General features: G+C 67.9%; 90 protein-coding genes (2 of these 90 running past the window's edge). 29 read left to right on the top strand and 61 right to left on the bottom strand.

Annotated elements, in window-relative coordinates:
- Together pyk and tal are read right to left on the bottom strand one after the other, a co-directional pair.
- Positions 1-201 carry the 5' end (the start) of a pyruvate kinase gene (pyk, locus tag KF709_11650; GenBank protein ID MBX3175061.1) on the bottom strand. Its footprint begins 1,203 nt before the window's first position, so 201 of the gene's 1,404 nt are visible here — the first part of the coding sequence; its start codon is at positions 199-201; its stop codon lies off the left edge, out of view.
- A gap of 34 nt (positions 202-235) precedes the next feature.
- Complete coding sequence (tal, locus tag KF709_11645) at positions 236-1,384, bottom strand: transaldolase (protein ID MBX3175060.1); 1,149 nt, start codon at positions 1,382-1,384, stop codon at positions 236-238.
- A gap of 57 nt (positions 1,385-1,441) precedes the next feature.
- Between tal and KF709_11640 the strand changes: the two genes are divergently transcribed.
- Complete coding sequence (locus tag KF709_11640; protein ID MBX3175059.1) at positions 1,442-3,508, top strand: hybrid sensor histidine kinase/response regulator; 2,067 nt, start codon at positions 1,442-1,444, stop codon at positions 3,506-3,508.
- Positions 3,509-3,559: 51 nt separating this feature from the next.
- On the opposite strand, the gene KF709_11635 is transcribed toward KF709_11640, so the two are convergent.
- The 3 genes from KF709_11635 to KF709_11625 are packed head-to-tail and all read right to left on the bottom strand — an operon-like array spanning position 3,560 to position 7,973.
- Entirely contained in the window at positions 3,560-4,993 is a 1,434-nt protein-coding gene (locus tag KF709_11635; protein MBX3175058.1) for a glycosyltransferase family 2 protein, read from the bottom strand.
- Complete coding sequence (locus tag KF709_11630; protein ID MBX3175057.1) at positions 4,990-6,060, bottom strand: HEAT repeat domain-containing protein; 1,071 nt, start codon at positions 6,058-6,060, stop codon at positions 4,990-4,992. The genes KF709_11635 and KF709_11630 overlap by 4 nt, the downstream gene beginning before the upstream one ends.
- Positions 6,057-7,973, bottom strand: a complete 1,917-nt coding sequence (locus KF709_11625; GenBank protein ID MBX3175056.1) for a response regulator — start codon at positions 7,971-7,973, stop codon at positions 6,057-6,059. Before KF709_11625 ends, KF709_11630 begins: the two co-directional genes overlap by 4 nt.
- A gap of 68 nt (positions 7,974-8,041) precedes the next feature.
- On the opposite strand from KF709_11625, the gene KF709_11620 reads away from it, so the two are divergent.
- Entirely contained in the window at positions 8,042-8,407 is a 366-nt protein-coding gene (locus KF709_11620; protein MBX3175055.1) for a response regulator, read from the top strand.
- Between the two features lie 10 nt (positions 8,408-8,417).
- On the opposite strand, the gene KF709_11615 is transcribed toward KF709_11620, so the two are convergent.
- The 3 genes from KF709_11615 to KF709_11605 form a co-directional block, all read right to left on the bottom strand.
- Positions 8,418-10,028 carry a tetratricopeptide repeat protein gene (locus KF709_11615; GenBank protein MBX3175054.1) on the bottom strand — a complete coding sequence of 537 codons (1,611 nt, stop codon included), beginning with the start codon at positions 10,026-10,028 and terminating at the stop codon, positions 8,418-8,420.
- On the bottom strand, positions 10,013-12,763 hold the full coding sequence (locus KF709_11610) for a hypothetical protein (GenBank protein ID MBX3175053.1): 2,751 nt from the start codon (positions 12,761-12,763) through the stop codon (positions 10,013-10,015). The genes KF709_11615 and KF709_11610 overlap by 16 nt, the downstream gene beginning before the upstream one ends.
- A gap of 93 nt (positions 12,764-12,856) precedes the next feature.
- Positions 12,857-13,423, bottom strand: a complete 567-nt coding sequence (locus KF709_11605) for a DUF2911 domain-containing protein (protein ID MBX3175052.1) — start codon at positions 13,421-13,423, stop codon at positions 12,857-12,859.
- A gap of 218 nt (positions 13,424-13,641) precedes the next feature.
- On the opposite strand from KF709_11605, the gene KF709_11600 reads away from it, so the two are divergent.
- Positions 13,642-14,583 (top strand): cobalamin-dependent protein, encoded by a 942-nt coding sequence (locus KF709_11600; GenBank protein MBX3175051.1) that lies wholly within the window; start codon positions 13,642-13,644, stop codon positions 14,581-14,583.
- Positions 14,584-14,592: 9 nt separating this feature from the next.
- Here the strand turns inward: KF709_11600 and KF709_11595 are convergent, their stop codons facing one another.
- Both KF709_11595 and KF709_11590 read right to left on the bottom strand, forming a co-directional pair.
- The gene (locus KF709_11595; protein ID MBX3175050.1) at positions 14,593-15,771 is read right to left on the bottom strand and encodes a dipeptidase; all 1,179 of its coding nucleotides are present in this window, start codon (positions 15,769-15,771) and stop codon (positions 14,593-14,595) included.
- Between the two features lie 16 nt (positions 15,772-15,787).
- The gene (locus KF709_11590; protein MBX3175049.1) at positions 15,788-15,988 is read right to left on the bottom strand and encodes a DUF2892 domain-containing protein; all 201 of its coding nucleotides are present in this window, start codon (positions 15,986-15,988) and stop codon (positions 15,788-15,790) included.
- A gap of 202 nt (positions 15,989-16,190) precedes the next feature.
- Here KF709_11590 and KF709_11585 point away from each other — a divergent pair, with 202 nt between their 5' ends.
- Both KF709_11585 and KF709_11580 read left to right on the top strand, forming a co-directional pair.
- A complete protein-coding gene (locus tag KF709_11585; protein ID MBX3175048.1) occupies positions 16,191-18,194 on the top strand; it encodes an Ig-like domain-containing protein in 2,004 nt (667 codons plus the stop codon).
- Entirely contained in the window at positions 18,191-19,441 is a 1,251-nt protein-coding gene (locus tag KF709_11580) for a YncE family protein (protein ID MBX3175047.1), read from the top strand. Before KF709_11585 ends, KF709_11580 begins: the two co-directional genes overlap by 4 nt.
- Positions 19,442-19,549: 108 nt before the next feature.
- Here KF709_11580 and ahcY read toward each other — a convergent pair whose 3' ends face one another.
- From ahcY to lspA, 6 genes are all read right to left on the bottom strand, one after another.
- Complete coding sequence (ahcY, locus tag KF709_11575) at positions 19,550-21,067, bottom strand: adenosylhomocysteinase (protein MBX3175046.1); 1,518 nt, start codon at positions 21,065-21,067, stop codon at positions 19,550-19,552.
- A gap of 117 nt (positions 21,068-21,184) precedes the next feature.
- Positions 21,185-22,123 (bottom strand): metalloregulator ArsR/SmtB family transcription factor, encoded by a 939-nt coding sequence (locus tag KF709_11570; protein ID MBX3175045.1) that lies wholly within the window; start codon positions 22,121-22,123, stop codon positions 21,185-21,187.
- Positions 22,124-22,164: 41 nt separating this feature from the next.
- A complete protein-coding gene (locus tag KF709_11565; protein ID MBX3175044.1) occupies positions 22,165-22,824 on the bottom strand; it encodes a phosphoribosylanthranilate isomerase in 660 nt (219 codons plus the stop codon).
- A gap of 75 nt (positions 22,825-22,899) precedes the next feature.
- The gene (locus KF709_11560) at positions 22,900-23,496 is read right to left on the bottom strand and encodes a class I SAM-dependent methyltransferase (GenBank protein MBX3175043.1); all 597 of its coding nucleotides are present in this window, start codon (positions 23,494-23,496) and stop codon (positions 22,900-22,902) included.
- A gap of 91 nt (positions 23,497-23,587) precedes the next feature.
- Positions 23,588-24,247 (bottom strand): hypothetical protein, encoded by a 660-nt coding sequence (locus KF709_11555; GenBank protein MBX3175042.1) that lies wholly within the window; start codon positions 24,245-24,247, stop codon positions 23,588-23,590.
- Positions 24,244-24,819, bottom strand: a complete 576-nt coding sequence (gene lspA, locus KF709_11550; protein MBX3175041.1) for a signal peptidase II — start codon at positions 24,817-24,819, stop codon at positions 24,244-24,246. The genes KF709_11555 and lspA overlap by 4 nt, the downstream gene beginning before the upstream one ends.
- Before the next feature lie 91 nt (positions 24,820-24,910).
- On the opposite strand from lspA, the gene hrpB reads away from it, so the two are divergent.
- Positions 24,911-27,484, top strand: a complete 2,574-nt coding sequence (gene hrpB / locus KF709_11545) for an ATP-dependent helicase HrpB (protein MBX3175040.1) — start codon at positions 24,911-24,913, stop codon at positions 27,482-27,484.
- A gap of 7 nt (positions 27,485-27,491) precedes the next feature.
- Here hrpB and KF709_11540 read toward each other — a convergent pair whose 3' ends face one another.
- Positions 27,492-28,046: a hypothetical protein gene (locus KF709_11540; protein MBX3175039.1), complete on the bottom strand. Its 555-nt coding sequence runs from the start codon at positions 28,044-28,046 to the stop codon at positions 27,492-27,494.
- A gap of 57 nt (positions 28,047-28,103) precedes the next feature.
- Between KF709_11540 and KF709_11535 the strand changes: the two genes are divergently transcribed.
- On the top strand, positions 28,104-30,341 hold the full coding sequence (locus KF709_11535; protein MBX3175038.1) for a BamA/TamA family outer membrane protein: 2,238 nt from the start codon (positions 28,104-28,106) through the stop codon (positions 30,339-30,341).
- Positions 30,342-34,694, top strand: a complete 4,353-nt coding sequence (locus KF709_11530) for a translocation/assembly module TamB domain-containing protein (GenBank protein MBX3175037.1) — start codon at positions 30,342-30,344, stop codon at positions 34,692-34,694.
- A 12-nt stretch (positions 34,695-34,706) separates the two neighbouring features.
- On the opposite strand, the gene KF709_11525 is transcribed toward KF709_11530, so the two are convergent.
- Positions 34,707-35,165: a DUF1569 domain-containing protein gene (locus KF709_11525; protein ID MBX3175036.1), complete on the bottom strand. Its 459-nt coding sequence runs from the start codon at positions 35,163-35,165 to the stop codon at positions 34,707-34,709.
- A gap of 23 nt (positions 35,166-35,188) precedes the next feature.
- Here KF709_11525 and KF709_11520 point away from each other — a divergent pair, with 23 nt between their 5' ends.
- The gene (locus KF709_11520; protein MBX3175035.1) at positions 35,189-35,914 is read left to right on the top strand and encodes a DUF481 domain-containing protein; all 726 of its coding nucleotides are present in this window, start codon (positions 35,189-35,191) and stop codon (positions 35,912-35,914) included.
- Between the two features lie 92 nt (positions 35,915-36,006).
- On the opposite strand, the gene KF709_11515 is transcribed toward KF709_11520, so the two are convergent.
- From KF709_11515 to KF709_11490, 6 genes are all read right to left on the bottom strand, one after another.
- On the bottom strand, positions 36,007-36,537 hold the full coding sequence (locus KF709_11515; GenBank protein ID MBX3175034.1) for a DinB family protein: 531 nt from the start codon (positions 36,535-36,537) through the stop codon (positions 36,007-36,009).
- Between the two features lie 37 nt (positions 36,538-36,574).
- Entirely contained in the window at positions 36,575-38,044 is a 1,470-nt protein-coding gene (locus KF709_11510; protein MBX3175033.1) for a TolC family protein, read from the bottom strand.
- Positions 38,041-39,660 (bottom strand): ABC transporter permease, encoded by a 1,620-nt coding sequence (locus KF709_11505; protein MBX3175032.1) that lies wholly within the window; start codon positions 39,658-39,660, stop codon positions 38,041-38,043. Before KF709_11505 ends, KF709_11510 begins: the two co-directional genes overlap by 4 nt.
- 1,346 nt (positions 39,661-41,006) lie before the next feature.
- Complete coding sequence (locus tag KF709_11500) at positions 41,007-43,409, bottom strand: zinc-dependent metalloprotease (GenBank protein MBX3175031.1); 2,403 nt, start codon at positions 43,407-43,409, stop codon at positions 41,007-41,009.
- A 67-nt stretch (positions 43,410-43,476) separates the two neighbouring features.
- Entirely contained in the window at positions 43,477-44,151 is a 675-nt protein-coding gene (locus tag KF709_11495) for a hypothetical protein (GenBank protein ID MBX3175030.1), read from the bottom strand.
- Positions 44,152-44,264: 113 nt separating this feature from the next.
- Positions 44,265-44,846: a hypothetical protein gene (locus KF709_11490; protein MBX3175029.1), complete on the bottom strand. Its 582-nt coding sequence runs from the start codon at positions 44,844-44,846 to the stop codon at positions 44,265-44,267.
- A 107-nt stretch (positions 44,847-44,953) separates the two neighbouring features.
- Between KF709_11490 and KF709_11485 the strand changes: the two genes are divergently transcribed.
- Positions 44,954-45,382, top strand: a complete 429-nt coding sequence (locus tag KF709_11485; GenBank protein MBX3175028.1) for a DUF4399 domain-containing protein — start codon at positions 44,954-44,956, stop codon at positions 45,380-45,382.
- Between the two features lie 57 nt (positions 45,383-45,439).
- Positions 45,440-45,844, top strand: a complete 405-nt coding sequence (locus KF709_11480; protein MBX3175027.1) for a DUF2177 family protein — start codon at positions 45,440-45,442, stop codon at positions 45,842-45,844.
- Between the two features lie 64 nt (positions 45,845-45,908).
- Here KF709_11480 and paaZ read toward each other — a convergent pair whose 3' ends face one another.
- The 6 genes from paaZ to paaG form a co-directional block, all read right to left on the bottom strand.
- Complete coding sequence (gene paaZ / locus KF709_11475) at positions 45,909-47,948, bottom strand: phenylacetic acid degradation bifunctional protein PaaZ (protein MBX3175026.1); 2,040 nt, start codon at positions 47,946-47,948, stop codon at positions 45,909-45,911.
- A gap of 33 nt (positions 47,949-47,981) precedes the next feature.
- Positions 47,982-48,584 carry a transferase hexapeptide repeat family protein gene (locus KF709_11470; GenBank protein ID MBX3175025.1) on the bottom strand — a complete coding sequence of 201 codons (603 nt, stop codon included), beginning with the start codon at positions 48,582-48,584 and terminating at the stop codon, positions 47,982-47,984.
- An 11-nt stretch (positions 48,585-48,595) separates the two neighbouring features.
- Positions 48,596-49,807, bottom strand: coding sequence for a 3-oxoadipyl-CoA thiolase (gene pcaF, locus KF709_11465; protein ID MBX3175024.1), 1,212 nt, complete (start codon positions 49,805-49,807; stop codon positions 48,596-48,598).
- Positions 49,808-49,810: 3 nt separating this feature from the next.
- The gene (gene paaI, locus KF709_11460) at positions 49,811-50,191 is read right to left on the bottom strand and encodes a hydroxyphenylacetyl-CoA thioesterase PaaI (protein ID MBX3175023.1); all 381 of its coding nucleotides are present in this window, start codon (positions 50,189-50,191) and stop codon (positions 49,811-49,813) included.
- Positions 50,192-50,327: 136 nt separating this feature from the next.
- Positions 50,328-51,500 (bottom strand): 3-hydroxybutyryl-CoA dehydrogenase, encoded by a 1,173-nt coding sequence (locus tag KF709_11455; GenBank protein MBX3175022.1) that lies wholly within the window; start codon positions 51,498-51,500, stop codon positions 50,328-50,330.
- A gap of 20 nt (positions 51,501-51,520) precedes the next feature.
- Positions 51,521-52,306, bottom strand: coding sequence for a 2-(1,2-epoxy-1,2-dihydrophenyl)acetyl-CoA isomerase PaaG (paaG, locus tag KF709_11450; protein MBX3175021.1), 786 nt, complete (start codon positions 52,304-52,306; stop codon positions 51,521-51,523).
- 251 nt (positions 52,307-52,557) lie between these two features.
- On the opposite strand from paaG, the gene KF709_11445 reads away from it, so the two are divergent.
- Both KF709_11445 and KF709_11440 read left to right on the top strand, forming a co-directional pair.
- The gene (locus tag KF709_11445) at positions 52,558-54,657 is read left to right on the top strand and encodes a pyruvate dehydrogenase (protein ID MBX3175020.1); all 2,100 of its coding nucleotides are present in this window, start codon (positions 52,558-52,560) and stop codon (positions 54,655-54,657) included.
- A 373-nt stretch (positions 54,658-55,030) separates the two neighbouring features.
- Entirely contained in the window at positions 55,031-56,434 is a 1,404-nt protein-coding gene (locus KF709_11440; GenBank protein MBX3175019.1) for an MATE family efflux transporter, read from the top strand.
- A 62-nt stretch (positions 56,435-56,496) separates the two neighbouring features.
- On the opposite strand, the gene paaJ is transcribed toward KF709_11440, so the two are convergent.
- The 4 genes from paaJ to paaA form a co-directional block, all read right to left on the bottom strand.
- Positions 56,497-57,003, bottom strand: coding sequence for a phenylacetate-CoA oxygenase subunit PaaJ (gene paaJ, locus KF709_11435; GenBank protein ID MBX3175018.1), 507 nt, complete (start codon positions 57,001-57,003; stop codon positions 56,497-56,499).
- Between the two features lie 69 nt (positions 57,004-57,072).
- Positions 57,073-57,921 (bottom strand): phenylacetate-CoA oxygenase subunit PaaC, encoded by an 849-nt coding sequence (gene paaC / locus KF709_11430; protein ID MBX3175017.1) that lies wholly within the window; start codon positions 57,919-57,921, stop codon positions 57,073-57,075.
- Entirely contained in the window at positions 57,921-58,211 is a 291-nt protein-coding gene (paaB, locus tag KF709_11425; protein MBX3175016.1) for a 1,2-phenylacetyl-CoA epoxidase subunit B, read from the bottom strand. The genes paaC and paaB overlap by 1 nt, the downstream gene beginning before the upstream one ends.
- Before the next feature lie 154 nt (positions 58,212-58,365).
- On the bottom strand, positions 58,366-59,328 hold the full coding sequence (paaA, locus tag KF709_11420; GenBank protein ID MBX3175015.1) for a 1,2-phenylacetyl-CoA epoxidase subunit A: 963 nt from the start codon (positions 59,326-59,328) through the stop codon (positions 58,366-58,368).
- 118 nt (positions 59,329-59,446) lie between these two features.
- Here paaA and KF709_11415 point away from each other — a divergent pair, with 118 nt between their 5' ends.
- Complete coding sequence (locus KF709_11415) at positions 59,447-60,232, top strand: enoyl-CoA hydratase/isomerase family protein (GenBank protein ID MBX3175014.1); 786 nt, start codon at positions 59,447-59,449, stop codon at positions 60,230-60,232.
- Here the strand turns inward: KF709_11415 and KF709_11410 are convergent.
- Positions 60,229-61,404, bottom strand: coding sequence for a hypothetical protein (locus KF709_11410; GenBank protein MBX3175013.1), 1,176 nt, complete (start codon positions 61,402-61,404; stop codon positions 60,229-60,231). The two genes, KF709_11415 and KF709_11410, sit on opposite strands and share 4 nt — an antisense overlap.
- Before the next feature lie 139 nt (positions 61,405-61,543).
- Between KF709_11410 and KF709_11405 the strand changes: the two genes are divergently transcribed.
- Genes KF709_11405 through KF709_11395 form a run of 3 tightly spaced genes read left to right on the top strand, consistent with a single transcriptional unit; the run spans position 61,544 to position 64,629 of the window.
- Positions 61,544-62,875, top strand: coding sequence for a PDZ domain-containing protein (locus KF709_11405; GenBank protein ID MBX3175012.1), 1,332 nt, complete (start codon positions 61,544-61,546; stop codon positions 62,873-62,875).
- A gap of 45 nt (positions 62,876-62,920) precedes the next feature.
- Entirely contained in the window at positions 62,921-63,661 is a 741-nt protein-coding gene (locus KF709_11400; GenBank protein ID MBX3175011.1) for a hypothetical protein, read from the top strand.
- A gap of 5 nt (positions 63,662-63,666) precedes the next feature.
- Entirely contained in the window at positions 63,667-64,629 is a 963-nt protein-coding gene (locus KF709_11395) for a hypothetical protein (protein ID MBX3175010.1), read from the top strand.
- A 15-nt stretch (positions 64,630-64,644) separates the two neighbouring features.
- Here KF709_11395 and KF709_11390 read toward each other — a convergent pair whose 3' ends face one another.
- Positions 64,645-72,342, bottom strand: coding sequence for a hypothetical protein (locus KF709_11390; protein MBX3175009.1), 7,698 nt, complete (start codon positions 72,340-72,342; stop codon positions 64,645-64,647).
- 119 nt (positions 72,343-72,461) lie between these two features.
- Positions 72,462-73,643, bottom strand: a complete 1,182-nt coding sequence (locus KF709_11385) for a hypothetical protein (protein MBX3175008.1) — start codon at positions 73,641-73,643, stop codon at positions 72,462-72,464.
- 68 nt (positions 73,644-73,711) lie between these two features.
- On the opposite strand from KF709_11385, the gene KF709_11380 reads away from it, so the two are divergent.
- The 3 genes from KF709_11380 to KF709_11370 are packed head-to-tail and all read left to right on the top strand — an operon-like array spanning position 73,712 to position 77,888.
- Positions 73,712-75,151 carry a HupE/UreJ family protein gene (locus tag KF709_11380; GenBank protein MBX3175007.1) on the top strand — a complete coding sequence of 480 codons (1,440 nt, stop codon included), beginning with the start codon at positions 73,712-73,714 and terminating at the stop codon, positions 75,149-75,151.
- Positions 75,152-75,154: 3 nt separating this feature from the next.
- Positions 75,155-75,616, top strand: coding sequence for a cytochrome c (locus tag KF709_11375; GenBank protein MBX3175006.1), 462 nt, complete (start codon positions 75,155-75,157; stop codon positions 75,614-75,616).
- Positions 75,617-75,662: 46 nt separating this feature from the next.
- Positions 75,663-77,888 carry a PQQ-binding-like beta-propeller repeat protein gene (locus tag KF709_11370; protein ID MBX3175005.1) on the top strand — a complete coding sequence of 742 codons (2,226 nt, stop codon included), beginning with the start codon at positions 75,663-75,665 and terminating at the stop codon, positions 77,886-77,888.
- A gap of 212 nt (positions 77,889-78,100) precedes the next feature.
- Here the strand turns inward: KF709_11370 and KF709_11365 are convergent, their stop codons facing one another.
- From KF709_11365 to KF709_11350, 4 genes are all read right to left on the bottom strand, one after another.
- Positions 78,101-79,903 (bottom strand): DUF885 domain-containing protein, encoded by a 1,803-nt coding sequence (locus KF709_11365; protein ID MBX3175004.1) that lies wholly within the window; start codon positions 79,901-79,903, stop codon positions 78,101-78,103.
- Between the two features lie 46 nt (positions 79,904-79,949).
- A complete protein-coding gene (locus tag KF709_11360; protein ID MBX3175003.1) occupies positions 79,950-81,113 on the bottom strand; it encodes a hypothetical protein in 1,164 nt (387 codons plus the stop codon).
- Positions 81,114-81,192: 79 nt separating this feature from the next.
- Positions 81,193-82,212: a hypothetical protein gene (locus KF709_11355; GenBank protein MBX3175002.1), complete on the bottom strand. Its 1,020-nt coding sequence runs from the start codon at positions 82,210-82,212 to the stop codon at positions 81,193-81,195.
- Positions 82,213-82,273: 61 nt separating this feature from the next.
- Positions 82,274-83,686 (bottom strand): FAD-binding oxidoreductase, encoded by a 1,413-nt coding sequence (locus KF709_11350; GenBank protein MBX3175001.1) that lies wholly within the window; start codon positions 83,684-83,686, stop codon positions 82,274-82,276.
- A gap of 105 nt (positions 83,687-83,791) precedes the next feature.
- Here KF709_11350 and KF709_11345 point away from each other — a divergent pair, with 105 nt between their 5' ends.
- Together KF709_11345 and KF709_11340 are read left to right on the top strand one after the other, a co-directional pair.
- Positions 83,792-84,184: a cytochrome c gene (locus tag KF709_11345; protein MBX3175000.1), complete on the top strand. Its 393-nt coding sequence runs from the start codon at positions 83,792-83,794 to the stop codon at positions 84,182-84,184.
- A gap of 2 nt (positions 84,185-84,186) precedes the next feature.
- A complete protein-coding gene (locus KF709_11340) occupies positions 84,187-84,615 on the top strand; it encodes a RidA family protein (GenBank protein ID MBX3174999.1) in 429 nt (142 codons plus the stop codon).
- Here KF709_11340 and KF709_11335 read toward each other — a convergent pair.
- Positions 84,612-85,412, bottom strand: coding sequence for an AraC family transcriptional regulator (locus tag KF709_11335; protein MBX3174998.1), 801 nt, complete (start codon positions 85,410-85,412; stop codon positions 84,612-84,614). The genes KF709_11340 and KF709_11335 overlap by 4 nt on opposite strands.
- Positions 85,413-85,509: 97 nt before the next feature.
- On the opposite strand from KF709_11335, the gene KF709_11330 reads away from it, so the two are divergent.
- Positions 85,510-86,082, top strand: a complete 573-nt coding sequence (locus KF709_11330) for a hypothetical protein (protein MBX3174997.1) — start codon at positions 85,510-85,512, stop codon at positions 86,080-86,082.
- Positions 86,083-86,125: 43 nt separating this feature from the next.
- On the opposite strand, the gene KF709_11325 is transcribed toward KF709_11330, so the two are convergent.
- The 12 genes from KF709_11325 to KF709_11270 form a co-directional block, all read right to left on the bottom strand.
- Entirely contained in the window at positions 86,126-86,707 is a 582-nt protein-coding gene (locus tag KF709_11325) for a hypothetical protein (protein MBX3174996.1), read from the bottom strand.
- Complete coding sequence (locus KF709_11320) at positions 86,704-86,955, bottom strand: hypothetical protein (protein MBX3174995.1); 252 nt, start codon at positions 86,953-86,955, stop codon at positions 86,704-86,706. The genes KF709_11325 and KF709_11320 overlap by 4 nt, the downstream gene beginning before the upstream one ends.
- Positions 86,956-87,054: 99 nt before the next feature.
- Entirely contained in the window at positions 87,055-88,383 is a 1,329-nt protein-coding gene (locus KF709_11315; GenBank protein ID MBX3174994.1) for a hypothetical protein, read from the bottom strand.
- A 613-nt stretch (positions 88,384-88,996) separates the two neighbouring features.
- Positions 88,997-89,584 (bottom strand): hypothetical protein, encoded by a 588-nt coding sequence (locus tag KF709_11310; protein MBX3174993.1) that lies wholly within the window; start codon positions 89,582-89,584, stop codon positions 88,997-88,999.
- Entirely contained in the window at positions 89,581-90,615 is a 1,035-nt protein-coding gene (locus KF709_11305; protein ID MBX3174992.1) for a hypothetical protein, read from the bottom strand. The genes KF709_11310 and KF709_11305 overlap by 4 nt, the downstream gene beginning before the upstream one ends.
- A complete protein-coding gene (locus KF709_11300) occupies positions 90,612-91,535 on the bottom strand; it encodes a general secretion pathway protein GspK (protein ID MBX3174991.1) in 924 nt (307 codons plus the stop codon). Before KF709_11300 ends, KF709_11305 begins: the two co-directional genes overlap by 4 nt.
- Entirely contained in the window at positions 91,532-92,050 is a 519-nt protein-coding gene (locus KF709_11295; GenBank protein ID MBX3174990.1) for a type II secretion system protein, read from the bottom strand. The genes KF709_11300 and KF709_11295 overlap by 4 nt, the downstream gene beginning before the upstream one ends.
- On the bottom strand, positions 92,040-92,306 hold the full coding sequence (locus KF709_11290) for a hypothetical protein (GenBank protein ID MBX3174989.1): 267 nt from the start codon (positions 92,304-92,306) through the stop codon (positions 92,040-92,042). Before KF709_11290 ends, KF709_11295 begins: the two co-directional genes overlap by 11 nt.
- A 95-nt stretch (positions 92,307-92,401) precedes the next feature.
- Positions 92,402-92,680 carry a prepilin-type N-terminal cleavage/methylation domain-containing protein gene (locus KF709_11285; GenBank protein ID MBX3174988.1) on the bottom strand — a complete coding sequence of 93 codons (279 nt, stop codon included), beginning with the start codon at positions 92,678-92,680 and terminating at the stop codon, positions 92,402-92,404.
- Complete coding sequence (locus KF709_11280) at positions 92,677-93,735, bottom strand: type II secretion system F family protein (GenBank protein MBX3174987.1); 1,059 nt, start codon at positions 93,733-93,735, stop codon at positions 92,677-92,679. Before KF709_11280 ends, KF709_11285 begins: the two co-directional genes overlap by 4 nt.
- Complete coding sequence (gspG, locus tag KF709_11275) at positions 93,732-94,187, bottom strand: type II secretion system major pseudopilin GspG (GenBank protein ID MBX3174986.1); 456 nt, start codon at positions 94,185-94,187, stop codon at positions 93,732-93,734. The genes KF709_11280 and gspG overlap by 4 nt, the downstream gene beginning before the upstream one ends.
- Positions 94,171-95,607 carry a type II/IV secretion system protein gene (locus KF709_11270; protein MBX3174985.1) on the bottom strand — a complete coding sequence of 479 codons (1,437 nt, stop codon included), beginning with the start codon at positions 95,605-95,607 and terminating at the stop codon, positions 94,171-94,173. Before KF709_11270 ends, gspG begins: the two co-directional genes overlap by 17 nt.
- 507 nt (positions 95,608-96,114) lie before the next feature.
- On the opposite strand from KF709_11270, the gene KF709_11265 reads away from it, so the two are divergent.
- The 6 genes from KF709_11265 to KF709_11240 all read left to right on the top strand — a co-directional run bounded on the left by KF709_11265 (position 96,115) and on the right by KF709_11240 (position 101,640).
- The gene (locus tag KF709_11265) at positions 96,115-96,501 is read left to right on the top strand and encodes a hypothetical protein (GenBank protein MBX3174984.1); all 387 of its coding nucleotides are present in this window, start codon (positions 96,115-96,117) and stop codon (positions 96,499-96,501) included.
- Between the two features lie 11 nt (positions 96,502-96,512).
- Entirely contained in the window at positions 96,513-96,779 is a 267-nt protein-coding gene (locus tag KF709_11260) for a hypothetical protein (protein MBX3174983.1), read from the top strand.
- A 94-nt stretch (positions 96,780-96,873) separates the two neighbouring features.
- Complete coding sequence (locus KF709_11255) at positions 96,874-97,491, top strand: hypothetical protein (protein ID MBX3174982.1); 618 nt, start codon at positions 96,874-96,876, stop codon at positions 97,489-97,491.
- A gap of 2,322 nt (positions 97,492-99,813) precedes the next feature.
- Positions 99,814-100,041, top strand: coding sequence for a hypothetical protein (locus tag KF709_11250; protein MBX3174981.1), 228 nt, complete (start codon positions 99,814-99,816; stop codon positions 100,039-100,041).
- 8 nt (positions 100,042-100,049) lie between these two features.
- Positions 100,050-100,571 (top strand): hypothetical protein, encoded by a 522-nt coding sequence (locus KF709_11245; protein MBX3174980.1) that lies wholly within the window; start codon positions 100,050-100,052, stop codon positions 100,569-100,571.
- A gap of 781 nt (positions 100,572-101,352) precedes the next feature.
- A complete protein-coding gene (locus KF709_11240; protein ID MBX3174979.1) occupies positions 101,353-101,640 on the top strand; it encodes a hypothetical protein in 288 nt (95 codons plus the stop codon).
- A 42-nt stretch (positions 101,641-101,682) separates the two neighbouring features.
- On the opposite strand, the gene KF709_11235 is transcribed toward KF709_11240, so the two are convergent.
- The 7 genes from KF709_11235 to KF709_11205 all read right to left on the bottom strand — a co-directional run.
- Entirely contained in the window at positions 101,683-102,279 is a 597-nt protein-coding gene (locus tag KF709_11235; protein MBX3174978.1) for a tyrosine-type recombinase/integrase, read from the bottom strand.
- Positions 102,280-103,536: 1,257 nt separating this feature from the next.
- Positions 103,537-104,085: a hypothetical protein gene (locus tag KF709_11230; GenBank protein MBX3174977.1), complete on the bottom strand. Its 549-nt coding sequence runs from the start codon at positions 104,083-104,085 to the stop codon at positions 103,537-103,539.
- 29 nt (positions 104,086-104,114) lie between these two features.
- Positions 104,115-109,703, bottom strand: coding sequence for an RHS repeat-associated core domain-containing protein (locus KF709_11225; GenBank protein ID MBX3174976.1), 5,589 nt, complete (start codon positions 109,701-109,703; stop codon positions 104,115-104,117).
- 179 nt (positions 109,704-109,882) lie between these two features.
- Entirely contained in the window at positions 109,883-110,902 is a 1,020-nt protein-coding gene (locus tag KF709_11220; GenBank protein MBX3174975.1) for a sigma-54-dependent Fis family transcriptional regulator, read from the bottom strand.
- Positions 110,903-111,150: 248 nt separating this feature from the next.
- On the bottom strand, positions 111,151-111,843 hold the full coding sequence (locus KF709_11215; protein ID MBX3174974.1) for an ABC transporter ATP-binding protein: 693 nt from the start codon (positions 111,841-111,843) through the stop codon (positions 111,151-111,153).
- Between the two features lie 7 nt (positions 111,844-111,850).
- Positions 111,851-113,095: an HlyD family efflux transporter periplasmic adaptor subunit gene (locus KF709_11210; GenBank protein MBX3174973.1), complete on the bottom strand. Its 1,245-nt coding sequence runs from the start codon at positions 113,093-113,095 to the stop codon at positions 111,851-111,853.
- A gap of 12 nt (positions 113,096-113,107) precedes the next feature.
- A protein-coding gene (locus tag KF709_11205) for an ABC transporter permease (GenBank protein MBX3174972.1) crosses the window boundary here: on the bottom strand, positions 113,108-115,343 show its 3' portion. It continues 194 nt past the right edge of the window; the window shows 2,236 of its 2,430 coding nt (coding positions 195-2,430); the start codon falls outside the window, past its right edge — the gene reads right to left on this strand; it ends in the stop codon at positions 113,108-113,110.

Raw genomic sequence — 115,343 nt, 5'->3', positions numbered from 1 at the left:
GCCGAGGATGGCCACCGAGCGGCCGAGTTCCTGCGCGATCCCGCGGATGTTGGACACGGTGCGCGCGTGCTGCTCGTGCGTGCCGTGCGAGAAGTTGAGGCGCGCGACATTCATGCCCGCCAGCACCAACTGCCGAATGACATCCGGGTTGGACGAGGCGGGGCCGATGGTCGCGACGATCTTGGTCGCGTCGAAAGAAATGGGGGCGGGCACGGAAACTCGCTTGGGAGTCGGGCTAGCGGCTGGCGGCAACGGCCTGGCCCAGCGCCGCGGTCTTCTGCTCGATGCCGGCGACCAGCGTGTCGAAGGACTTCTGGAACGATGCCAGGCCCTCGCTGAGCAACGTGTCAGTCACGGCGTCGAGCGAGATGCCGAGCGACTCCAACTCGGTGAGCAGGGCCTCGGCGGCATCCACGTCGGCATCCACCGTGCGCGCCGTGACGCCGTGGTCCTTGAAGGCCTCCAGCGTGTTCGGCGGCATCGTGTTCACCGTGTGCGGGCCGATGAGCGCCTCGACGTAGATGGTATCGCGGTAGGCCGGGTTCTTGGTGCTGGTGCTGGCCCAGAGCGGGCGCTGCACCTGCGCACCCTTCGCCGAGAGCGCGGCCCAGCGCGCACCAGCGAAGCGCTGCTGGAAGAGCTTGTAGGCGCGCTTGGCGTTGGCGATGGCGGCCTTGCCCTTGAGCGCGTCGGCGCGCGCGGCATCGAGCGTGCCCGCCTTCACCATCGCATCGAGCTTGGCATCAATGGCCGTGTCCACCCGCGACACGAAGAACGAGGCCACGGAGGCCACGTGCGCGAGGGGCTTGCCGGCGGCGGCGCGCGCTTCGAGCCCGCGCAGGTAGGCCTCGATCACGCGATCGTAGGCCTGCACGGCGAAGAGCAGCGTCACGTTGACGTTCATGCCATCGGCGATCAGGCGCTCCAGCGCCACGCAGCCGGCCGCCGTGCCCGGCACCTTGATCATCACGTTCGGGCGATCCACCGTCTTCCACAGGCGGTGCGCCTCCTCGACCGTGGCGTCGGCGTCATCGGCCGCACCCGGCGAGACCTCGATGCTCACGAAGCCATCCTGCTGCTTCGAGGCGTCGTAGACGCCGCGGAAGGCATCGCAGGCCACGCGCACATCGTCCGTCTCCACCAGCTCGAACAAGTCCCAGGCGCTGCGACCCGCGGCCGACGCCTTGAGTTGCGCGTCGTAGGCCGTACCCGAGGCGAGGGCCTTCTCGAAGATCGTCGGATTCGACGTCATCCCCGTCAGCGCCTCGCCGGTGATGCGGTGCGCGAGCGTGTCGCCCTGCAGCAGGCTGCGGTCGATGAAGTCGAGCCAGATGGACTGGCCGGCGGCGTGGAGCGTGTGGAGGGGCGTGCGGGGCGTGGTCATGGCAGGGAGTGCGTCGGGTCAGGAAGGCGGGGCGGGCACCGATAATTTACTATGGTGATGGCGGAGGCATTCGTCGTCCTCCAGATTCCCGCTCTTCGCCCCGCCCAAGTGGACCTCCACGAGCCAAACACCACACCCACGATCTCCGCCCGGACGCTCACGGAGTCCACGGGTGGGCTGCGTGCACGACTCAGTCGGTCCTGGCGCCGGATGCCGTTGACGGCGCAGTTGGGCGCGCTGGGGGCGCTGGTAACGCTGGCGTGGTTCCTGACGGCTCGCGTCGCCGCCGACCGCGTGGAGGCACAGACTGCCGCCCGCAATGAGCAGCTCAACCTGCTGCGCGCCGCCGATGGTGCCACAGCCCGCCTGTTAACGGCGGCGACCGGCATGAACTCCGCCCAGCGCGGCTTCGTCCTCGGCGGCGGCGAGGCACTCGCCGTCCGCTACGAGATGTGGCGGCGCTCGTTCGAGCAGGATGCCAACCTGCTGCGCGAGTATCTGCCGACGCTGGGCAGCACGGCGGTCGATCTCGACCGGCTGGTGAGCGCCGTCGAACAACTGGATCGCGAGGTGGGCACGCCGAACTTCACGGCGTATCGCCTGCGCGGCGACGCGGCCTTCGGCCCGGGGACGCCAGGGCGCGCCCGCCAGGATGAGGCGACCCGCATCTACGACGAAATCCGCTTCACCCACGGCCAGCTGACGCGCGACGTGCGCGAGGCCATTGTCGAGACGCAACGGCAGGCAGAGCTGGAATCCGCGCTCGAGGAGTGGGAGAACTTCCTTATCCGCATCGCGGCGGTGGCGATCTTCCTGCTGCTGCTCGTGTTGCTCCTGCGCGTGGTGGGCCGGTCACTGGAGCGCGTGATTCGCGGCGCCGAGGCCTTGGACGCCGGCAACTACGAGGCCGCGCGCCTGCCGCACGTGCACACCGCGCCGAGCCGGGACATGGCGCGCCTGGCGCTGACCTTCGAGCGCCTCGCGCAGAGCATCGAGACGCGCGAACGCCAGTTGCAGAGCGACATCGAGCAGCTCAAGGAGCTCGAGCGCCTCAAGACCGACTTCGTCTCCACGGTGAGCCACGAGCTGCGCACGCCCCTGACCTCCATGCGCGGAGCCCTCGGCCTGATGCTTGGCGGCGCCAGCGGCGATCTCAATCCGAAGGGCCGCGATCTGCTGCGCATCGCGCTGACCAACACGGACCGCCTCATCCGGCTCATCAACGACATCCTCGATATCGAGAAGATCGATGCCGGGCACGTGAGCATCCGCCGCGACCAACTGAAGATTGCGCCGCTGCTGGAGTCGACGATCGCCGGCCTCGACAACTTCGCGCACGATGCGGGCGTGACGCTCAGCCTGGCACCCGTGGCGCGCATTCCCGTGAATGGCGACTCGGACAGGCTCACGCAGGTGTTCACCAACCTCATCTCCAACGCGGTCAAGTTCTCGCCCAAGGGCAGCAGCGTCGAGGTGGCTGCCACCGAGGCGGCGGGCGAGGTGCGGATCACGGTGCGCGACCACGGCCCCGGCATCCCATCAGAATTCGCCTCACGGATCTTTGGACGCTTCCAGCAGGCCGGCGGCGCAGCCTCGCGCCGCAGCGGCGGCACGGGCCTGGGGCTGGCGATCTCCAAGGCGATCACCGAACTGCACGGGGGGCGCATCGGCTTCCAAGACGCGCCGGGCGGGGGCACCGTGTTCTGGGTGGCGCTGCCCGTGGCACCCCGCGCCCCGGAAGGGGCACTCGAGGGTCACGGCGTGTTGATCGTCGAGGACGATGAGTCGATGCGGGCCGTCCTCAGCGCCTTGATCGAACCCTTCGCCCGCCCGATTCCCGCGGGGGATGCGGTGGCGGCACTCCGCGCCCTCGAGACCGACCAGGTGCGGGTGATCATCCTCGACACCGGACTGCCAGGGATGGACGGCCTCTCCTTTGCGCGCAAGCTGCGCCAGGACCCGCGCTTCCGCACGCTGTCGATCCTGCTCTACTCCGCGACCGGGTTTGCGCCCGAGGACCTCAAGGACTCGGGCATCCGCATCGCCGACGCGTTCGTGAAGACGCGTGATACGGAGGCATCGCTGGTCGATCGCGTGCGGCGCGAGCTGCAGGGGCTGCCGTAGCGCCAGTCCGTACCGCCGCTGGTCACTCGCGCCGCCGGACGCGCCCGCGCCCTACGCCGCCTTCTTCGCCGTCCCGATCCCCGCGCGCGTCATGCGCCCCCAGGACTCGTTCCCGCGCAGGAAGTTGTAGAAGCCCTGCAGGCGGAACAGCACCGTCATCTGCCGATAACCCAGGCCCTCGATGACGGCATACCAGATCAGGCGCACTAGGTCGGCCGGACGACCGTAACGGCGGAACGACGCCTCCTCAAGCACGATGGCCCAGACCGAGAGCAGGGTGCCGAACCCCACGGCCACGGCCAGGAACAGCAGCGCAAACTGCCTGTCCACGAGGCCCACCGAGAGTCCCAGCGCCAGCCCGACCCAACCCACCAGCTCGACCAATGGCGCCAGCATCTCGCCGAAGAAGAAGAAGGGGTACGCCAGCATCCCGGCGGCACGATAGCGCGGATTGAAGAGCATCACGCGGTGCGCCAGCATCGTGCCGATCAAGCCGCGGTGCCAGCGTTCGCGCTGCCGCCGCAGCACCCGCAGGTCGGAGGGCACCTCCGTCCACGCCACCGGGTCGGGGATGAACGGCAACTCGGCCTCGATGCCGTGCTCGTGCAGGTAGCGCTGCAGGCGCACGCAGAGGTCCATGTCCTCCGTGACATTGCCCGTGCGATAGCCACCGATGGCGAACAAATACTGCTTGCGGAACAGTCCAAAGGCCCCGGAGATCAGCAGATTGCCGCCGAGCCAGTTCCACGCGAGTCGCCCGAAAAGGAAGGCGCGCAGGTATTCCACGGTCTGGCAGCCGCCAAGCCACCGCGAGTCCACCCGCGCCTCGACGACGCGCCCGAGCTCCACCACGCAGTTGTTGGCCACCCGAATCGTCCCGCCCACCGCGGCGACGTTCGCCCCGAGCAGGAATGGCCGCGCCAGCCGCACGAGCGCGTCCGGCTCGATTAAGGTGTCGGCATCGACGGCCACTACGAAGGGATGCCGCGCCGAGTTCATCGCGGCATTCAGGGCATCGGCCTTGCCGCCATTCTCCTTGTCGAGCACAAGCAGGCGCGCGTGGCGCCGCGAGCGATAGTAGGCCCGCACCTGCTTCGTCGCGATGCGCACGGGAAACGCCGGCGGCACCTCGTAGAGATCGAACTCGCGCATCATCACGTCCATCGTGCGGTCGCGCGAGCCGTCGTTCACGACCACGACCTCGAGGTGCGGATACTCAAGCGTCAGGAACGAGAGCACGCTGGAGGCAATTGTGACTTCCTCGTTGTGTGCGGGCACCAGCAGCGACAGCGGCGGCAGCGCCTCCGACGAGAGCAGCCGCCGAAGGTGCTCGTCGGCCGAGAGCCGCCAGTGCTTCCAGAGCTCGGGGATCGACATCACCAGCAGCAGTGCGTACCCGGTGTTGAGCAGCAGCAGATAGACCAGCGCGGAGCGGTCGGTCCAGAGTACCAGCGTCGCCAGCGCGTCCACCACGGCGGGACTCACGTGTCGCCCAGCTCCAGCACGGCGCCATCGGAGAGGCCGGAGACCATCGTCGCCATCTCCCGGGCAAAACGGTCCGTTCCCTCGCGCGCCGCCCGCAGGGCCGCACGCCCCCGTTCGCCCAACTGGGCCAGCGAGACGGCCGCACGCAGTCGCACCTGCCACACCTCGTCGGCGAGCAGCGGCACCAGCGCGGGCACCGATGCCGGCGAGCCGAGATGCCCCAGGCCCCGGGCCGAGAGGGCGCGCACCGACGCATCGGAGTCCTTCAGCAGCCCCACGAGGCCGCGGGCGGCGTCGGGCCCCGGGTGCCGGGTCAGCGCCTTCGCCACGGCACGCCGCACCGCATCGCCCTCGTGGCGAACGTGGGCCAGCGAGGCCGTGATGGCGGTGGCATCGTCGAGTGCAGCCGCGAGTTCGATCCAGGCCGCCAGTTCGGACGGACGGCCACCATTGGCGATGCGCGTCGAGAGCGCTTCGCCCGCGCGCCCGCCGGTCTGACGCAGCACCGTCGTCACGTACTGCCGCACCACCTTCGGCAGCGTGAAGATCCCGTCCACCACGCGTCCCAGCATCGCGGTGTCCGCCACGCGCGGCAGCGCCGACGCGGCCGCCACCTGCACCGCCGGGTGCTCGTCGCGCAGCAGCAACGCGAGTGCTTCCTGCTCGCGCGGCGTCCCGACAAGCGAGAGGGCGCGCGCGGACTCGAGACGCCGCCACCAGAAGCGGGACCGCCACTGCGCGATCGCCCGCGCCATCCACCGCTCATTGCGCAGGGCCAGCGAGAGCTCGTCCTTCTGCGACGCCGTGATGGTCTGCCGCGCCAGCAGCGACAGGTAGCCCACCGCCGTCCCCGAGGGCAGATGGCCGAGGGCGCGGACCAACGGCTCAGGGTGCGCGCCCGAGACGATCCAGTTCCGGAGCGGAACGGCGAGTTCGGCCTGCCCGGCCAGAAACGCCGCCCGTCGCGCCATGTCATAGCGGCGCCGGATCAACAGGAACAGGAACAGGAACAGGAGGAACAGTGCCTGCACCAAGGCCATCACGCCAAAGATGACCGCCGCGTTCACTGTGTCATCGCCCCCGCTCGCCAGCCCACGATCTTGGCCAGCAATACACGGAGACTCAGCGGTTTCACCAGGTAGTCCAGCGCCCCCGCTCGGATGGCGCGCAGTTGGTCCGCCTCGGTCGCATGCACCGACGCAAACACGACGCGGAACACGCCCGGGCGCTCCACGCGCAAGCGCTCGAACACCGAGAATCCATCGAGGCCGGGCAGGTCCACGTCCAACAACACAATCGGGCTGCGCCCCTGCACCCGCATCGCCGTGAGGCCGGCGAGGGCCGCCGGGCCGTCGGCATAGCGCACCCAGGTGAGGCCGCGCGCCGAGAGGGCAAAGGACACCAGGTCCGCCAGCGCGTCGTCGTCTTCCACGACCACGACATCCGGCGCCACCCCCGCATCCGTCGCATCCCACACGTGGGCGTAAAGCTCGCGCTCGCGCGCCAACTGCCACGCCTCGTCGGCCAGACGCATCAACGCAAGGATGTCGGGCTCGGCGCCCGCGCGGAGCTCGGCGATGCCCGCACACCAGGGCACCAGGTCCTGCGCCGCCGCCTCGCCCAGCACGTCGAGACGGCCGAACACCTCGTCGGCCGGCATTCCGAAGACGGCCATCGCCGCCACCTCATCCCGAAATCCCAGGCGCACCCCATCGCTGCCCAGCGCGCCGGCAAGCAGGCGCAACTCGCGGTGCCAGGCGGCGGACACGCCCAGTCCGTCCACCGGGGCACGAGGCCGGAGCAGCGCGACGGTGACAGGCTCAGCCCGCGCGGCCTGCGCCGACACCGTGGCGCCGAGGACGTGCCGCGCACGGTCGGGCAGCAGGAGTCCCGTCACCGGATGCACCCCCCGCGCAATCAAGCGCTGGCGGTGCGACTCCAGCACGCGCTCAATGCGCCGCATGATCTCCTCGGGCGAGACGGGCTTGGACTGGAAGTCGTCCGCCCCGGCCGCGAAGGCCGCCGTCCGCGTCTCCACGTCCGTCGCCGCAGACATCATGATGATTGGCAGCTCGCGGTAGCGCTCGTCGCTGCGGAGGTCGCGCGTCACCGCGAACCCATCGGCGCCCGGCAGGTTGATGTCCAGCAGCACCAACGAGGGCCGCAGATCATCGATGAGCTGCCGGATGCCGCTGGCGTTGCCCCGCGCCTCCACGAACATCCCCTGTCGCTCGCCCAACATCCGCAGCAACTCGGCCATGTGCTCGTCGTCCTCGATGAGCAGCACGGTGCTGCCGGCAAGCGGCGAGGCGTGGGCGCGCGTCTCCAGCACACTGATCACGTCGCGGGCGTCGGCGCCCAGGTCCACCACCGTCATCCGCTCGCGTGGCGACGGGACCGCCTCCTCCCCTTCGCGGAGCACCACCCACGTGACGTCGAGTGGGACGTCGGGCGCCGCCGATGCGACGGAGACGACTGCCGTGTCCGAGCGCTGCGCAAGAATCGACGCGACATCCGAGGCCTTCGCGACCTCGACACGGTGGCCGCGATGCATCGCCTCCGCCGTCAACCGCGCCTCCACGCCATCTGGCAGCTCCACGAGCACGATGCCGCCGCGGGACGCGCTCCCCGGCAACGACGGCGCCCCATCGGGCTGCAGCGACCCGCGCAGCGCGGAGACAAAGCGGCGCACGATGCTGCCGCGGCGTCCGCGGTCCAACTGCGGGTCCGTGGTCCAACGCACCGCCACCGGCTCCAACGCTGCCGCCAGTCGACTCGTCTCGTGAAACCCGTAACTGCCGGCGGTGCCGCGCACGCGATGCAACTCGCGCCGCAGCGCCTGCACGACCTCCGCCGCGTCCGGTGTCCGCTCCAGCTGCGCGGCGAGGTCGTCGAACGCCCGAATCGTCGGCGCGCTGGACGCCAGATAGCGCTCGCGGAGCTGGGCGAGAACGTCCGTGAGATCCTTCGGCGCGGGCATCGGTGAAAGTTAGGGAGGCAAGGCGCCCGTTGCGACGGGCTCCGCTCTGGAGCGATCATTCCCGCACCATGCGGCTTCTTTGTGCGGACGACGAACCGGACATCCGGACCATCCTCGAGCTCGCCCTCAGTCTCGAGCCTAGCATCGAGGCCGAGGTGCTGCCATCGGGCACGGAGCTCCTAGCCTGCGTCAAGGATCGCCGGCCCGACGCCATCCTGTTGGACGCGATGATGCCGAACCTCGACGGCTACGAGACCTGTCGTCTCCTGAAGGCGGACCCCGAGACGCGCGACATCCCGGTGGTCTTCCTCACCGCGCGTGCGCAGCGCGGCGAACAGGACTCAGCCATCGAGCTCGGCGCGGTCGCCTGCCTCACGAAGCCGTTCGATCCGCTGACACTGGCGGGTGAGTTGCTGCACGTGCTCGGGCGCTAGGCAGACCGCCTCAGAAGGTCCGCCGCAGGTTGAGCCCGAGGGTCGAGTACGCATAGGCGCCGACAGCGGAGGCGGCCGCGCTGGTGCTACGGCCGGCCACCAACTCCAGCGCCCATCGCGAGCCCCACTGGCGGGCCACACGCCCGTCGAGATGCCACTGCGACTGTATGGACAGGGTGTCGATCCGCTGGCCGCCGAGGCCGCCATTCACCGCGGCGCTCCAGCGCGGACCGTCGTGCGACCAGCCCGCTGTCAGCTCCGCCGCGACAAATCCCGGCGGCGAGAAATAGCGCGTGTTGCGCTCGGCAAATGCAAAGCCGCTCACGAAGGCCCCAAGCGAGACGCCGCGCGCGAACCGCCGCGTACCGCGGGCCGCCCACGAGGTCCGGCGATTCCCGTCGCTGTACCCAAGGCCGCCGAGCATCCCTGTGAAGTTGAGCTTTCCCGTCGCGCGCCAGTCGGCCGTGACTTCCCACTGGTCGATATCCAGCTCTAGGGGGACCAGCGCAGCGATTTCATCGAACGGCCAGCGGGCGAACGCCGCGCCCAGCGTGAGACCGGCCCCAACGCGCTGCTGCAGCCCGACGCGCCCGGTAAGCACCGTGCGCGAGGGAGGCGCCGGGCCGCCGGGCGTCAGCGGCGGCGGGTCGAGCACTCGTGCACCGAGGGTCGCGGTCGCCGCCCCACGCCCGAGCGGCAATCCCAGCGACAGCTCGCCGAGCACGCGGCGCGCCGTGCGCAGCGGATCCGTCGCGCCAAGCAGGCCCAGCGAGGCTCCGAGGCGCATGCCATCACCGACGACCGTGCGCGCGGCCAACGTCTGCCATTGGTTGCGGTTGCGATCGCTGTCCTCGCTCCAGTACTGCCCGGCGTCCACGCGCAGGCCCCGCTGCCGGGCGATGGCCTGACGCAGGCTGCGCAGGTCGGCGTCGCCGCTGTCCTGCGCCGCGGCACGGTCCGCCAGCCGCGAGGCCGAGGCCAACCGCGTCTCCCAGAGGCGCACCTGACCGAGGGCGACCAGCACCCGCACCTCGTTCGGATCGTCGGCGAGCAGGCGCTCGAACTGCTCGGCCGCGGACTCCAGATCCGCGGACCAGGCGCGCACCTGTCCAAGCCCGAATCGTGCGTCGCGATCCTCCGGCTGCCGCGCCAGCACCTCGCGATAGCCTTCCTCGGCCTCGCGCAGGCGGCCATCCCAGGACAGCACCCTCGCGCGCGCCACGCGCACGTAGTCGAAGTCCGGCTCCGGATGCGCCACGATCAACGAGTCGAACCGCAGCAGGGACTCGGGAAAGCGCCGCGCCCAGGAGAGGTAGGTGGCCTCGGTGAAGAGCAGGTCCGGATCGTCCGGAACACGCTCGCGTGCCGCGCGCAGCAGCACGAGCGCCGAATCGATGTTGCTGCTCCACGCCAGCGTCTGGGCAATCCGGAAGTTGGCACGCACCGCGTTGCGGTCCTGCTCAAGCGCCTTGCGATACGCCGCCGCGGCCTCGTCGACCCGACCCAGGCGCCAGAGCGAGTCGCCCACGGCGACCTGCGCGGCCGCGTCGCGCGACGTCCCGCCCACCGCGAGCGACAGGAGCAGTCCGAGGGCCAAGGCGCGCATCACGGATCGGCCCATAGCCGTTGCAGCGCGAAATACGCGGGCTTGAGATACGCGTGCCAGGTTGGCTCCTCCCAACCCTGCCAGGTCCAGGTCGTGAACTGCGCACTCGGCCAGTTGCCGTAGTCGTCGAGTGCCGGGATCGTGCCGAGCAGGTCGGGCCCCGGCCGCAACGCCACTACCGCGAAGCGGAAACCGTCGCTGGGCAAGCCCGTCAGCCGCGACGCGGGGGCATCGGGCTTCAGGCCCAGCGTCTGCATCGCGTCCGTCTCGAACAGGATGCTGCGCGACGAGGGATCGCTCACGTTCAGCATCCCCCAGGGCAAGCGGATCTGGATGATCCCCGCCGCCTGGTCGTACCACCAGTCGGCCAGCGAGTTGTCGGCGGCGCGAGCGTAGACCAAGCGTCCGATGTTGCGGCCCTGCCCACGGATCAACTCACCCTTGTCCGTGAAACGCGGCCGATTCGTGAGCGCGAAGAGCGTGTCGAACACACCGTCGAGACGCGAGACGGAGTGGATGGGGCGGCGGAAGTGCTCGCCGAAGTACGCCCCACCCTCGACCAGGCGTGCCGGCTTGTAGGGGTTGTAGTCGGGCACCACCTGCAGCTGGGCATCGGCAGGACTGCGGAGGTCCAGCAGGAACTCGAAACCCGCAGCGGAGCGAAGCCCGCTCGTCGGCAGGATCTTCTGGCCAAGATCGGCACGGTACGTGTCGATGGCGAGCTGGAGGTTGACCGAGTCCCAGGGAAACGGGCGGCCACGCCACGAGGCCGCCTCGAGCGCGAGGTACACGAAACCCTCGTCGTGGCCCACGCGCAGCGTGACCGAGTCGCGCCCGAGCAGCCGGCCACCCTGCAGGGCCGGCAATGCGCGCCAACGCGCGGGATCGCCACCGGGCAGCGGCGTCGTGCCTTCGGCCCCCGGCCGCAAGGCGAGCAGTCCGTAGTGCTGCTCCGGGCTCATCATGTTGTGCCAGAGCCGCGCGCGCTCGGCGGGATGCTCGAACTCCATCGCAAACCAATTGCGCTTGAACCACTCGTCCATCCACGCGAAGACGATCGCGCCGGCCGCCCCCACTTCCTTGATCTCCGCGGCCAGCCGCACGTTGCCCTCGGCGGCGACCTGTTCGCTCAGCCCCCCGTGGTCCAGGCCCTGCGGCTGGATGTGCGCGTTGCCGCGACTCGTCGGCAAGCCGAATTCCGAAATCACCAAAGGGATGCCGCGGTGCAGGCGCCGGAGGTCCTGCAGATATCCGAAGTAGTTCGAGGGACCGTAGCTCGACCGCGCGGCGCGATAGCCGGGGTCGTAGAGCAAGAAGTCCGGATAGTACGGATAGACGTGGTAGCTGGCGAACCAGCCGGCGACGTTGCGCGCGGTGGTGTGGGCCAGCGAGGGATTCAGCGAGACCCCTTCCTCTTCGTGCAGGGGGCCCTCGGACGAATCCCTGTCGTAGCGCAGGCCGCGAAACTGCATCTGCTGGTCGTACGACGTCTCGGTGGGATGCTCGATCGCGTCGGTGGTCGGCCAGTTGGTGTAGGCGATCGCCCGCTGGCTGTTGTACGTGTCCTCCTCGTAGGTGAGGAGGTAGTCGCACTGCGCGACCATCCAGATGTCCGTCGGTGAGCCCTCGGAGATCACCAGGTGCTGGCCACGAAAGCTGCGCGGCGCCTTGGGGTCCTCGTTGAAGCCGACCACCGAGTACGGCTCCCACTCGCGACCGAGGATGTAGGCGATGGTCCAGGGCGAGACATCCGCGTCGTAGCGACCGGCGGCGCGCCCAGGACGAGGCGCGATGCTCGCGGCGCCGTGCAGCAGGTCCACCACGTCGCGAATCTCGGCGCGGAACTCGTCGTTGAAGCCGGCGTCGCCGAAGTCGTCGCGCGGCGGCAGCTCCGTCCAGACCCCGTGCACGAGATAGAGGGGCCGCGATGCGTGCGCGAGGTTGTAGGCCCGCAGGGCGCGGTAGAACGCCGGCGGCAGGACCGTATAGAGGCGGATGGTGTTTGCGTGCATCGCGCCGATCTGCGTCAGCCACTCGGCGTAGACGCTCGAGTCCGTGGGAAACTCGGCAGGGAATCGGCCAGGAAGCGCCGCCCCGATGTTCACGCCCTTCATGTAGAACGGTTCCCAACGGGCACCACGACGCAGCTCGAAGCCTTCGCCCTGGACCCGAAGCGTCACGTCCAACGACGCGGCGCGACGGCGCACGATCGGCACAGCGGCGCGATCCCACTCCGGCGCGAGGCGATCCAGATTCGCGCGCGCCGATCGGTGCGTGGAGTCCAGCGCCACCACGCGCCGCCAACTGGCGATGGCCTCGGGCAGGGCGCCGCGCCGATACGCCGCAATGGCGAGCCCATCCCAGGCATCGACGTAGGCCGGCGAGCGGGATGAGACTAGACGGAACAGCGAGTCCGCCGCCGCCACGCTGTCCCGGCGCAGCAACGCGAACCCGCGGCCCACCGCCGCGTCATCGCTGCGCGGGCAGGCGCGCAGCGCCGCCGCAAAACGCGCGGCGGCCACGGCAATCGAGTCCGCGCGATACGCCCGCCAACCCAGCGTCGTCAGCGAATCCGATCCCCGTCCGCAGGCGAGCGACTGCGATTGAAGCGTCGGGGCGCCCACCAGCAGCAGTGCCGCCGCGAGGCACACCGACGCCGACCAAGGCCACGCGCGCACGCGCATCCCGTCTTGATGTGTCGAAGCGCCGTCGCGCTGCGTCGTGCCGGTCAGAAGGTCACTGGATGCCATACACGAAAGCTGGTGGGCACCGCAGGTGTGGGCAACGCAACATCGCCCATTGTGAGGCCGGGACTGGTACGCGTCCCGACCTCGCAGGCCGCGCTACGGGGTTGACCAGTCCGCCGCAAGTTCGAGCGTGCCCCAGCGAATGGTCAGCACGCCGCGGGCCGTCGGCGCATCCGCCGGCACCATCGTGATCTGCAGCGACTCCTGCGCCTCATGGAGCGTGCGCGCCCGCAGCGGGATGCGCGCGACATCCCGGCTCGCCTCGTACGAGGTGCCCCACTGCCCCGTGTTCGCGTTGACGATGAGCTTGTAGGCGCCATTCTCGCGGATCGTGTACAGCGAGTACGCGCCCGCTGGGATTCGCGTGCCGCCAATCACGAGGTCGGCCGCCGTCTTGAGCGTGGTGGACGAGTTCGCGCCCGTGCGCCACACGGTGCCGTCGGTCGAGAGCTCGGCCGGCACCGCGCGCCCGCGCGCGTGCGGCTGTCCGTACTCAATGGACACCACCAACGGAGCAGGCGCCGGCGCGCCCTCCGCGCGAGGCGGATTCAGCGGCAACGTGAAGGTGACGCGCGTGCTGAGCGGTGCGCGAAGCGGGCCCTGCTGGGCGGATAGCGGCGCGGCCAGAACGATGGCCGCCGCGGCGAAGGGAAGGAGTCGCATCGACAAGGATTGAGGGAGTAGGCGTGCGCGCCGATGGGGCGCGCTGACGCCGCGAAAGATACCGCCTGTGCTCCGTGCATCGGCGCAGCCTACCGCGGAATCCTCTCCACGCGGCGCGGGGGAGTCTGAGCGTTGGACACTACAGCTGTGTTCAATTATCGGCATATTTGTCTAACTATTTACCTTGACATCTACAATCTCTGTTCATATTTTGAGTAATGAGCGACAATGAAGCTCTCCATCCTGTACGGCTTGTCGCGCAGCGAACGGGGCTCACCCCCGATGTCCTGCGTGCCTGGGAACGGCGCTACGCGGCGGTCACGCCGCAGCGCACCGCCGGCGGTCAGCGCGTGTACACCGAGGCCGATCTCCGACGACTTACGTTGCTAGCCCGCGCAGCCCGGTCCGGACATCAGATCGGCGGTCTGGTACCACTCAGCAACGAGGAACTGACGCGCCTCATCGAATCGGATGAGCGCGAGTCTCGCACGCGCAGCGGGCTCGGCGCCGAGACTCCGGCCGTCGAGTCCTTCCTCTCCACGGCGCTGATCGCCGTCGAGGAGTTCGACGGGGCGCGGCTGGAGCAGACCCTGCGCGCCGCGGTGCTTCGGATGCCTGCCGAGGAAGCGCTCGACGAGGTCGTCGCCCCCCTGCTGTTCACGATCGGGTCCCTGTGGCACAGGGGACAGCTGTCTCCCGCCAACGAGCACTTGGCGACGACCACCATTCGCCGCGTGCTGCACTGGATGACCGATCCCGCCGCCGCGCCGGCCGGCGCGCCGACGATCGTGATCGGAACCCTCGCCAACCAGCTGCACGAACTCGGCGCGATGCTGGCGGCCACGACCGCCGCCGGCAATGGCTGGCGAGTCGCCTACCTCGGACCAAATCTTCCCGCGGCCGAGCTGGCCCGGGCGGCGCAGTTCGCGAAGGCGGACTGTGTGGCGTTGTCCATCGTGTACCCCGTCGACGACCCCGCCCTCGCGTCGGAGCTGCGCGCGCTGCGCGAGCTGCTACCGCCGAAGGTGGCGCTCGTGGTGGGAGGCAGCGGCGCCAGCGCCTACGGCCCGGTGCTGTCCGACATCGGCGCGGACACGATCAGCTCGCTTGGTACGCTGCGCCAGTGGCTGCGCGCGCGGGCTGCGCGCACGCGCCGCTAGGACGCGCCGCTAGCGCGACATCCCGTCGAGCGTCGCAATCGTCGCCGTGCTCGGCGCGCGCTCTAGCTGCAACCGCGCCGCCACCCGCTCCGCCTGCTCGAACACACGCAGGATGTTCTCGCCCGCGAGCTTCTTCAGGTCCGCGTCGCTCCAGCCACGGCGCGCGAGCTCGGCGAACAGCCGCGGATAGCTCGAGACATCCTCGAGGCCCTCGACCACCGAGTCGATGCCGTCGAAGTCGCCACCGATGCCGACGTGGTCCACGCCCGCCACGTTGCGGATGTGCTCGATGTGGTCTGCCACCTGCGACAGCGTCGCCTTCGGCTGATCCGTCACGAAGCCCGGCACGAAGGTCACCATCACGACGCCGCCGTTACGCGGCAGGCGACGCAGGATGGAGTCGGGCACGTTGCGCGAATGGTCCCGGAGGGCGCGCGCATTCGCGTGCGACCACATCACCGGCGCCTCGCTCACGTCCAGCGCCGCGCTCATCGTGGCTGGCGAGGTGTGCGAGAGGTCCACCAGCATCCCGAGGCGGTTCATCTCACGCACGACTTCCTTGCCGAAGGCCGTGAGCCCGCCGTGCCGCGGATTGGCGATGTGCGCATCGGCCCAATCGAGGTGCGCGTTGTGCGTCAGCGTCATGTAGCGCACGCCGAGGTCATAGAACGCGCGGAGGGCGCCGAGCGAGTTCTCGATGGCGTGGCCGCCTTCCATTCCCATCACCGATCCGATCCGACCACGACGGAAGGCGTCGCGGAACCCGGCCGCCGTCGTGATGGGCTGCAGCGCGTCGGGATACTTGGCCATCACCCGCCGCGCGATATCGATCTGCTCGAGCTGCACCTTGGCATAGCCCTGGCGCGCGATCGACGTGTCGCCGGGGATGTACACGGACCAGAACTGTCCGCCGAGCATTCCGGCGCGCAGCCGTGCGAGGTCCGTGTGCCCAGGCGTAGTGCGCCGCAGGTCATAGGCCTCGACATCGTGCGGGGCCGTCTTCGACTCGCGGATGGCCCAGGGGAGATCGTTGTGGCCGTCGATCAACGGCGACTGGCGCAGCACGCGCTCGGCGCGCTCCAGGTTGGGATCTTTCCGGCCGGCCTGCTGGCTGGCCAATGACCGGACAGAGAACGGGAGCGCGACGAGCGCGGCGAGGGCAAGCGGGAGGGCGGGATGAGTGCGCATCCCGCAAATCTACCCGTTACTTCGCGGGGCGCACCCCGCAGGTATTGATGCCAAGCATCGCGTAGAGCGGGCACCAGCCCATCGCGGCCGTGCCGAGCGGGATCAGGCCGAGCCAGCCCCACGGAGTCTGCGGGCCGACGAAGACGATCGCGATCAAGCCGATGCCGAGCAACGCGCGGAGCGCGCGGTCGATGCTGCCAGCGTTGGTGGTGAACATTGGATCCTCCTGAATGAAAGGCGCCCATGTCGGTGGACGCGGCGCGGGCGAACGGAGACCTGCTGTCGTTCGAATCCTCGTGCGCAGCGGCCGGTTCCGCTAGCAGCCGACTCCTGACGGGCCGTGCGGGAGAACCCTGACGTGCCCGCGCCGTATATTCCCCGACGCTCGAGTCCCCTGACCTTCTTGAGGAATGAACGGAATGCGCAGACTCCTGACCGCCCTGTTGCTGGCACCGCTGCCGCTGGCCGCGCAAGAGACCCCATCGCCGATTGCCCGGATCGTCGTGCTGCCCGTGCAGAAGTCCGTCGCCGTGGGTGACACGCTGCGGCTCAGCGCCGAGGCACGTGATGCCGATGGGCGGGTGATCAGCGGCGTGCAGTTCCGGTTCGGGCAGCAGGGCGCGCGCTTCGAGGGCAGCCTTGATCCCTCGGGCCTCGTGACCGCCGGTTCGACGGGCATCCTTCCGGGTGCCGTGGCGGCGATCCTGCCGGGGCAGCGGCCGGTGGTCGAGCGCTTCGAGGTGCGGATGGTGCCGGGTCCGGCCGCGCGCATTGCGGTGCAGCCCGCACCGACGCGCCTGGCGCTGGGCCAGCGCATGCGGTTGACGGCGACGGTGCTCTCGGCCATCGGTGACCGCCGCGACGACCGCGTGACCTGGACCAGCTCCGACGCCAAGGTGGTCACCGTGTCCGAGGCGGGGATGCTCACCGCGGTCGCGGCCGGCCGCGCGACCGTCACCGCGCGCGTGGGCGCCGTCTCGCAGGCACTTCCGCTGCAGATCGTGGCGACGCCTGTCGCGGCGCTGAGCGTCGAGCCCGGCGTGAGTGACGCCCGTACCGGCGACGTGCTCCGCTTCCGCGCCGTGGCGCGCGATGCGCAGGGACGCGCCATCGAGGGCCTCACGCCGGTGTGGAGCATCTCGCCGGGCAACGGTGCCATCGACAGCGACGGAGCGTTCGTCGGATACGAGGCCGGCGCGTACACCGTGACCGCCTCGCTGGGCAACCGCACGGCCGAGAGCGTCGTGACCCTGGCCGCGCGCGATGTGCGTCGTCCGCTTGAGGTCGTCGGCCGCCTGCCCCGCCAGCGCTTCACCACCGAGGAAGTCTGGCTGCACCCGAATGGCGAGGTCGCCTACCTCGGCTCCGGCAGCGGCGGTGACGTGCTCTACGCCATCGACATCAGCGATCCGGCCAAGCCCGTGGTCACCGACTCCATCGTGGCCAACACGCGCCGCGTGAATGACGTGATGACCACGCCCGACGGCAAGTTCCTCGTGTTCACACGCGAGGGCGCGGCGGACCGCAAGAACGGCGTCGTGTTCGCCTCGCTCGAGGATCCGCGGCATCCGAAGCCCATCAGCGAGTTCACCACCGGCGTGACCGCGGGCGTGCACTCGAGCTTCATCTACGAGGACCCGAAGCACGGCCAGCACGTCTTCCTCACGAACGACGGCACCGGCGCGCTGCACGTGCTGAACATCGATGACCCGTACAATCCGCGCGAGGTCGCGCAGTGGAAGACCGAAGCGCGTCCCGACGCCGGCCGCACGCTGCACGACATCGATGTGCAGGACGGCCTGCTCTACGGCTCCTGGTGGAACGACGGCCTGGTGATCCTCGACGTCGGCAACGGCATCAAGGGCGGCACGCCGTCGAATCCCGTGCTCGTCTCTCAGTTCAAGTACGACCTCAATGCGCTGTACCGCGGCGTCGAGGCCGACGGCGGCCCGGGCTTCATCCGTGGCACGCACACAGCCTGGCGCCACAACAACTACGTGTTCATCGCTGACGAGGTCTTTCCTTCCAGCGGCGTGAAGGGCGCCAAGGACGCTGCCGCAGGCCGCGCCTATGGCCGCCTGCAGGTGATCGACGTCTCGAACCTCGAGCAGCCGAAGTCCGTCGCCTGGTACGAGCCCGAGTACGGCGGCGTGCACAACGTCTGGGCCGCCGGCGACTCGCTCTACATCGGCGCCTACAACGCCGGCTTCCACGTGTTCGACGTCTCGGGCGAGCTGCGCGGCGACCTGCGCGCGCAGGGCCGCGAAATCGGGCACCTCAACACGGCCGACATGGACGGCCGCGTGCAGAACACCGCGATGACCTGGGGCGTGGTGGTGCGCGATGGCCTCGCGTATGTGAATGATATGTATAACGGGCTGTGGATCGTGCGCATCCAACCGAAGACCGGCGTGGTGCCGTGACGCCTGTGCGTTTCGGTGGCGGCGCAATCGCTGCGATGGGGTTGCTGCTCGGGGCGATGGCCTGTGCGCCGCGCCCCGCCGATCAGGCACGGCTGGAGCCACGCATCCTCACCGAGGGCGCGCCGGACACGGCGCGTCTCTCGCCTCGGATGCTTCCTGAGCCTTCTCCCGTCGAGCGCGAGTATGTGGCCTACGTCGTCTCCGAGTCCGTGGACGAAGTCTCGCGCATTGTCTTCGGGCCGCAGGGTGCGCGGCTCGACAAGGTCGTGCCGGTCGGCATCTCGATGACCGACCCCGACGGCCCGCACGGCGTCGCGTTGAGCCCCGACGGCGAGTTCTACTACGTCACCACCGCGCACGGCATCCCGGGCGGCGATCTCTGGAAGTTCCGCCGGGCCGACGACACGCCGCTGGGCCGCATCACGCTGGGGCCATTCCCCGCTACGGCGCAGGTCAGTCCCAACGGCTGGTATGTGTGGGCGGTGAATTTCAACCTGCACGGCGAGATGGTCACCTCGTCGGTGTCGGTGGTGGAGACCGGCGCGATGATCGAAATCGCGCGCGTCGAGACCTGCACGATGCCGCACGGCTCGCGCCTGAATCCTGCGGGCACGCGGCACTACTCCGCCTGCATGATGGACGATGCGATGGTGGAGATTGACGCCGAGCGCTTCGGCGTCACACGCCATTTTCTGCTCACCGGCGGCAAGGAGCAGGGGCGCGATGGTGCACCGCCCAAGCGCAGGCTCGCCGATGCCGCGCACGCCGGCCACGATATGGGCGGGCACGGCCTCGAGCCCCCAAAGCCCGGCGATGTGAGTTGCTCGCCGACCTGGGCGCAGCCCTCGGCCGACGGCACACGCATCTGGGTGGCCTGCAACAAGTCCAGCGAGATCGTCGAGGTGGACGTGGCCTCGTGGTCGTTGCTGCGGCGCATTCCGGCCGGCCCCGGCGTCTACAACCTCGCCGTGACGCACGACGGCCGCCTGCTCATCGGCACCAACAAGCGCGGCCAGTCCATCTCCGTCTTCGACACGCAGAGCGGCCGCGAGCTGGCCCGCATCCCGACATCGAAGCGCGTCACCCACGGTGCCGCCGTGACCAGCGACGACCGCTACGCCTTCATCACCAACGAAGGCGTCGGTTCGGAGAAGGCGACGGTGGACGTGATTGATCTGCGCGCGCTGCGGGTGGTCGCGACGGTCGAGGTCGGGCAGCAGGCGGGAGGGGTGGACGTGCTCAAGTAGGAGGACGGAGGGCGGAGGACGAAGGACGGAAGCAAACGGCAAACGGCGGCGCGAATCCTTGGACTCGCGCCGCCGTTCACTTCCGTCCTTCGTCCTACAACCTTCGTCCTAGTACCGGTAGTGGTCCGACTTATACGGCCCATCCACCGGCACGCCGATGTACGCCGCCTGCTTCTCCGTGAGCTTCGTCAGCTTCACACCCAGCTTGTCGAGGTGCAGGCGCGCCACCTTCTCGTCGAGCTTCTTGGGCAGCACGTAGACCTTCTTGGCGTCGTACTTGGTGCCCGACACCGTCTCCTTGCCCTGCGCGGCGAGGTGCAGGTCGACCTGCGCCACCACCTGGTTGGTGAACGAGCAGCTCATCACGAACGACGGGTGGCCCGTGGCGCAGCCGAGGTTGAGCAGGCGGCCTTCGGCCAGGATCAGCACCGAGTGGCCGTCCGGGAAGATCCACTCGTCGAACTGCGGCTTGATGTTGTTGCGCTTGACGCCCGCCATCTTCTTGAGACCGGCCATGTCGATCTCGTTGTCGAAGTGGCCGATGTTCCCGACGATGGCCTTGTCCTTCATCTTCGCCATGTGCGCCGCGGTGATGATGTCCGCGTTGCCCGTGGCAGTGATGAAGATGTCGGCGGTGCTCACCACGTCATCGAGCGTGGCGACCTGGTAGCCTTCCATCGCCGCCTGCAGCGCGCAGATGGGGTCGATCTCGACGATCACGACGCGCGCGCCCTGGCCCTTGAAGGCCTGCGCCGAGCCCTTGCCCACGTCGCCGTAGCCGAGCACGACGGCGACCTTGCCGGCGAGCATCACGTCCGAGGCGCGGAGGATGCCGTCGGTCAGCGAGTGCCGGCAGCCGTAGAGATTGTCGAACTTCGACTTGGTGACCGAGTCGTTCACGTTGATGGCCGGGAACAGCAGCGTGCCCGCCTGCATCATCTCATAGAGGCGGTGCACGCCGGTCGTCGTCTCCTCCGAGACGCCCTTGATCGCCTTGCCGACGTTGGTCCAGCGCTTCGGGTCCTCCTTGTGCGTCTTGCGCAGGAGGTCGAGGATCACGCCCCACTCCTCGGGCTCGTTGGCCGCGTCGAAGGCCGGGATCTTGCCCGCGGCTTCGTACTCGGTGCCCTTGTGGATGAGCAGCGTGGCGTCGCCACCGTCATCGAGGATGAGGTTCGGGCCCTGGCCGTCCGGCCACAGCAGTGCCTGGTCCGTGCACCACCAGTACTCCTCGAGCGTCTCGCCCTTCCAGGCGAACACCGGCGTACCGCGCGGCTGCTCGACCGACCCATCCTTGCCGACCACCACGGCGGCGGCAGCGTGGTCCTGCGTCGAGAAGATGTTGCAGCTCACCCAGCGCACGTCGGCGCCGAGTTCGGTCAGGGTCTCGATCAGCACGGCCGTCTGGATGGTCATGTGCAGCGAGCCCATGATGCGGGCACCGGCGAGCGGCTTCTTGCCCTTGTACTCGGCGCGCAGGGCCATCAGGCCCGGCATCTCATACTCGGCGAGACGGATCTCCTGGCGGCCCCAGGGGGCGAGGGAGATGTCGGCGACCTTGAACGGCTCGCGGCCGGCGGACTTGGCGGCGTCGAAGGCGTGGGCGTTGGGAGCGATGGCGGTCATTGGCGACTCGGATGCGGGGTGATGGAAGAGCGATAACGGCAGTGGTGAGTCATGAGTCGTGAGTTGTGAGTCGTTCCTCACGACTCATGACTCACAACTTACGACTTCAGTTGTAGCTCAAGCTTGCAGCACCGCGCTAAACAGCGACGGCCCCTTCGCAGCGGTAGCAGACGGAATCGGATGCACCCGCACGGATGCGAACCCCGCTTCCCTCCCCCACTGCTGCACCTGCTCCGCGTCGAAGCCCAGCCAGACGTGTCCCATTGTCTGCCGATACTCGGCGCGGTCGTGCGGCAGCATGTCGACCAGCAACAGGCGGCCACCCTTCGGCTTCAGCGCGCGACGGATGCCGGTCAACACCGCCACCGGTTCCGTCACGTAGTGCAGCACCAGCGACAGCACCGCCACGTCCAGCGCGGCATCATCCACCGGCAGTTCCTCGATGCTCCCACTGCGGAGCTCGACATTCTTCAGCGCCGCCAAGCGGGCCCGCGCCGCCTTCAACATCGCCGGCGACTCGTCGACCGCGATCACGCGGCGCACGAATGGCGCGATGACTTCCGTCAGCTGGCCCGCCCCGCAGCCGAGGTCCCCGACCACGGCATCGGCATCCAACAAGCCGACCAGTGCAAACAACTCGCTGCGTGTCCCGAAGAGCTCGGCGCGCATCTTGTCCCACTGCGCCGCAGAGCTCGCGAAGAACTGCTGCGACCGCGTGTGCCGTTCGGCCAGCACACCCTTCACCCGCTGCGCGTCGCGCGCCGCGGACGGCAAGTCCTCCGCGTCCTCCCGCACCGCCGCCCAGAGCTTTCGGGCCGAGGCGTCGAGTGCCTTGAGGTCGAGCCGATACCGATTGCTGGTGCCGTCCTCGCGGGCGACGAGCCATCCGGACTCGGCGAGCACCTTGAGGTGGCGGCTCACCGTCGACTGCGGGAGTTGCAGCACCGACCGCAACTCGGTGACCGTCAGCTCGTGCCGCTCCAGGAGGAGGAGGGCCCGGGCGCGAATGGGGTCGGCCAGGGCCGAGAGGCGGTCAACGAGAGGCGATCGCTTCATCCGTATATCCGGATGAAAGGTTACACAATCCGCCGCTCAGGTCAAGCCGCGGCCAGGGCCTCGGCGAAGGCGCGCAGGCGGTCCGGATCGAGCGCGCCTGCCGGCCGCAGGCCGGAGCAGATGTCCAATCCGTAGGGCCGAACGCTGCGCACGGCATCGGCCGCGTTCTCCGGGCGCAGGCCGCCGGCGAGCCAGACGGGCACAGGCGACGCCTCGACGATGCGCCGGCTCAGCGTCCAGTCGTGGGTGCGCCCGGTGCCGCCAAGTTCCTTGATGCGCGCGCTGGGGTTACCGGAGTCGAGCAGGATCTCGTCCACGAACTCGGCGACCTCCACCGCAGCCTCGACGTCCGATGCATCCCGCACGTGGATGACCTGCACCAGCTGCGTATCGGGCAACGCATCCCGGAGCCGCGCGAGTTCCTCCTGCGCGACCGCGTCCACGAGCTGCACCGTGTCCACGCCGGCGGCGCGCACCTGCGTGGCGATCTCCGCGGCGAGAACCTTTGGCGTGAGCAGGAATCGCCGCACGCGACCCGCGGTATGTTCGGCAATCTCCCTGATCAGCGCGTCGGGAATCGGTCCTGGGCCACTGGGCATCGCGGCCACCAGGCCGATGGCCGTCGCGCCCGCGGCGATGGCGAGATCTGCCTCCTCGCGGCTGGCCATGCAGCAGACCTTGAAGCGAGTGCGTGGCGTCATGGAACACGGCTCACGAGAGCCGCGAACGAGAGTCGCGAACGCGGGGCGCTCACGTGAGTTGTTCGCGAGCGTCGCTCACGCGCGCCGCTCCAACGTGATCGTTGCATCGCGCAGCGCATCTCCGACGTAGCAGTGCATCCCCACCCCGACCAGCCCGACCCGCGAGAACTCCGCGAGGTACTCGGCCGCCGAGCGCTGATGCCAGTGGCTGCGATCGCCCTCGATGTCGTCGTCGGTGGTGTAGGCCTCGAGATAGGCCACACCACCCAGCAGCCGCGCGATCTCGGTCAGGCCGGGACCAAGCTCGGCATCGGGCACGTACTGCAGGACATCGCAAACGACGATCAAGTCGAAGGGCCCATCAAGTTCCAGCGATGGCAGCGTGCCGACCGAGCCCGCGCGAATGTTTCGCGTGCGTCCGAAACGCTCGACCGCATAGGTGCTCGACTCCACGCCGGTGTACTGCAGCGCCGGCCGCTCTCGTCGGAGATGCTCACGCCACGGCGCCTCGCCACAGCCGACGTCGAGCACGGTCCGGACCGGCCGCTCGAGCAGCGCCTCGGCGACACCAAGGCAAAGGCGCACCTTGCGCGCCACGGCGGCCGGCGTGATCACGCGGCGCGCCGGATCGTGGTACCACTTCTCGAAGTACGCCTGATCGTAGGACTTCATCGGCGTCCAGTCGCGGCGCGTCGCCGAGGGCGCCGAGGCCGCGCGGGGGCACCGCGGCGCACGCAGCGCACGCGACGCACGCGGCCTGAAATCAGACCGCGTTGAGCACGCCGCAGCCCAGCTGCTGCGCGTGGCTCGTGGCGAAGATGCCCGTGGGCATCCGGTAGACGCCGGGAATGAGGTTCGCAAGCACCAGCGCGCGCGCGTCCTGCCGGGGAATTTTGCGATGGTTCGCGATGCGACCCGAGAAGTTCGAGAGCGCCAGGTCGCAGGCCAACACGATCACGCCGCGGCTGATGAGCGTGTCCAGCGCGCCGTCGGGCCAGGTCATTGCATAGCGCGCGCCCGCGGGCACGTTCACGAACGGATTGCGCTTGGCCGGCTCGCCGGACTCCGGATCCTTCTGCTTGGTTGCCTCGGCGAGGAATCCGTCCTCCCACAGGCTGTCGTTCATCACCATTGGAACGGCGCCGTGCCGAATGACGAGCACCGCGCTGACATCCTGGTCCGTCAAGCCGTAGGTCGCGGCGTAGCCCGCAATGAAGGAGCGGGCCTGGTGCAGGCAGACGCCGTCCGATACCTCGTGGGCGTCGAAGCACATCCGGTACTTCCCGGTCACGCGCTCCGTCCAGGACATGTCCCAGTCGCCCTGGGCGGCCGGGGCGGCGGACTGGGCGACGAGCGGGCCAGCGGCGAGCGAGCCCGCGGCAACGAGGGAAGCCTGGCGAAGGAAGTCGCGACGCTGCGTCATGATTCGGCGGGTGGGATGGGAGCGGATTCGCCGACCGGTGCCTCGGTGGCTGCATTGACGCTAGCGCCGGCACGCTCTTCCCGCCACATCAGGATGGCCAGCAGCACGGCGCCGACGGTCACGCCCATGTCGGCCACATTGAAGGTCCAGAAGCGCCACGAGGCGGTGCCGACATCGATGAAGTCCACCACGCCCTTCGCGTGCCGCAGGCGGTCGAGCAGGTTGCCGAAGGCACCGGCGGTGATCAAGCCCAACGCGAGTGGCGTCGCCCATTCGTCCGAGCGCGCCTGGCGGTACAGATAGTACAGGTAGGCAATCATCACGATGGCGATGCCGCTGAACACCGCGCGTGATGCGTCGCCGACGGAGAGGTTCATGGCAGCGCCGGGATTATACGTCAGCGTCCAGCGCAGCCAGTGGCCGACGACCTCTTCCGGCAGGTGCAGCTGCAGTACGGCTTCCGCCCAGCGCTTCGTGGCAACGTCGGCCAAGGCCACGAAGGCGAGCACGGACCAGAACGTGCGGTCGCGGCTGCGGCTCGTGGGCAGGACAACGGGTTCGGCAGCAGTCATCAGTCGGGCAGTAGCGGTTAGGGGCGTCGCGTAACTTACGCAGGCGCTCATCCTCATTGTACGCTCAGCTTCCCGCCCCGGTTTCCCTCTCGTGTCTGCGCGCCCGGCCCTCGACCCGCTCCCGATCGACGCGTTGCTGCCGGCGATATCTGCCGCGCTGGAGCAGCGTGCGAGCGCCGTGGTCGTCGCCGCACCGGGTGCGGGGAAAACCACGCGACTCCCGCTGGCGCTGCTCGACGCCCCGTGGCGCAACGACGGACGCATCCTCGTGCTCGAGCCTCGCCGAGTCGCCGCACGCGCGGCCGCGACGCAGATGGCCAGCTTGCACGGCGAACCCGTCGGCGAGCGCGTGGGCTATCGCGTGCGCCACGAGTCGCGCGTGTCGGCGCGCACGCGCATCGAGGTCGTCACCGAGGGCATCCTCACGCGGATGCTGCAGGACGACCCCGCACTCGAGGGCGTGGCCGCCGTCTGCTTCGACGAGTTCCACGAACGCCACCTGCCCTCGGACCTGGGCTTGGCGCTCACGTTGGAGTCGCGCGCGGTGCTGCGGCCCGACCTGCGCCTTGTTGTGATGTCGGCGACGATGGACCCGACGCCGGTGGCGCGACTGCTTGTCGCCGCGGACGAGCCCGCGGCACCGACCATCGCCAGCGAAGGTCGCGCCTTCCCCGTGACGACGGAGTGGCGGCCACTCCCGCAGCGCATTCCCATGGCCGCTGCAACGGCCGCAGAGATCCGCCGTGCCCTCGCGACGCATCCGGGAGACGCGCTCGTGTTCCTGCCTGGCATTGGTGAGATCACACGCGTCCGCTCGGCGCTGGAAGAGCAGTCGCTCGATGCCGAGGTGCAGGTGCTGCACGGCTCGCTGCGACTGGAGGAACAGGATGCCGTGCTGCGACACACACGGCGCACGCGTCGCGTGGTGCTCAGCACGTCCATTGCGGAATCGTCGGTGACGTTGAGCGGCGTACAGATCGTGATCGACAGCGGGCTCTCGCGGCTGCCGCGCTTCGACCCGCGCAGCGGCATGACGCGGCTCGAGACGCTGCGGGTCTCCCGCGACTCGGCCGACCAGCGGCGTGGACGGGCCGGCCGCACGGCCCCGGGGCACTGCGTGCGCCTGTGGGACGAGGCCACGGAGCACGCGCTCGCGACGCGCAGCCGACCGGAGATCCTCGAGAGCGATCTCGCCCCGCTCGCCCTGGAGCTGGCCTGCGCCGGCGTGCAGGACGCCGAGGCACTGCGTTGGCTCGATGCGCCTCCGGCGGGCGCCCTGGCGCAGGCGCGTGGCCTGCTCCGCGAACTCGCGGCGCTCGACGCCAATGGCCGCGTCACGGCGCACGGTCGCGCGATGGCTCGCCTCGGCATCACGCCGCGGCTCGCCCATCTGGCACTCGTGGGCACGAGCCTTGGGCACGCCACGCTGGCCTGCGAGCTTGCCGCGCTGCTGGCCGATCGTGACCTGCTGTCGCCGCAGTCTGCGGCGGACGACGTCGCGGTGCTCACGCGCGTGGAAGCGCTGCGCGGGCGGCATCCATCGCTCGCCGACCGTACACGCGTACAGCGGGTGCGCACGGAGGCGCGGGCGCTTCAGCGCCTGGTGTCGAACGCGGCGACCGAGCGGCGAGCTGCCAACGCCGCCAAGGCGGACCTGCCTCGCGACGACGACAGCGACCGCAGCGCCGACACGTCCGCACTCGGCGAACTCGTCGCCCTCGCCTACCCTGACCGCATTGCGCAGCGGCGCCCCGGCATCGCAGCTCGATTCCTGCTGCGAAATGGCCGGGGCGCGAAGGTCGAGGGCAGCGATCGACTCGGCGACGAGGAGTACCTCGCGGTGGCGGATCTCGACGGACGCGCGCTCGAGAGCAAGATCTGGCTCGCGGCACCCATCTCGGAGGCATCCATCCGCGAGCTCTTCGCGTCGGACATCACAAGCATTCGCGAGGTGGGATGGAACGACGAGCTTGACCGCCCGCTCGCCGTCGAGCGTGAGACCCTTGGCGCCATCGTGTTGCGCGAACGTGAGCTGCGCGATGCACCCACGGACGAGATCGCGGCGGCGTTCCTGGCGTCCGTGCGCCGCCGCGGGCTCGACGCGCTGCCGTGGCGGGACGTTGACCGTGCACTCCGGCAACGCCTCACGGCGGCACACGCGGCGGCGCCTGCGGAATGGCCCGACGTCTCCGACACTGCGCTGCTGGCCGAGTTGGAGCAGTGGCTGCTCCCCGCCCTTGGCGAGCCGCGGCGGCGAGCCGACCTCGAACGCCTGCGACTCGCGGATGCCCTGCTGTCGATGCTCGACTGGAAGGCGCGTACGCGACTCGACGAGTTCGTCCCGACACACCTACAGGTACCGAGTGGCTCGCGCATCGCGCTCGACTACGACGACCCGCAGGCTCCCGTGCTCGCGGTCAAGCTGCAGGAGACCTTCGGCTGGACCGATACACCACGGGTCGCAGATGGCCGGCTGCCCGTCACACTGCACCTGCTCTCTCCTGCTGGGCGCCCCGTGCAGGTCACGAAGGACCTAGCCAGCTTCTGGCGCAGCGGATACTTCGAGGTGCGCAAGGACCTGAAGGGTCGCTATCCGCGGCACCCCTGGCCCGACGACCCGCTCAGCGCCACGGCCACTCGGCGGGTGAAGCCGCGCGGCCAGTAGGCGCGCGTCAGCGAATCCAGCTCGGCCGGGCGATCGCCTGCCAGCGCCGCTCGCCGTGCGAGTAGCCGAACCACGCGGTGTCGCCGGCCACCCCTCGCGGGAAGGCCCGCACCAGTTGATCACCGCCGCCGAAGCCAAACCGATCGGCGCCGCCGTAGCCCTCGAGCTGCGCGGCATCGAGAGCGGCCAGCGGGAACGCCGCCACCTGGCCCGCCGACTCCGTGTACGCGAACAGCGCCCCCTGTTTGGTGGAATCCGTGGCCTGCGTCGCCACGAAGAACTCGCCGCGGCCATCGCCGTCCACGTCCGCGGTGCCGATGAAGCCCACTGTCCCGAGGCGCTGCTCCTCGAGTGTGGCCAGCGTGTCCGCGCCGCGCGTGAACACGATCCGGAAGCTGCCGGCATCGCAGGACTCGCCGCTCGGGATCAGGACCTCGGCGGTCACATCCTGAAACGACAGCACGCGGTTGCCGAAGCAGCTGGCGTCTGCGGTCGGCATCCGGTCGGGGGTGCAGGCGGCGCCGAGCAACGCGGCGCAGGTGGTCAGGTGTCGAATACGCACGTGAGATCTCCCGGGGACTCAATGGCTGGGGATGGGTACACGAATATAAGATTGTTCGTGCGCGCCCTCATCCGCCTCCTGCCGCTGCTCTGCCTCGGGCTTGCCGCCGAGTTGCCGGCGCAGGTCGTGTCGCTGCCGACGGCGGACCGCGGCTGCACCTCGCGACGCCCGCGGGTCGAGGCGCTGCGGATCCGCGGCAACGCGTCGATCTCCTCGGCGGACCTGCGTTCGATCCTGTACACGGAGCGCGCCGGGCGCCTCCGCCGTTGGTTCGGTTGGAACGTCGGGCCCGAGGCCTGCCTCGACTCCCTCGAGCTGCTACGGGACACGCGTCGCATCGCCGCCTGGTATGCGATGCGCGGCTATCCCGGCACCTCGGCCGTGGCCGGCACGGTCCGCACCGGCGAGCGCACGGTGCACGTGCGCATCCGGGTGACCGAGGCGCCGCCGGTGCTGATTGACACCCTGCGGATCGTGGGGCTGCCGCGTCGCGTGATCGATGAATCCGCCTTGATGGGCAAGCTGCGCGGCGAACCCCTGGACGACTCGTTGCTGGTGTCCACGATGGACTCGGTGCAGCAGATCCTGCGCGCCGAAGGCTACGCCCGCGCCCGGGCGCCGACGCGACGCGTGACGGTGGACAGCGTTGCCCGCCGCGCGCGGGTGACCCTGGAGTTCGCGCCGGGGCAACTGGTGCGCGTGGGGCGCATCAACGTGGCGCTCACCGCGAACGATTCCGGCGCACCGGCCCTTCGCGCGGACGAGATTACGCAGCTGCTGCGCTTCAAGCCGGGCGATGTGTACAGCTCGCGCGCCGTGGGCGCGAGCCAGCAGCTGCTCTACTCCTACGACCTGTATCGCACCGTAGCCATCGACACGGTGCCGAACGGCGTCACCGGCGACACACTGCCGGTGCGCGTGCGGTTGGTTGAAGGCCGACACCAGTACCTGCGCGCCGGCGGCGGCTGGGGCACCATTGACTGCTTCCGCACGCAGACGCGCTTCGTGGAGCAGAACTTCCTCGGGCGCGCGCACCGCCTGCAGTTGGACATGCGGCTGTCCAAGCTGGGCGTGGGCGCGCCGGTGAACGGTTTTAGCGGGGCCTGCGCCCCCGCCGTACGCGCCGACACGTTCAGCGCGAAGTTGAACTACTACGTCGGCGCCACACTGGCCCTGCGCGGCCCGCTCGGCGACCAGTGGCATCCGCAGGGCACGCTCTACAGCGAGCGCCGCACGGAATTCCAGACCTACGTGCGCGAGACCTACGTGGGCGGGCTGGGATCCTTCGACCGGCCCCTCGTGCCGCGCGTCAACACGACGTTCACGTATCGCTTCGACGCCGGCCGCACGACCTCGGACGCGGCCGTCTCCTGCGGCACCTTCGGTCTCTGCCGCTTTAACGATCGCTTCCTGCTCAATAGTCCCAGTGTTGTGCAGGCCGCCGGCGTGACCTGGTCGCGCAGCGCGCCGGCCATCACGTCGTTCGCCCTGAACGACGAGCGTTGGGCGGTGGAGACGCGGCTCGGGCACATCAACCTCGATGTGCCCGGCGTCGACACGACCAGCTTGGTGTTCACGCGTTCGCAGTTCGAGTACGCGCTGTATCGCCCGCTCAACCGCTATCTCGTCGGCGCGTTGCGCCTCTCGGGTGGATACATCGGCACGCACGGCCGATCGGGCGCGCTGGTGCCGCCGCAGGAGCGCTTTTACTCGGGCGGCCAGAACACCGTGCGCGGCTATAACCAAGGCCAGCTCGGCCCCGTGGCGTATGTGGTGGCCGCGCCGCCGGACACGCAGACGGTTGGCGGTGAGCTGGTCGGCATTGCGGACGCCGCCGATGGCTTCGAGCGCAGCGCACCCGCCGGTGGTCTCGCGAACGCGCTCATCAACATCGAGCTGCGATCCCGCCACGGCTGGCCCAGCGACCTGCTGCGCTGGGTGCTGTTCCTCGACGCGGGCCGCGTGTGGAACACCTCCGGCAATTACGCCGTCACCGGCCTGCGCGCCACGCCGGGCATCGGCGTACGTGTGGTGACGCCTCTCGGGCCCTTCCGCGTGGATGTCGGATACAATGGGCATCCCTACGAAGCGGGGCCGGCCTTCTACCTCCAGCGCGCCAGCGGCACGCGGCAGGGGCGCGCCATCTGCGTATCGCCGGGCTCGCAGGAGCCGCTGGATGACGCGCGCGCCGAGTTGCTCGGGCCCTTCGGCTGCCCTGCCACGTTCCGGCCCTCGCGTCCCAAGGGCCTGTTCCCGCGCCTCGCCTTCCACTTCAGCATCGGCGAGGCGTTCTAGGTGCGGCGCCGCCTGCGCGTGATGCTTTGGGTGACGCTGGGGCTCGTCGGCGGCGCCGCCGTAGCGACGGCCGCGTTTGCGACCTTCGTGCTGCAGACGGATCGCGGGCGTGCCTGGGCGGCACGCCGCATCGCCGAGGCCGCGGCAGCAGCACTTGTCGATGGCGCCGTGCTGCAGCTCCACGGCCTGCGGCTCACGCCCATCGGCAGTGTCGCCGTCGACTCGCTCTCGCTGACTGACCCGTCGGGCCGCCGCGTGGTTGGAATTGGCGCTGTGTCCGCTCGCGTGGCCCTCGCGCCGCTCCTGGACCGCGAGGTTCACATTCAGCGATTGCTCATCGCGGATCCCACGGTCGAACTCGAGCAGGACGCGGCCGGCGACTGGAACGTCGCCGCGCTGCTTCGCGAGACCCCGTCGACCACGCCGAGCACGCCGACGGAGGGATCACAGCGCCAGGCCTGGACGTTCAGCGTAGACTCGCTGGAACTTCAGAACGGGACCGTTGGCGTCACACGACCCGACAGCGTCCCCAACGCGCCGTCGCTGCGCCGCGAGTACTCCGGGATCGCGCTTGGCTTGGGTGCCAGCTCGTTCGATGTCGCCAGCGGGCGAGCCGAGTTCAACGTCAGCTCGGCCAGCCTGCGGGCGGACGATCCGCCACTGCAGTTGCGCGAGGCCATTGGACGCGTGGTCGTGACGCCGGACTCGGTGGGCCTCGCCTTCCCGACGCTGCGCGTGGACGGCTCGCAGCTCGCCCTCAACGGCGCCATCGGCCTGCCCAAGGATGGCGACGACGCGCGACTCGACCTGGACCTTCGCGCCGTTCGGGTTGACCTCGCAGATCTCGCTTGGGCCAGCGACCTGGTGCCCGACTCCGGCAGCGCCACAGGCCGCATCGCCATCCAGAACGGGACGCGGCGGGGCACGACGCGCTACCGCATCACCGACTTGGTGCTGCGCGCGGGCGACTCCGACCTGCGCGGCCGATTGATGGCCGACGTGACGGACGCGACGGGCGCCCTCGAGATCCGCGACGTGGACGTCGTGGCGGCACCCCTGGACCTGGTGCTCGTGCGTCAGCTCTTCGGCGACTCGACACCCCCGCCGCCATTCGATGGCCGACTGCGCGGCCGGCTGCGCGCGCGCGGCGGACCGCTCGACCGCTGGCTGCTCGACTCGGCGACGCTCACCTACGAGGATCGCCGCATCGCGGGCGCGGAGTCGCAGTTCACGGTCGCAGGAAGTCTGGACCTGCTCGCTACCGACACGCGACTGCAGCCGCTCACGGTACGCATCGACTCGATGGACGTCCGCACGGCCGGTGCCGTGACGGACGTCGCGGACAGCCTGCAGGGCTTCCTGCGCGGCCGCGTGTTGCTTGACGGCCCCGTCTCCAACATCGCCTTCCGCGAGCTCGACCTCGTGCACGTGGACGCTGCGCTGCCGCGCTCGCACGTCCGCGGCAGCGGTCGCCTCGCCAGCGACGTGTCCACCACCTGGCTCGAGGCGCGCCTGTCGCTCGACACGGTCGGCGTCGCGTCACTGGGACGCGCGTTCACGCCCGAGCGACTCGCCGGCCGACTGCACGGCACGCTCGATGTCTCCGCCACCGGTGATTCCGTGGCGCTGGACCTCGCGCTGTCCGGTGAGGACGCGGACGTGGCATTTCGCGGCGCCACCTCGATGGACACGGCGCGCCTGGTGCTCAAGGGCGAGGCGGCCGTGTGGGCACTCGACCTGCGGCGCTTCGCGCCGGGTTTGGTGCTGCCCCCGCACGCGCTCACGGCACGCGCCACGCTCGGGCTCGACGGTCCTTGGGAGGAACCGAGTGGCCCCATCAGCTTCGCGATCGATTCCACGAGCCAGCTCGCCGGACTCTCGCTGGCCGACGGTCGTGGTGACCTGCTGCTCGAACCCGGCGGCATCCGCGTGGACACCATCGCCATCCGCGGCCCGGTTGGCTCGTTCGCCGCGCGCGGCCGGCTGAGCCGCGAGCCCGCGCTGCGCGACACGCTGAGGTTCGTGGCCGTGCTCGACTCCGCGGCACTGCTCGCCGGCTTCCTCTCCGACTCGCTGGCCGAGGCCTGGGCCGATTCGCTCGGCGGATCGGCGCGACTCGAAGGCATTGCCTTGGGCTCGCTGGACACACTGGACGTGCAGGCACAGCTGCGGGCCACGGGACTGCACGCGGGATCGTACGCCGTGCGCCAGGTCGACGCCGAACTCCTGCTCGGCGGATTGCCCACGGCGACGCGTGGCCTCGTCACCTTCGACGCCGTGCAGATCGATGGACTCGGCCTGCCGGTGCATCGGCTCTCGGCCGAAGCGACGGTACGCGAGGCGGCCTGGGCCGACGCGTCGCTGCGGATGATCGCCGCCGACACCGTCGTCGCCTCGGCGCGCGCCGATGTGCACTACATGGGCGACAGCCTCGAGCTGCGGCTGGACTCACTGGAAGCGCGGACGCAGAACGCCGCCTGGCGCCTGCGGCGGCCGGCCCGCGTGTTCGCCGGCCCCGATCGCACCGTGGTCGATTCACTGGATCTGTCCAGCGATGATGGCGCGCAACTCACGCTCGACGCGGAGCTGAGGTCGGCGGGCGAGGTATACCTGCGCAGCGTGGTGACGCGGGTGCCGCTGCGCCACGCGCGATTCACCGGCCTGATGCCGCCGCGGGTGGATGGTGCCGTCTCGCTCGACGCCACGCTCACGGGCTCCACTGCGGCCCCGCGCCTGACGATGACAGGCGCGCTGGATTCCACGGTGGTCGACGGTACCGTCGGGCCGCGATTCAGTTTTCAGGCACAGTTTGCCGACCAGGTGGCGCAGGTCCTGATGCGCGGTGAGCTGCAGGATCGCGACGCCTTTGCCGTCACCGCCGAGCTACCACTGGACCTCAGGCTCGAGTCGCGCACGATCGACCAGCGGCTGCTCGAGGCACCGCTCTACGTGCGCGTCACCGCCGACGGCTCGCCGCTCGCTGGCGTCCAAGCCTTCGCGCCCGGTCTGCGGGACCTGCGAGGCGGCTACGATGCCGACATCCAGGTGACGGGCACCTGGCGCGCCCTGGAGCCGCGAGGCATCCTGCTCGTGCGCGACGGTGCCTTCGCCATTCCCGCACTCGGTACCGGGTTTCGCGAGTTCGATGCGGACGTCGGCTTTGCCCCCGACTCGATCCTTGTGTACCGCGCGCGTCTTGCCGACGAACGCGCCACCAACGACACCGCCAGCGTGGAGGGCGCCGTCGTGCGCACCGCCGCCGGTTGGCGCGCCGACCTGCGCTCGGTCGCCCGCAGTCTCCGACTGATCGACGACCCCCGCGTCGCGGAGGCCGACGTGTCCTGGCAGCTGCGGATGTCGGGTCCGCTGGACTCGCTGGCCATCGGCGGCGTGGTCACTGTTCCCAACGCCAACGTGTCGATTGGCCGCCAACGGCGGCAGGTGCTGCAGCTGGCCGAGGATCAGGAGGCCGAGGCGGCGAGTTCCGTGTACGCGCCGTACCTCGAGGGTCTGCGCGTTCGCCTTGGCAACGAGGTGCGGCTCAAGTCCCCCGAGGCCAGCGTGCAGCTGACCGGCGAGGTGAATGTGACCGGCCGTCTCACGGAACCCAGTGTCATTGGCGAGATCCAGGCCGAGCGTGGGACGTATCGACTGGATCTCGGTTTGCTCCAGCGCACGTTCCAGGTGGACAGCGGCCGCGTGCGGATGAACGGGCCGCTGACGAACTCCCCGACACTCGACATCCACACTTCGTATGTGGTGCGTCAAGCGGATCGTGAGGACGTACACATCGGCGCACGGCTGAGCGGAACGGTGGACCAACCGCGACTCGCACTGTCGTCCAGCGACCTCGGCACCACGGCCAGCGAGACCGAGATCATCTCCTACCTGCTCTTCGGCGCGCCGACGTTCGCACTGGATGGGCAGAGCGCGTCCGCGGTGCGGTTGGCGACGGCTGCGCTGGTACCGTCACTCGGTGGCGCGGCCGAACGTGCGCTCGGTGCGCGCCTGCCCTTCCTCAGCGAGTTGCAGGTCGTCACGGTGGCGGGTGACTCGCCGCAGGACTTCACATTGAACTCGTTCGAGGGCCTGCTCAACAGCTTCGCGCTCACGGCGGGCACGCAGATCGGCACCGACTCGTATCTCCGGCTCTCCGGCGGCGTCTGCCGTGGCGAGAACCGCGCGGCCCAGTCCCTGCCCGCGTGGTTCGGCATCGCCGCCGAGTACCGGCCGCGCGAGCGGCTGTCGGCCGAACTCTCGCTCACCCCCGGCTCGGCGCCCTGCAATCGCATCGGCAGTTTTGCGCAGATCTACCAGCTGGGCTTCGACCTCTACCGCGACTGGCGCTGGTAGGACAACGCGCCGCTAGATGCCGAACTGCCGGAAGTGATGGTCGGTGTGCTTCCACGCGAGCACGCCCCAGTCGTCCTCACGCATCGGCCCGAACAGCGGATGGTCAGGCACAGGCCGCGCCGGCTGCCGACGCCGCTGCGCCTCGAGCAGGGCGCGCAGACGTGCCACATCCTGCGGCCACGATTCCGGCACTCGCGCGATCAGTTCACGCGCGGTGGGTGAGCCCTTGGGCATTGGCAGCACGTAGATGATCAGCCAGCGGAGCAGCGTTCGGCCCGGCACCCTGCGCACGCGGACCGACAGATCGCCATTCGACATGCGGAACCATTCCGTGACGTGGGCGACCATCTTCGGCGCGTCCATCCGGCCCCATCGGGCGGCGGCGCTGGGCTGCAGGCGGTCCAGGCGCGCCACGACCTCGGCGCGGACCGTTTCATCGTAGAGCGAGCGCGGCATAGCGGTTAGATTCACCCATTCCTCTCACCCCGACAAGTATGCGACTTGCCCCGACCCTGGCGCGCCCCTTGGCCGCCCTCGCCATCCTTGCCTCGACCGCGGCCGGCCAGGACGCCGCCGTGAAGAAGTTCACGGCCGATTTTGGCTACGTGAGCGTGAGCGGCAACACCAGCGTGACGACCATGAGCATCGGCGACAAGTTCACCTGGTCCAAGGCTCGCTGGAGCCTCGAGCAGACGTTCGGCATCGTGCGGGGTGAGCAGGACGGCGTCGAGAACACCAACAACCTGCGCGCCGGTCTACGCACCGACTACAAGCTCGCTGGCCTCTTCTCCGCGTACGTCGCGGGCAGCTTCGACCGCAACACGTTTGCCGGCATCAAGCGGCGCTTTGAGGAGCAGGCGGGTCTCACGTGGCGCGCCATCGGCAGCGCCACGGACACGCTGCGCCTCGACGTCGGCGCCTCGGTGACGCAGCAACTCTCCACAACCGGTGTGGAATCCGACTTCCCGAGCGGTCGGGCCGCGATGTACTATCGCCACGCATTCACCGGCAGCTCGTACTTCGAGCAACGTGCCGACTACATCCCGAACTTCAAGACGCCCAAGGACTGGCGCCTGAACACCGAGACCGCAGTTGTGGCGCCCATCTCGGCGCGCATCGGCCTCAAGGTCGGCTACGCGATCCGCTACGACAACCAGCCGGAACCGACGTTTGGTACGATCGACCGGCTCTTCGTGACCTCGATCCAGATCACGTACTGATACGACTTCGGGCCCGACGCGCATGGAGCGTCGGGCCCGAAGTGTGTCTGCCCGCCGGCCAGTCGGCGGCCGACGCGAGTGCCGCGCGGCGCCTAGTTCCCGGCGGACCAGGGCGGTGTCACACCGACCGAGCGCGCGTAGGCAATCAACTGCCCCAGGTGCTCGCCGTTGTGGTCGGCGTTGAAGTACAGGAAGTGCCGCGCCGTGATCTCCGGCGGCCCAAAGAAGCGCACCATCTTGGTCGGCTGATCGGCCGGGAAGGCCTCCACCGCGCCACGGAAGTGCGCGAAGGCATCGCGCAGGTGCTTCACGATCACCGCCTTGTCGGTGGTGCTCTTCTCCAGGGTACGCACCGGCACTCCCGCCGGGAGCTGGGCGCCCAGGTTGCTGGCCAACCCGTAGTTCGCCGTCGCCACGTGCAGGAAGGTCTCGGCCACGCTGCGCACGCCCTCCGCCGGACGCCAGGTGTACTTGTCGGCGGGAATCGCCTCGGCGAGCTGGATGTACTTGTCCGCCGCCGTCTGCATCACGGCGAGGAACTCCTGTCGCCAATCGTTGCTCTGGGCGGGCAGTGCCGGGGCCAAGGCCGCGGCAAGAATCATCGTGCGAAGCATTCGGGACATCGAGGAACCTCGGTGAGGGAGATGAGTCTACTGCAACCTAGCGGATCGGCGCGCCCGCCACGAAATCGAACATCGTCACGCGCCGCAGCCGATAGTACGCCACCCAGTAGCCGCGCAGCGAGTTCAGGTACTGGTTCAGCGCCCCGTCCTTCTCCGACTGCGCAACATACAGGTTGTCGATCCCGATGCGGCCAATCACATAGCGGTTCTTGGCGACCTCGAAACGCTTGGCGCCGACGGTGTCCGCCTTCGCCGCGATGGCCAACTGCCGACGCGCCTGCGCCAGGCCCAGCGCCGCGAAGTGCGCCTCCTGCGACGTCTGCTCGCGCGTCTGCCGGCCGAGGTGGTCCACCCGGTCGCTGTCGAGACGCGCCGCCTGGATGTTGGCCGAACGGCTGCCCCAATTGACGAGGGGCATCGAGATGCCGAGCGTGAAGCGCTGGGCCTCGCGCAGGTCCCGGTACGCGCCATCGAGTGCGCCGGCGGTCTGGTTCAGTCCCATCGACGCCGAGATGGTGCCGCCGATACCCGTGCCGTAGCGCGCCTCCGAGATGCGGCGGTCGGCCTGTGTCTCCTGCAGCTCCAGTTCCACCATCTGTGCGCGATGCCGCAGCGCCATCGACACCGCCGCCGTGGTGTCGGCATTGACCACTGGCACCTCGGTCGGGACGATGATCTCCAACTCGGCGCCAACCGGCAACGCCAGCGCGAGGCGCAGTGACGCGAGGGTGCGGTCCCGTTCGAGTCGCGCGCCATCGAGTGCCACCTGCGAGCGCAGCAGGGCGAGTTCGCTCTGCAGCAGATCATTCTCGCCGATGCGTCCGACCTCGAAGCGCCCCTGGTTCAGCGTGTATAGTGTGTCGTTCACCGCCGCGTTGGAGACCGCGTTCTCATAGCCGAGGCGCGCCGTGTACGCGTCGAAGAACGCGTTCGCGATCTGGATGGCCACGTCCTCCAAGGCCTCGGCATAGGCACGCTCGGCAACATCCGCGCGCAGCGACTGCTCGCGCGCGTCCCAGCGCGCGCGATTGGGGCGGAAGATGTCCTGGCGGATCCCGACCAGCATCGGCGTGGACGACCAGGTCCGTGTGCTCGTATTGCCGACGACGTCGAGCCGCGACAGGCCGGAGTTCAGGAAGAGGTCGCCACCGGTGAACGGCAGCCGTTGCGTGATGGCGACGTTGAGCGACCCTTCGTTCTGCTCCTGCGCGCGGTACAGCGTGGAGCCGTCCGGCTGCAGCACGGGGATGATCGAACGATTGAACGTCGGCACGTTGCCATTCAGCGCCGCCTGCGGCAGCCAACTCGCCGTGAAGGCCCAGTCGCGATGGCGCGCCGCGTCGCGCGTGGCCTTGGCGGCCAGCGCCGTGGGCCCCTGGGCCTGCGCCCGCGCGATCGCATCCGCGAGCGTCAGGCGTAGCGGCTCCTGCGCCGCGACGGCCGCAGGCAACACCACCACAGCCGCGGTCAACAACGGAATCCGCAACACGCGCATCAGCATGCTCATTCGTAGCGAAGGCAGACGACAGGGTCCTGGCGCGCGGCGCGCCAGGCGGGCACGATGCCAAACACGAGTCCAACGGTCAGGGACACACCGAAGGCCACCACCACCGACGGCACCGACACCATCGTGCGGATGCCGGCCAGCCGTTCGATGCCGAGGCTGAGCCCGCCGCCGACGAGGATCCCGGCGACGCCGCCGGCGAGGCTGATCAGCACCGCCTCGGCGAGGAACTGCGCGAGGATGTCGCGCTGCGTGGCGCCCATCGCGCGCCGCACGCCAATCTCGCGGATGCGCTCAAGGATGGACGCCAGCATGATGTTCATGATCCCGATGCCACCGACGATCAGCGAGATGCTGGCGATGGCGCCGAGCACGACGTTGAAGATCGTCTTGGCCCGCTGCTCCTGCTGCAAGAGCAGTTCCGGCACCGTCACCTCGAAGTCCACCACGCCGTTGTGCCGGCGCGTGAGCATGCGGCGCACCACATCCGCAACCTGTGGCACCTGCCGCGAGTCGGCCACGCGCACCACGATGCGGTCGAGCTGGTGGTAGTTCGCCCGCTCGGCCTGTACGTCCGGCGGCGGCTCCTCCTCGTTGGGCATCGTCACGTTGGCGCGGCGCGTGGCGATCTCGATTTGCTGCTGCGTGACCTGCGCGCGGTTCCGGAAGCGCAGCAGCATCGTGTTGAGCGGCACGAACACGTCCATCCCGACGTCGCGCAGGCCGAGGCGTTCGGTGTTCTCGCCGGCCACCTGGCGGTCGGCCAGCACGCCGACAACCGTGAGCCAGATCTCGCCGACCTTGATCGGCTTGCCGATGGGATCTTCCGTGGTGAAGAAGCGCGTGCGCACGCCGTGGCCGATGATCGCCACCGGCTGCCCGAGCTCCATCTGCTGCTCGCTGAAGGCGCGGCCCGATGCGACCGGCATGTTGAGCAGGCGGAAGTACGAGCTATCAACGCCGACGACGCGCCCGGAACGGCGTCGCCCCTCGCGCGTCAGCGCCGTGTTCATCACCACCTCGGCACTCACCGTCTCCACGCCCGGGATGTGCTCGCGAATGGCGAGCGCGTCGAGATACGAAAGCCCCGGCGTATAGCGCTTGGGCTGTTTCGAGTCCTCTTCCTCGTCCGCCGACCCTTCCTTCTGCTCCACATAGGGCGCCACGAGCACGTTGTTGGCACCAAGCAGGCGCATCTGCTCGAGGATCTCGGCCTCGGCACCGCGGCCGATGGCCAGCATCGCGATCACGGACGCCACCCCGAAGAGGATACCCAGCGAGGTCAGGCCGGCGCGCAGCCGATTGTGCGCCACGGCCTCAAGGGCCGTGCGCGCGGCGAAGGTGGCGTGGGCAATGAAGCTACGGATTCGCGAGCCCGGCACCGCGCGTGGCGAGGCGAGCTCGGCCTCGCCCACGGCGTCGGACTCAGGGCGCACGCGGTGCCTTCGAGGCTGCCGTGTCACGTGCGGCGGGGACGCTGCGCGTGGCGGTCCCGCTGTCGCCGCCGAGCGACGTCGGGGAGCCCTCGAGTCGCTGGACCGTGAGGCGATCGGCGTTGCTCGGCGGCACCAGCAAGACCTCCTCGCCCGCCGCGACGCCGCGCAGGATGACCACCTCATTCTCGTTCATCACGCCGGTCTCGACTTCCTGCTTGACCACCCGACCGCCGCTGCGCTTGTACACGACCGGCACGTCCTGGTCGGAGGTCACCGCCTCCAGGGGCACCGACAGCGCGCCGGCGAGGCGCGAGGTCTCAATCGTGTTGCTGGTCGTCATGCCGGGCCGCAGCGTCGTGTCCGCCTCCGCCACGACCACCGTGACCTCGAAGACCTTGGCGTCGGAGTTCGGGCGTTGCTCGCCCACGTTCGCCACCGCCGTCACCTTGCCGCTGAGTCGCTTGCCGGGATCGGAGTCCAGCGCAATCGCAACCGACTGGCCGACGGCGACCTTTCGCACGTCGATCTCGTTCACGTAGGTGATCGACTCCATCTTCGTGAGATCCGGCAGCGTCGCGACCGTGGGCTCCCAGGGATTGACCTGGCTGCCGGCGGTCTTCTTCTTGCCGTTCCATTCCTTCACGTAGATGACCATCCCGTCCGACGGCGCGGTGATGGTGAACCCCTGCATCACGCTCTGCACGATGCTGAGGATGTTGCGCTGACGTTGGACGTCCGCGCCGACCTCGCTCATCTTGGCCTTGGCCTGCTCGGTGCGCGTGACGTAGTCGAGTTTGGCCTGCGCGAGGGCGCGCTCGGCGCGCTCGAGGTCGATCTCGGCCTGGCGCCGCACCGTGGGCGCCTCGTAAACCGCCTGCTCCTTGGCCAGACGTTTCTCCTCGAGCGCGAGTTCCATCCCGCGCATGTCCTCGCGGGCGCGCGAGAGGTTGAGCGCGGAGTCCAGCACGGCCTGGTCGTACTGTGCCTGCGCCTTCTGTAGCGCCAGGGACACGTCCGACATCCGCTGGGCCAAGGTGGAGCGGTCCAGCTCGGCCACGAAGTCACCCGACTTCACCAAGGTGCCCTCGGGCACCAGCGTCTGGATCTTCACGTTGAAGGCGTTCGCCTGCTGCATGCCCGGCGGGGCCTGGATCTGGACAAAGGACCGCGCCCGCAGCTCACCGGCGGTGGTCACGGTGACGACGAACTCGCCTTCCTTCACGATGGCCGTCAGGGCGGCATCGGTATCGGTCGAGGGCCGGGCCAGCACGAAGGCCGCGCTCACGAAGACGAGCAGCACGACGATGGCGACTACACGGCGGGAGCGAAGCAGGGACATCGGCCTTCGACCTCGGGTGGGGAGTGACGACGCCACGCGGCGCCACGGTACGCGACCATGGTAGGACACCGAGGTCCCCAAAAAGGTTGCGCCGCGCCATACGGTGTGGACCCGTACGGCGCGGCGCATCCTGCTTCATCAACATTTAATCCAACGGCCAGCCGTTCATCACGGAAGGCCTAGGGCGGTGCTACGGCCAAGGAAGCGGAATCACCGTGAAGCGCGAGCGCTTGGCCGGGTCGTCGTCCCCGTCAAAGAAGGCGGCAATCTCGCGGACCGCCGACTCGCGCAGGGCCTGGTCGGCTGGCGGGCCACCCGGCGCGACCGCGGCCAAGCGTTCCGCCAGCTGCTTGAGTTGCATCGCCGTCACCTGGCGCACATCGGGCGCGGCCCGTTGGTCGCCAGCGCGGTCCAGCATCGTATTCAGCACGACACGTTGCACCGCGCGACGCAGGGCCTGGTCGTTTGGCGTCCGCGCGGCGGAGGCAAACCACGTCCTATCAACGATCGTCTGCAACACTTCCATCAGTGTTGGCATGTCCTGCGGATTCCGCGCGTGCTGAATGACCACGCGCTGCAGACGGTTGCGTTCCATCAGGCCTTCGATCACCTCGGTGGCCAGACCACCGGCCATCGCCTGCTGGTCCACCGTGGTGCCGGCGCGCTCGATCCAGTCCATCTGGCCGTCGCCGCCCGGCGGCACCGGCGGGATCAACGCCAGTACGCGCTCGGGGATGGCCAACTGCGAGGGCTCCAGCGCGTCCAACGCCATCGTCAGCGCACGCCGCTGCTCGGCACCGGGAATCACGGTCGTCGGCACCTGCCCATCCCCGCGCATCGCATAGCGGAAGTCCATACCGCCGAGGTACTTCACCAGTCCCTCGAGCGAGTACCGATGGTGCAGGTACACGTGCGTGAAACGCATCGAGAGCAGATACATCGGCTCGCCAGGCTGAATCGCGCGCTCGTCGAACTTCTCCATCGCCACGCGGCGCACGGCCACCGTGCGGTCCACGGCGTCGAACATCGTCCGGCCCTCGACCCAGCGCGTGGCACCGGGGATCGAGCCGTCGGCACCGGCGTGCTGGTCGGCCACGAAGCGAAGGTTGCGCCGCTGGCCCTCGGCTACGATGCGGGCCAGACCCTCGCGCTCGGCGCGTTCGTTCGGATACCAGGTGTAGCCCCAGCGAATCGCCAGAGAGTCCCAGGCCCCGGCGAAGGGCGCGTAGGCCTTCGAGAGATCGAGCTGGCCCTGCGCGTCCACCGTCACCATCGGCACGGGATAGTCCATCACCGACGAACGGTCGTTGGTGGCGGCGATGAAGTTGTGAGAGAGGCCGAGGGTGTGGCCGATCTCGTGCGCCGTGTGCTGCCGACGCCGCGCCATCGCCAACTGCTCCGCGTTCATGTTCAGGCCGCGCGGACCCGCCGCCGGCACGAGGCCGGCCCAGATGTTGTAGTCGATCAACGAGCGGTACGAATCCATCCGCACCACCGTGCGCAGGATCTCACCGGTGCGCGGGTCGGAGAACGACGGTCCGACGGACGGTCCGGGTGCGTTGCGATGCACCCAGTAGATGAGGTTGTATCGCGCGTCCATTGGGTCGGCGCCCGCGGGTAGGTCGAGGACCTGGAACGCGTTCCGGAAGCCGGCAGCCTCGAAGACCTTGCCCCACCAGTTCCCGCCCTCGCGGAAGGCGGAGCGGTACGGCTCGGGAATGGCCGGGTCGAGATAGTAGATGATGGGGTTCTCGGGCTCAACGAGCTGGCCGCGCTGGTACGCGGCCGGGTCCTTCGGCACCAGGCGCCAGCGGTCGGCGAAGCCGGCGCGATACGTGCCGTCGTAGCCCTGGCTGAAGTCGAGGAAGCCCGTGCCGAAGAACCCGGAGCGCGGGTCCGCCTCGCGCGGCCGGAAGCCCTCGCGCGCGGGCAGCGCCACGAGCGAGTGATGGATTTCGAACACCGGCGCCGAGGCCTCGGCGGCGGCACGGCGCAGCGCGAAACCCGGGTTGTCGACGTTGAAGGTCAGCACCGCGTGGATCTCTGCGTTGCGCGGGAAGGCGCGTGTGCGGGTCTCGTCGAACCAGCTGCGGTTGGCGTCCACGCGCGCCGAGCCCTGCTGGGCGCGACGCACGCCGTCGGCGATGCCGTAGAGATCGCTGAGGAAGTAGCTCGTCGCGTCCACCACGATACGGCCGTCGGCCTCGCTCTCAATGGCGAACGATGCGGCGATGCCGCGCGGGAAGGCCTCGGCCACGGCGCGCTGCGCGGCCGCATCGCCGGCCGGCGCGCGGGCGCTCCAGTTGTCCTTCACCAAGAGGATGCGACGGCCGCGGCGCTCGAAGCGAATGACATCGGCGCCACCGAGCTGTCCGCGATCCAAGCCCAGTTGCGACACCCCGATACCGGTGGCCAGCGTCATCTGGTGCAGCAGGTCCTGATCCAGCTGCGCGGTGGGGATCTCGAGGAACAGCTTGTTGCGGTCGGCGTCGACGCGCAGGCCGATCAGCGGGGCCGCTTGCTGGGCTCCGAGGAGCGAGGCAGCGGCGACCAGCGCGAGGAGCGCGCGACGCGCGGAAGCGAGAAAGGGCATGGTCCCGGGTCCGAGGGAGAGGATTGGTTGCCCAATGCTATCCCTTCGGCACGGGTCCGCCAACCCGCTAGCGGTTGCCCCCGGGCGCTTCCAGCGCGGCGTGCACCGGCTCGGCGCGCTTCGCCATCAACTGCGTCACGAAGCGCTGGCCCTCGCCGATGCGCTCGACTTCCACGGCCGTGGCCTCCACTGCCTGCTCCAGCCCGTGCAGTCGCGTGTCGAGTTCGGGCGGCAGCTGGATCGTCACCGCGTTCTTCTTCCAGATCCGGCGCGCGTAGGCGATGGTCAGCGGCAGCAGGCAGACGAAGATGAACGTCATCGAGACGGCCATGACCAGCTCCGCCTCGGCTTCTGCGGGGTTCCGTGGCGCTGGCGCGGTGGCCCCAGGAACGCCGGCAGCCGTCGCCTCCGAGCGCTCGGCGGCCGCGTGCTGCTCGCGCAGGTCCTTGATGCGCGCATCGATGTCGCGGATCTGGGACTCCAGCCCTTCGCGGTCCGCGCCGGTGACTCCCTCACGGCGTAGCTGCTCCGCGATGTTGCTGCGCTCCGACTCGGCGTGGTCCAACTGGTCGTGGATGATGCGACGCTGGGCGCGCATCGCCTGATACATCTCGCGCGCCGTGTGTGGGCCCGACGGGGCCGCGACCGGAGTTCCGACGCCCTGGCCCTGGACGGCCGTGGCGGCTCCGGCCGGAGCGACCGGCGCGTTTGGGGCGAGCGCTGCCTGAGATTGCACGATCATGGACGCCGTCCAGGTGTGGGGGATGAACCTGACCAAATCCTTACGAGGTTCCCGACCAGGAGGTTTCGCCGGTCGCCCGGCTCACGCTCGCACACACCCCGCCGTCCCGCAAGCTACTCGTCGGTCCAGTCCAGCATCGTGAGCCAGCCGGCGAACGCGACGCCCATCGAGGTGAACGCCATCCGCCGGTGCCGATAGCGCGCATCCGGATCGCCCTCGGCGCGCTCCGCGAGAACGGCCGTCGCGGTGAACCCAGCGGCCGCCGCGATCATCAGGCTCGCGTGCAGGATCTTCTTGCCCCGATCGCGCGGATCTCGGAGACTGACGGCGAGGTTCGGAATGCCCGTGACGAGGTTTGTGGCAAACATCGCGGCCACGCCCGTGGCGCCGACCCGATGCCCGACCTTGGCCCACTCTGGCGCCTCGCTGCCGCGATTGAACAGCTGCGTGCCAGCTGTCACCTGCAGGGCGAACAGCGGCAACATCGCGTACGAGCTGTAGCGATGGATGTCGAGGCGACGGTAGTACGCGGCATCGTAGACACCGCCCTGCGCCGCCTGGGTGACGCCGGCAGCCACCACGGCAGGCGGCGGAACGCGTGGTCCGTTCGCATCCTGCGTCGCGGCGGCAACCGGTGAACTGACGATGATGGCGGCCGCCTGGGCGGCGATCCAACTGATGGTCAGGGCATCCACGTGCAATCCTTGGCCAGCGGAGAGTATTCGGCTCGCGGAGCGATGTCGCGATGACAAGCGTATACTACCTACCAACACTCCCGACGCCACGTCACGGACTTCTGCGCATGCGACTTCCCAGATCTCTGTTCGCCGTTTCGCTTCTGGCCGGCAGCATTGTCAGCGCCGGCTGCGCCGAGGCGCAGACGCCCGCCCCTCCGGCGCCTGAGGTGTACTTTCGCGCGCCTGCCGACGGTGCCGTGCTGCCCCGCACATTCGAGGTGGCCTTCGGCCTGCGCAACTTCGGCGTGGCACCAGCCGGTGCGCAGTTTCCCAACACGGGGCACTTCCACATTCTGATCAACGTGGAACCGCCGGCAACCGGCGTGGTGATCCCTGCGGACTCGCTGCACCGGCACTTCGGCGCCGGACAGATCGAGACCACGCTGACGCTGGCGCCGGGCACGTACACGCTGCGGCTGGTGGTCGCCGACCACGAGCACAAGGTGATTGGGCCGGCCTTGGCCTCCAAGCCAATCCGTATCACGGTGCGCTGAGCGCGGCCGCTCGTCGCCCGCCGCGTTTCATTCACGCGCTGACAGCTCCCCCCCCCCATGGCCTTCTACCTGAAGCTCTACGCGCTCTGCACCGCGGCGTTCTTCGCGCTGGACATCGCCTGGCTGGGTTTCGTCGCGCGCGGGTTCTATCGCAACCAAATGGGCGAGCTGCTGCGAGAGGACACCAACTGGGGCGCGGCGCTGGCGTTCTACCTGATCTACGTGGCCGCCATCGTCATTCTGTGCGTCCTGCCTGCGGTCGAGAAGCAGTCGCTGACGCGCGCCTTGGCGCTGGGCGCGGTGTTCGGGCTCGCGGCCTATGCAGCGTTCGACCTCACGAGCCTCGCCTTGCTCCGCGGATTCCCCGCGGGAGTGGTGCCGGTGGACCTGGCCTGGGGCGTGGTGCTCACGGGCAGCGTGAGCGCGGCCGGCTTCTACGCGGCGCGCTGGTTGCAGGGCTGACGCGCCGCATCCACCGGCGAGCCCGCGCCGCGCGGTGCAGCGCGGCCCGCGGCTGCCACCACGGTCACGCCGCGCGCCGCACCAGCGTCAGGATGCTGTAGAGCGCGACTGGCTCCTTGTCCTGGTTCATCACCTCGACATCCCATTCCACGACGCCCTGCGGAATGCCGTCGTCCACCGTGGCCTTGGCGGTCTTCTGCTTCACGGTGAGTCGCACCTGGATCGTGTCGCCAGGATACACAGGCTTGGTGAAGCGCAGGTTCTCCAAGCCGTAGTTCGCCAGCACGGGCCCGAGGGAGGGCTCCACGAAGAGCCCCGCCGCCGCGGAAACGATGAAGTATCCGTGCGCCACGCGGCCTTCGAAGATGCCGTTGCTGCGCGCCTCCTCGTCGTTCATGTGCGCGTAGAACTTGTCACCCGAGAGCTCGGCGAACTTCACGATGTCGTCCAGCGTGATTGTGCGCGTGCCGGTCAGCAGCGTGTCACCGATGTGCAGTTCGTCGAAGGTCTTGCGGAAGGGATGCAGCGCGTCGGTGGTCTCGGCCGCGCCCTTGGTCCACTCGCGGGTGATGGCCGTGAGCACGCTGGGACTGCCCTGCACCGCCGTGCGCTGCATGTAGTGCAGCACGCCGCGCGCGCCACCCATCTCCTCGCCGCCGCCGGCGCGACCCGGGCCGCCGTGCACGAGGTTCGGCAACGGCGATCCGTGGCCCGTGCTCTCCTTTGCGCTTGATTGGTCGAGCACCAACAGGCGCCCGTGGTACGGCGCGACGCCGAGCACGACCTTCTGCGCGGTCTTGGCGTCGGCGGTGACCAGCGAGCCACAGAGCGAACCGCGACCGCGCCGCGCCAACTCAATCGCTTCATCAAGATTGCGATACGGCATCACGGTGTTCACCGGCCCGAAGGCCTCCACGTCGTGTGGCTCCGTCTTGGCCAGCGGGTCTGCGCAGTACATCAGCTCGGGCTCGTAGAACGCGCCATTCTCGCGGTCGGCACCAACGACTTGAAAGTCACCGCCACCGACCACACGCTCTGCGGCACTCCGAATGCGTTCCGCGGCGAGACCCACGTCGCGCACCTGGCCCTTGCTGGCGAGGGGACCCATGCGCACGCCTTCGACGTTTGGGTCGCCCACCACGGTCTTGGCCAATCGCGCACGGATGGCCGTGATCACATCCTCTTCCATCCCTGCGGGGACGATCGTGCGGCGGATGGCCGTGCACTTCTGCCCCGCCTTCACCGTCATCTCCCGCACGACTTCCTTGATGAAGAGGTCGAACTCCGCCGTGCCGGGCGCGGCGTCCGGCCCGAGGATGGCGCAGTTGAGCGAGTCCGCTTCCATGTTGAAGCGCACCGCGTGCTCGACGACGGCCTTCGACTCCTTGAGCATGCGACCGGTTGCGGCCGAACCCGTGAAGGCGACCGCGTCCTGCTCCAGCACGTGGTCGAGCAGATCGCCGGCGCTTCCGCAGATGAGCTGCACCGCGCCCTCGGGCAGGATGCCGCTGGCGATCATCTCCTTGAAGACGGCCTCGGTGAGATAGCTCGTCGCGGTGGCGGGCTTCACGATGCCGGGGACGCCGGCAAGCAGCGATGGCGCGAGCTTCTCCATCATGCCCCAGACCGGGAAGTTGAAGGCATTGATGTGAATCGCGACGCCTTCCAAGGGCACACAGATGTGACGCCCCACGAAGCTGCCGCCCTTGGACAGCGGCTCAGTGGGACCTTCGACGTGGAAAGTCTCGTTCGGGAATTCGCGGCGCCCGCGGCTCGAGTAGGCGAAGAAGGTGCCGAAGCCACCGTCGATGTCGATCCAGCTGTCGGTCTTGGTCGCACCGGTCTGCGCACTGATGGCGTAGAAGGCGTCCTTGCGCTCCATCAGATGCTTGGCCACGGCCTTGAGCATCGCGGCGCGCTCGTGGAAGGTCATCGCCCGCAGCTTCGGGCCGCCCACGGTCCGCGCATACTCCGTCATCGCCTTGAAGTCGAGACCGCCGCTCGACGCCTCGGCCACTGGCTCGCCCGTGACCGCGTGGTAAAGCGTGGTGGTCTTGCCCGTTCCCTCGACCCACTGGCCGAGTGCGTAGTTCTTGAGCTTCATCGCGTGAATCCCCGTATGGGCGAATGCGGCGCGCTATTGATTGCCGCGCGTCTGTTTCCAGGTCTTGAGCACGTTGGATTGCGTGGGCCGGTCGGCGGGGACTTCCCGCAGCGGCTCCACCTCGCGCCAACTCGCGCGCATCTGGCCCGGCAGCTGCTGGTACAGCGCCGTGCCGTCCGACTTCCAGGCGAGCATCTCGTCGCTCACCTCCTTCACGATCTTGGCCGGGTTGCCGACCACCACGCTGCGCGGCGGGATCTGCATCTCCGTCGGCACGAAACACAGTGCGCCGACGATGCTGCCGCCGCCGACCACGGCGTTGTCCATCACCACGGCGTTCATGCCGATCAAGGCGTTGGCGCCGATGCGCGCGCCGTGCACCACGGCGCCGTGCCCGATGTGCGCGCCTGCCTCGAGCACCACCGTCACGCCCGGGAACATGTGGATGGTGCAGTTCTCCTGGACGTTGCAGCCGTCCTCGATGACGATGCCGCCCCAGTCGCCGCGGATCGCGGCACCAGGGCCGATGTAGACGTCGCGGCCGATGATGACGTTGCCCGTGACGGAAGCCTTGGGGTGCACGAAGGCCGACTCGTGCACCACCGGGATGAAGTCGTCGAAGGCGTAGATGCTCATCGGGCGAACGCCTAGGCGCGCTCGAGGATCATCGCGTAGCCCTGCCCCACGCCGATGCACATCGTGCAGAGCGCGTACTTCGCCTGGCGATGCTGCAACTCGCGCGCAGCGGTCAAGGCGAGCCGCGCGCCGCTCATCCCCAGCGGATGGCCGATCGCGATGGCACCGCCGTTGGGGTTCACGCGCGGATCGTCGTCGGCCACGCCGAGCTCGCGGAGGCAGGCCAGGCCCTGCGCGGCAAAGGCCTCGTTGAGTTCGATGACGTCCATCTGTTCCAGCCTGAGCCCGGCGCGCTGGAGCACGAGCCGCGTCGCCGGCACCGGACCCATCCCCATCACGCGCGGCTCGACGCCGGCTGCGGCGCTGGCCACCACGCGCACCAGCGGCATGAGCTTGTGATCCTTGACGGCCTTTGCCGACGCCACAAGCAGCGCCGCCGCCCCGTCGTTGAGGCCTGAGCTGTTGCCCGCCGTGACCGAGCCCTTGCCGTCGTGTCGGAACGCCGGCCTGAGCTTGGCGAGCTTCTCCATCGTGGAGTCAGGCCGCAGAAACTCGTCCGCCGCGACCGTGACAGCCTCACCCTTCCGCTGCGGGATGCTCACGCCAACAATCTCCTCGGCGAGCCGACCTGACTTCTGCGCAGCGGCCGCCTTCTGCTGTGAGCGCAGAGCGAACGCATCCTGGTCCTCACGGCTGACCCTGTAGCGCTCTGCCACGTTCTCGGCGGTCTCGCCCATCGAGTCCGTGCCGTGCGCCGACTTCATCGCGGGATTCACGAAACGCCAGCCAAGCGCCGTGTCGAACAGCTGCATGTCGCGGCCGAAGGGCTGGGCGCTCTTGCTCATCACGTAGGGTGCGCGGGTCATCGACTCCACGCCGCCCGCCACGTAGATGTCGCCCTCGCCCACCTTGATGGCGCGGGCGGCGTTCGCGATCGCGCTGAGGCCAGACGCGCACAAACGGTTCACTGTCTCGCCGGGAACGCTCTGCGGCACCCCGGCCAGCAACAGCGCCATCCGCGCCACGTTGCGATTGTCCTCGCCCGCCTGGTTGGCGCAACCGAGGATCACGTCGGCGATCAGAGCCGGTTCCAGCGCTTGCTGCCGCGCGAGCAGTGCGCTGATGGCGTGCGCCGCCAAGTCGTCGGCGCGCACGGGCGCGAGGGCGCCCCCGAGATTCCCTACCGGCGTGCGAATACCGTCTACGATGAATGCGTCAGTCATGGGCTAGCGATGCGGCTTGTCGGTGCGGTACACGGTGCCACGGAAGTGCCCGACAGTCTGTCCGTCCTGATTGGTGATCGTCACGGAAGCGAATCCGGTGCGCCGCGTTGTGGTTTCCTGCACGCCCACCGCCGTGAGCACATCCCCCGGCCGCGTCGCGGCGGGATAGCTGATCGTGCAGTCGAGCGCCACGCTGGTGAGTCCGCTGGCGTTGGTGCAGAACGCCAGCGCCGTGTCGGCGAAGGCGAACACGATGCCGCCGTGCGCGGTGCCAAAGCCGTTGGTCATCTCCTCGCGCACAGTCATGCGCAGGATGCAGCGTCCTTCGGAGGCCTCGAGCACCTCGACCCCCAGCCACTTGGAGAAGTTGTCCTGCGCGAACATCCGCGCCACGACCTCGTCCGGCGGCAGCTTGTGCGACTGCGCGTCGCCGCCGATCACCGGCGTGAACACGGTGCCGCGATGCGGGCGCGGCGCATCCTTCTCGCTCATCGCGAAACTCCCCGTTGAACGTCGGTGCTCACGGCAGCAGTCTCCCGTTGGACCGTGCCACGCGGCGCAGCAGCGGGCTCGGCCGATACCGATCCTCGCCATACTCTTGCTGCAGCGACTCCAGCGTCGCCAGCACCGCCGAGGCACCGATCTCATCGCCCCAGGCCAGCAGGCCCTTGGGATAGTTCACGCCCTTGGTCATGGCCAGCTCGATGTCCTCGGGGCTGGCCACGCGCATCTGGACGGCGTCTGCCGCTTCATTCACGAGCATCGCGAGCACGCGGTCAAGGATGGCGCGGCCCAGCGCGGCGTCCTCGGTGGCCGCCGGCGACACGGCGCCATCACGGTAGTCGTAGTAGCCGCGACCAGTCTTGCGGCCGAGCCAGCCTGACTCGACGAGCCGCCGCTGCGTCAGCGCCGGCCGATAGCGCGGGTCGTAGTACATCGCCTCGAACACCGAGCAGGTGACGGCATAGTTCACGTCGTTGCCGATGAAGTCCATCAACTCGAAGGGACCCATCTTGAATCCGCCCTGCGACTTGAGGGCCCAGTCGATGGTCGCGCAGTCGGCGATGCCTTCTTCCAGGATGCGCAGGGCCTCGCCATAGTACGGCCGGGCGATGCGATTGACGATGAAGCCCGGCGTGTCGGAGGCGACGACGGGCAACTTGCCCCAGGCCGCGATGCGCTCACGCGCTGCCTGCACCAGCACCACATCGGTCGCCATCGCCGGGATGATCTCCACCAGCGGCATCACCGGCGCGGGATTGAAGAAGTGGATGCCCAACACGCGTTCCGGATTCGCGCAGGCGCCGGCGATGGCGGCAACGGACAGCGACGAGGTGTTCGACGCCAGCACGGCATCCGCTGCAACGACGCCTTCAAGCGCGCGGAACAACTCCTGCTTCACGCCGAGGTTCTCGACGATGGCCTCAATGACGAGGCCACAGGTGGCGAAGCGCTTCAGCTCCTCGGCGCCCACGCCAGCCACGTAGCTGATGCGCTTGAGCGTCGCGTCCGCCTCGGCCTGTGTGGCGCGCCCCTTCTCCACCTCGCGCGCCATCGCCTTCGCGTGGCCGGCCTTTGCCTTCTCGACTGCCGACGCGGCGGAATCCGCCAGCACCACCTGGTGTCCGCGCTGCGCGGCGACCTGCGCGATGCCGGCGCCCATCGCGCCGGCACCAACAACGCCCACGCTCATCCCGGCGTCGAGCGGCACGGTCACTTGCCCTGGTAGGTGGGGGCGCGCTTCTCGAGGAAGGCGCGCACGCCCTCGGCGTAGTCCGCCGTGCGCCCGGCCTCCTGCATGCACTGCGCCTCGACCTCAAGCTGCGCCTCGAGTCCATTGCGCCACGACGCGTTCATCGCACGCTTGGTAAGCCCGAAGCCGCGCGTGGCCTGCTGCGCGAGCTGCGCGGCGAGTGCGCGGGTCGTTGCCATCAAGTCAGCCGCGGGGACGACATCCCAGATCAAGCCCCACTCCTTGGCCTGCGCCGCGGGGACCTTGCCACCAAGGAAGAACATCCCAGTCGCGCGCTGCGATCCCACGAGCCGCGGCACGAAGAACGTGCCCGAGGTGTCGGGAATCAGCCCCAGCTTGGCAAAGCTCTCAACGAAGCTGGCCTCGGCGGCGGCGATGGTGAGGTCGCAGGCGAATGCGAGGTTCGCGCCCGCGCCCGCCGCCACGCCGTTCACGGCGCAGAGCACGGGCTTCTCAAGTGTCCGAATGGCAGTGATGATCGGGTTGTACGAGGCGCGCACGATCTCCGAGATGTCGGGCATCTCGTCGCCATCCTGCGGCAGCGCCTCCTGAAGGTCCTGCCCCGCACAGAAGCCGCGCCCCGCGCCAGTGAGCAGCACGGCGCGAATCTCCGGATCGCTGGCCGCGCGGCCGAGCTCGCGTTGGAGCTCCTGGGCCATCTCGCGATTGAAGCTGTTGAGGACCTCGGGCCGGTTCAGCGTGAGCTCGAGGACGCCGTCTCGTGTCTCGCTCAGGATCATTGGCATTTCCCCAAATCTATCCTCTGGGGTGTGGGGATGCGGGAACTGCACTTTACCACGGAGACACGGAGACGCGGAGAACTGCAACGGCAACGGCACTTGAAGGGGTCCTCGGACAGATTCCGGCGCGGCGGACCCCCAAGAGAGCAGTTGTAGTTCTCCGTGTCTCCGTGTCTCCGTGGTAATTCACATCGATCCAGCCAAGCAGCGAACGGACGAGTACCGCAACAAGGGCCACCAAGCCAGATTCCACCCCAATGCCTGCGAAGAAGACCCCGCCCCCGGCGTCCATTGATTGGCGCAAGGTCGCCTACCACGTGCTCTGCTCACGTGCGCTGGATGACGCCGAGGAGCAGACCAACCGGAACCGCGCGACCGTCCCCAAGGACCACGTCGTGCTCTACCAGTTCTCGGCGCGTGGGCACGACATGGCGCAGGTCATCCTCGGGCAGTTCCTCACTGGGACGCGCGATGCCGCGGGGGCCTACTATCGCAGCCGGCCCCTGCTGCTGTCGCTTGGCCTCTCGATGGAAGACGCGCTCGGCTCACCGCTCGGGCGCGCGGGTGGATTCTCCGACGGTCGCGATATCGGCGTGGTCTGCAACTTCCCGCGCGAGTCCGGCTGCATCGTGCTGCCGATGGCTGGCGACGTGGGTTCGCAGTACACGCCCGCCGCCGGCTGGGCGCAGGCCATCACGTACCATCGCGACATCCTGAAGAACGCCTCCTACGCCGGCTGCATTGCCGTCGCGCTCGGCGGCGACGCGTCCGTGGCGACCAACGGCTTCTGGGCCGCGCTGACGATGGCGACCACGCTCAAGCTCCCGATGCTGTTCTACATCGAGGACAACGGGCTCGGCATCTCCGTCGGCGGCGAGTTCCAAACGCCCGGTAGCGACATCAGCAAGAACCTCTCGAGCTTCGGCAACCTGTTCATCCGCAACGGCGACGGCACCGACCCCGCCGAGTGCGCCGCGTTGCTCAGCGACTGCGTGCAGCACGTGCGCCGCGGTGAGGGGCCCGCGTTGGTGCGGCTCACCGTGCCGCGGCTCTCGAGCCATTCGGGCCCCGACAATCAGAAGGGCTATCGCACGGACGCCGAGATCGCGGCGGACCAGGCGCGCGACCCGCTGCCGCGCCTGCGCAAGTTCCTTGTCCCGCAGCACATGAGCGCTTCGCAGTGGAGCGCACTGGAGACCGAGGTCGCGCGCGATGTGGAACGCGCGCTGGCGGCCGCGCGTGCGCGTCCGACGCCGAATCCCGCCAACATCGCCGAGCACGTGTATGCGGACGATCGTGACGACGCCACAGAGGCGTTCGGCGGCCTGCGCCGCGCCGAACGCCGCAAGCTGGGTGGCAACGAACAAGCCTCGGAGGACGGCGAGTTGCTGCGATTCGCGGAGGCCGTGCGGCGCACACTGCGCCACGAGCTGCAGGTGAATCCGAAGGTCGTGGTGTTCGGCGAGGACGTGGGCAAGAAGGGTGGCGTGCATCTCGTCACTGAGGGGTTGCAGAAGCTGTTCGGCCGCGACCGTGTGTTTGACACGTCGCTGTCCGAGGAGGGCATCATCGGCCGTGCGGCTGGCCTGGCGATCAGCGGCCTGATGCCCGTCGCGGAGATCCAGTTCCGGAAGTACGCCGACCCGGCCACCGAGCAGCTCAACAACGCCGGCACGCTGCGCTGGCGTACGGCCAATCGCTTCGCATCGCCGATGGTCGTACGCATGCCCGGTGGCTACGGCAAGGATGTCGGCGACCCCTGGCATTCGCTCTCCGACGAGGTGCGCTTCGCCCACGCCTACGGCTGGCAGGTGGCGATTCCATCCAATGCCGCGGACGCCGTCGGCCTGCTGCGCACGGCGATGCGCTCGCCGAACCCCACCGTGTTCTTCGAGCACCGCTCCCTGCTGATGACGGGCGACGGCAGCTCTCGATATCCCGGCGACGACTACGTGCTGCCGTTCGGCCGTGCGCGCGTGGTGCAGGAGGGCAAGGCGCTCACGCTCGTGAGCTGGGGCGCGATGGTGCATCGCTGCGCAGAGGCCGCGAAGCAGTTCGAGGGCGAGGTGGAACTGCTCGATCTCCGCACGATCGCTCCCTGGGACGCCGACGCCGTGCTGGCCTCGGTGACCAAGACGGGCCGCTGCTTGATCGTCCACGAGGACAACCACACGGCTGGTTTCGGCGCCGAGGTCGCGGCCACAGTGACGCAGGAAGCGTTCTGGTACCTGGACGCGCCTATCGAACGCCTCGCGCCCGAGGACATCCCGATGCCGTACCACCCTGACCTGCTGGCGGCGGTGCTGCCGGACGTGCCGGCCATCGTGTCGGGAATCGAGCGCCTGCTGCGCATCTGACGTAGGAACAGTTCGGTTCGCCAGCGTCCGGCCGCGCGCGTGCGCGGGGTCGGCCCGCCCCATCCCGATTTGCGAATCCCGGGACACGCAGCTACCGTACGTTCTCGGCAGAACCTCTACCGTGGTGCATTGATGGATTCAACGCTTCGTCTCGACATCGCCGCCATTGGGCGCGACCGGACGCCGGTCGCCGTCCGGATGCGCGCGACGCACGAAGCAGGGCACCGCCGGTAGCAGCGACAAAGGTCGCTCCTCGCGGATCCACGCCCCTCCCTGCTTCGCAACACTCGGCAGGTGGGGCGTTTGACTTTCTTGTGGATCCGACGAGCACCATATGCATTCGACTGAACAGACTCTCCCCGAGGCGACAGCCGTGACCGCGCCAGCCGAGCAGCACAGCTTCTGGCGCGACGTGCGCGACGCCATCCGCGGGACAGAGCACGACTACACGCAGGGCACGATCGGCCGCGCCATCCTCCTCCTCGCCGTCCCGATGGTGATCGAGATGATGATGGAGAGCATCTTCGCAGTTGTCGACGTGTTCTTTGTCGGCAAGCTGGGGCCCGCAGCTGTGGCCACCGTGGGCCTCACCGAGTCGCTGATGATCGTACTGTACACGATCGCCTTCGGCCTGAGCATCGGCGCGACGGCGACGGTGGCGCGGCGCATCGGAGAGAAGGACGCCGATGGCGCGGCACGTGCGGCCGTGCAGGTCATCCTGCTTGGCGCGGCACTGGCCGGCGGGCTTGGCCTGCTGGGCGCAATCTTTGCGCCCGAGCTGCTGGCCTTGATGGGCGCCGACGCCGAGGTGGTGGCGGTCGGCACGCCCTTCGCCCGCGTGACGCTCGGTGCGTCGGCGACGGCGTTCCTCATCTTCCTTGTGAACGCCGTGTTTCGTGGCGCCGGCGACCCGGCCGTGGCGATGCGCGTGCTGATCCTCGGCAACGGCCTCAACTGCATCCTCGACCCTGCGCTGATCTTCGGTTGGGGTCCGCTACCGGAGCTCGGACTCGTCGGTGCTGCTTGGGCGACGACAATCGGGCGAGGCGCCGGCCTCATGTATGCGCTGTGGCTGATGTCGCGTGGCACCGGACATCTCGAGGTCTCGCGCCAGCACCTCGCCATCGAACCGACGACGATGGTGAAGATCGCCCAGCTCAGCGGCTGGGGCACGTTGCAGGTGGCCATCAGCTCGATGAGCTGGATGGGACTGGTGCGCGTGGTGTCAGGCTTCGGTGCGCCGGCGATGGCCGGCTACACCATCGCGATTCGCGTGCTGCTGTTCGCCCTGATGCCGGCGTTCGGCATCGGTGCGGCGGCGGCAACGATGGTGGGCCAGTCGCTGGGCTCCAAGCAACCGGACCGCGCGGAGCAGAGCGTGTGGACCGCGGCCAAGCTGAACGTGGCCGTGCTCACACTCACCGGCATCCTGTTCATCATCTTCACGCCACAACTCATCGGGCTGTTCACGGCGGACCCCGCCGTGAAGGAGGTCGGCGTGTTCGGCCTGCGGATGATGTCCTTTGGCTTCCCCGCCTACGCCGTGGGCATGGTGCTGGAGCAGTCCTTCAATGGCGCCGGCGACACGCGCACGCCGAGCTGGATCAACTTCGGCGTGTTCTGGATGCTGCAGATCCCGCTGGCCTGGTTCCTCGCGTACCGCACGACGCTGGATGAAGGCGGCGTGTTCATCTCGGTCAGCGTGGCGTACTCGATGTTGGCGCTGGTGAGCTTTCTGCTCTTCAGGAGAGGCCGCTGGAAGGGCGCGCAGGTGTAAGGACGAAGGACGAAGGAGGCGAGGCCGTACGGCCTCGCCTCTTCCGTCTTCCGTCCTTCGTCCTAGAAGGCTTTGAACTCATCAAACGGCTGCCGACACGTATTGCACACGTGAATCGCCTTGCAGGCCGTTGACCCGAACTCGCTCTTGAGCGTGGTGTTGGTGGACCCGCACCAGGGGCATTGCACCGGCGGTTTGGCGCGCACGAGCGTGACCAAGCCGCCGGTGTCGGCTTTCCCGGGCGGCGCAATGCCGTAACGGCGCAGCTTCTCGCGCGCTTCCTCCGGGATCCAATCCGTGGTCCACGCTGGCGAAAGTTTGGTCTTCACTTCAATCGCCGGTGCGCCCGCTTGCTCCAGCGCAGTGCGGATGTCGCGCTCGATCTCGAACATCGCCGGGCAGCCGCTGTAGGTCGGCGTGATGGTGATCTCCACCGTGCCATCCGCGCGCTGCGACGCGTCGCGCACGATGCCCAGTTCCACGACGGAGATGACCGGGACCTCGGGGTCCGGCACCTCGGAGAGGATCTCGAAGATCCGTTCGCGGGAGAAGGTCGTGTCGGTGGTCATCGCATTGCTACAAACGCACGGTCGCGGTCCAAAGGTCCGCCGCGGTCACGCATCAGTCATTCGCCGGCGCTACCAGGTCGCCCCGGGATGTGCACGGGCCACGCTCTGCATCGTCGCCAGCAGGTGCCCGATGTGCTCGGTGTGCCGCCCGCGGCGGCCACCCTGCTGCCAAGGCAGATCCGCCGGCCGCGTGAGTGTCGCGCGCTTGAGCACGTCGTCCACGAGCGCGTCCCAGCGCGACTTCAGCGCGCCGTGATCGACCGCGACGCCAAGCGCCGCCACGGCCTCGTCAACCTCATCGCGCAGGAAGAGCTCGCCGGTATACCTCCAGAGGCGGTCGAGCGAGGCCTGTACCCGCGCGTGCGACTCGTCGGTGCCGTCGCCGAGGCGCACGACCCACTCGCTGGAGTGGCGCAGGTGGTACTTGTCTTCCTTCAGCGCCTTCGCGGCGATCGCGGCGAGGCCCTCGTGGCCGCTGGTCGCCAACGCCTCGAGCAGCAACACGCTGTAGGCATCGAACAGGAACTGCCGGACCATCGTGTCGCCAAAGTCGCCCTTGGGCAGCTCGACCAGCAGACAGTTGCGGAACTTGGTGCCATCGCGCCAGTACGCGAGCGCGTCCTCGTCGCGACCCTGGCCCTCCAACTCGCCCGCGAGGCGCAGGAACTGCGCGGCCTGCCCGATCAAGTCGAGCGCGATGTTGGCCGTCGCGATGTCCTCCTCAAGGATGGGCCCATGCCCGGTCCACTCGGACATCCGATGCCCAAGCAGCAGCCGGTCATCGCCCAGCCGCAGCAGATACTCGACAATGGGCTCGCCAAGCGGCAGCTGCCGCGGCCCGGCGACGTTGACGGTCCCCTTCTCCGCCTCACCGGCGGCGATGCCGCCTTCCTCTTCCTGCTCGCGCGGCTTGGCCATCAGAAGACGCGGATCCCCTGCGGGACCTTGTAGAACTGGGGATGCCGATACGCCTTGTCGTTGCCGGGCTCAAAGAACGGTCCCGCATCCGACGGCGCCGACGCGGTGATCGCGGTCGACGGCACCACCCAAAGATTCACGGCCTCGCCCCGCCGCGTGTACACGTCGCGGGCATTCTGCAACGCGTGCTCGGCGTCCGTCGCGTGCAGCGACCCTGCGTGCTCGAACGGCTCGCCCTTGTTGCCCTGAGTGAACACTTCCCACAAGGGCCAGGATTGTTCGTTGCTCATGCTTTCTGCCCAATGAGGGAAACAGCTTTGCCACAGAGGCACAGAGACACAGAGGAAAGCCAAGGGTGAACTACGCGCTGCACGCCAGATTGCGGGCGCAGTTCAACATTGACCTCGCAGTTCTCTGTGTCTCTGTGCCTCTGTGGCATGCAGTTCAAGCCACCGAAACAGAACGCGAATGCTTGGACGCGTGCGCCAACGCAGCCTCCCGCACCCACTGCCCGTCGTCCTGCGCCGCATTGCGCGCCGCGAGGCGCTCGGCGTTGCAAGGACCGTTGCCGCCGACCACCTGCCAGAACTCCGCCCAGTCGATCTCGCCGAACTCCCAGTTCTTGGTCTCGGCATTGTAGGTCAGGTCTGGATCCGGCAGCGTCACGCCAATGGCCTGGGCCTGCGGCACCGTCAGGTTCACGAAGCGCTGGCGCAGCTCGTCGTTCGTCTTCCGCTTCACGCGCCACTTGAGCAGCTCGGCCGAGTTCGGACTGTCCTTGTCGCTGGGCCCGAACATCATCAGGGAGGGCCACCAGAAGCGGTTCACCGCGTCCTGCAGCATCTCGCGCTGGGCCGGCGTGCCCTTGGCCAGCGTGGCGCAGATCTCGTAGCCCTGGCGCTTGTGGAAGTTCTCTTCCTTGCAGATACGCACCATCGCGCGGGCGTAGGGGCCGTAGGAGGCCTTGGCCAGTACCGTCTGGTTCACGATCGCCGCACCATCCACGAACCAACCGATCACGCCCATATCCGCCCAACTGAGCGTCGGGTAGTTGAAGATGCTGGAATACTTGGCCGTGCCATCGAGCAGTTGGTTGAACAGGTCGTGCCGGTCCACGCCGAGCGTCTCGGTACCGCAGTAGATGTAGAGCCCGTGGCCCGCCTCGTCCTGCACCTTGGCGATCAGCGACATCTTCCGCCGCAGCGATGGCGCGCGGGTGATCCAGTTGCCCTCGGGAAGCATCCCCACGATCTCGGAATGCGCGTGCTGGGCCATCATGCGCGTCAGCTGCTTGCGGTAGCGCTCGGGCATCCAGTCCTTGGGCTCGATGCTCTCGCCGGCGGCAATGCGTGCCTCGAAGGCCTCGAGGAGCGCCGGATCCTCGACAGGGGCGGTCGTCTTCGGCATACGGGCAATTTAACGAAGTCCGCGACGTGCTGGGTCCAGTGGCGGACGGACGCCCACGGACACGGGCGAGCCCTCGCGGATACCTGCGGCTGCCCGAAACACCGATATCTTTGCTCTCATGACCGACCGCGCCCCTTCCGCCTCCGCCCTCACGGACGGCGACGTCCAACTCAGCGTCGCCGACGGCATCGGGACCGTCGAGTTCTCGCACCCGAAGGGGAACTCGCTGCCCAGCGCCCTGCTCCGCCGGCTGGCCGACGGCATCGGCACGCTCGGCGCCGACCCCGCCGCGCGCGTGATCGTGTTGCGCAGTGCCGGCCACAAGACCTTCTGCGCCGGCGCCTCCTTTGACGAGTTCACGGCCGTCGCCACGCCTGAGGAGGGGCGCGAGTTCTTCCTCGGCTTCTCGCGTGTGATCCTCGCGATGATCCGCGCGCCGAAGTTCGTCGTCACGCGTATCCAAGGCCGCGCGGCCGGTGGCGCGCTCGGCGTCATCGCCGCCAGTGACTACTCAGTCGCCGTGCAGGGCGCCGACGCCAAGCTCAGCGAGCTCGCCGTGGGCATCGGCCCCTTCGTGGTCGGTGTGGTGCTCGAGCGGAAGCTCGGGCTTGCTCCCTTCCAGTTCCTTGGCGTCCACGCGGACTGGCACGACGCCGCCTGGTGCGAGCGCCACGGACTCTATGCGCAGGTGGTCCCCGACATCGCCGCCTTGGATGCGGCGGTCCACGCGCACGCCACGCGCCTCGCCGCGGCGAACCCCGAGGCGATGGCCGAGATGAAGCGCATCTATTGGAAGGACACGGAGAACTGGGAGTCCCTGATGGACACGCGCGCCCAGATGAGCGGGCGGATGGTCCTCTCGGACTTCACCAAGGAAGCCCTGCAGCGCTTTCGCGCGCGCTAGGCGTACAGCGCCGTGATGGCCTCTTCGAAGGTCTCGCGGTGCCCGCCGGCGATGATGCGCCCCGTGGCCTCGTAGCCTGCAGTCTCAAGGCGGTCGGCCGCATCCAGCACGGTCTGCACGTCGAAGCGCTGCCCTTCGAGCGTCGCCAGATACTCCTCGACCGCGGTGAGATAGCCCATCATCCCGCCGAGTTCCGTCGGGGCATAGACCTTGTGGGCGTCGCGCAGGGCCGCCGTGCCGGCGACGTGGTCCGCCATCACCAGGTTCTCGCTGCCGCAGATCACGCGCAGCGCCGAGTTCGCGCGGCAGGCTGCGATGGCCGCCGCATCCAACGTGCCGCCGTTCGCATTCACCACCAAGGCGTCCATCCCGAGGGCGAGGAAGTCGGCCTTGTCCTCGGGCCCCCAGGTCGGGATCCCCATCGCCTCAAGCTCCGCACGCCGCTGCTCGCGCGCCTCGCAGGCCAGGATGCGCACACCGCGATGCTCCCGCAGGCGCTCGATGATGTGCATCCCGATGTTGCCGCAGCCAATCAAGCCGATGGTCGCGCGCTCAAGCGGCACGGCGCAGGCGCGCAGCATCCCCTTGAGGATCTGGTAGTTGCCCTCGCCCGTCGGCACGGACGTATCGGCCACCACACTGCCGGCGAATCTCGCGTTCAGGAACTCGAGCGAGCCTTGGCCATCCGACAACACCCCGTGACCCAAGTCCTGACCCGTCGTGATGTGCACGCCCGCGTGGGTCTCGCAGTCGTTCAGGCACTCCGCGGCCCAGGTCAACAACCCGATATCGCGCGGATTGCCGACGCGGGCGTCGTCCGTCGGCACCAGTACACACTTGCCACCCACCACACGCGTGAGGTCGCGAATGGCCAGCGGTCCACCCACGCCGATCACGCGCGACCAGTGGACCTTCTCCTCCATCCCGATGGCGAGCGCGATGGCCTCACGTTCGGCCGAGAACCCCGGCGTGATCACGCGGCCCAGCGGTGCGATACGGAAGCCGCCGAGGGAGAGCTTGCCGGACTGCGGTTCGGCGTGCGTCGCGATGGCCAACACCCAGGGTTCCGTGGGGTGCCGGTAGCGATACACCCAGACGTTCGGGTTTCGCGTTTCGCGAAGCTCATCGACGAGTGCGGCGCAGTCGTCGGGGCTGAGTGTGGTCCGATGCACGCCGAAACATACGCGTGGGGGCGTGCTCCGGGAGGCGGTGGTCACCACTTGGCCTGCACCATCGTCCATATTGGATAGGTCCCCCGCCGCGCTGTCGCCGGCGGCTACCCGACGCGAGGCAACGAGGAGACGCTCGCCGATGCACCTGCACTGGACTCGCCGCCTCGTGGCGGCTCTTGCACTGCTACCTGCGGCCGCCACCGCCCAAGGGAGCGCCAACGGCTCGCCGCCGCCCCTCGCCAGCTTCGACACGGCCTGGGCGTCGATCAGCCGCATCTACTACGACACCGCGCTGATCCACGGTCGCTGGCAGCAGGCGCACGACTCCATCCGCTCCTCACTCGGTGCCTCACCCGACATCGACCGCGTCCGCTCGGCAATTCGTGCCCTGTCGGCCGTCCCGGGCCAGTCACACTTCGCGCTCATCCCGCGCGATGCGGTGCCGCCAACCACGGCGGCGCCGAGCAGCGCCTCGCTGGGCACGGTGGGCCTCGAGTTCCGCCCCATCGGCGACACGCTGGTGATCTGGCATGTCGCGGCGGGCAGCGCGGCAGCGGCGGCCGGCCTCAAGCCCGGCGACATCGTTACTCACGTAGACACCCTGCCGGTTGCGGTGCTGGCCGAACGACTGGCGCGCGCGTTCCCGGAGGACGCGGCGATGGGCCAGATGCTGCTGACGCAGGCGGCCACTTCCATCGGTCGGCGCGCGCTTGGCGACACGGCGGAGTACGGCATTGTGGATGCTCGTGGCAACGCGCGCCGTGTGAAGCTCGTGCACGGCGCGGCCACGGGCACCATCACCCGATTCGGCAACCTTCCGCCGCAGGTGCTGCACACCAGCAGCGAGATGGTCAGCGTCGGTCCCTGGTGGCGACGTCGTCAGGTGCCGGTCATTCACTGGTCGGCGTGGTTTCCGGTGATCTCGCCCAAGATTGACGAGATGCTGTTCGCCGCACGCGGTGCGCCTGGCGTCATCATCGACCTGCGCGGGAATCCCGGCGGGGTGGTGGGGATGATCAGCGGCGTGGCCGGACATTTCTCCGACTCGGCCTGGAGTCTCGGTACGATGTATGGGCGCGGGTCGACGCTGTACTTGCGCGCCAATCCACGCGTGGTGGATATGACGGGCGCAAGGCGCGGCATCATCGACGCGCCCATCGCCATCATTGTGGATGGCTTCACGGCGAGCTCCTCGGAGTTCTTCGCCGCCGGGCTGCAGGCGTTGGGGCGGGCCCGCGTGTTTGGCGAGACCTCGGCGGGGATGGCCCTGCCCTCGCTGATGCTGCGGCTGCCGAGCGGCGATGTGCTGATGCATCCGATCGCCAACCACGAAGACGCGAACGGGCGTCGCGTGGAGGGGGTAGGAGTGCTGCCCGACACGCCGGCGCCGCTCACGCGGCGTGCCTTGTTGCAGGGTCGTGACCCCGCACTCGAGGCCGCGCGCCGTTGGCTCGCCCGCGAGATGCGCTAGGCCCTACATTTCCTTGACAGTCTCCTTTCCTTCAGAGGTCCGATGATGCGTTCCCTTCGTCACTCGTTCGCCGTGCTCGCGCTGCTCGCCGTTGGCGGCGCCACGGTCGCCGCGCAGTCGCCCAATGAGATCCTGGCGCGCTACACCAGGACCATCGATCCGCAGGGCAAGATCGCCAGCATTCAGGGCATGAAGTCCACGATCACGATGGACATCCCTGCGGCCGGGATGACGGCGAGCATCGTCGCGATGCAGAGCCGCCCGAACCTGATGGCGATGGTCATCGACATCCCGGGCATGGGCCAGATGAAGCAGGGCTACGACGGCACGACGGCGTGGTCCAGTGACCCGATGCAAGGCCCGCGGCTGATCACCGGCCAAGAGGCTGCCGCGCTGGTGGACGGTTCCGACATGAACTCGATGGCCCGGAAGCCGGAGCAGTTCACCCACATCGAGGCCGCCGGCGAAGTGGATGTGGACGGCGTCAAGGCCAACTGCCTCAAGCTCACCTGGAAGTCCGGTCGCGTGACGACGGAGTGCTTCTCCTCCGCCAGCGGCCTGCTCGTGGAGTCGCGGCAGACGCAGCAGTCACAGATGGGCGAGGTCGAGGCCGTGACGCGACTCTCCGACTACCGCGACGTGAACGGCATCCTGGTGCCACACAAGATGACGCAGAGTGCGATGGGCATGCAGCAGATGATGACGACCACGTCGGTGGAATTCGGCCCGCAGGACCCCAAGGCCTTTGAGCTGCCTCCCGAAGTGAAGGCGCTCAAGCCCGAGTAGGTCGTATGACGACGAGGCGACCGCTCGCCGCGAAGCTCGGTCGCCTCGTCGTGTTTGTGGGCACCGCGAAGCTTCTTGTGCTCACGGCAGCGGCCCTCTGGCTGCTGCGCGACCCGGTGCCGCACTTCAACCGTCGGCATGCACCGATAGTCCGGGTTGAGGAACGTCCGCCAACGCGTGATGGCGGCACGGCAGAGCAGGAAGTGCGGGTGGAGAGTGCAAGCGGGCTCGGCATCGAGCTCGCGATCCGGCGGCCGGCCACGGTGGAGTCCAGCACCGTGCGCCGGCCGCTGTTTCTTGTCCTCGGCGGCCACGAGCGCGGCAAGGGCGCGGCGGCGTTGATCGGCGACACGCGTGGAGCGGTGTTCGCGTCGCTGGAGTATCCGTTTGATGGAAACCACCGTGCCCGGGGCGCGCTTGAGGTGCTGGCGCAGGTCCCAGCAATCCGGCGCGCCATCTACGACACGCCGCCGGCCGTGCAGCTGGCGCTGGACTACCTGCTTACGCGGCCCGACGTGGACCCGACGCGTGTGGAGTTGGTGGGCGCGAGCTTCGGCGCGCCCTTTGCGACCATCGCCGCCGCGCGCGATACGCGCGTCACGCGACTCTGGCTGGCGCACGGTGGTGGCGATACGCGGCGGATGATCGCACGCGGGCTCGAGCGCGACGTACCCCTGGCCGCCGCCCGGTATCCCATTTCGGTGCTCGCCAACGTGCTGGCGTCCGGCCCGCGGTTCACGCCCGAGAAGTGGATCGCCGATGTGTCGCCGCGACCGGTCGTGATGCTGAATGCGACCGAGGATGAGAAGATTCCGCGCGCGTCGGTGGAAATCCTGTACGAGGCGGCGGGGGAGCCGAAGGAACTGGTGTGGTTGCCGGGCCGGCATATGCAGGGCAACCGGCCGGAGGTGCTGCAGCAATTGGTTGAGGCGGTGCTGGCGCGAGCCGACTTGCCGGGAATGCGGTAGCGTGCCGCTGTGGTTCTACGGCAGCGTCACCCCATTCCAGACGATGGACGGGAACGAGGCGCCGTTTGGTGTGAGCAGATAGAACGCTCCGGGTGTCGTCGGTGTGACCGGCGCGAGAACGGTCAGGATTCCAGGTGCTCCCACGGTACGCTGGATGGCCTCCACGTAGCGGCCGCTCGTCGGAACGGTCGAGAACGTCGTTCCACTCGTGAGGGAGACGGGCTGGCCGGCGTTGAGGCTGACCGTGAGCTGCGTGACCGTCGGGTCCATGTTCTGGAACGTCAGCGTCTGCAGCGTGGCGAAGCCGCCGCCCGTTACGGCCAGCCGCACGTTGTCGAACAGCGTGTTGCTCAGCGTGAACGCGGTGTCGACGCTGAACAGCGCACCCGCAGCGGAGCCGATCACATCCTGCGCGCTCGCCGTGGAGTCCTCGACCCAGCCCGCGAACACGTCGGACTGCAGTTCCAGCGTCACCGGGAGGTTGTTGTTGAACAGCTGCACACGAGCGAAGCGCGAGGACGCGCCCCCGCTGCCAGCGCCGCTCATCAAGATGTTCTGCGCCAGCGATCCCTCGAAGCGAGTCGTGTGCGCCCCGGTCGCCCGGAAGCTGTTCGACACACCCGTCTGCGCGAAGTCCCCGCGGAGGCGGAGCAGGCCGTCGGTCATCTGCCCGGCCGTGCTCGCGCCGCCGAAGGTCGCGCTGCCATCCACCTCGACGAGACTCGCGGCGTCCGTCATGCTGAGCAGTCCCGTGCCAGCCGTCGTGAGATCGCCGCCGACGGTGAGCGTGTTGGCGCCCACGGCCAAGACGCCCGCGCGCACCACGAGGTCGCCGCCGTCGCCGCCCACGGCAAGCCCGCCGTCAAGCGTAAACGTCCCGCCCGCGAGAACCAGCGCGCTGCCGTCCACGGTGGCCGTCCCATTGAACGCCGTCACGCTTCCCGCGGTTAGCCGCAGCGAGTCACCGGCGACCTCGAGCGCGCCACCCGCGTTCCACACCGCGAGATTGAGCGCACCCGTCGTGGCACCGCTACTGCGCAGCGTCCCGCCGGAGAGGTTCTCGAAGCGCGAAGCGCCGCCGCCGAGGTTGTAGGAGATCGTCGCGGGGCCAGTGAGATCAAACAGACCCGCATTGCGAATGATGGCCGCTCCGCCCGTGCTCAAGGTGCCTGTCATCCCGAAGTCCACCGCGCCGAACGCCGTCACGTCCAGCAGGTGCCCAGCGTCGAGCGTGCGCCCTGCGCCCGTCACCACCATCGTCCCGCCGTCGATCCGCGTCGTGCCGCCGGCCCCGGTGATGTTTCCTCCGCCCCAGGCAAAACCGTCCGCAAACACAAGCGTCGCCGCGTGCGACAGCGTGCCGCCCGTCATCTCGAAGGTCGGGATGTTCAGCGTGGCACCGGCGTCGGCCGTCATCGTGCCGCCGGTCATCCTCAGCAGCCCGCCGTCCGACCCAATCGTCGTGCCCGCCTGCAGCGAGAAGGTCCCGGCGGTGGTCTCGAGGATGCCCAGCAGTCCCGGCGACCCGCCGATGCGGCTCGAGCTACCAGACAACCGCAGGGTGCCGCCATCAACATTGAACCCGCTCCCGAGCGTGTCGACGAAGTCGGCCCCGATCGTCGCGACGTTCGCCGGCGTCGCCGCGTTGCGCACGAAGCTGCCGAGATTCTCGAAGACGGAGTTGCCGCCACCGAGGTTGTAGGCCATCGTGCCGTCGCCGGCCCAGTCGAAGCTGCCGAGGTTGCGGAGGCGCGCGCCGCTGCCGGTGCTCATCACGAAGGTGCCGCCATATGTCGCGGTGCCGCGCGGCTCGAGCACACCATTCTGGAAGTTGCGCCCGGCCGTCCCGTTCATCTGCAGGTCGCCCAGCACGGCCGTAAGCCCCGTGCCGATGAGGTTGCCGCCCTCCCAGACGACATCCCCGATCAGGAAACCGCCGGTCTGCGCGAGGTTGCCGCCCGTGATCGTGAGGTTACTGAAGTCCACGGTGTCCGAGGCGGCTGATGTGTTCAGCGTCCCTCCTGCGATGACGAAGTCGCCCAGGCCCGTCAAGTTCGCGGCGTCCGTGAACGTGTAGGTCGCGCCGTTGAACAGGACATTGGCGGCATTGTCGATCACGCCGCTGATCGTGCCGCTGCCCGTCAGGTTCAACGTGCCGGCGGCGACGGTCGTCTGTCCCGGCATCTGGAACGACATGTTCGTCACCGCGGAGGCGTCGGTGGAGAGGACGAGGTCGCCCTCGATCAGGAGCGTCGTGATGCCCCCGCCGAGGTTATAGGACAGATTGGCCGTGGAAGCTGCCGGCTGCGCGAAGCTCAACACGCCGCTCGGCGCCACGTGGATGGCCGCGCCACCGCCGCTGCTCATCGTGAAGGCGTCCGCGATGACGGCAGTGCCCTCGATGAAAAGCGTCCCGGCGTTGAGATTGCGGCCACCGGTGCCGGACATCATCAGGATGCCGTCGAGCGGCAGGTGCACGGTGCCGGCACCATTCAGCGCGCCGCCGGTCCAGAGCAGCAGGCTATCCACGCGCACCGTGCCGCCTGCCGAAGGATTCAGTGCCCCGGCGTTGAGCGTGGCGCGCTCGATCGGCACGGTGTCCGCGGCGGCGAGTCCACTGAGCGTGGCGCCGGCCAAGGCGAGATCGCCCAAGCCGCTGGTGGCGAAGCCGGGTTGCATCGTGTACGTGCCGCTCGGCAGACGAAGCGTCGCGCCTGCCGCGATGTCTACCGACCCTGCCAGCGTGCCGCCATTCGCAAACTGCAGGGTGCCTGATTGCACGTCGATGGGTGCCGCCACGGCTACACTCATCGAGACAACGGCAGTACCCGCCGATGTGGATCGCGTAAGCGGTCCCTGCACATCAAGGACGGAGACACCACCACCCTGGTTGTAGGCCCAGCTCCCGTCGCCTTGGACGTCCAGGCTGCCCGTCGGCGCCACGCGCAGCACGGCGTTGCCGCCCGAGCCCAGCACCTGCGTGTCACGCCAGACGCCCGTGCCGGCAATCTCAAGCGTCATGTTGTTCATCGTGCGGCCGGCGGTGCCGCGCGCCTCGAAGAGCGCGCCGTCGGCCACCAGTACACTGCCGCCAGCGCCGGTCAGGTTTCCGCCCGTCCAGACCATTGAGTCGGACACCGTGAGCACACCGCCCACCGCGCCGCCCAATGTGCCGCCGGTCAGGAACAGAGTGCCCACCCCACCTCCGGCCGCCGAATAGTTCAGCGTGCCGCCGCTGACGGTCAGCGCTCCCGTGAGCGCCCAGACGCCCGTGGTCGTGACGGTCCCGGAGGTGACGCCCACCGTGCCCGGCACCGTGAGCGTCGTCGCGGCATCGAGTGTGTGCGTGCCGCCGGCGAAGCGCAGCTCCGTGCCGACCAGCGCCTCATAGCTGCCACCGACCGCGGTGCCACCGCCGGTGAAGGACATCGTGCCGCTCTCAATACTCAGCAGGCCATCATTGTCGAACGCGGCCCCGACCGAAGTGATGCCGGCGCCGGCCTGCTTCACGATCGTCCCCTCGTTCACCAGCCGCGCCACAGCGCCGCCTTGGTTGTACGCGAAGTTTCCGTCGTCGAGGATGTCCAGCGTACCGCCGGCCAAGACGTGGATGGTGGCGCCACCGCCGGAGTTGATGGCCTGGACATCACGCCAGGTGCCGGCGCCGCCGATCTCGACGGTGTAGCTGTTGAAGACGCGACCCGCCGTGCCGCGCAGGTCGAACGTACCGCCGGCCTGCACGCGTGCCGTACCGCCACCGACACCGAAGGTGCCGCCGACCCAGGCCATCGAATCGACCACCGTCAGCAGTCCGGTCGGACCTCCGCGCAGCGTGCCACCCGTAACGACAAGCCCCGACACGCTGCCGGTTGCCGCCGAGTAGTCGAGGACGCCGCTCGAAACCTGCACGAGGCCAGTCACGGCCCACGGACCGTTCACCGTTAGGGTCGAACCGGTGACGGATACCGTGCCCGCGCCGGTAATCGAACTGGTTGCACCGAAAGTCTTGGTGCCGCCGGAGAAATCCAGCGTCGCGCCGGCCAGCACGTCGAGCGATCCGCTCGTGGAGGCGCCTGCTCCCGAAAGCCGCAGCGTGCCCGTCAACACGTCGGCGACACCGTCGTTGTCCCAAGCCGCAGAAACCGTGACGATGCCGGCACTGCCGCTGCGCGTGAACGTCCCTTCATTGACTAGACGGGCCTGCGCACCGCCCTGGTTGTAGAGGAACGATCCATCGCCGATCGCATCCATCGTCCCACCGGGAAGGATGCGGATCGTCGCGCCACCGCCCGCGTTGATGCTCTGGACATCACGCCAGGTCGCGGCGCCCGCGACCTCCACTGTGTGGCTGTTCATAATGCGGCCTGCCGTGCCGCGCAGGTCGAAGGTGCCTCCGGCCAGGACGCGTGTCATGCCGCCGCCCACGCCGAGGTTGCCAGCCGACCAGGCCATCGAGTCGACGACGCTGAGCAGGCCGGTGGCGGCAGAGTTGAGTGCGCCGCCGGAGACAATCAGGCCAGAGACGCTGCCGGTCGCAGCCGCGTAGTTCAGCGAGCCGGCCGAGACTTCCACCACTCCCGTCACGCCCCAAGGCCCGTTTGCCGTGACGTTCCCGCCGCTCAGCAGCACGCGCCCCGCGCCGGTAACGCTGCTGGCACCACCAAGCGACTTGGTGCCCCCGGAGAAGTCCACGACGGCGCCCGGCGCGACATCGAGGGAACCCGTCGTGGACGTGCCGGCGCCCGAGAGCCGCAGCGTGCCACTCTGCACATCGACGACACCGTCGTTATCCCAGGACGCCGACACGGTGACGATGCCCGCACTCGTGTGGCGCGTGATCGTGCCTTGATTGACCAGGCGGGCCTGCGCACCACCCTGGTTGAAGGCAAAGGTCCCATCGCCGATCACATCCAGCGTCGCGCCGGCCAACACGCGGATCTCGGCGCCGCCTCCAGCGTTGACGGACTGCACGTCGCGCCAGGTACCCGTCCCGGCAACCTCGACGATGTAGTTGTTGAAGACACGCGCGGCGGTGCCGCGCAGGTCGAAGCTTGCACCTGCGGCAACGTGCGTCGTGCCGCCACCGGTGCCGAACGTACCGGCACTCCACGCCATCGAGTCGGCGACCGTGAGAAAGCCCGTCGCATTGCCGGTCAATGTGCCGCCGGATGCAATCAAGGAAGACACCGTGCCGCCGGTGGCCGAGTAGCGGAAGGTGCCGCCGGTCAGCTGCACCTGACCGAGGAGCGTCCAGGGCCCCTCCACGTTCAGCGTACCACCGCTGACCAGCACGATGCCGTCGCCGGTGATTGTCGTGCCAGCGTCCAGTGTCTTCGTGCCGCCCGAGAAATCCAATGTGCTGCCGGCCCCAACGTTCACGATGCCCGTCGTCGAGACGCCGCCTCCGCCGAGCCGCAGCGTACCTGTCTCGATGTCGGCGCTGCCGTTGTTCACCCAGTTCGCCGTCACGGTCGCGATGCCCGGGCTCGTGCTGCGCAGCACCGTCCCGAGGTTCTCAAGGACGGAGAGCGCGCCCCCCTGGTTGTAGAGCAGCGACCCATCGCCTTGGATGTCGAGGATCCCCGTGGCGCCGACGTGGACCACCGCGCCGCCACCGCTGCCGACCATCTGCGTGTCCGTCCACAGCCCGGCACCAAGAATCTCGATCCGAATGTTGTTGATGATGCGACCCGCCGTCCCGCTGAGCGTGAAGCTCCCGATCGGCGTCGAGCGCAGGACCAGGCCCGCCCCGAACGTGCCGCCGCTCCAGACTACGGCGCCGTCCGACTCCAGGAGGCCGGGGCCGTTCACGGTTCCGCCGCTGATCGCCAACTCCGTCGTGCCGCCGAGCTGCACGGTATCGGCAATCGTCAGCGTCCCGCCGGTGAGGGCCAGCGTCTGCACACCGCTCGAGCCGCCGACCAACGTCTTGCCAATCGTCCGTGACGTGGACACGGTCACCGTGTACGTGCCGGACTGCCGAATCCACACGGTGTCCGTGCCAAGCGGCACCGTGCCACGGCTCCAGTTGGACGCCGTTTCCCACGCGCCGCCCGCTGGGTTGATCCAGGCGTTCACATCACCGGGCGGCTCGATGTTGAATGCATTGCTCGTCGCATCGCCAAGTCCGCTCGCCGTGGCCACCAGCGTGTAGCCATCACCGAGGTTGTCGATCTCGAGATCGCTGAACGTCGCGACGCCCGCCACGGCCGCGATGCTGAGCGTGCCGCCCAAGGTGCCTGCCGAGGGATTGGCGCCAATCGCCATCGACACGTTGCCCGTGAACGGCGTTGCGAGGTTACCGAGTGCATCCATCGCGCGCACGGACACCGCGAAGGGCGCGCCGGATCCGGCCGTGAGAGGCGGCTGGACCTGGAACTCAAGCACAGTCGCCGCGCCCGGCACCACATCGAACGCCGTGCCGATCGCCGACGTGAGGCCTGCGGACGTCACATTCAGCACGTAACCCTGCGCGGCCACATCAAGCGTCAGATCGCTGAACGTTGCGATGCCATTCACGGCCGCCACCATCAAGGTGCCGCCGAGCGGATTCACGCCGCTGGGATCGGTTTCCAGCGCCACCGTCACCGGGTTGTTCGCCGTGGTGACCACAAAGCCGTTCGCATCGCGGATCTCGACCACGAGCGGCGTCAACGCCGCGCCCGCGATCCCATCCGTCGGCTCGGCGGTGATGGCCAGCTGCGCGGGCGCGCCTGCCGTGGCTGTCGCGGTGAATGTCGTCGTCGCACCCGAGACACCGGTGGCCGTCGCCGTCACCTGCTGCGCCCCGGGTACGGCGCCCAACGTGAGCACGGTCTGGGCATCGCCATTGGCGTCGGTCGTATCGACCAAGACACTCAGGCTCCCGCCGCCCGCCGTGACGCTGAACACGACCTCCTTCCCTTCCACGCCGAGCCCATCCTCGGCGATGACCCTCGCCGTGAACGGAGCCGCCAACGCTGCCCCGGCCTCGCCGGTCTGCGCATTGCCGGCGAATGCCTGGATGGCGGAGGCCAGTGGCTGGATGAGCAACGTGTGCGTCGCCCCAAGGTCCGCCGGCGTGAACGCGCGAATGCCCACGCTGCCGCGCTGTCCGCCGATCACCACGCGTCCCTCTGCGCGGTTGGGAATCCGCGCGCGCACCGTGTCCGCGGAATCCGCCAACGCGAAACCGATCGGCGTGCCGGCAATGCCCGCCGACTGTCCATCGAAAGCTTCGACGTCGAAGTCGATCGTGTCGCCGAAGTAGGCGATCGTCGGCGGCGCGAGGAATCGCACGCCGACCGCGTTGGCGCCCGTGCCGCTGTACTGGAAGGTCGGCGTGGCCACGGCGGGCGCACCCGCCGTCCGCAGCGTCACATCCGTCGGCCCCGCGCGAAACACGGTATCGCCGACCGCGTTGATCATCGCGAAGCTGGCCTGCAGGATCTCGGCGTCGCCGCTGATGGGCGCGCGCAGGGTGAGCGAGATCTCGTCGGAGTTGACGGGAAAGACGACCGTCGTGTCGAGGACGATCGCACCGCCGCCGGGCCGCGCGAGACGCACGCGCACGGCCACCACCTCGACGATACCGGCCGAGACCGCGTTCGCGAAACGCGGGGCCACAGAGAGGGCCCCGCTCCGGCCCGGCAATCCGCCCGGACCATCCCCACAGCTGGCGACACCCAGCACTGCGAGACCCAGCAGTGCGCCGCGGACCAGACGGCTACGCATACGGCAGAACGTGTGCACGAAGCGTGCCGTGCGCTAGGGCTGTTCGTGACCCCAGTTACAGAGCGGGGCGCCCCGTCTGGGGCGCCCCGCTCATTGACGCGCTCCGAACCCCTCGGTGGCTACCGCCCCGTGGGCCACGGCGGCCCTTGGTCGCGACGCGTCACGCTCGCCATTCCCTTGTTCACGAAGCGCTGTACGCGCTTCCCCTCGTAGGTCTCGGTCGTGAAGATGTTGCCCTTGGAGTCCGTGGCGATCGAGTGCACCGCGAAGAACTGTCCCGGTTGGCGACCGCCACCACCGAAGCTCGTCAGCACGGTGAGCGACTTGCGGTCCATCACGTAGACCTTCTCGTTCTTTCCGTCGGCCAGGTACAGGAAGCGCTGCTCGCGGTCGCGCGAGAACGCGATGTCCCACACCGCCCCGTCGCCGAGCGTGCGCGGCGCGATGCGCACCTCGTTCACGTACTCACCGTTGCGGCGGAAGACCTGGATGCGGTTGTTCTGGCGATCACACACGTAGAGCAAGCCGTCGGCCGACGGCTCCGCGCAGTGCACCGGGTTCCGGAACTGCGGCGCTGGCGGCGCATCCGGGTTGTAGGGACCGAGGTTCGAATCCGACGGCACGTTGCCGTAGGCGCCCCAGAAGCGCTTGATGGCGCCCGTCCCCATGTCCAGCACCGCGACGCGCTTGTTGCCGTAGCCGTCCGCCACGTAGGCCTCGTTCACGGCGGCGTCGAACGAGATCTTGGCCACGCGCCCGAAGTACTCGCGGCTATTGCTGTTCGCCGGCTTGCCCGGCTCGCCGTACTGCGCGATGAACCGGCCATCGCGGGAGAACTTCAAGATGTGCGAGTCGCCCTGACCGTTGCCCCCGATCCAGACGTTGTCGAGATGGTCCACGGCCACGCCGTGATTCGAGTTCGGCCAAGTGTAGCCTTGCCCCTCACCACCCCAGGCCCGCACGAGATTGCCCTCGGGATCGAACTCCAACACCGGCGGGGCCGGGGCGCAGCAGTCGCCCGTCGGCGGGTCGGAGGCGAGCCCAATTTCCGTGCGCGCATTCAGCGACTGTTGCCGATGCACGATGTACACGTGGTCGCGCGAGTCCACGCCGATGCCGATCACCGAACCGATCACCCAGTTGTTGGGCAAGGGCTTGGGCCAGTAGGGATCCACCTCGAACCGCGGTGCCTGCACGGGCTGCTCGGCCGCATCGGCCGAAAGCTGGCGCTCGGCAACCGTGAGCGTAGCGATGAGCGCGCCCAGCGAAGCGGCGGCAATGAGCGTTGTTCTCCGGTTCATCGAAGGAAGTCCCCTGGACGTGTCCTGAGTCGTGGTCCGACGGCGCCCCGTGTGCCGAGGCGCCGCAAATGCTATATCTCCCCGCCGTGATGCACCAGCCGCCTGCCCAGCCAAGTCGACCGCTGACGCCGCGCCCCGCGTCCGCGTTCCCGTTCCCGTTCGCGCGAATCGATGCGTCGGCGTTCCGTGCCGTGACGTTGGGCATCTTGCTGCTGCTCTTCGCCGGTCTGCCGCGTCACGCGGCGGCGCACGAAATCCCCGCCCGCGTCGCCGTCCGCGCGTTCGTGGTCCCGCGCGACACCGTGCTTACGGTGCTCGTGCGCGTGCCGTTGGAGGCGATGCGCGACGTCATCGAGCCCACGCGGCCGGACGGATCGCTGGACCTCGTCGCTGTACGCGAGCTGCTGCCGGGGCTGGCCAAGACCTGGATTGCCGACGCCATTGGTCTGCGAGCCAACGGCGAGGCGATTGGCTCGCCCCGCGTGCTGCGGGCACGTCTCGCGTTGCCCAGCGACCGCTCGTTCGACTCGTACGAAGCCGCGCTGGCATCGTTCGACGCCCCGCTGCTCGACAACGCGATCGCCATTCCTTGGCAGCAACCGCTCCTGGACGTCTGGCTCGAGGCGCCGATACCCGCTGCTGACGCGGACCTCGCGCTCAACCCTGCCTTGGCAAGGCTCGGAATCCGTACGACCAGCGTCGTGCATCTCGTCCTTCCTACAGGCGAAACGCGCAGCCTCTCGTACGTCGGTGACCCCGGCGTGATCGCGCTGGACCCGGCGTGGTGGCAGAGCGGCGCGCAGTTCCTGGTGGACGGCTTTCGCCACATCCTCGGCGGATTCGATCACCTGCTGTTCGTGTTCTGCCTGGTGCTGCCCATTCGTCGTTGGCGACCGCTGCTGGCGCTGGTGACGAGTTTCACCGTGGCGCACTCGGTCACCCTCGGCGCCGCGGCGCTCGGCGTGGTCCCGCGCGCCGCGTGGTTCCCGCCGCTTGTCGAGCTGCTCATCGCTGCGTCGATTGTGTGGCTCGCGGTGGAGAACGTGCTGCTTCCTCCGGAGCGCCTGGAGCGGCGATGGCGCGTGGCGTTTGCCTTCGGGCTCATCCACGGCTTCGGTTTCTCGTTCGCGCTCGGCGAGCAGTTGCAGTTCGCGGGGGCCAACCTGATGACGGCGCTCGCGGCCTTCAACATCGGCGTGGAGGCGGGGCAACTGCTGGTCGTGGCGCTGCTGGTCCCGCTGCTCGCACGCCTGATGGAGGCACTGCCGGCAGAGCGGCGGCACCTTGCAGTCTGGGTGGGGTCCGCCCTGGTGGCGCACGAGGCCTGGCACTGGATGACCGCACGATTCTCCGCCTTCGCAGCGTACGACCTCCGCGTCAGTCTTCCCGCCGCCGACACATCGCTGGCGCTCGGCTTGGTGCGCCTCGCCCTGCTATTGTCCGTCACTGCCATCGCGGCGCTCGCCGTGCGCGAGGTCTCGACGCGACTGCTCCGACCTGAATCCTGATTGATGACTGCCTGGATCTCTGCCCTCGCTTCATTCGTCGCGGTGTTTGCGTTTGCCGCTGCCCCTGAGAGGCCTGCGCCAACGACGCGCCACGCGACTCGAGGCGTTGGCGCCCTCACCGCGTTCGCCTTCGACACCACCCGCAGCACCGCCAACGGCGTCTACACGCGCCAGCAGGCCGATGCGGGCCGCGACCTGTTCGCGCTCGCTTGCCAGTCCTGCCACGCCCCACTCCAGCACTCCGGCCCGCCCTTCATGGGCAAGTGGCGCGGCCGCAGCGTCGCCGACCTGTTCACGTATCTCCGCCGCGAGATGCCGCAGACCGATCCCGGCACGATGACCAACGACGAGTACGCCAACCTCACCGCGTACATCCTGCGCATCAACGCAATGCCGCCGGGGAACGTCCCTCTATCCACAGATTCGTTGACGCTGCATCGTATCCGCATCGACACACTGCCGTAGGTCGCTTCACTCGCCGACGCTCCACCCCACCACTCGGAGTCGCGTGATGTTCCGTCGCTGCACGCCACTGGCCGCTGTCGCGGCCCTCGCCCTCGCCGCCGCGAGCGCGCCGCTCACCAATCCGCTCCACGCGCAGCACGTGCGCCCGAGCACCGCGCCAGGCGGCAACGGCCGCGTCACGCTGCCGAACGCCCGCGGGAACGTGGACGGCGAATGGCGCGTCTGGGGCGCCGACGCCTGGAGTTCGCGCTACTCGCCGCTGGACCAGATCAACGCGTCGAACTTCGGCAGCCTGCAGATGGCCTGGCAGTGGGACGCCGGCGCCTTCGGTGCGGACGAGTACTATCGCACGACTCCGCTCTACGCCAACGGCCGGCTCTTCACCGTCGCCACCACGCGTCGCGTGGCGATGGCAATCGATCCCGAGACCGGCGAGACTCTCTGGAGCTATCGCCTCGAGGAAGGCATCCGCTGGCAGAAGGCCCCGCGCCAGTTCGCCGGCCGCGGCCTCACGTATTGGACCGACGGCACCATCGAGCGCATCATCGTCACGACGCCCGGATACCATCTGGTGTCGCTCGACGCGCGCACCGGCATTCCCGACCCGCGCTTCGGCGTGAACGGCGTCGTGGACCTGCAGAACGGCCTTGGCTTCCCGCTGGTGCCGCTCGCGGTTGATGACAGCGGGCCACTCATCATCTCCGACGCCGCACCGCTGCGCCGCGCGAAGCCCGGCGAAGGATGGGACCCCGTCACGCGCACCGGGGCCGACGGCTCCGTCGGCATCGACCCGGTGAACGGCCAGATCGCCATCTCGTCGCCGGCCATCATGGTCAACGACGTCATCGTGCTCGGCAACTCCAGCATCCACGGCTATTACCCGATCCGCGTGCGCAACCTGCCGGGCTTCATCCGCGGCTTCGACGTGCGCACGGGGCGACAGCTCTGGAAGTTCAATCTCGTCCCGCAACCGGGAGAGTTCGGCGCCGAGACCTGGGAGAATGGCTCGAAGATCGGCACGGAAGGCGTGGGCAAGAACGACGCGTGGGCCACCTACTCGGCGGACCCAGAACTCGGGCTGGTCTACATCCCCGTCGGCATGCCGCTGATGGACGAGTACGGCGGCCATCGGCCGGGCAACAATCTCTACGGCAACTCGCTGGTCGCAATCGACGCCAAGACGGGCCGTCGCCGCTGGCACTTCCAGATGGTGCACCACGACATCTGGGACTATGACACGCCGATGGCGCCGAACCTCTTCGATGCCGTGGTGGACGGCCGTCAGCGCAAGGTGATCTCGCAGAGCACCAAGCAGGGCTGGCTGTACACGTTCGATCGTGCGACGGGCGAGCCGATCTGGCCGATTGTCGAGACGCCGGTGATGGCCAGCGACGTGCCCGGCGAGCGCGCATCGCCCACGCAGCCGATTCCGACCAAGCCGGCACCCTACGCGCAGCAAGGGCTAGAAGAAGAAGACGTGATTGACTGGACGCCCGCCATTCGCGACTCGGCGCTCGCAATGGCGCGGAAGTGCCGCATGGGCCCGTACTTCATCCCGGCGGTGCTCTCCGATGGCAGCAGCCCGACGGGCACGCGCTGCTCTTGGTACGCGCCCGGCGCCTCGGGCGGCGTGAACATCGACGGCGGCGCCGGCGTGGACCTCGAGACGGGGATGATGTACGTCGCCGCCCTGAGCGGACTCTCGACGATCACGCTGCAGAAGGACCCCTGCTCCGAGTTCCGCTACAGCTCGCCGCGCGACAACTGCGGCCTAATCGGCGCGCTGGAGCCACCTGAGGGCTACGTGGCGCCGGAATCCCGCGGCGGCGGCTTCGGTGGCCGCGCGGCGGCCTCCAACCTCCACGGGGTGTCGATCCTGAAGCCGGCCGAGCTCGGCGGCATCACGGCCTACGACATGAAGTCGGGCGACAAGCGTTGGTGGATCCCGAACGGCGGCATGGTCCCGCAGCGCAGCAACGACCCGCTCTTCGCCGGCGTGACAATCCCGCCGCGTCCCGCCAGCGGCCAGGCGCAACTCATCGTCACCAAGTCGCTGTTGATCTACGGCACGGGCCGTTCGGGCGGCGTCCCTGGCGCCACGCCGATGCTCTACGCGGTCGACAAGGCTACGGGCCGTCAGGTCGGTGCCGTGGAGATTCCTTCGCGCACCACGGCGATGCCGATGACGTTCATGCATCGTGGGAAGCAGTACATCGTGTTTGCGACTGGGGCTGGCTCTTCGACTTCATTGGTGGCGCTCAGGCTGCCGTGATTTGGATGGATCTGCGCGGGTTGCCACAGAGGCACAGAGACACAGAGGGTTGAGCGCGCGCGTTGGCCTCTGCGTCTAATCCCACCTGCAACTTCTTAGGGGGCTCGGCGGACAGATCTGTCCGCCGAGCCCCCTAAGAATTTTGGGAGAGTCTACGCACAGAGGTTAGGTCGCCCCGCGAGACCCTCTGCGTCTCTGTGCCTCTGTGGCCATCAGTTCAGATCATAGAACTTCCACGAAGCCCGATATGTCCGCGTCAACGGCGTGCCAAGGAGCCGAGCCCGAACCATCTCAACAGGCATCCGCCCCCCGTGCAGAATCGCATCGTGGAACTCGCGATTCGTCATGCGCCCAGACTGCACCAACTCCCGGTGCAGCGCACGGAACTGGAGCCCGCCAAGCATGTACGCCGCCTGATACATCGGCGAGTACGAGCCGTTGAACGAGCGCCGCACCTCCGCCTCGGCGTTCGCACGCTCGTGCCCCACGCGGTCCACCAGGAAGTCCACCGCCTCCTGCGGCGTCATCTCGCCAAGATGCACCTTGAGCGAAAAGATGATCCGCGCCGCGCGGTGCGAGCGCCAAAAGAGCATCCCCATCTTGTCTTCCGGCGTGCGCGGGAAGTCCAGGTCCCAGAGCAGCATCTCCCACCACAGCGCCCAACCCTCGCCCCAGAACGGCGTGCTGAACGCGCCACGGTGCGAGTTGTAGCGCTGCGTCATGAAGCCCTGCAGGTGATGGCCTGGGATCAGCTCGTGGTGCACCGTCGCGAGGGAGAAGTGCGGGTTGTTGCCGCGCATCGCCATCAGCTTGTCGTCGTGCTGCATGCTGTCAGTCGGATACGCGACCTGAATGATCTCGCCACCGAGGAAGAACGGCGACACCAACTGCTGGCGCGGCGGCATCATCTCCATGCGCCAGACTTCGTCGGCCAGCGGCGGCACCGTGACCAGGTCGCGGTCCGTGACGAACTTCACTGAGTAGCGCGCCAGGTCGCGCACCATCTCCGGCTGGTCACCCGGCGGCACGTAGGCCTGCTTCACCTTCTCCAGCGCCGCGCGCCAGTCGTCGCCGAAGCCCATCGCGCGCGAGGCCTTCTTCTGCTCCGCCTCAATCCACGCAAACTCCTGCTCGGCGATCTTGATGATCTCCTCGGGCGTGTAGGCAATCATCTCGAAGCCAAGGTCGGCGATGATGCCAGGCCGACCGATCGGGTCACCGATGATCGGCTCCTCCTCGCCCTGCTTCTGCCCGACAATCACCTCGCGGATGGCGCGCGTGTAGGCCGTCATCCCGTCAGTGACACGACGATACGGGTCCGCCGTCCACCACGAGAACTCCGGGTCGTAGCCCGAGGTGAAGCGGTGCCAGTTGCGCAGCGTGCCAGAGAGCTCGCCGAGGTAGGCAATCGTGCGCAGACCGACGATGCGCTCGGGACGCGTGATCTGTGCGGACTGCGGCTGCCGCGCGCGCACGGCCTTGGTGAGGCTGTCGATCTGCTTGGCCATGTCGGCCAGCGCGCGAGCGGTGCTCTGGCCGTCCGGGCGCTCGAAGCGGCGGCGCGCCTCCTCGAATCCCGTGATGGTCGCGGCAAACGGCGTGTACTGTCGCATCTCACCGGCGAGGCGCGTGTCGCGGTCAAGCTGGTCCAGTTCCTGCCGAATGCGATTGTCGAGCAGGACGTAGTCGATCTTGCCTTCCTGGCTCAGGCGGTCGAAGTCCACCTTGGCCAGTCGGGCGCGCCAGTCCGCGTAGAACGCCCGCAGGCGGGCGGCGCGGTCCGGGGAGTAGTCCACCGTCCAGCGGCGCTGGAGCGCGGCGCGGTCGGACATCATGATGGCGACGCTGTCGCGCAGTTCGCTCTGGGCGGTGGCGCTGGGTCCGGAGACCCGCGCAGGCGCGGCTTGGGCGGCGCGGCGCTGGGCCGCGCCACTTGAGGGAAGCAGAAGCACGATCGCGGCCGCGAAGCCGAGCGACGAAAACAGCTGCGTGATTGGCAGATGACGGCGAGACACTGGACCGAAACTCCTGAGCGAGGGGACTGACGGCCCCGAAGTTCGCTCAGGGCAGCCGTGCCCACCAGTAGCCGTCCTGCTCGCCGGCATCGCCTTCCCGTGCGATGAGCACCCTGCCCCGCGTACCGCCGATGATCGCGTCGCTGGCCGCGAGCCAGACGCGCACGCGAGGCTTGAGCTCCGCGTCGAACACCAACCACTCGACGCTGTCGCCTTGAACTCTAGGCGTCTGGCCCAGCCAAAGCTCGCCGTCGGCCGTGCGCTGCATCCGCATCACCGCGGGATGCCGGTCGGGGCGCCGAGCGAGCTGCCGCTCGATTGCCTCGCGCATGGCGGACGGAGCACCAGACGGCATCATCCGCTCGCGGAACCGACGCACGTCCGCCTCTTCCACCTTTCGCCCAGCAACCGCGAACCCGGCCACCCGATCGCGTCGACCCGTCGAGTCGAATCGCTCCACGGACAGCGTCTGCGCCCGCGCGAGGTAGACCACACCGCCCGTCGCCACCCAAAAGAGCGCGTGCGCTGCAAAGATCGGAGGCGCCTCGATCATCGCGCCGAGACCGAATACCGGCAGCCGAAGCTCCAGCGAATGCCGGACTTCGGCGTCGCCGTCTGGCGCGAGCCAGAACAGCTGGATCCGTGCGCTGTCAGCGGCAGTGCCTTTTGCTTCCGGAGCGGTCGCCCCAAGCAGGTGCATGCGGCCGTCCGCGATGTTGCCGATCGAGCCCACCTGCGCCATCGCCGGAGGCAATGAGATGCGCGCCGTCTGCAGGCTCGCACCGGTGGACGAGTAGCGGAGCATCCGCCGCGCGAAGGGGTCGACCAGCAGCAGGTCGCCATTCGCGTCGAACGCCTGCGCGAACGGGCTGCGGTACTCGCCCGGCCCCGTCCCCCGGCGCCCAATGGGAATCAGCTCGCGCGTCGCGGCCGGCACGAGCACCACCGGCGGGAGGTCGGGAGAACTCACACCGACGATCGCGTCGCCATTGGAGTTGACCGCACCGTGAGGCTCTGGCGGCAGCGCGCAACGCGCTTGGTCATGGCAGAGCGGCGACTCGTAGACCGGCTGCACGCGCGGCAGCGATTCGTAAGCGGAAGGACGCTCCAACTCACCAGCACCAGCATCGCTGACGGGCTCGCTGGAGCAGGCGGCGGCAAGAACGACCTGCAACGCCGCCGAAACGAAGAGACGTGTTGAGATATGCATAGGTGCGCGCTACGGTCTGACCGAAGCCGCACCCGCACAAGACCGAATCTCAATTCCTCATTCGGCCTTCACCATTCCTTCATCTCTGCCGCACGTACCGCTTCAACGCCCTAGGCCCAACCTCGGCCCCATAGATCACACCATTCCGGTCCACCGCCACACCTTCCGCGGCCGACGTCCCACGCGTCTGCTCCACCGGGTCCGGAATGAACCCCGTCACCTCACCCGTCCGCGCATTCCCAATCCGAATCCCGCGCTTCCACTCGGGTCGCGAAGGATCAATGGACCCAGACTCCGAATCCGCCGCATAGAGCACGTCGTTCGCATCGATGAACAACCCGCTGATGCGCGAAAACTGATACCAAGTGTCGAGGTGCTTCCCCTGCTGGTCATAGATCAGCAGGCGATTGTTGGAACGGTCCGCGATGAACACGCGCCCCTGCGAATCCATCGCCAGCGCGTGTGGTTGATCGAACTTGCCCAGCTCGCCACCGCGCGTTGAGCCCATCGTGAGCAGCAGCTTGCCTGTGCGGTCGAACTTGAGCACCCGTGCGTTCGCCTCCCCGCGCGAGCTGTGCCCCTCGGCCACCCAGATGTCGCCGTTGGGCGCGATCATCACCGCGTTGGGCTCCCAGAAGAAGCCGGGCTCGCGACCACCGCCCTTGGAGCCGAGCGTCATCAGCAGCTCGCCCGTGGGCGAGAACTTGAGGATTTGGTGTCCGTAGATCCGCGCGGAGTCGACGGCCTGCCCTGCCTCGGCGGCCTGCCGCAGCGCCGCACGATTGTCGCGCGCATCGGCGACCCAGATGTTGCCCTCGCGGTCGATCGTCATGCCGTGCGGCCAGGCAATCAATCCACGGCCAAACGAACGTACGAGGTTGCCGTTCGCGTCGAACTTGAGAATCGGATCCAGGTCCGAGCCCACGCAGAAGTTCGCGGCACAACGCTCGGCCACCCACACGCTCTCGCCGTCGGGATCGATCGCGACGGCGCTCGTGGAGCCCCAGGTGCGGCCGTCGGGCAGCTTGGCCCATCCTTCAATCGTGCGATACGCGTTTGGGCGATCGTTGACGGGTCTGTCGGGCGCGTTCGGCGTCATCTGCGCGCCGGCAATCGTCGGCAGCAACAGCACGATGCCAAGTGCGGTGCCACGTACGGACTTATGCATCATCATCGTCATCCCCTCGCCGCCCGGTGTTGTTCGCGTCATACCGCTCCGTCGGGAACTTGAACGCCTCCACCAGCTCCGCATCCACCTGCTGCCCTAACAGCCGCTTGGCCGCGAACTCCGCGACCAAGGGCGCGAACTTGAAGCCCTCGGCCTGCCCCAGCCCGACCACCCAGGCGTTCGAAGCTCCCGGCAGCCGGTCCACGATGAAGTTGCGATTGATGCTGCTTTCGTAGTGACACGAACGCGTCTCGAGGATCGGCGCCTCGGCAAGTGTCGGAAACACCTTCTCCAGCACGCGACGCGAGCCATCGATGCGGTCCTGCGAGGACCAGCGGATGCTTAGGTCCGGGTCCTGCAGCCGCGGGTCAGGCGCACTCTGCCGCGGAGGCGGAGGCGGCTCGTCCTCATCGTCCGCGCGCGGCGGACGCGGCGGCGCAAAGGCGCCACGTACGCGGAAGCCGCGGCTGTCCACAGGCAGCGCGCCCCAACCGGTCACACCGGGCACGTTCCAGCTCGGAATGTTCGGCACCGTGAAGCGCTCATCCGCCACTGGCGTGCCGAAGTAGCACACGTGTCCCAGCGGCGTGCGCGCGCGGTCACCAAGTTCCTGCGGGAAGACCTTGGGCAGCCAGGGCCCGCAGGCGAACACGTAGGCATCGGCCTGTAGCACCGTGCCATCGTCAAGCCGGACGCCATCCATCCGCTCCGAGTTCAGCGCGCCCGGTGTCACGCGGGCGATGCGCAACTCCACACCGGCATCCCGCGCTAGCGCCGCCGTGGCCTGCGTGGCCGCGCGTGAGCGCGCCACGCCTGCGTCCGGCTCATAGAGGATCACCGGATACGGCTCCGTGTTGATCTGCGGCCAGCGCTTGCGCGCTTCCTCGGGACTCACGCGCTCGTACTTGACCTTGAGTCCGTCCCAGAGCGCCGCCGAGCGCGTCACGAAGGGCTCTTCGCGCTCGCGCATCAACACGTCACCAGTCGTCATGAAGAACCGCGTGCCAAAGCGCTTGCCGTGCTCGGCGTCAAACGCGGCCCAGCGCGTGATGCTCTCACGCGCCCAGCGCACCCACAACTCCGCGGACGTCGAGCGGTCACCGTAGGTGGAGCGGATCCCGCGGGTCTCATCGCCCGAGGTGGCGCGGGAGTTCCCGGGCCCGTAGGCGTCGATCAGCGTGACCTTGGCACCGCCTCGGGCGAGGTTGAGGGCCGTCGTGGCGCCCCAGATCCCGGCGCCGACCACGATGATGTTGGACGAGGCACGGCTGCGCACGGCGGCAGGTGCCTGCCCCGCAGCCGCGTGTGGCGCGGCCAGCACGGCTCCCGCGCCCAGCCCGGCGATGCGAAGGAAGTCCCGGCGCGGCAGGCCCGCGGAGGTGGAGTCGTCAGCAGGTGGGGTCATCGATGCGTAGGGTGTGGACCGCGCGAATCTGCGCTCTCTCCGCTACGCACGCAAACCTCGTCCCGTTGCTTCCGCCCCGCGCGGCGGCGAGTTTCCTGTCCATCGATGCGCCTCCTTCTCGCCCTCGCCTTCGCAGTGGCTGCGCCCCTGGGTGCGCAGCAGCCCTCGACACAGTCCTTCACCGACTCGCAGGCCGTGCGCGGCCAGCGTTGGTACGAGGGCACCTGCATGCACTGCCACGCCACGAAGGACATGGCCTCGCCGGACTTCAAGGTCCGCTGGGGCGGCCGCACGGCGCTGGACCTCTACCTGCGCATCAGCAGCACGATGCCGCAGGACAGCCCCGGCAGCCTCAGCACCAGGGCCTACACCGACATCGTCGCGTATTTGATGCAGATCAACGGCATCGTGGCCGGCGTCCAGCCGCTCACCGCCGACACCACCGTGCTCGCCGCCGCGCGACTCGGCTTCAGTCCCACCTCCTCCGCCCCGAGATGACCATGCGCAACCGTTTGCTCGCCCTTCTCGCGCTCGCCGCGCTTCCCGCCGTCGTCGAGTCACAGGCGCGGGAGCCCATCGGCAACCCGTCGCGCACGCTCACGCCAGCCATCCGCGTCGGCAACATGGTCTACACGTCCGGCCAGCTCGGCATGCGCCGCGGCGCCGAGGACCAGAGCATCCAGGCGCAGACCCGCGCGGCGCTCGATAACATCAAGCGGATCCTGGAGCAGGCCGGCACGGACATGACCAACGTCGTGAAGTGCACGGTGTTCCTCGTCGAGGCCTCGGACTTCCAGGGCATGAACGAGGTCTACGCCGAGTTCTTCCCGAACTCCCCGCCAGCGCGCAGCACGGTGGTGATCAAGGCCTTGGTCGTGCCTGGCGCGAACGTCGAGATCGAGTGCCAGGCGGTGATGCCGCAGCGCTAGCTCACGAAGAACCGCGTGAACTCAGGCTGATTCTCCAGGAAGCTGGCCGGCGGCAAGCCGGCCAGTTCGCGGAAGTCGCGCACGAGATGGGCGTGATCGAAGTACCCGCATTCTGCCGCCACCCGTGCGAGCGAAGCGGGATCGGCGCGCCAGGCTGCGAAGACACGCTGGAATCGGACCATGCGGGCCAATCGCTTCGGCGAGATGCCCACGTCTCGCGCGAAGAGTCGCTGCATAGAGCGCGGTGTGGTACCGAGCGATTTCGCCAAGCCTGCGATGTCGGCCAAGCCGTGGCTTGTGCGAATGGCGCGCACGGCGTCGCGGACACGCCAGTCGGCGGCGCGACCGGCGGCCACGAGCGGCACAAGCGCTGCGTCCAGCACGGCCTTTCGCTGCGCCGGCGATTTCGCGTGCGTGAGTTCGCCCGCCACGACATCCAGCGCTCCGTTCGAGGCGCCCGCGAGGTCGATCCAGCTGTCCGTCAGCGCACTCAGGTCGGGCGCCAGCCACGTGGCTCCGTGCGCCTCGAGGCGCACGCCGACCAAGTCCGCCCGGCCGGTCCCACGCACCGCGAACGGCCCGGTGATCTGCCCCACGAGAAACCGTGAAGGCTGCTCCCGTTCCGCGCCGTCAGCACCCACCGCCACGAAGGGCGCCGCCAGACTGAAGATCAGCTCCGGCGACCCGTCCGGCAGCGCCGGGTCGGGCTCCGTCGGTCCCTCCGGGCCGGCCAGGAACCAGTAGCAGCGCACGACCTCCCGCAGCGCCGGGGCCGGCGCGAGCTCCGCGTAGTCCATCAGGGAATCTTGCCAAGCCCGTCGCAATCGTCCAAGGTGCCCGTGACAACGGCGCGCAGATTCGGGCGCTGGAATCCACCCATTCGAGGCCACCCGTATGTCGCGCTGCCGCGCAGGTATTGCCGCCCCGCTCGTCGCTCTCGCGCTTGTCGCGAGTCCCCAGACCACCAACGCACAGGCCTCGCCCACGGCACCCGCCGCGCAGGCCTCGCCGACCGCATCCGCCGCGCAATCGCCCCCCAGCGTCGCCCCGATGGCCTCGCAGGCCCGCATCGCCTCCCTCGGCTGGATCGCCGGCTGCTGGGAACTGCGCGCCGGCGCGCGCGTCGTCCACGAGCACTGGATGCCACCCCTCGGCGGCGCGATGCTCGCCGTCAACCGCACCGTCGTCCGCGACACGATCCGCGAGTGGGAGTTCCTCTCAATCACCGAGCGCGACGGGAAGCTCGTTTACACCGCCAAGCCCTCGCGCCAAGCCGAGACCAGCTTCACCTCTGAGTCGGTAAGCGACACCAGCGTGGCGTTCGCGAACCCGGCCCACGACTTCCCGCAACGCATCATCTACCGGCGCGTCGGCAGCGACTCTCTGGTGGCGCGCATCGAGGGCCCGCGCGGCGGACAGATGCGCGGCATCGACTTCCCGATGAGGCGCATCAACTGTCAGCAATAGAGTCGCAACAGTTCCGTGACCCTGCTGCGAGGCCTGCCGGTGCCTACATCCCGTCGAGGCAACGACGCAGCAGGTCGCCGACGCCAACCTGCGCCGCCCAGTGCTCCATCGTCGGTCGTCTCAACCGGTCACCCTGTGTGCGCACGATGGCGAGCACGTCGCGCCACTGGCGTTCCGATACCTCACCTCCACGCCGATACCACTCAAGCTTTCGCACCAACGTGTGTTCGGCCGTATCGACCCACACGGTCCTCGGCGGCTCGCCGACTTGGATCGGTTGGCGATCCTGGAGCCGAGCGAGGTCGAACGCGTCCGTTCCGGCAACGAAGAAGTCGACCTTGATGCCAGCACGGCGATGTACGGCGTTGAATGTGCCTCCCGCCGTCGCTGCGTCGCGCGCCACGTCAGGATCGACGTAGTAGTCGTCCTGCAGTGCGTGGACCAGCGCGTCGACGTCCGCCGGACGCAAGCCGACAACCAAGTCGACGTCCATCGTCGTCCTTGGCTCGCCGTACACCGCGCTCGCGAGCGAACCCGCCAGGAGGCTAGAAACGCCCAGTTGTTCTAGCCGCGCGCTGACATCAAGGGCGATGTCGACGACGCCCGGCAGCTTCTCACCTGTCACGCGGCGGAATCAGCAGCGACACGCGCAGCGAGCTCGTGCCCTAACCGTCGCAGCACTGATGCCCAGTGCACGTCGGCCGCTCCATACTCCGGGTGCTGCCGGCGCAATCCCGCACGCTCGAGATCCAGCACCGCAGACGTCGACGCGGCAACCTGCTCCAGCTTCTGCGCCGGAGTCATTGCTCGCCACGCCGCGTACTGCAACGCGGCAGCCGCCTGCGTGGTGTCCGGAGAAAGGGGTGACGCCATGCTTGAATCATAGCGCTCGCTGAACGGGAGGGTAGCGGTGTGCTGAGCCCCGCATCGCACGTCTCACCCGTCTCGGTTCATCGCAGGCGGACCGCTCAGCTAGCTCGCCGGCGGCACAACCTGCTCGGACATCGGCGCGGTGTAGGCTGCCGCATCTTCGTCAGTGCGAATGACGCGCGGAGTGAGAAAGAGGAACAGCTCCGTCTCAATGCTTTGCCGTGACGCCCGCCCGAACAACCCACCAAGCAACGGAATGGACGAGAGTATCGGCAACCCACCCTGCCGCGCCTCTCGCTGCCTGTCAGTCAGCCCGCCCAGCGCCACCGTCTGCCCGTCGCGCACCAACAGCTGCGTGCGCACGGATCGCGTAGCAATCACGGGAGCATTAAAGGCAAGCTCGGACGTCGCCGTCGACACCTCCTGCGTCACCTCAAGCTGCACCGATCCGTCCTGACTGATCGTCGGCGTGACGATGAGCTTGGTCCCGACATCCTTGTACTGCACCACCTGATCGCGTGTGGCGCCGTCCGTTGGCAGCGCTCGGCTGACCTGCACGAACGGCCGCTGACTGCCCACCACAATCTCTGCGCTCTGATTGTTTGTGGCGAGCACCACGGGCCGCGTGAGGATGCGCACGTTCCCTCGCCCCGAGGCCAACCGAAGCGTGGCCGCGAGATCCAACCCGCCGACCCCCATCACGCGCAGCGCGAAGTCGCCGAGGCCCGCCTCGCCAAGCGCACCCTCGATTTGGGCGCCCGACTTCCCAATGTCCGTCGGCGACAACTCCGCCTCCACATTCACACCCACGGAGCGATCACGACGCACCTCGGCGATCAGCACCTCGATCATCACCTGCAGTGGCCGCACGTCCAAGGCAGTAACCACGCCTTGAATGAGCTCTCGGTCCGCCGGCGTCGCACGCACCAAGAGGCTGTTGGCCCGAGGATCCGCGACAATCACGAGCTCGCCAGACAACTGCCCGGACCTCGGCGGTCCCGTGGCGCTTGTTGCGGCGGCTGCCGCGCCAGCAGGAGGCACGAGGTTCCCCCTGAGTTCTTCCGAAAGGGTCGCCGTGCGGGCCAGGTCCGCCGTCGGGCCTCCGCCCCGTCCATAGAGGGCGTTGATTGTCGAGGCGACATCACCAGCGCGCGCGTGCTGCAGTGAGATGACGTACAGCTGCTGCTCAGATGAACCCTGCGCGGCAGAGCTTCTGGCAGCAGCCGGCGGAAGTGTTGCCGGCGCCTGCGACGACACTCGATAGAGCTGAGCGACCGTATCGACTTCAAGCGAGAACCCATTGGACTGCAACACGCCGCGCAGCAGCCGTTCCACATCCGCCTTGGGAATGGGCCGCGGCGTTTCAAGCGTGATGGTTGGGCCAGCAGGGCCAGCAATCACCACGGGCCGATCCAAGTACGGGCTGAGCACCTCCACCACATTCCGCAACGAAACATCTCGAAGGCGGATGCTCAGGCTGTCCGACCCGACTGGGTCGACTTGCTGCGCAAGCGTTGCGCGGCTGCCGAGAACGATCAGAAGCGCGGAGACCAGCAGATTCACACTTCGACTCATCTCGGACGCTCTTGTTCAATGACCAAGGTCCAGGCCGAGTCACCAGCCTCGACTCGAACTCCGACGGCGCTGATTGCCAGAATTCGCAACTCGCCGAACCGCTCGCCTGAACGCACAGAGCGATCTCCGGACACGCCAGGCAGCCCAGCAACGATTGCGAGCCACGGCGGACCGCCGACAAGGCCCTTGAGACGCAACTCATAGGTCGGACGCGGGATTGCATCCGCGAGCACAGTCTCAGGCATCGGCTCTGAACGAGGTGCCATGCGACCATCCACTCGGAAAGGATTGCGCCCGAGCACCGTGCGCGCGCGCGGTGCCACCTCGACGGCGGCACCTTCCACGCCCGTGGAGTCGACAGCTCGCGGGGGCCGCGCAGCCGACGCCGCAGACGAGTCGCGCCAGAATGCCGCAGCAGCGGCGGGCAACGCCACGAACAAGGCCAAAAGCGGCAGCGCCGAGCCAACCCTCACGAGCGCATCTCCGCATCGTGAATCGCCCCAAACACGACCACTCGCAGCGCAGCCGTCAGACTCTCCCGTTCCGTCGGCCCCACGTCGGTAGTGCGAACGCGAATCTCCATCCGCTCCACGACGCTCAACCGCGGCCCAGCAGCAAGCTCATCGACAAGCCGCAACAACTCCGCACCGGCGCTGCTGACATTCAATTCTATCTCGACGCGCGTGCCCGCACCGGCCCAGGTGGAGTCCACCGACGGATCGACGCTGTGCACCGTGACGCCCACTGCCGCAGCGACGCCTGCCACGTATCGCGCAGCCGCCGCCAACAGCTCTGTTGATGTGCTCGCCTCGAACGCGGCGGCGGCAAGCTCTCCGCGCGCTTCCTCACTCAATGCGGACACCATTTGCGCGGCTTCCAGCGTAGCAACCGCCTCACGCCCGATCGCGCTCGCCTGGGACAACAGCAGTGACTCCCGCTCGCGCGACGCTGCCTCGGCGCGACGCAGCGCAGGCAGGCCCTTGGCCAGGACCACAAGCGTCCCGATCGCAGCAAAGCCAAAGCGAAGCGCGCGCCAGTCGCGAGCCGTCACCCTCATCGTGCGACTCGGTCGATTGAGGTGAGCCTGGCCGTGCCCCACGCCACACGGACCCTGTCGCGCTGCTGGCCGTTCGCCGTCTCTCGCGAGATGCTGCCGTCGAGCGTCAAGCCAGCAAGCGCCGGATCTGCAGCGAGCGCGCCGACCACATCGGCGCCGTCAACGCCCACGACCTCCGCGCGGCCGCTTCCACCGCGCCATTCGAACCACACCACGGCGCTCGAGTCGGGCATCGATCGCGACAGGGCAGCCAGCACGTCCAGCACCTGCCCTCGCGCCGCGCCGGCCTCAGCCAGGGTCGTAAGCATCGGTGCCTCAGCAGCCAGCGCAGACACCCGAGACACGGCGGTGGCGCGTGCCTCGCGCGCCCGCGACACCATCGCCGCAGCCTCTCGCTCAGCGCGAGTCGCACTTAGCAACGGGGCAAACGCAATCACCGCAGCCACCAGCCCGGCCCCAAGCATCGCCCGCGCCCGCGTCGCCTTGCGCGCGCGGGCGGCCCGCTCCGCACCCAAGACGTCCACAAGACGCTGCGAGCCGGGCCCGAGACGGGCCGCGTGCTCCGCGGCCAGCGCGAGCGTATCGAAGCCAACGAATGGCGCGATGCCCGCGAAGTCGCAGCGCCTCGCGGCCGCTGCCTCTTCAAACACGGCGGCGAGCTCGCGATCCGCCACGACGCCGTACCACGACTCTCCGTCCTTCCAGACGGACCCGGGCACCAGGCTGCCACGCTGGCCGATGAAGAACGAGGTCGGCTCGGAGGCAAACTCCCCAACCACCTCGCGCTCGGTCGCGTTCGGCGACACTCCGAACAGCTCCCCGAACCGAACCAGATCGTTCCCTGCGACGGCTCCGAGCATCACTCGCTTCGACTTTGCGCCGAGCAGGTCAAGCAAGCGCCCCACAGGACCTGACAGCGGCTCTCCTTCCTGCAGTCGCTCCGACACCACAAGCGGCTCGGCACGCTTTCGAAGCCGCACCGCCACGATCTCCTCGCCCTCCAGGGCGATGCCCACCCGAACCGGACTCATCGCAGACGCTCCGCGCGCAAGACAACCTCATCCCTCGTGCGCACCCAATGATGCTCCACGCGCACCAGCAGTCCGTCCTCAGCGCGGACCTGAGCAATCACACGCCAAAAGGCCGGCGTCAATGTCAGGCGAGTGGACAGCGCTGGAAGTGCCGCCAGCAAGCGGTTCGCCAGCGCGCTGTCCGGCGACCAGAAGAGATCGTTGATGGCGCGAGCCTCACCTGCCCTGCCGCGCACCCGGAGAAGGTGCGCGAGTACGACCGGATCCTCTCCCGCGATCGCGCTGATGACTTCAACGGGCGCCTCCAGCATCGAGACAGCCTCGTCCTCAAAGGCCACCAGAGGTCGGAGTTCCTCGAACCGTTCGAACCCTCGCACCTGCTCGAGCTCCGGCCACGAACGCAGCGCCCTATTCCTCGGCTCCAGCCGGCCGTGCTCGCGATACCAGGCGCGCTCGGCACCACCAGCGCGCTGGACGTCCTCCACGTCTCGCCAGTCCAGCAGGGCGGCGGCGCGAGCCTCGGCCAGCCCCTCACCGCCCACGACACCGAGCAGTCGCCGGAGCTCAAGCGAGTCCAGAGAGTTGATGTTGACGCGCATCCCAGACGGCTCAACCGAAACCAGGCACGGATGTGGTGGTGTTGATACCTCACCAAGCGCGCGGCCAACCCCGCGCCACAGCAGGTCTCGCTCGAAACCATCCGGGGCGCGCTCGAGGATCCGCTGCGCTTCCGCGCGTACAACAGCCAGGCAACCGCGCGCCTGCCACTGCGCACGCAGCTTCGATACACGGTTGGCCGCGGCCGTTGTGCTGGTCTTCGCCTCAGCCGAAAGCGCGAAGGCGGCGATTGAGAGCACCGCGACGCTGAACAGCACCGTCGGCAGCACGAAGCCGCGACGGATGGCACGAGCGCCCCTCACCTGGCACCGACCCAGAAGACTGCCGTATCCCGCTCAGCGGCAATACCGATAGCAAGCGGCAATCGAGTGGGCACCTCCCACTGCGACTGCCAATCGTAGGCGCCGTCTACCCGATCAAGAAAGAGCAATCGCTGCGCCCCGCCGCGACCGCGAAGCCTTACGGGAGCCGCATCCGTCCATCCAAGCGTGACTTCACCCAACGCCGAGACCCGCAGCGAGACAGAGCACCGCCAGGTACCGCTGCCTAGTACCGGGCAGCGCGACTCGAACTGGAGCTCACGCGCACTTCCTGTGAGCGGACGCGCGACATTGGGCCCGACGTGCATCCACAGCAGCTCGCGAAGCAGGTCGTCGGCCAGCCGCCCGTCCTCAGTCGCCAACATCTCACTCTCCACGCGCACCGACGCGTCAACCACACTTCGCGCAGCGGCACCGGCAGCGCTGAGCACCAGGCCAGAGACTGCTAGTGCGACCAGCAGTTCGACTAGGGTGACGCCTTTGCGATCAGCGCGCACTAGCGCCACCTTCGCGCCTGAGCACGACAGTCTCGAGCAATGCAGTACCATCGACTGCGACGATCTCGATGCGATACAGACCTCCGCCCAGTTGCGACACGGCAACCAGCTCGCCAGCCACACGGCGCCGCCCGACCTGCGCCTGCAGTTCCTGCGCGGTCGTGCGCGCCATCGCCTCAATCAGGCGCTCACGACTGCGCCACCGCGCCTCGGCCTCAAAGGCCCGGCGAGCGGACGCGGCAACGTCGACAGTCATCGTTAGAACGGACGTCGCTGCGATGCCGAGTACCGCCACGGCAACGATGACTTCCAGCAGGGCGATCCCTGACCGTCGCGAAGGGGTCCGCGAGCTCAACGTCGCCCTCCTATGACGGACACACCGCCGGAGTCCCTCAAGCTGAGACCCGTCGGCTCCACCAGCCTGAGTGTTGGTGCGCCGCGCGTGCTGTCTAACGCTGTCACCGCAGTGCGATCCCCAACGGAACGCTCCCGTTGCCTGTCCATCAGCGTCGTGGCGTCTCCCGGGTCCAAGGCCGTCAGATTGACTACCGTCAGTAGCACCCCGAGCACGACCAGCACGACGAGTAGCTCTACGAGCGTACTCCCCCTGCGCCTGCGAGCGGTCCTCACGGCCGCACCGCATACACGGCCTGAAGCATCGCGGCGGCGACCACCGCAACCACAAGCGCCAGGCCGACGATCAACAGTGGCTCGATCAGCCGGACGGTGGTGCGAGTCAATCGCTCCGCGCGCGCGCGCTCGAGCTTGGCTGCGAACTCCAGCATGCGCGGCAATCGACCACTCTCCTCCCCTGCAGCCACCAGGCGCACCGCAACCTCGCTCAGCGCTCCAGTCTGCTCCAGCGCGACGGCGAGCTTGTCGCCGGCGTCCATTCGCCGACGACTCTCCTCGACTCTCGCTTGCAGCTCGCTGTCGCCGAGCGTGCTTTGCGCATCCCGAAGCGCGGAACGAAGCGTCGCCCCACTCTCGAGGAGCGCGCCGAGCGCAGAGGCGAAGCGCGCAGTCGCGGACGCCTCTCGCACGCGGCCCAGGAGAGGAACAGCAAGCAGATTCCGTTCGATGGTGCGTCGCGTCGAGGAGTCCGACATGGCCCGCTGAAGCAGCAGAGCGACGCCAACCAGTACGAGGCTCGCTGGAAGCGCCCCTACACGGAGCACCGCGGCCGCACTCAGTACCGCAGCCGTCAGAGGCGGGAGCGTCCCCCCGACTCCTTCCAGCGTCGCGGCAAACCGAGGCATCACGATGCCCGTCATCATCCCGAGCGCGGCAAGCCCTACCGTGACGACGACCGCCGGGTACGCCAGCGCTGCCCGAATCGACGCACGCGTCTCAGCAGCCGCTTCCGAAAACTCCGCTGCCCGGCGGAGCGCGGCGCTCAGCCCGCTCCCCGCATCGCCGGTCTGCAGCAATCCAATCACGATTCCCGGCAGCACCAGACCGCAGTCCCGTAGCGCACCGGCCAAGCCTTTCCCTTCGCGGATGCCGGCCTCAATCCGCGGCACCGCTGGACGCCACACGCGAGGTGCGACACTCCCGAACGTGCGGAGCGCCGACCCGAGCGGGAGACCGCTCTCGACCAAGTCGGCAATGATGCGTAGTCCAATCGCCAGATCCTCGTCGCTCGGCTTCACCGTCTGATCAACGTCCAGCTGCGAGATCGTCACGGGTTGACCCGCCCACCCCACGAGGTCACGTCCGCGTCCTCGCCGGCGCCATCGGGGCGCTGGTCTCGACCCAATGAGTACAACTCGTAGCCGTCCGGCCCGCTTTGCGACGGACTGCGGTACACCCACGCAGCACCCCAAGGGTCCGCGGGCACCGCCTGTCGCAGGTATGGACCCCGCCAGAGCGCGGCCGCACGCGCATCGATTGGGGCGACGCGAAGGACTGCGAGTCCCTCGTCCGTCGTCGGGTATTTGCCGACGTCAATTCTGTACGCATCCAGCGCCAGCGCGAAGATCTCCAGCTGGGCGCGCGCGGCCGTGGACTTCGCCCGTCCGACGTTGCTGAACAGCGCCGGCGCCACAACGCCCGCTAGCGTGGCGATAATCGCGATGACCACGAGCAGCTCGATCAGCGTGAACCCGCGGCGCGACCGCCTACGATCCGATGACACGGTCCAACTCCGCTGTTGTCGTTTGACCGAGCGAACAGAGCTCGGCGCCGTGGTCGCGCATTCGGAGATAGCCGTTCGCGACTGCGAGACGCTCGATGGTCGCAGTGTCGGCGCCGAGCGCCATCGCCTCGCGAAGGCCAGAGTTCACCGAAATCGCCTCGAAGACACCCGTGCGCCCCTTGAAGCCCGAACCACGGCACGACGAACACGGTTCTTCCGCCTTCTGCGATCGGGTTCTGCCCGCACAGGTCGAGCACACCCTCCGCACAAGTCGCTGCGCGACGATGAGCTCAAGCGTCGACGCAATCAGGTACCGCGGAACTCCAAGATCCGCGAGCCGATCGATTGCCCCGAGCGCGTCGTTCGTGTGTAGCGTTGAAAGGACTAGATGGCCCGTCATCGCCGCCTGCACGGCAACCTCCGCCGTCTCGCGATCGCGCATCTCACCGATCATCACAACGTCTGGATCCTGGCGAAGGATCGTCCGGAGGACTGCCGCGAAGGTCATTCCTGTCTGGCGGTGCACCGGTACCTGCGTAACACGTGGCAGGTCGTACTCGACGGGGTCTTCGACGGTGATGAGCTTCTCGGCGCCCGCGGAACGGAGTTGCATCGCGGCGTACAGCGTCGTCGTCTTGCCGCTTCCGGTGGGGCCCGTCACGAGTACCAAGCCGTGGGGCCTCATGGCACTCTGGGCCATCGACGTCCTCACCGAGTTCGGCATCCCGAGCGCTGCCAGGTCCACCGGGCGTCCGCCGGCGTCCAGAAACCGAAGAACCACGCTTTCGCCGTGGATAGTTGGCACGCTTGAGACGCGCACATCCAGGTCACGGTCTGCAAGCCGAACGCGCATCCGACCGTCCTGTGGCCTGCGCCGCTCGGTGACGTCGAGTGAGGCCATCGCCTTCAGGCGTGACACGACCGCGAAGTGCAGGGCTCGCGGAGCCGGCAGCGCCTCTCGGAGCACGCCGTCAATTCGATAGCGGGCCACGAGCCCTTCTCGAGAGGCCTCAAGATGTACATCGCTGGCAGCGAGGTCGTAAGCGTCGCGAAGCAAGAGGTTCACGTAGCGGGCGACGGGCGGTTGGTTCGCCAGCTCACGGAGGTCCTCGAGCGATAGCTCGTCTCCATCATCGTCGGAAACTGCCCCGAGCGGCTCCCGGGCCGTCGAGAGGCGCTCGATGAGCTGATCGAGCTCGGAATCCGAGAGCGCCTCGGTTTCTGGACGCCGAGCCGCAAGGTCCGCAATTGCTTCGACGGCGGAGAGGCTGTATCGCTCCCCAACGGCAACTACGACCACATCATCGTCGTACCGGACAGGGCAGGCGCGCTGTCGAAGTAGATACTCGCGCGTCAGCCGCGGATCCAAGAGGGGGGGAGCGCCGGAAGTTGTCACGCCCTCGTCCTTGGCAAGGGCCATGCCTCCCCTACTCCAAGCGTAACCTCCGGACCCGCAACGGGTTGCGGCCGATGACGTCACGCCTCCAGGCTGCGACACGGCGATGTGCACTCGCGATATCGCATCGATTCAGCGTCGCGAAGGGGATCCAGCCGTCGGCACGCGACCCTGGTAGCCGGCCGAGGCTCTGCGGGAGAAGTGGCTCGCTGTCGACGAGAATAGTCCGAGACCACGAACAGCTGGATTTGGCGTTATACCGTTGTCGCCGACGCGGCAGCGAGTCGGTAGCTTCCCCAATCAGGTCTGCCCACGCAGCCGGACCCGATCGGGCTGGCGGGTGGGCTCAATCTCTATGGGTATGGGGACGGCGATCCGGTCAACAATGCCGATCCCTTTGGCCTCTGCACGCCGTTCCCCGAATGCCTGGCCCAAGCGCTTGCGAACTGGGGGGCCTCTCGCGGAGGCGCAGTCGGCGCGGTAGCGTTGAATGTCGGCGCCGGGCTGAATGCGACGTTCGAAGCGAGCGGCATGAACCTCGCTGGGCAGGCCGGCGCCGAGCTGCGACAAGGCAACGTCGCCGCGAGTGCCATGCACCTCGCGCTTGCGTTGCCCGGCGGCAACTCATTGAGAGGCGGACGCGCCGCTGTCCGGGCGGGGCTGTCTGGTCTTGGGCTCTCTGACGATGTGGCGCGCGGTGTGCGCGGAGTGCTGGGAAGTGGCTCGGGTGCCCAATGGGGTGTTCAAGCCCTCGACGGCGGCGGTGCTATGGTGCATCGCTTCGTGCCTGGCAACAACGAGGTGTCTGCGGCGCTCTACACCTACACCCTCGACGCGGCGGGGAAGGTTGTGGGGTCAGCGAAGCAGGTCTACGACAAGGCCGGCGCGGTCGCGAATACCGTGAAGACTTATAAGTGAGCTAGGGGAGAATGACAAAGCGCGACTTTGAGGCGGCAATCCGGGTGTTTCTGCGAGAGCTGAGTCCAACAGTGCTTTCCGCTGGAGAAGAGTCGTTCGCGCATCTCGAACTCCGGCGAGAGGTAAGGGAGGCACGACGTACCTTCGGGGACGCCGGCGCGTCTGACGCGTTGCTTCTTGCTTCGGCCGTAGGGCTGGTCGAGGAGTACGTCTCCTCTGATTGGGATCGCGTCGTGAAGATCGCGTTTGAAGCCTTCGAGAGTGACCGGCGTGCCTGAGCTCTGAGCGGCCGGATGGGGCACCTCTAGCCGGAGGTGGCCACGAGAAACGAGAGAACGGTACCGTTCTCCGAACCGTACGACCGCAGGTACCATTCGGAGTCCGCCCACGCAGCCGGACCCGATCGGGCTGGCGGGTGGGCTCAATCTGTATGGGTATGCGGGTGGGGATCCAATCAACTTCTCGGACCCGTTCGGACTGTGTCCGACATGTCCTGCCGTTGATCCAAACTCGACTTCCCGAACCGACGGCGCAGGTGAGTACGGATCCCCACGCGCGTGGAAGGGTTCCTCACACGCGGGAGAGGACCGTCAGGGTACGCTCGGAGATCCAGTTCACACCCCCGTGACCGGGACCGTCGTTGGGATGCGGCGCAGTCTGTGCGAAACCTGCGCGGGCGGAACCGGAGAGGAGATGGGAAACCAGATCACGGTGCAGTTCCTCAACGGACAGGGCGAGACCATGTATTGGAGAGGAGGGCACCTTGGCGCGGTCGATGGTGGACTCGTGGTGGGCAGTGTCGTGTTTGCCGGAGACCAGGTCGGCACTGTTGGAGCCTCGGGAAACGCGGCTCGCGCTGGGCCTGGAGGCACGCCTCTGCCGATGACGCATTCCGAGTATCGGCGAGACGCTGGCGCCGGGTTCTCGGGTAGCGTACCTCCGTCATCGGTGCGCCCGCCATTGCCTCACCACGACCCGAGGATTCCGTGAAGAAGCTTGCTGCTCTTGCCCTCATCGCTGCGACGAGCGGCGGCGTCCTTACGCTCGCCTGCCGGGGCGAGGACGAAAGGACGCAATCGCTGTCCGGTAACCGACCTGCACGAGGTGAGACACGCACTCGACCTCCACAAGCTGCGACATCCGTCGAATGGTTTCAGGTCACTGACACAGACAGCGCCGGTTTGCTTCGTCACTACGGTGATCGTATCGAGACCGTCGTACTGGTAGCCGGAAGTGAAACTTCATCCTCACTCGCGGTTCTGGTCCGAGCAGACTCCGGCGAGGCGCGGTCTCGGGTCGACCTGTGGATAGACGGCTTCAGTGTCGGCGACGCACCCACTGCCAGTTCCTCCGAGTCCGCGGGGTCGATTGGCGCGCTCGGCGTGTACTTCGGCGCCTTCGCGGGATTCAGCCACCCAGTCTTGCTGGTCGAGTTGCGCGATGAGTCGGAGACGGGGCAGCTTGCACTGTTCGTGGTCGGCCCCGAGCGACAAGTGAAGGAAGTATTTGCGAGCCGGATGAGGAGCGAAGTACAATCGTTCGAGGAGAGATCCAACCTGACGCTGTGTCGGAAGGCCGGCGTGCTTGCTGCGATTGCCACTCGGAGCACGTCCGCCCAGGGACTGGGTCCTCTTCAATGGTGGACTGCGCGGCGAGACTCGCTGGTGCGGAGCGGACCTCCCTTGGGCTGCCCGTAGGTGAGGTGACGCAGCTGGGCCTTCTCGGAGGAGCGCTGCTCGTCGCAGCGCGGCCGCCTGCTCCAACGCGGGTTGGGCCCTACTAGGACCGGAACTCGTACGCCGGCCCTGGCCGCGGTAACTTCTCTAATGGAGTCCGCCCACGCAGCCGGACCCGATCGGGCTGGCAGGCGGGCTCAATTTGTACGGGTATGGGGACGGCGATCCGGTCAACAACACGGATCCGTTTGGGCTGTCGGCCTGCTGCGTGACCTCAGCAACCTCCGCCGTGCTCGGACCCAAAATCGCAGAGGCCGCCACGTTTGCTTCGCTGAAGGCCAACTGGCCGGAGATCGAGTCGATGTGGAATGAGGGCGTACGGGATATCGGATCGCTAATGGTGGTCGCTGGCGGCATCGAGGCGCTTGCGACCTCAGCCCCCGCCGTGGCGGGGGTTAGCGTTGGCACTCCCGTGTATCGACTCTCTGGCGGAGGCTCGCAGCCAGTCGGGCGCTTCTGGAGCACGGCGAATCCGGTCAGCACACCGAACTTCGCGAGCGGCGCGGGGCTTCCGCTTGAGAACAGTATGACCACCTTGACGCGCGGATTTGTCGCCGAAGCCACCGGTGTTCGCCTCACCCGCGCGGCGCCTGGGGCCAGAGGGCCCGGTGGACTCCCGGAGGTTCAGGCACTCGATCCCAAGGCACAGATTCAAGTTCAGAGCATTACTCCGTTCAAGCCGCCCGAATAGATTGGCGAATGAACTCATTCAATTCAGATCCTCGCCAGCGACGAGAGCGCCGAGTCGAGTTCATACGGGAGCAATCGGGCCAGGCCGAGGACGACCTCAAGCAGCAGCTGTTGCCTGTGCTTCGCAGACACGGCGCTGTCGAGCGCGCATACCTTGCACAGGTAGGGTTCGCCCCGGGAAGTGCACTCGGCATCTCACTCTGCTTGGCACCCGCCTCAGCGCGGCAACGCGCCATTGTCGATGAGGTAGGAGTCGTGTTCTCGGGGTTGTTCGATGCGGGGCAGGACCTCGACGTGATGTTCATCTCCAAGGAACAGGAAGAGGATCTAGCGCGTGTGGCTGCTCCGTTCTATGAACGGCCGGGGACGAGGTAGCTGCTCAGAGCTCCAAGCGCCTCCACGCCAACAGATCCGCGCAGCCAAGCGCGCATCCATCGCGTCAAGAGGCGAAACGGCGCTGCACCTCGGCCATTGAGCAGGCGAACGTCGACGGGAGTCCCGAGGCTAGACTCGCGGCCCAGGCCCGCCCACGCAGCCGGACCCGATTGGGCTGGCGGGGGGGCTCAATCTCTACGGGTACGGGGACGGCGACGCCCTAAACAATTCGGACCCCTTCGGGCTCTGCGTTCTTTGGATCAAGTACTGTCCTCCGCGTGATGCGCACTATGCCCGAAACAAGAGAAATCTCGCTGCGACATTCGACGAAGTTGTCGCCGAGGGGTCTGGGTGGAGCAAGTCGAATTCGTTCGAAAGTGGCTATCACCGACAAGGTGTCGGGAACCGCGGAAACGAGAAGTACACTCACGAGAAGGGCTCAGAGCTCGTCTTCGATGAGAACCACGTACTTGTAACGGATGACGTTAACATGGGCACTTACAACTTTATCGTGCCATCGAAGGGGTTCTGGCGCGATCCGGTTCTCTGGGTGGCGAGTCGGATTGGGCATACAGCCGTTGACGTACTGCCCTACGTCCTGTGGGGCAACACGCCGAACGACAAGAGCAACCTGCAGGATCGCGCCTACGGTGCGCCTGCCTTTAACACGTGGATGGACGCGAACAGTTGGCTGATCAAGATGGCGGCCGCAGGAGTTCCTGTGTCCACCAAGAAATAGGAGGGATCGTGTTGACTCGCACAGCCGCGCCCACGATGGCCCGGCGGGCACTCGCCCTGCTCACGGTAGTGATTTGCGCCTCCTGCATCCCCATTCGGCTCACGACATACGCGTACTCCAAGGAATCTTCATCGTTTGTCGGCGAGAGCAGGGTCAGCTTTGAGCTGAAGCCTGAGCAACCGGCGGGTATCGCCCCGGCGCCCGGTCGATTTCGTGTGCATGTCTCGATCTACTCTGACAGCCTCAGGCAACTCGAACCGGCCTTGCTTCGGGTTCGGCTCTTGGGCGAGACCGATTCGGCGATAACCATCATTGATGAGCCGGCTCGGACCGCTTACGATCCGACGGGTCGTATCCTGAGTCTGATGCACCATTCGGTGTCTCTCAGTTACCAGCCGTACACCGTCGAAACGATCCTCGAGTTCACGACAAGCGGGCGGCGCGACACCTTGAACTTGTCGTGGCGTCAGACGCCGCAACGTCGCTACGAATGGTTCATGTGGCCGTGGCAGATGATCACGGACAGTTAGAGCTGTGGCCTAGCTGAGGGGGCAAGATTGGAGCGGATGGCTCCGTGCGCCTCATCCGTCAGCCAGAGTCGCGGTAGGTTCTCCGGCCGGGTCCGCCCACGCAGCCGGACCCGATTGGGCTGGCGGGTGGGCTCAATTTGTATGGGTATGGGGACGGCGATCCCGTGAACAACTCGGACCCGTTCGGGCTATGCACGCTGAAGGATTACTCGACTTGCCGCTTCATCACGCTTGGCGCCAGCTCTGGAACGGGCGTCAAGGGCGCATTCACACTTGGTCCCGCGAACGGCAAGATTGAAGCACTGAACGCGCAGGTCTCCAAGTCAGCGTCTCTGACGCCAGGAGGCTGGGGTGCGAACTCTCCCGAAGTCTCGTTCGCATTCGCGAAGGGCAGTCTGTCTGCTGGTCCAGTGGTGGGACGAGGACAGGTTGCGTGCGGCACCTCCATGGCGTCTGGCTGCGGAGCCACGGGTGGTGTCACCGTTGAGGGCGAGGGATTCTCCGCTTCCAGAGACTTGAATGTGGGTGTGTCGTTGAACGTCGGGCCGCTTGGCGGGTCGGTCAAGCTGCACGTTGGCGAGTCGTTGATCGCACTTGCCGGGGCCAGCCTTGATCTGCTCAAGGCGGGCCGTCAGCTCTGGGGAGGCGCCCGCAGCGGCGCTCCACCTGTTAGCGTAGGTACGTCGCAAGCCTCTTCAGGAGATCCATCACCATGAGAAGCGAAGACGGAAGAGCGGATGCCCTAGCACGTCGCACTCTCGCTGTGGGTGCTTGGACGACAGTGGCGCTCGTTTTCGCCTCGTTCGTTGCCTACGTCCCGCCCATCCAGCGCGGTCTCATCGCGGCGAACGGGAGTTCGATCGGAAGTGGCATTCTCGGGCTGGCGCTCGCGGCGGGCGCGGCCCTGATGATCGCGGGGTGGTGCGGTGCCGTTTGGCTAGCGCTCCATGAATCGCGGGAGAGAACCGTTCCAAAGCCCATCACCGTCCTCCTCTTGCTGGCCGGAAACGTCATTGCTGCCCTGGTCTACCATTTCCTTGTCTCGCGCAAGGCGCCCCTTGCACGCTGACGCACGGCCCCCGGACGGCCTGGAAGCGTAACTCCGGCAGGATCAGTCGGGCGGGAAGCCCGTGGTCGGCCAGCGCTCAGAGGGATGGGTGCGTCGGTGTACGGCTTGAAGATGTTGCATTGAGACGCGAGTGTAGAGTTGCGTGCTCGTCAGCAACGAGTGTCCGAGCAACGCCTGCAGGTCGCGGATGTCCGCGCCGGCTTCGTGCATCAGCGTCGCCACGCTGTGGCGGATGATGTGGCAACTCCCGCCTTTCGCCACGCCGGCGCGGCGAAGGCAGGCATGCATGCGCGCGGTCACGGTCTTCACGCCAACCCGACGTCCACGCCGTGAGAGGAATAGCGCCGGTTGCCGGACGTCTTTCAGCGCAATCAGCCGCGCGCGATCGATGTAGTGGCGTACCCACGCGGCAGCTCGGCGACCGAGCGGGACAATGCGACTGCGCCCACCCTTTCCGCGGCGAATTCGGACGAGGGCACGGTCCAAGTCGACGTCGCCCACGTCAAGCCCGGCCAGTTCGCCACGCCGCATCGCGGTGGCATGGAGCAGCTCGAGCATCGCCCGATCCCGAACACCTATCGCCGTCTGCGTTCGGATGCCGTTGAGCGCACGGTCAACCTCACTCGACGTCAAGACCATGGGAGGAGGGACGGTCGGCCGTGGTATCGGTGAGAGTGCTGCCGCGAGATTGCGATGGATCCGTCCCGTGCGCATCAACCATATAAGGAACCCGCGTGTAGTTCCGAGAATCCGAATGGTCGCGTCTACCGAGCGCAGCGGGTTGGGGCGGGTCGCCGCTGGCACGAGTGCGTCTTGGAAGGACTCCACGTGACGCGACGAAAGCGCGGCGACGGTGGTAACGCCGACTGCCGTGCAGTGTCGCCAAAAGTGTTCAAGCGCCCTGGCCCTGCGCTGGCACTCGGCAGGCGTGTGCCCGAGCGCGCCGAGGTGGCGTACATACGCGTTGAGGTGGACGACGAGCTCTTCGGTGGCGCCGGCCCACGACGCGCGGGGCAAAGGAGTCGAGTTGGGGTTCGGCGGAGTAGCAGACGCCAGGCGTGGGCGACGTCCTGCAAGAAGGTCCAGCACCTCGTTGTGGCCCGCGAGTTTGCGAAACGCTCGCAGCGAGCAGCCTTGGGGCAACTCCCGAACGTCGATGGCAATGCCCGCGAGGTCTGCTGCGACCCTCCACGCTTCAAGCGCTCGGAGTCCGGCCGCCGTCGCCGCGCAACACACGCACAATCGCCCGGCAGTCGAGAGCCTGAAGTAGTGCACGATGGCCTTGACCAGGTGCGCCGACTCCATCCGAGGGGCCATGAGTGAGAGAGATTGACAGCCCGCCGCGCGCAGCAATGCAGCGTCGAATGGATCGCTACACGCATACCACGTGGCGTTCGAGAGCGGACGCTCAAGTCCGTGGGCCATGCCTGGCAGGTCGGCACTCAGCTCGATGCCCCGCGGGTCGTCGACGGCGGCCATCGGTAGGGCGGCCAGCACGAGTACGCCTCGGCATGTGTCGCGCATTGGTGTCACGACGTGGCCGATGCGACGCTCTCTTCCGTCTTGTCCAATGAGCCCCGCATTCCGCCAAGCTCCACGCCAGAGCCGTGCTTGCGCGGGAGTCAGTGACCTGAGGAGAGTTCCCGCGGTGCGATCCACGAGCCCCAGCGTTGGTGGAATCTGGCCCGGGATTGCCAGGAGTCCTGCGGCTTGGAGCCGCTTCGAGACGCGCTCGCTGGCTCGCAAGCGGTCTGCATAGTGGTATAAGAGTGTCAGAACTCTGCGATCTGGCAGCTGGGGCACGCCAGTGGGACAACCTTTGCGGGGCGCGGGTTGCGTACTCGCTGCTCGGCGTCGCACCTGCGCACATTCGCTCGCCGCGGTGCGGAAGTCCTCCTACTGGCCCGGAAGGCACGCCCGTACGACTACGACGGACACCCTCTGCGATTCTCCAAGTTCAGCGAGCTGGTCGAGCGTCAGGACGGTACCGAGTTCGCCCAGCGCGCCTTCGAAGATGAAATCCGTTCCGCAGTAGCGACTGAGGTTCACGACCAACCCCGCGTCGGAGAACTGTGCCGTGGCTCCCTGGTACCGCGACATCGTGGTAGAAGTCGTTCCGACTCCGATGCCCTCGGCGGTCAAATGTCGTGAGGAGCGCAGGACGATGTCACGCACGCGACCGCCAAACGGCACGACCTCCACCGTGTCGCCGTTCACGGCTATTGCGATGAATCGGTCTAGGTCGCCGCCCCCGATGGCGGTGCGTTCTTCGTCGCGCAGAACGACGAACTCGGTGAGCAGCGAATCGATTACGAGGCCGACTCTGATGGCGCCAACGCGCTCCCGGCTGATGCCGGTGCTCTTGGCGCCTTCAGCAGGCGGCTCTCCAACGTCGCCTCCTGAGCATCCAGGCGAACCGATCGTGTAGGAGATCAGGAGACACATGGCGCGAAAGGTTCTGCTGGCTGACACGTTCACCGCCCCGAGCTAGTGTAGGTCGAAATGTGCAAGTGGCTCTGGTGAGAGGCCCAGATCCCGGTTCCTGGCACGAACGCTCGAGGTATTCGCGGCCCGCCTTGGGTGGGAGACGCGACGTGCCCCGTCGGCCAAATCACGGCCCGAACACTGGGATTTGAGAGCAGAGAGGTCGCCACGGCGTTCGCAAGTAGCACGCTTGGCGTTGATGGTATGACACCTCGCGTACCGATATCCACCTTGCCGTTCGGAGTCCAGAATTCGTTCACGTCTGCTGCGTGTCCCGAGAGCGCCGGATCACAGGTTTGAGATGCGGAACTGCAGCCACTGTGACGCGGGTCCGCATGCGAACCCTCCGTCGCCTGATACACCCCCATCTTCACTCGATTTTGCATTCCGGCGAGAGTCAGTGCGGAGAACAGATTCCCGGAGACCTTGGTGAAGTCGGCGGCGTTACTGCCGCTGTACGTTGAGTAGGGCTCAAAGCGCCTTTGAACGGCACTGGCGGCCAACGACGCGCAACCGACGCAAAGTCCAAGCGGATCGGAGTTGTTCACCGGATCGCCGTCCCCATACCAATACAAATTGAGCCCACCCGCCAGTCCGATCGGGTCCGGCTGCGTGAACCGCCCTGTTGTTGGATCATAGTACCGATTGCGCCGGTATAGCAAGCCGGTGGCGTCTCGCTGCTCATCGATCAGACTGCCGAGCCACGCGTTCGGCTCAGGCACCCCGGGAGCGTACTCTCGGGAGAACAGGACGTCCACGCGAGTGGCCGGATACACCGTCGTCGAGTCGGCACGACATCCCCCGACCCCACCACAGGTGTGAAGAAGTACGGCGCCGGCCGCGGAGCCGCGCCAGTTGCGGACCAGCGCGCGTGGATAGACGTCGTCCAGCCACACCATCACCGGCGCATCAATGTCGCCCGCGTGGGTGTAGCGCCTCGTACCGAACCACGGGGTCGGGCCGCTGGAGCCTTCGAGTCCGTTGTCGGGGAGGTGCCAGCCGCCCAGGCTTCGCTTCTCGCGCAGCAACTGGCTCCCGTCCCACGTCGAGCGAACGATGGCCTGCTGACAGGGAACAGGAGCGGTCTCCGAGGACGTGCCGCAGGACGTGGAGTCCGATCGATCGCGTACCAAGACCCGCCGGCCAAGCGCGTCGTACCAATATTCGTGGTACGTCGTCTGCGGTGACGCCGGCGACGTACCGCGCACGTGTCGCTGCACAAAGCGAGGCCGGGCGTCGGCGTCGTAGAAGGTCCACGTGAACGAATGGCCGGTGGGGGAGATGATCCAGTAGCCCGGATACCCAGGATCGGGCTTTACCCACGTGTGGCGGTACGAGGACTGGAACTTGACGTTGCCGGCGGCATCGTACTGCAGCGCAAGCTCATCATATGCCTGCACCGGTGGGCCGTCATTCGGCCCCGTCCGGTTCGAGTCTGCTGGCGTGGGGTACGGGAGGCCCGTGGCCGACATCAGCTTGCCGCCGCTGAAGTTCGATTCCGTCGCCGACTCAGTCGCAGACATTGCCTGACCGCGATTGCCGAAGCGGCGGAAGCTGTTACCGAGCGCATCAGGCTGGAACTCGTCCGTCGAGTGGATGGCGTCCCCCGTCGTTCCCGTCGCCACCAGATTGCCAAAGCCATCGTACGCCGCGGTCATCACGATCTCGGGGCCGTCCGGGTAGGTCAGCCGCCCATCCACGCGCGTGCGCTTCCCGCGGATGTCGTACTCCATCGAGTCGACGAAATTTCCGGTGCGTGAGACGGCGCGCCCGTATGCGTCGTAGGCCCAGGTGTCCACGAAGTTGCTGCTATCGATGGCCTGCTGAATCAGGTTTCCACGATAGTCGTAGCTGAAGGTCGCGCGGCGGCTCTGCTGCGACGGCACACTGTCGCGAGTCCACGCGAGTTGGCCGAGTGCGTCGTAGCCGTAGGTCTGCACGCCGCCCGAGGAGTCGGTCCGCTTCAGCCGACGTCCCTCGCGGTCGTACTCGAAGGTCAGGAAGGTTCGGTGAAGCCCGCTGAAGCCGGAGTTTGTCTCCGTGTAGTTGTAGGCGCGCATTTCGCTGGTGTCAGCCTTGAGCGCCCCGTTGGGATAGTAGCCCCGCCGAACGCGCACGAGGGGGTTGTCGGCCTGGACCATCCGACCAGCGGCGTCATAGGCGAACACCGCCGTCTCGCTCGGAATCACCACGTCCTCGGAGTAGGCGGCTGGACCGACGCGCGTCTGGTAGTAGGGAATGCGCAGCGTATACGACGTCTGGAGTCCCTGCCAACAGGTTGTGCAGCTGGTCTTGGGATATCGCACTTCTGGCGTCGTGCGCGAGGTCACGCGGCCCAGCGCGTCGAACGTCTGGGTGATGATGTGGCCGTTCCGCGTGCGGATGCGCACCGCATTGCCGGCCTTGTCGTAGGTCGTCGTGTCGAATGCGCCCCCGATGCTGGCCGATGTCTGCCGACCCAACGCATCGTACCGGAACGTCGAAGTTGCCGACGACGCGGCGTATTCGGGACCCGGGGTCCAGCGCGCGACGGTGAGCGGGCGACCTTCCTTGTCGTAGGTCGTCGCCACGAGCCCGAGCAGCGACGGCGCGCTACCCGTGAAGGGCGCGCTGCTTTCCGGGTTGATGCTCCAGTCGACGGCGGGCGAGATCGTCGAGTCCATCAGCACCCGACGAGCGAGGTCACGGCGGAAATGCTGCCGCACACAGGGATTCGTCGTGGCGTGACAGGCGCCGGGCCCGACCAGCGTGGACTCCAGTGAGTCCACGGTTCCCGCGTCGTCGAGCCAGGTAAAGGTTCGCTGGCCCGTGCCCGTGATCGTCGTGGTCAGGTTTCCAAACTTGCCAGAGTAGGTGTAGCTCTCGAGCACCGTGGTGTCGGTCGAGAAGGGACGGACGGTGAAAACCTGGGTTGGACGGTTCCTGCTGTCATACTTCATATGGACCTTCGTGCTCTCGCCGCTCCCGCTTGCTTGCCAAAGGATGTTGCCGGTGCTCGCATCGACGCCTTGGCGCGTGAGCCGCCCCGATGGCGAGCGCTGCTCGGTCACGACGTTCCACGTGGTGTCCCAGCTCACGATCGTGGTGTCGCGCGAGCCCGAGGACCATTGGTCCTCCACCACACGAAGCACCGGCCTGCCCTGCGCATAGACGGTCTTGGACGTGATGCCAGCCGGGTCGATGACACGCGTAGCGAGCGCCGGGGACTGAGCGTCCTCACGGAATATCCTGGTCCGCGCCCCGTAGGGATCGACAATCGAGTCAACCGCACCGAAGCGCCCGACGTAGAACTGCGAGACGTCCCGCGCGTCGCTGTCCGGCCGGGGACCATCGAGGATGGACCGGTAGCGGCTCGCCGCCACGGCACGCGCTGCGGAGCCGTCGATTGCGCAGGCGGCGAGTGCCCGCGTTTCGGCCGTGCAAAGTCGCGTTGCCACGGTGTCGTTCGTGCCAAGCGCGGCGGCGACCCGCGCGACTCGGCCCGCCACGGAATACTCCCAGCGGACCGACTTGCCGAGTCGGTCGAGGCGCTCGTTCGGCACGAGTGACGCGCCGGCGTAGTTGTAGACGATCGAATCACCGGTCGCCTCGACAATGGCGCTGATGCGCGTCCCGTTTCGCCTGATGTATGTGGGCAGGTAGTCGTAGAGCCCCGCCGGCACCCGAACCGTGTCCATCATCGCGCCGTTGTAGCGAAGGGAGATGCGAAGGGTGTCGATGCCCGCAATCGGCGGTCTTACTGCCGAAACCTTCTCCACCGAGCTACCCACGTAGTCAAAGGCCGTGGTGTCGCGCTGGCGGTTGACCGTGCGTACGTGGCGCCGGAGGTAGTCGAACGTGACCTTGGCACCGCCGCGGATCTCGCGCGTCCACGTCTCGCCCGTCCCCGAGCCGGCACGCAGCAGCCGCTCAGAGTGTGCCACGGTGTCCTCGGCGATGTAGATGCCGCCACCGACCGGCTTGAAGCGGCGCGTCGAGCCGTCCCCACCGATCCATACGCGTCTCGTGGAGTCAACCTTGGACACCATCAACTGCTCGACGCCCTCCAGCCACCATCCCGGTCCGTATGGGCTCGCCTTGCGGTTCACGATGACGGCAGTGCCGCTGACCTGCGCAGAGAATCCGCCACCCAACGCCTCCACGGTCACCGTGTAGGCGTAGTCGCCCGTCGCGAGGTTCAGCGCATCGGCGTTCACTCGCGCGTTTAGCACGCAGCCGCTGGGCAACGTGCAGGACGGGTCCCAGGCGATGGTGTCCTGCGGCGAGAAGCCGCCGATTGCCACCGTCGTCCTGAGGGCGAGCGAGTCGCTGCGATTCTTGATGCGTACCCGAATCGGGATCGAGAGGAATGGCTGCGCGTGATCGCTGAGGTAGACGAGCCGCAGCGAACGTGTCTTGTTCATCGAAGTCACGGCCGGGAAGGCGTAGACCAAACGCAGTGCGCCGCATTCGACGCCTGCCCCCGGCCCTGCCGCAATCGACAGGCACTCGCCCCGCGCCGTGGAGGTGCGCGGTCGTGGCTCCAACGCCGTGAGCTCGAACGCACCGGCGAGCGCTGTACCGGCCTTCACCCACATCGAGTCCTTGCCAGCGGTCGCCCCGTCGCTGGTCGACGCCGTCAGCTTGATCTTCCTGTGCCCACTGCTCGGCGAAGCGAATGTCACCTTCACCATCGTGTCGCGTCCGGCACCAAGGTTGATGAAGCTCGGGGACACCGAACAGGGCGTCGTGCTCTGGCAGTCGAGCGACGGCGTGACGTACCGCGAGGCGAAGTGATCGGGATTGCTCACCTGGAAGTACGCAGTGTGCGTGGCAGAGGCGGCGCGGACCAATGTGTCCGCCATGCGCGACACCTTCACCGAAGGCAGTGGGTCGCGCGAGATGCTGACGGCCGTCGTTCCCGTGTCGACCAGCCCTCCTTCCGCGATGAAGCGGAACGTGCCCGTCCCCGGCGAGGTCGAGGCAGTCGCACGAACCTGCACTGACTCTGATGTCCCGGGCAGTAGGCTCGCGGTCGTGAACTGTGAGCCGCCTCCGACCTTGTAGCAGGAACTGAGCCCCCCGGTACATGAGAGCGTCACATCAAAGTCCGTCGTGTCCTGACTCACGTTCGTGACGACGAAGGTCATCGTGCGCTCTTCGCCTGGCATCAACCGGAGGCCACCTTCCGCCGGAGCAATGACGTAAGGCGCGCCACCGGTCCCCGCTGGCAACTGATACGTGACGAGAATCGAGTCTCGGTAGACCGTCCAGTTCCAGTCGGTCACCTCAACGACGAAGTAGTTGACGCCGGGCTTCAAGCTGAGGTCGGACACGAGGTTCGTGCCCGTCCCGCCTGAGCACGTCGTCGCAAGCCCGCCGTCGTTGAGCGTGACGTCCAAGTACATCTTGCCTGATCGATGTACGCCCGATGTGTCGTGGAACGCCCCGAGGCACAGGTCCACATACAGCGACTGCAGCGAGTCCGTGAACACCGTGTTGTTCGCCGTATGGAACTTGATTGGGTTCTGCGCGGACAGGGGCATCGCCGCGAACACCAGACCGACGAACACGTACCGCAGTGTCTGAGCCAACCGCATCGCACACACCTCGAGGGACGAGTGGGAGTTTGCCGCGAGCCGTTGCCAGCCCGTTGCGCGCCTCATCGCACGAGGTGTGCCTACTCGCCCTCCATTGGTATGTGTTTCTGCCGCAACGACCTAGCGGACGTCGCCTTCGGAACTTCAGCGTGAGATGCGCGCGGTACCGCTGGGCTATCTCACGCTGAAGCGACCCGAGGTCTCTCACTCAGACGCTCCGATTCCTCCCGAATCCATCGCCGGATCGTCGCGCGATCAACGCCGTAGTGCTTGCCCGCCTCGCTGGGCCCCGCGTGCGCGACTGGGACTCCGTTCCCGTGGTCCTCAAGAAACCGTTCCCGCGCGCCGCGCCGATCGACGGCGTCTTCCTCCCGCGGCAGGTGACCCAGGCGCAGTATGCTGTCACCCTGCGCTTGCGCCAGCAGCCGCTGGACGAGGCCGTCGACCTGACGGTGATTGCCGGGCCAGCGTCCGCCCACGAGCACGCGCGCCAATTCCCCGCAGATCTCCGGAGGCGCTGCGTAGCCATACTTTCGACTCCATCGCTCGAGCGAAGTCTGCGCTACGTGTAGAACGTCTTCGGCGCGCGAACTGAGATCCGCAACGCGCACAACCGTGGTGCGCAACCGCTCGAACAGGTCCGGCACCAACGCTCCCGACTTCGCGGCGACCTCCAGCGGAGTACTGGTCAGGGCCACCACGCGGACATCGAGATAGACCTCGCGATCACTGCCCACCGGATAGAAGGGACGACCATCAAGGATGTCCAGGAGATGGTGCTGAACGTGCGCCGGCGCCTTCGTCAACTCGTCGATCACCAAGGTGCCACCATCAGCGCTGCGGATGCGGCCCAGGCGCGAGTGGGATGCGCCCGTGAAGGCACCACGCTCGTGCCCGTACAGTTCGGAGCTCGCAAGACCGTCCGAGAGCACGCTCACGTTGAGCATCACGAGCGCACCCTTCCTCCGCGCCGACATCTCGTGGATGCCTCGGGCGATGCCAGACTTTCCCGTACCGCTCGCCCCGACCACGGTGATCGGCATCGGAGACGCTGCAAGAACTCTCAGCTCGTCCAGCAGTCGACGCGAAGACCGGCTCGGCAGCGCCGCCAGCTCTGGCCACGCGCTGCTGTCGGGAATGCGGGTGGCCTCGTGCCGTTCCCGTCGGCCCGTGTGAAGTCTGAGCTCTTCTGGTGTCATCGGTACAACTCCGCCTTGAGAGGTGATGGGTCCGGCACTCGCCGGCTCAGGGACGCGGAGTTTATACGTGATACAAGCTACATTACACCTGTGATTTGCGTCACAAACCGTGGCTTCTGTGCCAGTGTGCGAGACTCTGGTGCGACATCCCGCTCTTTCGGCTGAACATCCCAGAGCAAAGAGGCGCCCCCACTCACCGAGCGGGGGCGCCTCCCTTTCATCCTTCATCCTCCATCCTACATCTGCCTTTAGGCCACCGCAGCCACCGACGGCTCCACCACCTTACCGTCAAACAGATGCACCTCGCGATCCGCGTGCTGCGCATACCGCGCATCGTGCGTCACCATGCAGATCGTGCTCCCCGCCTGGTGCAGTTCCTGCAGCAACGACATCACCGCCTCGCCGTTCTTGGAGTCGAGGTTACCCGTCGGCTCGTCGGCAAGGAGAATGGCCGGATCACCAGCCACCGCACGCGCCACCGCCACGCGCTGCTGCTGACCGCCCGAGAGCTGCATCGGATAGTGCTTGGCACGATGGCTCATCCCCACCCGCTCCAGCGCCTTCGCCACACGATCACGGCGCTCAGCAGCCGGCATATCGCGATACGTCAGCGGCAGCTCGACATTCTCGGCCACCGTCAGGTCGCCAATCAGGTTGAACGCCTGGAAGATGAAGCCAATCTGCCGATTGCGAACCTGCGCGCGGTCGGCGGGCCCAAGATTCGCCACGGGCTGGCCAGCCAGTTCATACGTACCGCCCGACGGCGCGTCGAGCAGGCCGAGGATCGAGAGCAGCGTGGTCTTGCCGCAGCCCGAAGGGCCCGAGATGGCCACGTACTCGCCCTTCTTGATCTCGAAGTGGACGTCGGAGAGCGCGTGCGTCTCCACCTCGTCCGTGTAAAACACCTTCTTGATCCCTTCCATACGGATGAGCGTTGTCATACGGCTCTCACTTGATGCGCACGCGATCTACGTTCGCGTACTGGGTCATGTCCGACAGAACCACCTTATCGCCAACTTCCAGCCCACGCAGGATCTCGATGGTGTTCACCGAGCTCCGGCCCAACTCCACCGTCACGCGCACGGCATAGTCGCCGTTCTCTTCCATCTTGAACAGTCCCACGGTGCCGCTGCCCGGGCCAAAGGCCGGACGCCCCGTGAAGACGATGTTTGGCATCTTCTGGATCTCGATCGTGCCGTCGACGCTGAGGTCCGGCACCGCACCCGGCGGTAGCTCGCCCTCGAGGGCCACGTCGACCAAGACCGTGCCGCCCACCGCCGACGGGTCCTTGCGTGAGACAGTCCCACGCACGATTCCGTTGCGTGTGTCGATGCTGGCCGGCTGGCCCAGCGCCACGTCCTTGGCCTGGCTCTCGGGAATGCGCAGTTGCGCCTTGAGCTTGCCCGGCTGCACCACTTTGGCCAGCGTCGTGCCCTCGGGCACCCACTGGCCGAGCTGCAGCGTCAGCTCCTGCAGCACGCCGGTGTCCGGCGCGCGCACCTCAAGCGAGCTCAGCCGCGCCTGCTGACGCGCTGCGATGGCGCGCAGCTGCACGACCTGGCCCTGCTGCACGGCAATCTGGCTGTCGATGGCCGCGGTCATCAGCTGCAGCCGCTCCTGCTCGATGCGAAGCCGCGTCCGGAACTCCTCGGCCTGCGCCTTCCGGTTGTTCACCTCGAACTCGGAGATGAGGTTCCGCCGGTGCAGCGAGTCCGCCGCCAGGGCCTCCTGCTGCGCGCTCACGTGCTGCGTGCGCGTCGAGGCCACCACACCCTCCTGGGTGAGGATGGCGCTGCGCAGATTGGTCTTGAGGTTCAGCAGCTCGATTTCCGCCTGCCGCACCTGCTGCTCCGCCTGCATGGTCTGGATCTGCAGGTCCGGGTTCGAGAGCACGAGGATCAGCTCTCCCGTGCCGAGCCGGTCACCCGACTCGTGCAGCTTGCGATCCACGCGGGCCGAGGCTTGGGCGGTGATCCAGCGGATGTTCTCTGGGACCAGCGTGCCGGGGCCGCGCACCTCGCGCACCACGTCACCACGGCGCACGGAGTCGAGCAGCACGCCCGCCCGGGCCACGGTGGGCACCGCCGGGTCCAAGCGCGACACGGCCACGGTAAGCAGGATGACCGCCCCCGCACCCGCGGCGATGGCGATGTTCCGGCCGGTCTTCTTCTTTGGAGCGCGTACGATATCCATCGATGTCCTTGCCTAGTCCGCCCGCAGGGTGATTGCCGGATCCACCGCCGTCGCCCGCCGTGCCGGCAGCCAAGTGGCCAGCGCCGAGACCGCGACCAACACCAGCGGAACCAAGGTAAACGTCGTCAGGTCCAACCCACCATCGCCGTAGAGCACGGCCTGCAGCAGCCGGGACGCCGCGAAGGCCCCCACCAGACCCAGACCCACGCCAACGACCACCAGCGTGAGGCCCTGCCGCATCAGCAACCCTATCACGTCGCGCCCCGCGGCACCAATGGCCATGCGGATCCCGATTTCCCGGGTCCGCTGCGACACGCTGTAGGACATCACACCGTACATCCCCACCGAGGCCAGGAGCAGGCCCAGCACGCCAAAGACGCCCAGCGCAATGCCCGTGATGCGGGCCGGCAGCAGCGCGATGCCTAAGTGACTGTCCATCGTACGGAGGTTCGCCACGGGAAGATTCACGTCCATCGCCCGGACCTCCTGGCGCAGCAGACCCATCAGGGCGGACGCGTCGCCCGTGGTGCGGACCACGATGTTCATCCCTGAGCGATACTGCTGCCGCTGCTCGAACCACATATGGGCCGTGGGGTCCTCGCCGAGGCGCCGGTACTTGCCTGTGGGCACGACGCCGATGACCGTGAAATCCCTCCCGCCGGTGCGCACGGTGCGGCCCACGGCCTCCTGGTCGGGCCAGAAGCGCTCCGCGAAGCGCTGGTTCACGACAATGCGAGGCACGGCCGCCGAATCGTCCTGTGCCTCGAACTCGCGGCCCTGCAGCATCGGGATTCCCATCGCCGCGAAGTAGCCGTTGCGGACGCTGGAGTAGTAGATGCTCATCCCCTCGTTCTCGCCGGGCACGTAGCCCGGAATTTCGACGTACCGATCCGAACTCGAGAAACCCAGCGGCACGTCGGTGACGAGCCCGACCGCCGCCACCTGCGGGTTGGCGCTCAGCCGCTGCGTGAGCCGGTCGTAGAAATCGATCGTGCGCGCCCGATTGTAGCCCTGCAGCGCCGGATCAAACTCGGCGATGACCAAGCCGTCGGCGACGAACCCCTTGTCGACGCTCGCGGCCGCCCGGAGGTTCGTCAGGAAAAGACCCGAGCAGACGAGCAACACGATGCTGGCCGTCATTTGGGCGACGATCAGGCTCTTCATCAAGCGAGAGCGCGAGCCGCCCGCCGGAGCCTCGCCCTTAAGGGCGGGGATCAGGGATGGACGCGTCGCCTGGATCGCTGGTACGAGCCCGAACAGCACGCCCGTCAGCAACGTCACGCCGAGCGTGAATCCAAGCACCGCAGGATTGAGCTGCAATCCCGGGCGGAACGTGATGTCCATCGGGACCTCGACGCCGTTGGCCAGCCCGATGATCCACACCGCGAGCAGCACGCCGGCGCCTCCCGCGATCGCCGCATAGAGCAGGCTCTCCACGAGCAACTGCCGCAGCAACGCCCCACGCTTGGCGCCCAGTGAAAGGCGGATGGCCATCTCGCGAGCGCGGTCACGCGCACGCGCCAGAAACAGATTTGCCACGTTCACGCAGGCGATCAGCAGGAGCAGCGCGACCACCGCCATCACCGCCGCGCTCATCCCCACCTGCGCGTCGCGCATCGTGGGGTGGAATCCCGCCTCGGTCTGCGAGACCAGGTTCATCGATGTGCGGCGATACTGGTCGGGAAACTCGCCCTCGAGCTCCGTGTTCACCGCCTTGAGCCGCGCCAGGGCCTGCTCCTCCGTCACACCGGGCTTCAAGCGGGCGACCACGTTCATGAAGTTGTTGCCGCGCATGTCGAGGCGGCTGAACGGCGCGGGCTGGATCTGGTCCAGCTGCATCAACGGCACCCAGAACGCAGGCGCCACCATCGCCATCGGTCCCACAAACTCCGGCGGCGCGATACCGATCACGTCGTAGTTCAGGCCGTTCACCAGCACCTGCTTGCCCACGATGTTCGGGTCGCCCCCGAACGAACCCTTCCAGCCCTGGTCGCTCAGCACCAATACCGGATGCGCGCCTCGCCCTTCATCCTCGGCGGGCACGAAGAAGCGACCCTGCGCCGGTGTCACGCCCATCACCGTAAAGAAATCCGCCGAGACCACCTGACCGAAGATGCGCTGCGGCTCGCCGTTCGCCGTGATGTTTGCATCGGCGAAGGCCCAGGCCGACGCGCCGCTGAACACGTCGTCCGTCCGGGCGCGCACATCGAGGAAATGCGGCGGCGACGACGACCCGTAGTCCTGCCCG

It is taken from the genome of Gemmatimonadaceae bacterium (genome assembly GCA_019637445.1).
GTDB lineage: Bacteria > Gemmatimonadota > Gemmatimonadetes > Gemmatimonadales > Gemmatimonadaceae > Pseudogemmatithrix.
Note: the sequence above shows the minus strand (reverse complement) of the source record. Positions and strands in the feature narration are given on the sequence as shown.

Excerpts from the sequence above, each read along its gene's own strand:
- KF709_11230 (MBX3174977.1), bottom strand. The coding sequence starts at position 104,085 with ATGTGTCTCCTGATCTCCTACACGATCGGTTCGCCTGGATGCTCAGGA.
- KF709_11505 (MBX3175032.1), bottom strand. The coding sequence starts at position 39,660 with ATGAGGTGGTCATCCTGCGCGGCGTCGCGGCGGGCGAGGAGGTCTTGC.
- KF709_11225 (MBX3174976.1), bottom strand. The coding sequence starts at position 109,703 with ATGCGGTTGGCTCAGACACTGCGGTACGTGTTCGTCGGTCTGGTGTTC.
- KF709_11395 (MBX3175010.1), top strand. The coding sequence starts at position 63,667 with ATGACGACGAGGCGACCGCTCGCCGCGAAGCTCGGTCGCCTCGTCGTG.
- KF709_11485 (MBX3175028.1), top strand. The coding sequence starts at position 44,954 with ATGCGACTTCCCAGATCTCTGTTCGCCGTTTCGCTTCTGGCCGGCAGC.
- KF709_11220 (MBX3174975.1), bottom strand. The coding sequence starts at position 110,902 with ATGACACCAGAAGAGCTCAGACTTCACACGGGCCGACGGGAACGGCAC.
- ahcY (MBX3175046.1), bottom strand. The coding sequence starts at position 21,067 with ATGACCGCCATCGCTCCCAACGCCCACGCCTTCGACGCCGCCAAGTCC.
- KF709_11445 (MBX3175020.1), top strand. The coding sequence starts at position 52,558 with ATGCCTGCGAAGAAGACCCCGCCCCCGGCGTCCATTGATTGGCGCAAG.
- KF709_11615 (MBX3175054.1), bottom strand. The coding sequence starts at position 10,028 with ATGGGCCGATCCGTGATGCGCGCCTTGGCCCTCGGACTGCTCCTGTCG.
- KF709_11405 (MBX3175012.1), top strand. The coding sequence starts at position 61,544 with ATGCACCTGCACTGGACTCGCCGCCTCGTGGCGGCTCTTGCACTGCTA.
- KF709_11480 (MBX3175027.1), top strand. The coding sequence starts at position 45,440 with ATGGCCTTCTACCTGAAGCTCTACGCGCTCTGCACCGCGGCGTTCTTC.
- KF709_11330 (MBX3174997.1), top strand. The coding sequence starts at position 85,510 with ATGTCGCGCTGCCGCGCAGGTATTGCCGCCCCGCTCGTCGCTCTCGCG.
- KF709_11620 (MBX3175055.1), top strand. The coding sequence starts at position 8,042 with ATGCGGCTTCTTTGTGCGGACGACGAACCGGACATCCGGACCATCCTC.
- KF709_11265 (MBX3174984.1), top strand. The coding sequence starts at position 96,115 with ATGAACCTCGCTGGGCAGGCCGGCGCCGAGCTGCGACAAGGCAACGTC.
- KF709_11585 (MBX3175048.1), top strand. The coding sequence starts at position 16,191 with ATGCGCAGACTCCTGACCGCCCTGTTGCTGGCACCGCTGCCGCTGGCC.
- KF709_11290 (MBX3174989.1), bottom strand. The coding sequence starts at position 92,306 with ATGACTGTCGACGTTGCCGCGTCCGCTCGCCGGGCCTTTGAGGCCGAG.
- KF709_11310 (MBX3174993.1), bottom strand. The coding sequence starts at position 89,584 with ATGAGGGTGACGGCTCGCGACTGGCGCGCGCTTCGCTTTGGCTTTGCT.
- KF709_11520 (MBX3175035.1), top strand. The coding sequence starts at position 35,189 with ATGCGACTTGCCCCGACCCTGGCGCGCCCCTTGGCCGCCCTCGCCATC.
- KF709_11235 (MBX3174978.1), bottom strand. The coding sequence starts at position 102,279 with ATGGTCTTGACGTCGAGTGAGGTTGACCGTGCGCTCAACGGCATCCGA.
- KF709_11510 (MBX3175033.1), bottom strand. The coding sequence starts at position 38,044 with ATGAGCATGCTGATGCGCGTGTTGCGGATTCCGTTGTTGACCGCGGCT.
- KF709_11515 (MBX3175034.1), bottom strand. The coding sequence starts at position 36,537 with ATGTCCCGAATGCTTCGCACGATGATTCTTGCCGCGGCCTTGGCCCCG.
- KF709_11595 (MBX3175050.1), bottom strand. The coding sequence starts at position 15,771 with ATGCGCACTCATCCCGCCCTCCCGCTTGCCCTCGCCGCGCTCGTCGCG.
- KF709_11570 (MBX3175045.1), bottom strand. The coding sequence starts at position 22,123 with ATGAAGCGATCGCCTCTCGTTGACCGCCTCTCGGCCCTGGCCGACCCC.
- KF709_11375 (MBX3175006.1), top strand. The coding sequence starts at position 75,155 with ATGACTGCCTGGATCTCTGCCCTCGCTTCATTCGTCGCGGTGTTTGCG.
- KF709_11355 (MBX3175002.1), bottom strand. The coding sequence starts at position 82,212 with ATGACGCCGAACGCGCCCGACAGACCCGTCAACGATCGCCCAAACGCG.
- KF709_11210 (MBX3174973.1), bottom strand. The coding sequence starts at position 113,095 with ATGGATATCGTACGCGCTCCAAAGAAGAAGACCGGCCGGAACATCGCC.
- paaZ (MBX3175026.1), bottom strand. The coding sequence starts at position 47,948 with ATGAAGCTCAAGAACTACGCACTCGGCCAGTGGGTCGAGGGAACGGGC.
- KF709_11500 (MBX3175031.1), bottom strand. The coding sequence starts at position 43,409 with ATGCCCTTTCTCGCTTCCGCGCGTCGCGCGCTCCTCGCGCTGGTCGCC.
- KF709_11305 (MBX3174992.1), bottom strand. The coding sequence starts at position 90,615 with ATGAGTCCGGTTCGGGTGGGCATCGCCCTGGAGGGCGAGGAGATCGTG.
- KF709_11370 (MBX3175005.1), top strand. The coding sequence starts at position 75,663 with ATGTTCCGTCGCTGCACGCCACTGGCCGCTGTCGCGGCCCTCGCCCTC.
- KF709_11605 (MBX3175052.1), bottom strand. The coding sequence starts at position 13,423 with ATGCGACTCCTTCCCTTCGCCGCGGCGGCCATCGTTCTGGCCGCGCCG.
- KF709_11495 (MBX3175030.1), bottom strand. The coding sequence starts at position 44,151 with ATGATCGTGCAATCTCAGGCAGCGCTCGCCCCAAACGCGCCGGTCGCT.
- paaG (MBX3175021.1), bottom strand. The coding sequence starts at position 52,306 with ATGCCAATGATCCTGAGCGAGACACGAGACGGCGTCCTCGAGCTCACG.
- KF709_11555 (MBX3175042.1), bottom strand. The coding sequence starts at position 24,247 with ATGACGCAGCGTCGCGACTTCCTTCGCCAGGCTTCCCTCGTTGCCGCG.
- KF709_11380 (MBX3175007.1), top strand. The coding sequence starts at position 73,712 with ATGCTATATCTCCCCGCCGTGATGCACCAGCCGCCTGCCCAGCCAAGT.
- KF709_11260 (MBX3174983.1), top strand. The coding sequence starts at position 96,513 with ATGACAAAGCGCGACTTTGAGGCGGCAATCCGGGTGTTTCTGCGAGAG.
- KF709_11345 (MBX3175000.1), top strand. The coding sequence starts at position 83,792 with ATGCGCCTCCTTCTCGCCCTCGCCTTCGCAGTGGCTGCGCCCCTGGGT.
- pcaF (MBX3175024.1), bottom strand. The coding sequence starts at position 49,807 with ATGACTGACGCATTCATCGTAGACGGTATTCGCACGCCGGTAGGGAAT.
- KF709_11590 (MBX3175049.1), bottom strand. The coding sequence starts at position 15,988 with ATGTTCACCACCAACGCTGGCAGCATCGACCGCGCGCTCCGCGCGTTG.
- KF709_11385 (MBX3175008.1), bottom strand. The coding sequence starts at position 73,643 with ATGAACCGGAGAACAACGCTCATTGCCGCCGCTTCGCTGGGCGCGCTC.
- KF709_11335 (MBX3174998.1), bottom strand. The coding sequence starts at position 85,412 with ATGGACTACGCGGAGCTCGCGCCGGCCCCGGCGCTGCGGGAGGTCGTG.
- paaJ (MBX3175018.1), bottom strand. The coding sequence starts at position 57,003 with ATGACCACCGACACGACCTTCTCCCGCGAACGGATCTTCGAGATCCTC.
- KF709_11565 (MBX3175044.1), bottom strand. The coding sequence starts at position 22,824 with ATGACGCCACGCACTCGCTTCAAGGTCTGCTGCATGGCCAGCCGCGAG.
- KF709_11320 (MBX3174995.1), bottom strand. The coding sequence starts at position 86,955 with ATGGCGTCACCCCTTTCTCCGGACACCACGCAGGCGGCTGCCGCGTTG.
- paaA (MBX3175015.1), bottom strand. The coding sequence starts at position 59,328 with ATGCCGAAGACGACCGCCCCTGTCGAGGATCCGGCGCTCCTCGAGGCC.
- lspA (MBX3175041.1), bottom strand. The coding sequence starts at position 24,819 with ATGACTGCTGCCGAACCCGTTGTCCTGCCCACGAGCCGCAGCCGCGAC.
- KF709_11360 (MBX3175003.1), bottom strand. The coding sequence starts at position 81,113 with ATGCATATCTCAACACGTCTCTTCGTTTCGGCGGCGTTGCAGGTCGTT.
- KF709_11625 (MBX3175056.1), bottom strand. The coding sequence starts at position 7,973 with ATGCCCGCGCCGAAGGATCTCACGGACGTTCTCGCCCAGCTCCGCGAG.
- paaB (MBX3175016.1), bottom strand. The coding sequence starts at position 58,211 with ATGAGCAACGAACAATCCTGGCCCTTGTGGGAAGTGTTCACTCAGGGC.
- KF709_11640 (MBX3175059.1), top strand. The coding sequence starts at position 1,442 with ATGGCGGAGGCATTCGTCGTCCTCCAGATTCCCGCTCTTCGCCCCGCC.
- KF709_11560 (MBX3175043.1), bottom strand. The coding sequence starts at position 23,496 with ATGAAGTCCTACGATCAGGCGTACTTCGAGAAGTGGTACCACGATCCG.
- KF709_11470 (MBX3175025.1), bottom strand. The coding sequence starts at position 48,584 with ATGAGCATCTACGCCTTCGACGACTTCATCCCGGTGGTGCACGAGTCG.
- paaC (MBX3175017.1), bottom strand. The coding sequence starts at position 57,921 with ATGGCCAAGCCGCGCGAGCAGGAAGAGGAAGGCGGCATCGCCGCCGGT.
- KF709_11400 (MBX3175011.1), top strand. The coding sequence starts at position 62,921 with ATGCGTTCCCTTCGTCACTCGTTCGCCGTGCTCGCGCTGCTCGCCGTT.
- KF709_11270 (MBX3174985.1), bottom strand. The coding sequence starts at position 95,607 with ATGGCCCTTGCCAAGGACGAGGGCGTGACAACTTCCGGCGCTCCCCCC.
- KF709_11455 (MBX3175022.1), bottom strand. The coding sequence starts at position 51,500 with ATGAGCGTGGGCGTTGTTGGTGCCGGCGCGATGGGCGCCGGCATCGCG.
- KF709_11600 (MBX3175051.1), top strand. The coding sequence starts at position 13,642 with ATGAGCGACAATGAAGCTCTCCATCCTGTACGGCTTGTCGCGCAGCGA.
- KF709_11350 (MBX3175001.1), bottom strand. The coding sequence starts at position 83,686 with ATGACCCCACCTGCTGACGACTCCACCTCCGCGGGCCTGCCGCGCCGG.
- tal (MBX3175060.1), bottom strand. The coding sequence starts at position 1,384 with ATGACCACGCCCCGCACGCCCCTCCACACGCTCCACGCCGCCGGCCAG.
- KF709_11610 (MBX3175053.1), bottom strand. The coding sequence starts at position 12,763 with ATGGCATCCAGTGACCTTCTGACCGGCACGACGCAGCGCGACGGCGCT.
- KF709_11340 (MBX3174999.1), top strand. The coding sequence starts at position 84,187 with ATGCGCAACCGTTTGCTCGCCCTTCTCGCGCTCGCCGCGCTTCCCGCC.
- KF709_11215 (MBX3174974.1), bottom strand. The coding sequence starts at position 111,843 with ATGACAACGCTCATCCGTATGGAAGGGATCAAGAAGGTGTTTTACACG.
- KF709_11390 (MBX3175009.1), bottom strand. The coding sequence starts at position 72,342 with ATGCGTAGCCGTCTGGTCCGCGGCGCACTGCTGGGTCTCGCAGTGCTG.
- paaI (MBX3175023.1), bottom strand. The coding sequence starts at position 50,191 with ATGTTCGCGCAGGACAACTTCTCCAAGTGGCTGGGGGTCGAGGTGCTC.
- KF709_11415 (MBX3175014.1), top strand. The coding sequence starts at position 59,447 with ATGACCGACCGCGCCCCTTCCGCCTCCGCCCTCACGGACGGCGACGTC.